The following is a 110,724-nucleotide window of genomic DNA, read 5'->3' on the forward strand; positions in this document are numbered from 1 at the left end:
CGCAATTGCAATTGTTTCAAGTTTAATATCGCCGATGCGTTCACCGAATGCCTCGATTACTGTATAATCCGACACAGTTTGACGCAAGGCATCATTAATACGGGTTTTTATGTAACCTTCTTCTAAATCTTCTATTGTAATGTTACCGAATTTTTTATAGACTGCCGATGCTTTTTCACTGTCCACATGATAGTTCAGTGCTACCGGCATATTAATTGTCTTACCATCAATCGTTGCAACTGCAAGTGATTCGTAGTTTTTATTCTGTGTCCGAACCGGATATTCAATCACACGCTCCGTCGGATAAACAAGATGCCAGCCCTGACCGAGCACTTCATCCTGCACGCCGCCATTAATGCTGTAAATAACACCCACATGTCCGTTTTCAACTTTCGATACCATTAAAATCAGACCCGCGATGAGTCCTGCAATAACTAAAACTCCGACACCTATTGCTGTATATATTTTTTTCATTTTTTCTGCTCCATTTCTATCTTAAGTTGTTCTAGTTCTTTTATTTCTTTTTCCAGCATTTCTGCCTCTACAGTATGTCCGAACTTTTTCATATGCGCATCATATGTAATATTTTTACGTTTAATTTCATGCTTCAGCTTTTTCACTTCATCATATTTATTGTACTTATGTCCGAGCGTTGCCAGCTCATGCCGGAATATAAAAGCCAGTGCAATAATTAATACGGCGAGCATAATTCCCACAAACAGCAGTAATTTAAACATGTACCTTTCCTCCTTTTTACGTTTTATTTTTACAATAGAATTTTGAGTTCCGTACTCATTTTTCACACCAGACTATCGTACCATGTAGAATTACAGCGTAAACAACTTTTTTAAAGTATTAATCATACGGGCACTCAAATAGTATTTGAAAAAAATTCATATCATACTGTAATTAAGCAATTTATCACTTTTAAAAACCATTGCTTTTGTGCGAAATATATAGACAATAATAGCGAATTAATGTATCATATTGGAGTATGCATAAAGAACAGATGAACATGATTATGTAAATTAAATTAAAGGAGTGGGATTAAGGTGAAAGAATGTTATGTAACAGGACGCAGATCTAGATCTGGTAACAACCGTTCTCACGCGCTTAACTCAAGCAAAAGAACTTTTGGAGCTAACCTTCAAAAAGTTAGAATCTTGGTTGACGGCAAACCTAAAAGAGTTTGGGTTTCTGCTCGCGCGCTAAAATCAGGTAAAGTTGAACGTGTTTAATACTTCAATTTAAAAACTGGTATCACTTACACAAGTGGTACCAGTTTTTTTATGTTTATTTTTAGTCTTTGCGGTCTCGGACTGGCATGACATCCGATCATATGTATCAGGATACCCCGGGACTGGCATGACACCCGTTCATATGTATCCGGATACCCCGGGACTGGTAGTCACCCGCTCATATGTGTCCGGATACCCCGGGACTGGCTTGACACCCGTTCATATGTACCCGGATACCCCGGGACTGGCTTGACACCCGTTCATATGTATCCGGATACCCTGGGACTGGTAGTCACCCGCTCATATGTGTCCGGATACCCCAGACCTCCCGCACTGCCCAGCTTCTGCACACCAAAAATCCGCCTGAAATAATTTCGGGCGGATTTTATAAGTTAAAAGAACGACAGCAGCCAGACGATAAACATCCCGATAAATATTGCGGGTATCATGTTACCGACACGCATGTGTGTAACGTTCAGCATATTCAGTCCGATAGCAAGAAGGATTACCCCGCCTGTCGCACTGACCTGGTCGACCATCATGTCGAGTATGTTTCCAGGTATAAAGTTCGCTATCTGACGTGCACTGATAATAATTGCCGCGATGTAGAAAAATGTCGGAATACTGGACAATATGACGCCGCGGCCGTAGGCGGTTGTCATTACAAGTGCGATAAAGAAGTCCATCGTCGCTTTCGTATACAGTACATCGTTGTTGCCCTGCAGCCCGGCATCCAGACCGCCGACTATTCCCATTGCCCCGACGATAAAAATCAGCATCCCGGAAATCAGGCCCTGGGAGATATTACCGCCGTGTTTATCACCGAGACGAACTTCCATTAAGTGTCCGAAACGGTTGAGCAGTTCTTCGAGTTTAACTACTTCCCCGATGACTACTCCGATGATGAGTGATATAAGCGTCGTTAGAATATCGGTTGCACCGACGACCATCTGAATTCCCATCGTAACAATAAATAATCCCTGTATTTTCATAATCGCATCTTTAATATGCTCCGGAATAAAAGTAAATACCATTCCAAGCGCGCCGCCGATAATAATCGCTAACGAGTTAGCGAGAGCACCTGCAAATATCATTCACTCACCTCTAATCTGTTGATTTAATCATTAATATATCTTTATCAGTATTAATTACAACATTTTTTTCATTATATTCATTACTTACAGTTAACGTTCTTCCGATACTTACGTATGTATCCTCTAAATCATATTTAAAACCTTCGAGCGTTAAAAGTGTATCATCGTAAAGCGGAATAAATGATACATACTTTTTGTCATAATCTCTCTGAAGTATATATTCGCCTTCTGTCAGCAGCATAATTTCATTTGTTTCATTTAACAGCCGGATATCAATGTTACGCAGTTCTTCGTGCGCCAGCAGCTGAATATTCATCAGTTCATGATCTTTTCTGCCGCCTAAGGCACCATATACATCAATCGCTGTATACCCCAGTTCAGCCAATGACAATAGTGCAAGTTCACTGTCAGTAAAATTTTTAGCACTCGGAACAATATCGAGTGCTAAGCTTTGTTTGAATAATTTCAAATCATCTTCGGTCACACTGTCAAAGTCACCGTATGCTTTCAAAACGGGAATATCTGCCTCAAGCAGTCCTTTGACTCCTGCATCGACACCCGCCCACGGTGCATCATTCTGCACTGTGAATGGAATATTCCGCAGCAGCACGTTAATATGTTTCATATAATCATTCCTTCAGGGCGCTGATGACAGCAGCTTTATCGTCTGCTTTAAATAAGTAGGACCCGCTGACCAGTAAATTCGCACCGTGTGCTTTAACGAGTTCAGCTGTTTTATCGTTAATGCCGCCATCGACTTCAATATCAAATTTATTTGTTAAATTCTCTCTGATTTTAACAAGTTCATCCAGTTTATCAACACATGAGTCGATAAAACTCTGTCCGCCGAAGCCCGGGTTCACTGTCATAATTAACACGAAATCAACGTCATTTAAAAGATGACGGACTGCTTCAACAGATGTTTGAGGATTCAGTGCGATTCCCGCCTTCATACCTTTACTTTTAATCAGCTGAACAGCACGGTGTGCATGAGGTGTTGCTTCAATATGAAACGACAGCATAGCAACACCCATATTTTTAAAATCATCGACAAACTGCGTCGGATCGTATGTCATTAAATGAACATCAAGGGGAATCGACGCTTCTTTAGCAATGGCTTCACATACAGGAATACCATATGAAATATTCGGCACAAACTGGCCGTCCATAATATCCAAATGAAAAATATCTGCCCCCGCTGCTTCCATTTCTTTAATATCGGCACCAAGTTTTGAAAAATCACCTGCGAGTAATGACGGTAGCACTTTAGCCATATCTAATACCTCTCTTTTCTGTTATCAATTTCATTATATATTTTTACATAGCTGTTGTATCTCGACTCTGCAAGCTCGCCGGATTCAACTGCTTTTTTCACACCGCACTTCGGTTCGTTAATATGCAGGCATTCTCTGAATTTACAGCTGTACTGATTAAAATCAATAAAGCAAAATTTAATATTGTATTTATCGATATTTAGAAAATCAATTGTTGCAAAGCCGGGAGTATCTGCGATAAAACCGCCGTCGATACTAATTAATTCAACGTGGCGCGTCGTATGTTTTCCACGGTTCAGCGCATTTGAAATCTCATCTGTTTTTAAATTCAGATGCGGCAGCAAGGTGTTTAACAGCGTCGACTTCCCTGCACCGGACTGCCCGGCAAGTACACTGAGCTTACCATTAAATACGTATTTCAAATCTTCGTTAATATGCTCTTTATCGGTAAAATGCACTTCGTAAGTCGATGCATATGTGAATTTAATTTTTTCTATAAGTGCCTCGTCTTCACTCAGATCATTTTTTGTTACAATAATGACCGGATTTATATCATTTGCCTCACTGTAGGCGATAAAGCGGTCCAGCAGATAAAAACTGAAATCGGGAGATTTTAAACTCGTCGTTAACAGCAGCTGGTCAATATTTGCGACCGGCGGTCTATTGAGCGAGTTTTTACGCGGCAGAATTGCTGTAATATAGCCTTCATCAACATTTTCTATTTGGAATTCAACATAGTCGCCGACGAGCGGGCTTTCTTCAGTTTTTCTGAAGCGGCCGCGTGCACGTGTCTCGTACACTTCATTATTCGATTCTACATAATAAAAGCCGCTTAGCGCTTTAATAATTTTTCCTGTCTGCATATAACACCTCAAGTTTATTTAAATACTCTTTTATTATAACAACAATTTAACTGTGATAAAATTGAATTTGTAAAATAGAATTGGGAGGACATGAAAATGGATATAAACATTTCACAAATTGATACAGTTAAAAATAATAAGAACAACGTCGTAATCGATGTTCGGGAAACCGATGAACTGGAATTAACAGGCTACTTACCCGGCGCCGAGCATTATCCGATGAGTACATTTAATCTGGATGATGCCGAGCTTGATAAAGATAAAGACTATTACATCGTCTGCAAAGCAGGCGGACGCTCTAAACGCGTTCAGGACTATATGAACGCTAACGGCTATACTGCTCATAATGTTGAAGGCGGCATGATGGAATACACAGGACCAAGAGAACGTCTGCAGTAACAGTTTTAAATGATTATCTCTTCACTTTTATCACAAAACGAACGCGCAGCCCGTTAACCGGGACTGCGCGTTCTTTATATCCACTCTTATTTTCTGTCTACGACTTCTTGAACATTCTTAATAATGAATCCGCTCTTAACGTATCCAGGGATACTGTTAAGGTCGACTGTTAAGTCTTGTTCCGGTACATCATAAGTTACTTTTTCTGCGAAGTATTTCATTGTTTCTTCCATGATGATTACTGTAATCCACTCACCGGCACAGCGGTGGTTAGTCCAGTAGTCTCCGCCGCCTTGCGGAATAAGGTCAAACGGTGAACCGTCCCAGTCTTCGAATCTTTCCGGACGGAATTCATTCGGGTTTTCCCAAAGTGTTTCGTCGTGCATTGAGCCGTACACATCTATTGCAAGACCGTGGCCAGCCGGAATTGTAACTCCCTGGAAGTCGATATCTACTTTAGCTTTACCAGGTAAGAATGGTACGAACGGGTAGAAACGGCGAACTTCTTGTGAAAACTTGTATGCATAGTCCGGCTCGCTCTTAATTTTTTCACGAGTAATCGGATTATCGTGCATTGCAAGTAAACCGAATGCTACGAATCTGTTGATCGCGATTAATGGACGGAATGTGTTCATTAAGTCGATCGCACAGTTTCTTGAATCCATCGGGTTGCCAAGATAGTCTTCCCAATGTGCGAATTCGTAAAGCGCTGTACCTTCAGGCGGGTGAATATTGCCTTTACGCGTTTCAAGAATTTGCTCTTCAAGCCAGTCTTCTACGCGGCGGCGCGCAGCTTTAGATTCTTTATATCCTTTAAATACTCCGCCAAGTCCTTTGAATGAGTCAATCATGATATCCATGTCTGTTGCGATTTTTTCGATATCTTCCGGCGGAGCTTGTACTCCTGCCCAGCGAGTACCGACTTTTGTCAGAAGAACGATAGATTCACGATAAATATTTACCTCATCCATGCTTTCCATACGCTGAGTATTTGCACGCCATAAAGTACGCGTTAATTCACGCACGTAGTTCAGGTTGCCTTCAGTCATTAAACTCATAAATAATGCTTTTCTGTCGATATGTTTTTTACCATCAATTGTATGGATTGCACCTTTACCGAAAAGCGTATTAACGATACGTTTTGGCAACATACCCTCGCGCTGAACGATATCGTTGTTGTAGAACATTTCCGCGCCTTCTTTACCTGTAACGGCAACGAACGGCTTTCCGCCTAATGCTCTCGTTTCAAATACTGTAGTATTTAAGCGGTTTCGCTGATTTGTTGTGTAAAGATATCCCTGTTTCATTACTTTCAAAGTGTTATCCAGGCCTTTATCCCTCTTAAGTGATGCCATAATTTCATTCCTCCAATTCGAATGTACTTCACCATTATATATAAACAGCAAAGCCAATGCCAATATTTACTCGTTATTTACAGTTTCGCTTATAACTTCTTCTCCGTCAACCTCTACACGATATTCACCGGATTCTCCCTCAAGTAAAATAAGTGAAACCGTATGGTTCGTATCTTCACTAATTTTAATTGTTTCTGAAACTGCATTAATGTCGTTATTCTTATCTCCGATAAAAATCTCTGCTTCAACCGGTTCAGGTTTCGCTTCAGATTTTTTATCTTCCTTATCTCCGCTTGAAGAACTGCTTGGTTTCTTCTCTTCTTTTTCTTCAGGATAAGGAATGTTCAAGGAAATCTGATACGTTGTTTCATTCGGCGGTTCTTCTCCCAGTGAGACGATAACGTTAATCTGGGACCCCGGCAGGAAATCACCGTAACTTGGATCTTGCGACACTATCGCACCTTCCTCGACTTCGTTGCTGTAGACTTCTGTCGTGACGTTAACGATAAAGCCCTGACTCTCAAGCTCAGTTCTTGCTGCTTCGAGAGAAGTTCCTGTGTAATTCGTAATCGGAATCGGTTCAACTCCGTCCGACACCGTAAAGGTAATCGGCGAGCCGTCAGGGTATAACTCTTCACCTGCAGCAACGTCCTGGTCGAGAATTGTCCCTGGCGCCTGATCGCTGTACTGTCCTTCTGAATCAATATTTGTAAACCCGGCCTCTTCAAGTTCCGCCTCAACCTCTTCATACATCTCACCGGTATAATCAGTCATCGTATACGGCTCTTCACCGAGGCTGACAAGCATATCCACAGTACCGCCGCGTTCGACTTCAGCACCCGACACAGGTGAAGTTTCAATAATTATGCCTTCTTCAAAGCTGTCGTGGTATGTTTCAGAGATATTGCCGGTGACGAGGTCTTCTGAGAGCAGATATTCTTCCGCTTCTTCTACTGTCATATTCTGCATATTTTCTATATTGACCGTCGGCGACTGTCTCGGCCACAAGAGGTAGACAATTATTGCCGCAGCAGCGAGAAGGAAAAACAGAATAAATAGTATCCACGGCCACTTACGGCGTTTTTTCTTCGGCTCCTCTGCGGCGGGATTTATTTTTTCTTCTTCTTGTACCGGCAGGGGTACAGCTTTTACTTCCTTTTCAGCTGCCGATTTTTCTTCAGCCGTCACTGCAGTCATTGTTTTTTCCTGCTCATCTTTTTTAACAGTAACATACGGTTCAGAAACATCTTTATAGTAAACAAGTGCAGAAAGTACATCATCCGCGTGCCTGTATCTGTTCAGCGGTTCTTTTTCTGTACACTTCATCACGATATTTTTTAAGCCGACTGGAATATCGCGATAGCGGGAAATGTCCGGAAACGGTTCTGATATATGTTTCAGTGCGACTGATACAGCAGTTTCTGCTTCGTAAGGTAAACGGCCTGTCAGAAGTTCAAAAAGCATCACTCCAAAAGAGTAAATATCAGTGCGTTCATCTGTATTATGCCCTTTTGCCTGTTCAGGAGAAATATACTGCACGGAACCGATGACCTGATTCGTTTCCGTCATACGTGTTTCACTCAGTGCTTTCGCAATACCGAAGTCGGTAATTTTCACTCTGCCGTTCGTATCTAGAAGAATATTCTGCGGCTTAATGTCCCTATGAATAATACCGCGGTCATGTGCATGTTCTATTCCCCTGAGAGTCATCATCGCAATACTGATTACTTCATCAATATCGAGTGGATTGTTATTTAAAATATGCTCTTTTAAATTAGGGCCATGAACGACTTCCGTCACGAGTATGTGATACTCCTCCGTTTCGTCCACATCGAGCACGCTGACGATGTTTGGATGAGACAGTTGAATCGTACTTTCCACTTCACGCTGGAAGCGGCGCACAGATTTTTCTTTATCTACCGGATCTGCTTTAATCATCTTCACGACAACTTCACGATTTAAAATAATATCTGTCGCCAGATAAACGGAGCTCATTCCGCCTCCGAGGTATTTCAAGATTTTATAACGTTCCGATACTACGTTACCAATCACTCGCCTCCACCTGCTTTCAGGTCGGCTAGAACGACACTGATATTGTCGCGTGACTTATTATTTTCTGCAGTTTTTGTCAGTTCTTCTGCTTTTTGTTCCAGCGTCAGTTTTGAACTGTACATCAGATGATGAATCTCGTCAGGCCTGACAGTGTCTGTCAGACCGTCGGTTGCAAGTACGATGTAGTCATGCTGGCGTCCCCGAAGACGAAAGACATCAGCCTGAATTACTTTTTCAGTTCCCATCGCTTTCGTAATTAAATTGCGGCGCGGATGTGTCAATGCTTCTTCCGCGGTAATTTCACCGCTTGCTACGAGCACGTTGACAAAAGTGTGATCTTCAGTGACCTGTTCTATTTTACGATTGTTCATTACATATGCACGTGAATCCCCAACGTTCAATACGAGAATTGACGATTCGATAATTGCGACGAGTACGAGTGTCGTCCCCATACCTCGGTATTCAGGATATTCATCCTGATAGTCATATAATTCATGGTTCGTCTTTATAACGAGTTCACGGAGAAATCGTTCCGCTTCATCTATATTAAACAGATTATTGTCTTCCCAGGCGCTCTTTACTTTATCGTGAACAAATCTGCTTGCAACTTCCCCGTACTGATGACCGCCCATACCGTCTGCAATTAACAGCAGCGGCTGATTGGTGAGGTTATAAAAATGCCCCGTTAAGTCTTCATTGATATCTCTGTAATTACCGCAAATACTTTTTTCTGTTACTTTCAAGATTAAACCTCCTATCCGTGGCATTAGCTGTCAGACTTTTTAAATCTCGCAATGAAAAAACCGTCTGTGTGATGTTCATACGGAAGGATTTGTCTGTATGGCCCCGTAAAGTTAAATGCCGGAATACTAAAATCATCAAATTCAATGTCATCGTGATTTTTCTTAAATGTATAAGCAACATTTTCATTTTCCAGCTGATGAATGGTGCAAGTTGAATAAATTAATATGCCATTAGGTTTCAGATATTTCTTAACATTATCTAAAATATCGAGCTGTAATTCAACTAATTCGTTAATACTTTCTTCATTTCGTTCGTATTTAATTTCGGGCTTGCGTTTAACAACACCGAGACCGGAACATGGTGCATCGACGATAATACGGTCAAATTGCTGGCCGTAATCGTATGTTTTAGCATCCGCAACGAATGCTTCGTAGTTCGTATGCTGCAAACGTGCAGCCTCGTTATTTATTAATGTAATTTTATGTTCATGCACGTCTCCTAGAGTTACTGAGCCATTGTCCATTGATTCAAGTGCATGCAGACCCTTGCCGCCCGGTGCACTGCAGACATCCAGTATGTCGTCGTCTTCAAGCGGATCCAGTGCCAGATTAACAAACATCGAAGAGACATCCTGAATCGCAAAGAAACCGTCTTTATAAGACTGACTGTGGGTAATATTCTGTCCGTTAAATTCAATAGCATCCGGGTGCAGATTGGATTCTCTGACGTCATAGCCTTCATTTAAAAGCATTTCAATTAAATTATCTCTGTCGATCAGCTTTTTATTTACCCGGAGGTACATTTGCGGTTTTTCATTCAGCGATGAAATAATACGCTCTGTTTCTTCAGTACTGTAATGTTTAAACCAATGCTTCACCAGCCATTTAGGCATGCTGTATTTCACAGATAAACGTGCCGCATCATTTTTAATGTCATCGATATTCGGTCTTTCGCCTCTTAAGTAAGCACGCAATATACCATTAATCTGTTTACCTGCCTGCAGCCCGCCGCGTTCTTTGGCGATTTCAACCGCTTCATTAATCACGGCAAAATCAGGTACACGGTCGAGATACTCCAGCTGATAAATTGAAATCAGCAGCAGATAACGCTGCCAGCGGCGTAATTTTGTTTTTACAAATGGTCTTACATAATATTCAAGTGTCAGTTTATGCTGCAGCGTACCGTATAGAATTTCAGTCAGCAGACCTTTATCCTGCGAATTTAATTCTTCAAAGCGGAGCGCTTCATTCAAAACGATGTTGCTGTATGCTTTATTGTCGATTACATCTTCATATAATTCCAGTGCCAGTGCTCTCACTGTCATCCGTCTTCACCCAGTTTCGTGCCGATTAAATCACTATTATTGTTAATAAAATCAAGCGCATTATTTTTTTTCTTGCCGGCAAGCTGTACTTCTGTAATATTTACGAGCCCGTCCGTCGCCGCGACTAAAAAGCCGTTGTCACTTTTTCCGGTAATCGTACCCGGTGCTGCATCAGCTGTTTTATTTGTCAGCTCTGCTGCAAATATTTTCAGACGTTTACCATCCTGCATCGTGTGCCCGACAGGCCACGGTGCAAGCCCGCGTATATGATTAAAGACATCGCGTGCCGGTCTATTAAAGCTGATGACTTCATCCGTTTTTAAAATGTTGGGACTGAAAGTTGCTTCACTTTCAGTTTGAGGCGTGCGTTTGTTCGTACCTTCGATAATGTACGGCAGTGTTGTCATCAGAAGTGATGCTCCGACTCTGCTGAGTTTATCGAACAGTGTACCTGTGTTGTCATTGTCTTCAATTTGGATACTCTTTGCGGCAATAATATCTCCCGCATCCAGTTTTTTCGCCATATACATTATCGTTACGCCCGTTTCCTTGTCGCCGTTAATAAGCGCACGGTGAATCGGCGCACCCCCGCGGTGTTTGGGTAACAGCGATGCATGAACATTAAGCGACCCTTTAGACGGGACATTTAAAATGTTTTCCGGCAGTAGCTGGCCGAATGCAGCCGTAATAATCAGGTCCGGCTCAATATCTGCTACGATTTTAAGCGCTTCTTCACTCTTCATCGTTTCAGGCTGATACAGCTCAATACCGAGCAGTTTTGCTGCAACGGCAACCGGCGGGTCTGTCATTACTTTTTTTCGGCCGACAGGTCTTGCAGGCTGTGAAATGACCAGATCGACACCGTATTCTTTATGAAGTTCTTTTAATATCGGCACAGAAAAATCCGGTGTACCCATAAAGATAATTTTTGTCATGTTAAATCTCCTACATAATATATTGTGGATCGACATCGATTTTTAAAGACAATCCTGTCTTCTTATAAAGCTGTGTATATTTTTGATCGAGAGCATCCAGTACATCTTTCAATGCCGGCTCCCGTTTATATTTAAGCAGAATCTGGAATCTGTTTTTATTTTTAATTCTTTCGATTGGACTTGGTGACGGACCGATAATAATACAGCTGTCACTCACGTTTTTAACCAGTGTATTGTGAATATCTGTCGTCGCATCAAGACAATCCTTAACACGCTCAGATGACACTGTAAACAATATATGAAAATAGAACGGAGAATACCGTGCAAATTTCCTGAACTGCATTTCTTTTTCATAGAACTCGGAATAATTATTATCCATTGCCAGTGTAATCGCGTAGTGCTCCGGATTATACGTCTGAAATATAACTTCCCCCGGAAGTTCGTGACGCCCGGCACGTCCGGCCACTTGTGTTAAGAGCTGGAAGGTCCGTTCATTCGCCCTGAAGTCCGGCAGATTTAACATCGTATCCGCGTTCAGCACTCCGACCAGCGTGACGTTCGGATAATCAAGACCTTTTGCGATCATCTGCGTACCGAGAAGTATCGGTGCTTTTCCATGCTCAAAACGGTTTAGCAGCTGTTCGTGCGCGCCTTTATGCTTTGTTGTATCGACATCCATTCTAATAATGTCAACGTTAAATGTATCCCGTAAAATCTCTTCAACTTTTTGTGTACCCGTTCCTCTGAACGTTACATCATTAGAGCCGCAGTCTGCACACTTTCTCGTTACCTGTTCTTCATAGCTGCAGTAATGGCATAAAAGGCTGCTGTTGTTTTTATGATACGTGAGTGAAATATCACAGTTCGGACAGTTCGGCACATGGCCGCAGTTCTGGCAGATTTGGAAGTTGGCGAAGCCTCTGCGGTTTAGCAGCAGCACTGTCTGTTCCCCTTTTTCCAGCCGGTCGTATATCGCAGCTTCCAGTTTCCTCGATAAAATTCCAGAGTTGCCGTCTTTATGTTCGTCACTCATATCAACAACTTCTGCTTTAGGCAAAGGCTGCATGCCCGGACGATGTGTGAGCTCAAAGCGCTTGTACACTTCCTTCGAGCTCCGCGCATACGATTCAAGCGAGGGTGTTGCAGATCCTAAAACGACAGGACAGTTATGGAAGTCCGCGCGTAATTTTGCCACTTCGGCTGCATGATACATCGGTCGTTCTGATTGTTTATAAGTCGTTTCATGCTCTTCATCGATAATAATAATACCAATATCTTTAAACGGTGCAAAAATAGATGAGCGTGCGCCGACTGATACCCGTGCGCGGCCGCTTTGGATTTTACGCCATTCATCGTACTTCTCACCATGCGACAATGCAGAGTGCAGTACGGCAACATCGTCGCCGAAACGAGCTTTAAATCTGTTGACCATTTGCGGTGTCAGCGCAATTTCTGGCACCAGCATAATTGCTTCCTGGTCAGTATTAAGCGCTGTCTGTATTAGCTGTAAATAGACTTCGGTTTTTCCGCTGCCGGTAATACCATGCAAAAGAAATGTTTCATTGTCATTATTTAATACGGCATTATTAATATTGTTAAAAGCAGCAGCCTGCTCATCAGTTAATTCTTTTTCATAATCCGCTTCAAATATTCTCGATTCGTACGGATCGCGTTCGACGACCATATCCAGTTTTTTTACGTACCCTTTTTTCTCAAGTTCACGAACAATTGCTTCTGAGTAGCCCTGTTCTTTCAGTACTTTAAGCAGTACCGGTTCATTGTAATCTTCAATGACCTGCAGTGCTTCAAACTGTTTCGGTGCACGTTCAAGCGGTGCTTTATTCAAATACAGTGATTGCACACCTTTTTGAACTTTTTTCCGGGTATGCTGTTTAATCTGAATATCCTCATAAATATCTCCAGACTCAATATAAGGCATCAGTACTGCAAGATTTTTCGCAGATAAGCTCTTCGTTTCGAGTTCACCGTTTGCAGCGTAGCTTTCATATATAAATTTAGCTTCACTTGATGCATCTTCATCAAGCATCAGCACTTTTTTCGATTTTGTTTTCAGTGCAACCGGCAGTATTGTTTCGATGACTGAAATATACGGCTCGATATAATAATTTGCCAACTTTTTTGCCAGCTCAACCAGTTCCTCTGTTAAGACCGGTTCAACATCCATCACTTTAACGATTTCCTTAACCTTACCTTCCGGTATATCAGTATTATCGTGAATGCTCATCACGTAAGCCTGTACATGTCTCGGGCCAAACGGCACGAAAACACGGTGACCGGCTTTAATGACGTTCGACAAGTGAGCAGGTATTTTATAATCGAACAGCCGGTTGACATCCTTACTGTTTACACCGACGATAACTGCAGCATACATCAGCGTATCACCCGTTCTGTGAGCGTATCTGCTATTTTTTCTGCGAGAAGTGTTTTAGCCATTTTAGGCAGCGGCACTTTACTGCCGTCCTTAAATATAATTGTAACTTCATTGTCATCGCTGTTCATGCCGATAGAAGTATCCGATACATCGTTCATTATAATCGCATCCGCTTTTTTAGACTCCAGTTTGCCGAGTGCATACGCTTCAACATTTTCTGTTTCTGCAGCAAAACCGACAACATACATATCTTCGTTGTTATGACCGGCATATTTTAATATATCCTGTGTTTCTACAAGTTCTATCGAAGGCACATTACCCTCTTGTTTTTTAATTTTTTGTCCGCTCTGTTCTTTAACAGTAAAGTCGGACACTGCTGCCGTAAAAATACCGATATCAGCAGCCATATGTTCTTTAACCGCCTCAAACATTTCAGCTGTCGATTCTACATCAATACGCGTTACACCGGCAGGTACAGGCAGATTCGTCGGTCCGCTGACTAAGATTACTTCAGCTCCGCGTCTTTTAAAACTGTCTGCGATACTGTAGCCCATTTTTCCGCTCGAAAAATTAGAAAGGTAGCGAATCGGGTCAAGTCGTTCCCGTGTCGGACCTGCAGTAACTAAAACACGCTTTCCGCTGAGTTCTTTGTTTTCGTTCAGCATATCGTTAATTTTTTCCATAATATCTGGAACTGATGCAAGACGCCCCTTTGCATTATAGCCGCACGCAAGAAAACCTGTTTCCGAATCGATAAACTCCACACCCTGGCCTCTCAGTTTGTCGATGTTTTCCTGAACTGACGGCTGATGCAGCATGTGCACATTCATTGCCGGTGCCATTAAAACGGGTTTCGTATTTGCAGCAAGCACATTTAAGAGCATATTATCGTAGATTCCGTTAGCAAACTTACCAATCGTATTCGCTGTTACCGGGACGACTGCGATAATGTCAGCCCACTCTCCGATATTAATATGTGCAATATTACTTGGGTCTTCTTCTAGAAAAGTATTTGTGTAGACGTGGTTTCTGCTGATTGCCTGAAAGGCGAGCGGAGTTACGAACTCCAGCGTGTTGTCTGTTAATACGACGCGGACTTCGTGCCCGGATTGAATGAGTTTACTCGTTAAATCAATCGCTTTATAACTTGCGATTCCTCCCGTCACACCGAGGACAATATTTGCCAAATTAATCACCTCTTCAAAAAAAGCTGACAATTTCTTGTCAGCATCATTATTTCTCTTTTATTTGTGTACAGTAACTTTGCCGGCTGCTATTTCTTCTAAAGAATAGCCGACGTTAGTTTTAGATACATATGAATCCAATATCAGATCTTCAGGATGTTCCTGCAATTGTCTTGCGCGTTTTGCCGCCATAGTAACTACAAGGTACTTTGAATCGACATTTTTTTTAAGTTCATGACCAGCTGGGTATAACATTAATTATTTGCCTCCAGTAAAAGTTTTCTTAACTTATTTTCCACACGTGAGCGTTCCAGGTGACTCGCCTCAACAATACACTGAATTTTTTGACGCGCCGTATCAACATCGTCATTAATTACGACATAGTCGTATAAGTTCATTAAGCTGAGTTCACGTCTCGCTTCTTTAATACGGTAATTAATCACTTCTTGTGAATCTGTACCGCGACCGATTAAACGCTCTTCAAGCTGGGCCAGTGTCGGCGGAGCAAGGAAGATAAACAAAGCGTCCGGGAATTTTTCTCTGACCTGCTTTGCGCCTTCGACTTCAATTTCCAGAAACACGTCGTGTCCATCTGCAATTGTGTCTTTCACGTAATCTACTGGTGTGCCATAGTAATTTCCTACGTATTCAGCATACTCGATGAATTTATCCTGTTCTATTAACGTTTCAAATTCTTCGTGCGACTTGAAAAAGTAATCTATGCCATCACGTTCGCCTTCTCGTTTCTGTCTAGTTGTCATAGAAATTGAGTATTTAAAATTCGTCTCTGGGTGATCGAAAATGGCTTTGCGAACAGTGCCTTTCCCAACTCCCGAAGGCCCCGAGAGAACGATGAGCAATCCTTTATCAGATACCATAGAATGTAACCTTTCTAATTTTGATTACTTCTTAATGTACCATAGATTGCATAAAATTTCATCCTTAAAGCGGACATTAAATATACATTCATGATAAAATAATATGTAATCATTTTGAGGAGGATACGCCATGGCTTTTGACGGAAATTTTACGCACGCACTCGTAGATGAACTGCAATTTTTAGTGCGCGGTAAAATAAATAAAATTCAGCAGATGGATAATTCATCTCTTCTTTTAAAAATGCGCGCAGGCGGAAAAAATCATCAGCTGCTAATAAGCAGCCACCCGATGTATGCCCGCTTCCATTTAACAGAACATAAATATGAATTTCCATTTGATCCGCCGATGTTTTCACGCATTTTAAGAAAACATATCGAAGGCGGCTTTATTACTGAAATTAAACAGCTTGGCAATGACCGCCAGGTGCATATTCATATACGCGCAATTAACGATATCGGAGACGATATTGAACGCATATTAATACTTGAAATTATGGGACGCCATTCGAATATTATTTTAACAGATAAAGAGTATAAAATTATCGACGGCATTAAACATTTAACACCGAATAATAACGTGCGGACGATTATGCCGGGCTTTACTTACGAAGGACCGCCGACAGATAAAAAATTAAATCCAAGAACGGAAGCGCTCGAAGAACTGCCGAAATTTATCGATTTTAATTCAGGCAGACTGAAGAAGCAGATTTTAATGAACATCGAAGGATTCAGTCCGGTATTTATCGATGAAGTCGAATCACGTGTAAAATATTTCAATATCGATAATATCGTTCCTGCAATTAAAGAGACGCTTAAAGACAGTGACAATATTCAGGCAGTCTATTACGACTTGAAAAAGCCGGTATTTTACTTTACCCCGCTCACTCATTTAGGTGAACCGGATAAAGTCTACGGTAATCTCAGCCAGCTGCTGGACGACTATTACCACCGCCGTTACCAGATCAGTGCAATCCGCCAGAAATCGTCGGATTATCTGCAGGTGATTGAACGTGAACACGATAAAACAGTCCGTAAAATTACGAATCTAAAAGCCGATTTAAAAGAAGCGGCGGAAAAAGATAAGTATCAGAAATACGGCGAGCTCATTACTGCGTATATGCATAACATTGGAAACTATCAGGAATCAGCAGTCGTGATGGATTACTATACAAATGAAAATATAGAAATTCCGCTCGATAAACAGCTCTCCCCTGCCGGTAATGCACAGCGCTATTACAATATGTACAACAAGTTGAAAAATCGTGAAAAAATTGCACAGGAACAGCTGCGCCTGGCACATATGGATGTCGAATACTTCAGCAATCTGCTGCATCAGATGGAAAATATTACAACAGCAGACGAAGTTGAAGAAGTCCGTCAGGAATTAATCGAACAGAAAATAATTAAAGAACGCAACAGAGGTAAAAAGAAAAAGAAAGTGAATAAAATTCAGCTGCACGAATTCGAAACGTCCGCTGGACTGCCTGTATTCGTCGGTAAAAACAACAAGCAGAACGACTATTTAACAAACCGAAAAGCACAGAACAATCATCTGTGGTTCCATACGAAAGACATACCGGGATCACACGTTGTCATTGCACATAACGCTGCAGAGATAACAGAAGACGATATCCTTGAAGCGGCAATGCTGGCAGCATTCCATTCTAAAGCCGGCCAGTCTGCAGGCGTACCCGTCGACTATACAGAAATCAAACACGTTAAAAATATACCGGGAACTAAACCAGGATTTGTAACTTACAGTGAACAGTCGACAGTACTGGTTGATCCGGATGCCGAGAAAGTCAAAAAAATGAAGAAAGATTAATGAAGAGCGCCGGTGATTCGGCGCTTTTTTGTGTTGTTTTTTGTTTTCGACCGCATGTGGATGCTTCATCAGGTTGAATAGCAATTTTCGACCGCATGTGGGTGCTTCATCGAGTCGAGTATAAGTTTTCGACCGCATGTATCCGGAAATGCGTTCCACATTGGGACGATTAGCAGTTTTCACACCAACAAGCGGTAAAATCCACACAACAATCAAAAAAGGCAAATCCATTGATTTGCCGACCGCACCTTAATATTATTATAATCCATCTCTAAACTCACGCACATCGTCAGCACCGGCTGAATCCAGCACTCCGCGTTCTTCTGCTATTTCAAGCAGTGTATCTAAATCGCACAGTACCGAGTAAGCGCAGCCTGCTGATTCAAATTTTTGAACGGCACCTTTTATGCCGTATGAGAATATGGCAGCGACGCCTAATACTTCGGCACCGTCTGCGCGCAGTGCTTCTACTGCGTTCAGGCTTGAACCGCCTGTAGAGATTAAGTCTTCGATGACTACAACACGTTTTCCTTTAACAGCAGCGCCCTCGATCTGGCGCGCCGTCCCGTGTGCTTTCTTACTTCCGCGCACGTAGGCTGACGGCTTCTCCAGACGGTCTGCAATCAATGTTGCATGGGGGATTCCGGCAGTTGCGGTACCCACGATGACATCGGCTTCCGCAAATTCACCAAGCTGTTCTATAAGCAGCTGAATCACTTTACGATGTGCTTTAACATCACCGAGTATCTGTCTGTTATCACAATATATCGGAGATTTTATCCCGCTCGCCCATGTGAACGGATCTTTCGGCGACAGTTTTACCGCATCTATATCGAGCAGTGTATGTGCAACTGATGGATACATATTACTTGCCCTCCCATAATTGTTTGATTTCTTTGTAAGCTTTCGCCGGATTATCACTTTGTGTAATCGGACGGCCTACTACTATATAATCAGAACCGAGTTGTTTCGCTTTGTTCGGTGTAACAACACGCACCTGGTCGTCGTTATTATTTTCCGATAAACGGATTCCCGGTGTTACTGTTAAAAAATGTTCCGAGATTTCGTTATGAATCATTCTGCTTTCAAGCGGTGATGATACAACACCGTCGAGCCCTGCTTTATACGCCAGTTCAGCATAATGCAGTACGCTGTTTGTTAATGACAGCGGTGTCTGCTGTTCACGCTGCATCGTATGTTCATCCATACTTGTCAGCTGCGTCACCGCAATAATTTTACCGTCTGCATTTTCTTTTCTGAAAGCCGATGCGGCACGTTTCATCATTTCATAGCCGCCGGATGCATGAACGTTAACCATATCCACATTAAGTTTCCCGAGCACCGACATCGTGCGTTCGACTGTTGTCGGTATATCGTGTAATTTTAAGTCCAGAAAAACATCGTGGCCGTATGCTTTAATCACATCTATAATTGCCGGCCCGCTCTGCATATATAACTCCATGCCGATTTTAACATACAGTTTTTCATCGAAGCCCGTGAGAAATGTCTTCGCCTCTTCGTATGTACTGAAATCTAATGCAATAATTGGTTTCGCTGTCATCTTAAAATTCCTCCTAATGTGTTAAAGAAAAGCCCGTTCTTTTATATCATGTATATGATTCAGATTCATTTCTTCTGTCTTTTTCTCAAGTTCATCTATCAGTTCTTTGCATATATAAGGATTCGTAAAATTCATCGTTCCGATTGCCACTGCATCAGCACCTACACTGATAAAGTCTAGTACATCATCGACTGTTGCAATACCACCCATACCGATAATCGGAATATCGGGCAATGCCTGTCTTACTTGATATACCATGTTTAAAGCGACGGGTTTAATTGCCGGTCCGCTTAAGCCGCCTGTCGTATTTGCCAGTATCGGTCTGCCGTTATTGTCAAGCCGCATACCGACAAGCGTATTGATCATCGTAATACCGTCTGCTGCTGACACACTTTTCGCCATATCAACTATATTAGTGACGTTCGGCGACAGTTTAACATAAATCGGTTTTGCACTTACTTCTTTAACCGATTCTGTTAACTTCCTTGCCGTCTCTGGATCTGTACCAAACTGAATACCGCCCTCTTTAACATTAGGACATGAGATATTTAATTCAAGTGCACTGACATTCGGCGCCTTGGAAATCTTTCTTGCCACCTCAACATAATCTTCAATTTTAGTCCCTGCAACATTCGCAATAATCGGCACATCAAACTGCTCAAGATACTTTAATTCATGTTCAATAATATGATCCACACCCGGATTCTGCAGGCCTATGGCATTCAGCATACCGCTCGATGTTTCAGCAACTCTTGGTGTTTTATTGCCCATTCGAAGCTCTTCTGTTGCAGCTTTAATCATAATTGCGCCGAGCTCTGATAAATCGTACAGCTTGGAAAACTCTTCACCGAAACTAAAACATCCGGACGCAGGCATAATCGGGTTCTTTAACTCCAGTCCCGGCAGCGATATATGTAATTTATCCGTCATAGCACAACCGCTCCTTTTTCAAATACAGGCCCGTCTGTACATATTTTAACCTGCTCGCCGGCTGTTGTTTCGCATACACATGCGTAACATACGCCGAAACCGCAGCCCATTCTTTCTTCCAGAGAAATAAATCCGTCCATCGGCATGGTGTTATCCAGTACTTTTAACATCACTTTCGGACCGCATGCATAAAACTTATCAAAATCAGTACCAATTTGCTGGATGACATCTGTCACAAACCCTTTTACGCCGTAGGTCCCGTCTGCCGTTGCAACTTGTGTCTCGCCAAACGTTTTAAATGCCTCTTCATAAAATACATCTTTTTTACTATTAAAGCCGAGTACGTGTGTTGTTTTGACGCCTCGCTTATTAAGCTGTTTTGTGAGTTCATATAACGGAGGCACCCCGATACCGCCGCCGACAATCAGCACATGTTCACCGGCTTCTGCCGTGTTAATATCGTAGCCGTTGCCTAGCGGCATCAGCACATCGACAGCTGCTCCTGTATTAATTTCAGCAAGCTTTTTAGTGCCGGGACCTTCTGCACGGAATGTAATCGTAATTTCACTTTTTTCAGCATCAATACTTGAAATTGATATCGGACGCCTTAAGACGTGTTCAGTCGATTTTGATACTCTGACGTGAACGAACTGTCCCGGACGGAGCGTATATTTTTTAAGCTCCGTCTTCAGCACAAGTTCATAAATATTGTCGGCAATTTCTGCTTTGGCTATTGCAGTTGCAAGTTGCAGCATGTCAGCACCCCTGTATTTTACTTATTGTCGTACACAATTTTACCGTCAGCAATTGTTATAACGATATCACTCGTCAACTGCTCTCCATGGAACGGTGTGTTTTTTGATTTCGATAAAAAATCATTCTTATCCAGAGTATATTCACGGTTTAAATCAATCAGTGTCAAATCAGCCGCACGGCCAGCTGCTATTTTACCGCTGTCCAATTTAAATACTTCACTCGGCTTTATCGTCATCCAGTCGACAAGCTGCTGCAGCGTAAACACACCTGTTTTAACGAGTTTCGTATAGACGAGCTGGAAGGCATTTTCAATGCCGACGATACCGAACGGTGCTGTTTCAATACCAGCAGCTTTTTCATCTTCATGATGCGGCGCGTGGTCCGTTGCGATAAAGTCCAGAGTGCCGTCTAACAGTCCTTCAATCAGCGCTTCTCTGTCATCTGTACCGCGGAGCGGCGGATTCATTTTGAAGTTCGGGTCTTTTTCGGTTATATCATTTTCATCCAGTACTAAATGATGCGGTGTTACTTCTGCCGTTACTTTAATGCCGGCACGTTTAGCATCGCGAATGACCCGGACGCTTTCTTTTGTCGACACATGACAGACATGATAGTGGCAGTCTGCCGCTTCAGCGAGCAGTACGTCTCTCGCGATCTGAGTCGATTCTGTAATTGCCGGAATGCCTTTGACACCGAGCTTTTCACTCGTCTTGCCTTCGTGGATTGCTCCGCCGTAAATTAATGTGTTTTCTTCAGTATGTGCAACGATTGCCATATCAACTTTTGCAGCAGCCTGCATTGCACGGTACATCATATCTGCACTCTGTACTCCTACACCGTCATCGGTAAAAGCAAATGCTCCCTCAGCTTTTAGAGCTTTAAAATCAACGAGTTTCTCACCTTTTAAACCGGTCGTAATCGACACATACGGCAGAACTTTAATCACTGCATCTTCTTTAATTTTATTATTTAAATCGCGGAGTATTTCAGGTGTATCAATAATTGGATTTGTATTAGGCATCGGACAGATTGTCGTAAAGCCGCCGCATGCTGCAGCGTTAGTCCCCGATTTAATCGTTTCTTTATGTTCAAAACCGGGTTCTCTTAAGTGAACGTGTACATCGACAAGGCCTGGTGTTAATAACAGGCCGGTGCAGTCGATAATGTCCATATCAGCATTAAGATTCTGTCCGACTTCAGCAATTTTACCGTCTTTAATTAAAACATCTGAGATTTCTTCTTTATTATTGAGTAACAGCGTAGCGTTTTTCAAAAGCATTGTTGTTGCTCCCTTCCCCATCAAGTACTGATTCTAATATACTCATACGCATAAACACGCCGTTTGTCATCTGTTCAAATATGACACTCTTTTCGCCTTCAACCACTTCGTCCGTAATTTCAACGTTGCGGTTTAACGGAGCAGGGTGCATGATCAGTGCGTCGGGCTTCATATTGTCCATGCGTTCTTTGTTCATGCCGTACAGCGCGTTATATTCTGCCTTCGGCATTTTTGAATATGCTTCGTGACGTTCATGCTGAACGCGGAGCAGCATTATTACATCTGAGATTTCAACTGCTTCATCGATTCCGATATACGGTATGTTCAGCGTGTTATCCTGTAATTCAACAGGTCCTGAGAAGTATACTTCCGCACCCATTTTAGTCAGCGCTTCTGCATTCGATTTTGCAACACGCGAATGTTTGATATCACCGACAATTGCTATTTTAAGTCCGCATAACTGTCCTAAATTTTCATAAATTGTCATCATATCGAGAAGTGACTGTGTTGGATGTGAACCGCTGCCGTCACCGCCGTTTATAATCGGAATGTTGAGGTGTTCGAGTTCTTCATAATACTTATTATCCGGATGTCTCACTACTAATGCATCTGCACCGATTGCTTCCAGTGTTTTGCATGTGTCGTAAAGTGTTTCCCCTTTAGATACCGAACTTGTCGATACATCGAAGGGCAGGCGTTCAACGTTAAGTTTTTTCTCGGCCATTTCAAAACTGAGTTTTGTGCGCGTCGAGTTTTCATAAAACAGATTGACAACTGTTTTATCGTTTAGCTTCATAACCGGTCTGCCATTTTTAATGTCGATTGCTCTCGTAATTAACGCTTCGATTTCTTTCGGAGTGACATGTTCCATAGATAATAAGTTTTTCATTTATTTCGTCTCCCTCTTAGGTAAAATTAGATTTAGAATAATTCCTGCTACTGCAGCGAGTGCCATTCCTTCCAGGTTGAAGGGAATATTGCCTATCGTGAAGTCTAAATGTGCTTTACCGATCCCGATGACTAAAATCACAGAGGCAATAACCAGGTTGCGTTTGTTGTCAAAATCAATTCTAGCGTCGATCAGCATGCGGAGTCCGCTTGCTGCGATAATACCGAACAGGAGTATGGACACACCGCCCATAACCGGTGATGGAATGCTCTGAACCACTGCCGTAAACTTGCCGACAAAACCGAGTATCACTGCGAGCACCGCTGCCCCTCCGATTACCCAGACACTGAAGATTCTCGTGATGGCGAGCACCCCGATGTTTTCACCGTAAGTAGTTGTCGGCGGACCCCCGATTGTACTTGCAAACATCGTTGCGACACCGTCACCGATAATCGAGCGGTGAAGTCCTGGTTTCTTAAAGAAGTCGCGCCCGACTATTTTATTGATAACCATCTGGTGTCCGATATGCTCTGATATTGTGACAAAGACGATTGGCAGCATTACCATGAAGAGTCCAAGGTTCATTGCCGGTGTATAATCCTGATAAGGAATGTACAGATCTGGCAGCACAAACCAGCCCGTAGTTTTAATTAGTTCAAGGTCTACTATGCCAAACAGCAGTGCTGTGGTGTAGCCTCCGACGATACCGATTAAAATCGGAATTAAACCGAGCACGCCTTTAAGGAAAATTGAAGCCAGTATTGTAATCGTGAGTGTTATCAGTGCAACTGTAATGTAGGTCATGCTGTAACCTTCCTGATTGCCTGAGTCCGTGTACATTGCCATATCTACAGCGACTGGGGCCAGCCCAAGGCCGATTACCATAATGACCGGTCCGACGACTATCGGCGGCAAGAGGCGGATAATCCATCCTGTTCCGGCGAGCCGGATAACCAGCCCGATCAGAACATACAGCACACCGCTGAAGAACAGCGCTGTCAGTACTTCTCCAAGTGTATTTGCGCCAAGTGCGATAGTAATTGGAAGTATAAAGGCAAAACTTGAACCAAGGTATGCAGGAATCTGCCCCTTAGTAATTAAAATGTAAAGGAGTGTTCCGATTCCGCTTGCAATCAGTGCCGCACTTACCGGCAGGCCTGTCAGAAACGGCACCAGCACAGTTGCTCCGAACATTGCAAACAAATGCTGTGAGCTTAGCAGTAATCCTTGAAAAAATTTCGGTCTGTCATGTACATCGAGTTCAGGCTCTACTGAGCGTTCGTAAATCTCATCTTCAAACTTTGCCATCTTCCAATCTCCTTTTTATTTAAAGTATAGTAACGCTTGTTTCCTGATCGACTTCTTCTACTTTTACTGATACTTTTTCTGTTTTCGATGTCGGAATGTTTTTGCCGACGTAATCAGGTCTGATTGGCAGTTCTCTGTGTCCTCTGTCAACGAGTATTGCGAGCGATATTGTTGTGGGTCTTGCTGTGTTCAATATTGCATCAATCGCCGCTCTTATTGTGCGTCCTGTTTCAAGTACATCATCGACGATGACCACGCTCATATTCGTAAAGTCTGTATCCACGACGACTGACTTGTCCGCCTTGATATCTTCCGGGCGGTCATCTCTGAAGCCGCTGATGTCAATCGTGCCGGTCGGCAGTTTCACACCTTCTATTTCTTCGATGCGTTCCTGAATGCGCAGTGCGAGGTGCTCACCGCGTGTTTTAATACCGAGCAGCACGATGTTTTCACTGCCTTTGTGTTTTTCCAATATTTCGTGCGACATGCGGGTAACTGCCCGTTTAATCTGCGCACTGTCCATAATTATTTTTGCTGCCATTGTTAATTCCTCCAGAATTTTTGCATAAAAAAATGCTCATGTCAGAAGACATGAGCATATAGTTATCCTATATTTTCGCACAGCGATTTTTACATAATCTGCCCATTCCGGCCCAGATTACTCATCATTGTGGCGTTCACGTCTTCTTAGCCTCACAGGACTAAAATTTAAAGACTTCGTATTCAATTGATTGAAATTATCATACCAATAGCGTTCATTTAAGTCAAGCTGTAATTTATTTTTCAGCCAGACGCATTTCATCGAGTACGTCTGTGAAATATGCAGGAAGTTCTTTTTTAAACTCCATATACTTCTCAGTTTTCGGATGAGTGAAACCTAAAACACCCGCATGCAGCAGCTGTCCGCCGACTTCAAGCGTTTTTCTCGGTCCGTATTTTGGATCACCGGCAAGCGGATAGCCGATATATTTCATATGCACTCTGATCTGGTGCGTACGTCCCGTTTCAAGAACACATTCAACAAGTGTAAAGTTTTCGAAACGTTCAATGACGTTAAAGTGAGTGACCGCATCTTTGCCGTCATCGACAACTGCCATATCCTGGCGTTCTTTCGGGTTACGGCCAATCGGCGCTTCTATCGTCCCGAGATTGTGCGGAATTACGCCGTGTACAAGAGCAGTATATTTTCTCGTTACTGACTTTTCAACGAGCTGTTCTACTAAATGACGATGTGCTACATCGTGTTTAGCGACCATCAGAAGTCCTGATGTGTCTTTATCGATACGGTGAACGATACCCGGACGCAATTCACCGTTAATGCCTGACAGGTTGTCGAGCTGCCCCATCAGTCCATTAACCAGTGTGCCCGACGCATGTCCTGCCGCCGGGTGAACGACCATGCCGCGGTCTTTGTTAACGACTGCAACATCATCGTCTTCATAGACGATATCAAGATTTAAATCCTCAGGAACAATATCCGCTTCAACGTTTTCACGTTCAAGCAGTTCAATATTGTCGTCCTCTTTTACTTTATAATTTGGTTTTACCGTTTGGCCGTTTACTGTAATGTGACCCGATTTTACGCGATTTTGTATGTCTGTACGGGATGTATCTGGAACGATACTTGCGAGTACTGTATCCAGTCTTTCGCCTGCATTTTCTTCAGTTATAATTAAATTCATTTTTCTTCTTTACCTCTTCCCGTTATAAATACTTCGATTAACAATATAATCACGCCGATTGTAAGGGCACTGTCTGCCACGTTAAAAATAGGGAAATCATACGTAAAAATCAGCACATCGGCGAAATCCACAACTTCCTGGAATAACAGGCGGTCGATAAAGTTACCAAGCGCACCTGCCATCAGCAGTATAATACCGACTTGCATTAATAGATTTTTTTTTGCTTCAGTCTTATAAAAATATATTAAAAATATAAGCACAGCGACTGTGATGATGTAGAAAAATGTCATTCGTCCTTCAAACATTCCCCATGCAGCACCGCTGTTGCGGTGGGAAGTGATTTTAAAAAACTCCCCTAAGACTGGAATCGATTCCCCGAGTTCCATTCTTGTCGCTACTAAATACTTTGTCAGCTGATCTATTGCCAGTACGATTATTCCGAGGATTACCATCGGATATATTCTGTATTGTTTCATCACTTACTCTGCATCCACAACTTCTCGGCAGCGTGGACAAATATCATCTTCACCGTTAACTAATGCGCCAGCAGTTGAATAGTTCCAGCAGCGGTTACAGCGTTCGCCGTCAGCATGTTCAACTTTAACAGTAACAACGTCGTAAGCTGTACCGTCAGCGACTGTTTCAGCCACTTCAACCTGCGACACGATAAAGAACTGCTCAAGATTACCGCGGATATCATCCAGATTAAAGTCCGCCGGCTGTGTCAGTGTTACTTTTGCATCGAGTGATTTACCAATCACTTTTTCATTGCGTGCTTCTTCAAGCGCTTTATAAACGTCATCGCGGACAGTCATGAATTTCTGCCACTTCCCTACAAGTTCAGCATCCGTTTCTTCACGTTCTGGGTAAAGCTCAAGGTGAACACTTTCCTTGTCAGTGTGCGGTGTGTGCTCGTAAATTTCTTCAGCAGTGTGTACTAACACAGGGGCAAGAATAAGATTTAGTTCTTTAAGGATTTTGTACAGTACTGTCTGCAGACTGCGTCTGATTGGTGCATTTTCTGATTCGATATAAAGAATATCCTTGCCGTAATCGAGATAGAAGTTCGACAGATCGACGTTGATAAAGTTTTGTACAGTCTGGTACATCGTTACATAGTCATAACGCTCGTATGCATCAAGCATAAATGTTTTCAGTTCGTTAAAACGGTTGTACATATATTTATCAACTTCATATAAATCTTCGTATGCCACGTTATTTTCTGCCGGGTTAAAGTCGTTGACGTTACCGAGCAGGAATCTGAATGTGTTACGAATTTTGCGGTACACTTCCGACACTTGTTTTAAAATGTCGTCAGATACACGAACATCCTCCTGGAAGTCTGATGACATTACCCACAGACGGATAATATCAGCACCCATCTGCTGCATTACTTTTGTCGGCAGAATGACGTTGCCTAGAGATTTAGACATTTTCTTACCTTTTCCGTCCATTACGAAACCGTGTGATAACAGTTCTTTATACGGCGAGTGACCTCTGGTTGCAACACTTGTAATTAGTGATGAGTTAAACCATCCGCGGTACTGATCCGAGCCTTCAAAGTAAAGGTCGGCAGGATACGTTAAGTTCTCTCTGTAATCCAGCACACCGCGGTGTGTTGAACCTGAGTCAAACCAAACATCCATAATATCGGTTTCTTTCGTAAACTCTCCGTTAGGTGCACTTTCATGCGTGAAACCTTCCGGTAATAAGTCATTAGCATCCCACTCAAACCAAATGTTTGAACCGTGCTCTTCAAACAGTGACGCGACATGTTCAAGCACATCAGCATCGATGATCTCCTCACCGTTTTCGCCGTAGAAGAATGGTAACGGCACACCCCATACACGCTGGCGTGAAATGACCCAGTCTCCGCGATTTTTGATCATATTGTACATGCGTTTACGGTTCCATTCAACCTGGAACTTCGTATCCATTAACGCATTTAAAATATCTTCACGAACGCCTTCAATCGATGCAAACCATTGCGGTGTTGCACGGAAGATTACAGGTTTCTTCGTACGCCAGTCATGCGGATACGAGTGAGTGTAAAATGACAGTTTTAATAATGCGCCGGCTTCTTTCAAATCATCTGAAATCACTTTGTTCGCATCATCGTAAAACAGTCCTTCATATTTCCCAGCCTCTTCAGTGAAAACACCTTTGTCATCAACAGGGCTTAACACGTCAAGACCATACTGCTGACCAACTTTAAAGTCATCGTCACCATGACCTGGAGCAGTATGAACAACGCCGGTACCGGCTTCAATCGTTACGTGGTCACCTAAAATCACTAAGCTTTCACGGTCGAATAACGGATGCTCTGCTGTAATATATTCAAGCTCCGAACCTTTAAATTCTTTCGTGCGTGTAATTTTTTCTTTGTCGAACTCAACTTCACCGGCAAATTGATCAAGCAAATCTTCTGCTACGATAAACTCTTCACCTTCATAGTTAAACTGGACGTAGTTTAAGTTTTTGTGCACAGCAAGTGCAAGGTTTGATGGAATTGTCCACGGCGTTGTTGTCCAGATGACAAATTTAACGCCTTTGTCTACAACCTCTTTACCGTCTTTTACTTTAAATGATACGTAAATTGATGGTGATACTTTATCCTGGTATTCGAGTTCAGCTTCAGCGAGTGAAGATTCACTTGTCGGAGACCAGTAAATTGGTTTTTTACCTTTGTAAATTAAATCTTTTGCTACCATATCTTTTAAGACACGGACTTGTGATGCTTCAAATTCAGGTTTATAAGTCAGGTAAGGATTATCCCATTCACCATCGATACCCATGCGTTTAAAACCATCGCGCTGGATATCGATTTGCGAGTTCGCAAATTCAATACATTTGTTTCTGAATTCTTCAATAGACATCGATTTACGGTCGACACCTTTATTTGTCAATGCCTGTTCAATCGGCAGACCATGTGTATCCCAGCCGGGTACATATGGTGCGTAGAAGCCCTGCATCTGTTTGTTGCGGATAATCATATCTTTAATGATTTTGTTCAAAGCGTGGCCCATGTGCAGGTTACCGTTGGCATACGGCGGTCCGTCGTGCAGAACGAACGGTGTATTACCTTCGTTTAATTTTAATTTCTTATTGTAAAGATCGATGTCTTCCCAGTGCTGCTGCATTTTTGGTTCTTTGTTAACTAAACCGCCGCGCATTTTAAATGCTGTTTTCGGCATTAATAAAGTGTCTTTATAGTCCATAATGATTCTCCTTTTTTATAATAAAAAGACTCTAAGCATGTTAAGGGGCGAATGACCGCGGTACCACCCTTCTTGACTGCTTAGAGTCCACTTTGTTTACTTATATTTTTATAAATCATTAGTGATTTCAAAGCGTTCATCTTTGCCGGAGCTCTCACCATCCTCCGATCGCTGCATTCCAATGAAAGTTTGCGTGTCTAATAATACATATTAATTATGCTAAATATCTTACAATTCGTCAATGTAAATTTGCTATTTTTCGGATTCGGTGCCGTCAAATTCAAGTAATCTTTCCCAGTCTTCAGTTTCCAGCAGGTCGAGCTGAGCCTGAACCAGCATTTTATAACGCGCTCTGAAGATTTTCGCCTGGCGTTTTAAATCCTCGTTATGCTGCATCATGTGATTTTCTTTCTGTCTGGCACGGCTGACGATTTGTTCGCCTTCTGTTTCAGCTTTTTGAATAATACTGTCTCCGTAATTCTGTGCGCGCTGTTTAATATCGTCGCCAGCTTTGGCTGCACTTAAAATAGCTTCCTGAATAGATGATTCTACACTTTTGAAGCTGTTCAGATTTTCCTCACGTTCGTTCAGCATTTCTTCAAGCTGTGAAATTCTTGCGTCTTTCTTCTCAAGTTCGTCAGCAACTTCTGTTAAATGCTGTCTTACGGCCTGTTCATCAAGACCTCGGTAGACTGTTGAAAACTTTTTATTAGTTATTTCTTCTCTTCTCAATCCGTTCACCTCAATTATCAGTTACTATCATTACTTCAAGTCTGTATTTTCCTTTTTTCGTTTCTGCAATTTGTTCCGTTACGATAAAACGGCCAAATCCGCGTACCGAGATTATATCTCCAGTTTCTATTATAAACGAAGGCTCATCGACTATCGAATGATTCACTTTAACTTTTTCTTTTTCAACGCGTTCCTTCGACTTTGCTCTTCCCTCTTTTAAGACGAGTGAAACGATTGAGTCGAGACGGTAAGATGAACTGAGTATAGCAGCGGGCTTCATAGTCACGTTCGCGTCGATAAATTCCTGGTGAGGTATTTCCGTTAATTTCAGCGGTGCATTTTTAATTTTTGTCAGCTCTGTTTTAAACAGTTCTTTAAAAGGCTCAGTTACAGCGAATTGAATTTTATCACCGTTCACTATATCTCCAATAATCGACCGGTCGACACCGATACTCATAATTGCACCGAGAAGATTACGGTGTGACAAGGTTACAAATTTATCGGGATAGGACACTTCAAACACAGTAACCAGAAAATCATCCTGTGAAAACTCGAAGTATTCCGGCAGCAGCATTGCCCGGAGACGCTCACGTTCCTCGTTCTTGCCCCCGCCGTAATAATGTACCGTAATGTCCGGATAATTCCCGCTTAAACTTTCAATCATCTTCTGCTCCCGCGGATTTAAGAAATCCGTCAGCACGGCATAAAAATTATTTGATGCCTGCTCAAATTTACTATTCAATAAAGTCAGCATTTCCCGTTCTTCGGGCCTGAAATGCTGGTAAATATCTTTCATAAAATCACACCTTAATAAAGAATGGAGATATTGGCTGAACCAATATCTCCGTTTATGAAGCCCACATAATAAGGACTCTAAATATTTCATTCAAACCAAACTGGAACAGGTTGAAGATGATAATTAAAATTATCGGTGATAAATCCAGAACTCCGCCTAATGGCGGTATCATGCGTCTGAACGGTTCTAAGAGCGGTTCGTAAACCTTGCCTAGAAAATCGCCGAAAGCCGATTCGCGCAAGGCCGGCAGCCAAGAAGACAGAATGTAAATAATTAAGCCCCATGTAAATATCGGCCATGCAAAGTTAAAAAACTGATAGATGTAAATTAAAACTGTTACTATTAATGAATTATCCAAAATAACGCTCCTTACATTTCATCGAAAAACTCTTCTTTGTCAGAGATTTCACCCTCAACACCAAAGCTGTTTGGTGTACAAAGAAAAATATCCGCACCTACTTTTTGAATATCGCCTTCTAAAGCATAAACTGTTCCGCTTAAAAAGTCCACGATGCGCTTTTTTGGAACCGAATCAATTTTCGTCAGATTAACCAGTGCCGCACGGTTGCTTTTCAGCTCATCGGCAATATCCTGCGTTTCCGCAAACACTCTTGGTTCAAATAAACATACTTTTGTATTCTGATCATTTACAGGCATTGTCCGATTCTCCCTGCTGGATTGATTATTATTTCTCTGTTCATGCTGTACTTTTTGCGCTTTTGGTGCTGCCGGTTTCGAAACCCCTTGTTTTGAACCCGTCACTTTTTTCTGGTTTTGTGCTGTCTTTTTAGGTACCGCCTCTTTTTGACGGCTATTCGGTTGTTTATTCGTATTCAGATTTGTCACTTTCGCCGGTGTTTTAGTCTGCTCTGTCTTAATATTATTAACAGGGACTTCCTCTTCGACGACAAATAAATTTTTTATAAACTTAGTAATAGCCATATTTCTCACCTAACTCCCCATAATTTTACTGCCAATACGTATGTATGTTGCACCGTTTTTCACTGCACTCGGGTAATCATTGCTCATCCCCATGCTGAGTTCAGTTACATCAGGATAATTTTTTTCAACTTTTTCCTGCAGATTTTTTAGTCCGGTAAAAGTGTTCTCAATAACTGAACTATCTTCTGTATGAGGTGCCATAGTCATTAAACCGATGACTTTAACATATTTGTAATCTTTTAGTTTCAAAAGGAAATCTTCTACTTCCTCCGGCTGAAGACCATGCTTAGAATCTTCATCAGAAACATTTACCTGTATAAAACAGTTTACAACATGTTGCCCCGTCTGTTCAATTTTTTTCGCTACACTTTCACGCTCAAGTGAATGAAGGTAATGGAGGTCGTCAATAACTTCTTTTACTTTTCTCGACTGCATCGTACCGATAAAGTGCACTTCTGCATCTTCAGGCAGTGCTTTACGTTTTTCAATAAATCCTTCAATGCGGTTTTCTCCGAAATGTCTGACCCCTGCTTCATACGCCTCGAGTGTTTCTTCGACTGTATGATACTTAGTTACGGCAATAATGTTAACATCATCGCCGACTTCGTTTTTTATCTGTTCGTAGTTTTCTTTAATCATTATTATGCCTCCCTATAAAAGCCAGTGCCCGTCCGGTGTTACCCTGCTCCAAACGAAACGAGAAGAACTCATCTGCCTCTGTACCAATACTGGTTACACTAATGTGCTGCAACTTAATTCCCGCCTGGATTGCCTGGTGTTTATTAACATCTTTTAAATCGAGCTGCCATCCGGTGTCTGTCTGTTCATATGAACTTTCAGGAACCGGTGTGAGTGCGTCGATGACAGTATTATCCACTTCATAATACTCCTTGTTGATGCCGATACCAATAATGACTCGTAAGTCATCTTTACTGCCTTCGTAGCAGTTAATGAGCTTTTCTGTAATGTGTTCAGCTGTTCCTCTCCAGCCTGCATGCGCAAGGCCGGTAAAATTATCGACTGCACTGTAAACGTATACAGGAATACAGTCAGCATAATTCATTGTTAAGAGCACACCGGTATCGTAAGTGTACAAGCCGTCTACATCATAAAGCTGATCACTGAGTGTTTTAATATTCGTGCCGCCATCCGCTGCAGTCACTTCTTTAATATTACCGCCGTGTTTTTGTATCGGCAGTACCCATGACTCCGGAGGAAAATTAATTTCCTCTGCCAGCATTTCCTGATGAGCGTGAACATTTTTAATATCATCACCAATATAGAGTGCCATATTAAAATTCTGATTTGGATAAGGGCTGTATCCGCCTTGCTTTAAAGTGTAGCCAAACGTCAGCGATTCTGAAGTGCTGCCCGAGTAATGATTATGTAATTCAAATGAGTTATTATTATTCAAATTATCTCCCACCTATAAAATAAAGGAGATATTGGGTCGCCAATATCTCCGTTATATATACAATGCACAAAATTTATCTTCTGCGTCTTTCTCTTCTCGAGCTGTTCCCTTTAAGGAAAGTCGGGACATCCGGCTCTTCCTGAGGTCTGCTGTCGAATTTATCCGGCTCACGTGTGAATCCGTCATCTTCAGCAATGTCTCTTGAATTGTATGCCGGAGGCTGGTTAAAGTTGCTGCCTCCGCCGCGTGACTGGTTTTGTTCAGGCTGCTCAGCAGGTCTGTCTGAAGAACGCTGAAGCGTTTTTTCATTAAAGCCTGTAGCGATTACAGTAATCACAATTTCGTCTTCAAGTTCAGGGTTAATAACAGTACCGAAGATCATATTAACATCTTCATCCGCTGCATCCTGAACGATATCCGCTGCTTCCTGCGCTTCGAACAGTGACAGTGATTCTCCGCCTGTGATGTTCATTAGAACACCCTGCGCGCCAACGATTGACGTTTCTAAGAGAGGACTTGAAATTGCTTTTTTAGCTGCTTCAACTGCACGGTTTTCGCCAGCTGAAATACCGATACCCATTAATGCAGAACCCTGGTTTTGCATAATAGTTTTAACGTCCGCAAAGTCAAGGTTAACTTCACCGCTTACAGCGATAAGGTCAGAAATACCTTGAACACCTTGACGTAATACGTTGTCAGCTTCTTTAAATGCTTCCATCATCGGTGTAGATTTATCTACGATATCTAATAAGCGATCATTTGGGATAATAATCAGAGTATCAACTGCTGCTTTCATCTGCTCAACACCTGCAGCAGCCTGAGTTTGTCTCTTTCTTCCTTCAAAACCGAATGGGCGTGTAACAACACCTACAGTAAGTGCACCCATTTCTTTAGCAATTTTAGCAACGACAGGTGCTGCACCAGTACCTGTACCGCCGCCCATACCAGCTGTGACGAATACCATATCCGCACCCTGGATTGCATCTTCGATTTGTTCGCGTGATTCTTCTGCAGCTTTTTTACCGATATCCGGATTAGCTCCGGCACCTAATCCGCGTGTTAATTTTTCGCCGATTTGGATTCTTGACTCAGCTTTAGATAAGTTTAAAGCCTGTCCGTCAGTGTTGATTGCGATAAATTCAACATTAGACATTCCATCCTCGATCATACGGTTAACAGCATTATTACCGCCGCCGCCAACACCGATAACTTTTAACGTCGCCATGTGATTGAAACCTTGTTCAAATTCTAACATTAATCTTTCCTCCCAAATGTACTTCTACTCAAATAGATTTTTAAATATTTTTTTAACTTTACTGCCTAAATCGCCCTGCTCTTTCGGTTCTTTATCTATCCGTTCAGAGTTAGTCTCGGCGTCATCATAAGTGTAATCCTCGTATTCGTCATCGGCAGCTTCATTATCAGCCTGTGATTCCTCAATACTGTCTTCATCAGGATAATTATAATCATCTTCGTATGAACCTTCATCATGATTTTCATCCCGATTGACCTGAAGCTCATTCTCTTCTTTACGTTTTGCAAACAATCCTGTAAAGAAGTTTGCAGGCTGTGCTTCCTGTTCATCATTCACTGTATTTTGTGAATCTGTTTCTGGATAGTCATCATAATTATCAATTGTAACATATTCCAGTAACTCATCAAACATTATTCCGCTTGATAAAACTGAGATTGCGCTTGAGAATTCGGGTTTTCTCGCACCCATTTGATTTGGTATATGAACTCTTACTTTTTCAGCAACTAAATCCTGCATCAATTCTTTGATGCCGCGAATATTTGCAGTACCGCCTGTCAGAACGAAACCGCCCTGTACATTGTTAATGCCGTTCTTAGCGAGGTCTTCAAATACACTCATGAACATATCCTCGACAACGAGCTCGATGACATCAGCTAAGTCTTTTGAAGTCACTTCTGCCGGTTCACCCGAGTCATTTTGCTGAAGCATCATTTTTTCATCGTCGCTAGCAAGATCAAAAAATGCATGTCCGTACTGTTCTTTTGCCTGATCCGCTTCATCGTATGTAGTATTAAACTCATCGACTAAATCCAGCGTTATATCACGGCCGGCAAGACCTATGCTGTTAGCATATTTTAAAGATCCTCGTTCATAATAAGCAAACTGAGTTAAGTCAAGACCCATATCAATAACGACAGCACCGAGTTCAATCTCAGCATCTGTCAGTATGTGCTGATAGTTTACCGCATCTGAATAGACATCCAAAATAGTTAAACCTGCTGCTTCAACACATTTAACGATATTTATAAGCAGTGTGCGATTTGCAGAGACTACTCCCGCTTTAACTGCCAGACTTTCTTCTGCGATCATTTCTTTCGGATCATTTACTTCATGCAGACCGTCGACTAAGAAAGATACCGGGTAAACGCTGACTACTTCGTTCTGGCCTGCCATATCTTCTATTCTTACATTTTCGAGCAGTTCTTCGATATGTTCGCCGTTAATTTCTGTCGCTTTCCCGCCGAAACGTATTGCGTCCTCTGTGAACTGAATGTGAGTATCCGCGATTGGAATTTTCACAAACACTTCTTCAATATCTACACCTGAAGCGATTTTCGCTTTTTTAATTGTATCTGTAATTGCATTTTTAGCCTGATCAAAATCGTTGATCATCCCTTTAGAAACCCCATCAGTGAAGGTCTGGCCGGTACCAATAACATTCACACCATTGTGAAATTTTTCCCCGACCACTACTTTGACACTAGACGAGCCGATATCAAGGGCAACATAATAATGTTCCTTCACCTTATTGCCTCCTACACAGCCATTTTCATAATACTATTTCTAGTTTACATTATACTCTGATTAATGTGAACTATTTCAAAAGATTTGTTTTACTTTATGTGTTTTTATTCTTCAGCAGCACTGTCTATTTCACCAAGTGCTGATCTTACACCGTCGAGTGCTTCATTTATATCTTCGATATAACCCGCCTGTGACGGTTCATTATAAATATTATCTTTAATTTCACGTGCATCGGCGCTGTCGTACGGCAGATAACTTGTGCCGACTTCCATATCTATTATACCGCCGGTCTCCTCACCGATTTCCTGACGGATACCGATATAGTAATTCATTTTATCACTAAACGTTTCATAATCTGCAACTATTTCCTGACCGTCATTCATGAACACGTGGATACGGCGCATCGAATTATCTGTCGGCCGGAAATATATTTCTGAAATACTTTCCAGTATATCAACTTCAATTTCGTTCAGCGCTGCAACAAGCGCATCGAATTCTTCACCTTCGAAATTGTAAATAATCGGTGCATTGCGGGGAGCACTTGGATAGCCCCGTTGAATTCTGCTGTTTTCGAGCACCGGAAAATAAAGATCTTCACTATTAATATAAGCAATAGCTTTATATTCATTAACGTTAACTGTAACATTATTCGGCCAGTCACGCTCTACAGATACTTCTTTAATAACCGGCAGCAGTTCAACGTTATCCTCCGCTTTGCCGGCAGAAATACTGAACATCTTATCCCCGGTACTAAAGCCGATCCGCTCTTCAAGCTCTGCTTCTGTAACCAGGCTGTTGCCTTCAAAACTTATTTCTTTAACATCACTGGCGCTTGAAAACACATACCATAAGAGTACACCGAGCAGCAGTATTAAAAAGATTATAATTCCGATGTACATATGTACTCGTTTAAATTGAAACTCTTTTTTTGGTTTCTTCGGTTTATCTTTCCTTTTATTTGCCGCTGCTATTTTTTTACCGCCAGACTTTTTATCTTTAACAGTTTTATTTTTCTGTTTACCTTTTTTATTTTTATTTTTATTTTTATCTTTGATATTTTCAGCAGCGGTTTTTTTATCTTCAAAATCTTTATAGTGTTCAATTGTTAATGATAAATCCGCATCTTCTGATTTTTCTTTTTTTGGAAACTCTTTGGTTTTCGGCTCTTTTTCAGCTTCATCTTTACTACCGGATGGTTTAGCAGTATAGCCGACATACTCAGTATCCTGACGTTTCTTTTTTAATTTTTCTTTAATGTCATCGATATTATTATCATCGTTACTCATCGGCTATACCTCCTTATCTTTTAGCTGAGTTTTGCGAAGCCTTCCTTGAAGTGATCCCCGCGGCGCTCGTAATCTTTATACTGATCCCAGCTCGCACATGCCGGGGAAAATAATACTGTATCTCCCCGGACTGCGTAACGATGTGTCAGTTCTATCCCTGTATACGGATTATCAGTCACGTCATAAGGAATATCCAGCTTCTCCGCAAGTGCTTTAAACTTAGGGGCTGTTTGTCCAAATGAGACAATCCGCTTCACGTGTCCTGCATACTGCATTAACTCGTCGAGTGACTGCCCGCGGTCCAGTCCGCCTGCAAGCCAGATAACCGGTGTATCAAAACTCTTCAGTGCAAATGATGTTGCCAGATTGTTTGTCGCTTTGGAGTCGTTATAATAAATCACTTCACCGACTTCGCCGAGACGCTCAAGTCTGTGGGATATACCGCTGAAAGTAGTCAGTGTCTGTTTCATTGCATCCAGACTTACACCGTGCGCTGAAGCAACGAGCAGTGTTGCAAGAATATTTTCGATGTTGTGCTCACCTTTTAATACAACATCTTTAACCGGCATGATTACTTCACCATGCACGATTAAATTGCCGTCAGCTGCATATGCATCAGCTGCATTATCAGCGTCAAAATACTGGATGCGGCATTTAATATCCAGTCCTTCCAGCATAGACGCCTGTTTTTTATTGAAAATCAGCAGATCATCTGCTGTCATATTTTTAAATATTTCAAGCTTGGCGTGAACGTATTCTTCAACCGAGCCGTGATAATCCAAATGAGCTTGATAGATATTCGTAATGACCGCAATATTCGGTCTGAATTCTTTAATACCCATCAGCTGAAATGATGACAGTTCCATCAGCAATGTATCATCAGCTGCCGCTTCCATTGCAGCGTCTGTTGCAGGATAGCCGATATTACCGCATAAAATAGGACTGCTGCCGTTATTTTCAAGCATCTCACCTAAAAGATGTGTGCACGTTGTTTTACCATTTGTGCCGGTCAGCGCATAAATCGGTGCTTCGCTTAGATGATGGGCAATCTCAACTTCTGTAACAATTGGAATCTTTCTTTCTTCTGCTTCTTTTAAAAAGGGAATACTGTACGGGATACCCGGGTTTTTAACGATTAAATCTGCTTGATTTAAAAGATTAGCCGGATGGTGTCCGTCGACTATTTCAACACCCCACGCATTATATTTCTGTTCCGATTCTTCATCAGAGAATACTTCATTCGTCGTCAGTGTAACGTTTGCTCCTAAACTGACAAGCGCATTTACAGCACTTTTTCCACTTCTGCCATAACCGAGTACGATGACATTTTTATTCTCGTATCCGCTGAATAGTTTCATCTTACATCACTCCTAATATTACACCGAGCACACCTGACAGCAGGCCGACTGACCAGAAGACGATGACAATTTTCCATTCATTCCATCCTGACAGTTCAAAATGGTGATGAATCGGCGTCATTTTAAATATTCTTTTGCCGGTTGTTTTATACGATGCCACCTGCATCATTACACTTGCTGTTTCAATTACGAAAACCAGACCGATAAGTAAGAGCAGCAGACTGCTGTTCAGAAGAATCGATACCGTTGCAATAATACCGCCGAGTGCGAGTGAACCTGTATCACCCATGAACAGTTTTGCCGGATATTTATTAAATATTAAAAATCCAATCAGTGAACCAATTAAAATAAAAAGAAACAGTGCAATTTCCATCTCACCTGTTACAAGGCTGATTGCAAGGAATGAACCGAATGCAATAATCGATGTTCCTGTCGACAGTCCGTCAAGACCGTCTGTTAAGTTCACAGCGTTAGAAAATCCGACGAGCCAGAACACAATCCAGACGACAAAGAATATACCGAGCGGGATAAATAAATCAGTTCCCGGAATCTGAATGCCTGCGTCGATATCAGGAATCCAGTTAATCATTATAATAAAAATAATGACTGCAACTGCTATTTGTGCAAGAAACTTTTGTTTTGATGACAGTCCTGCATTATCTTTTTTAACGACGATAATATAGTCATCGATAAAACCGATTAATGCAAAACCGATTGTAACGATTATTAACACGAGCAGTTTATAAATATCATCAACGAAGAACAATCCGATAACGGACAGGACGATTGTCACTAAAATAAATGACAGTCCCCCCATCGTCGGTGTTCCTGTTTTAATCATATGGCTTTCGGGTCCTTCTTCCCGGATAGTCTGACCAAATTTCATGCGTTTCAATAAAGGGATTATAATTGGTATCAGTATGGCAGTCAGCACAAGTGCAGCTGCGAAAAATATATAATTCATAGTTCCTCCTAATCGTTCGGGTCATTAGACGATAAAGTGATTTCCACAGCAGTTTCTTCCGTTATTGCTGTGCCCGCATTTTGTGACTGGCTGTTTACGTAACCTTCACCTTCGACTGTAATATTTATACCTATAAAGTCAGCCAGCATCAACGCTTCCCGTTTCGAAAGCCCTTTGAAGTCCGGCAGTGTCGGTTCACCATCTGTTTTTACAAACAATGAATCGTAAGGCAGCAGCGTGTCATCCTGCGGAAAATGCTCAGTAATCTCTGTACCGTTCCCGACTATTTTCACATCAATTGTATCATTTAATTCGCCAGTTAAGGCGTCTAACTCCTGCCCTCTGTAGTCTCCGATTTCGACAACATTATGATCACCTGATACGTCCGCTTCAGATACTTCTAAATATTTCAGCGTTCGTTCCATCAGAGGATTAAAGCCGCGTGCGACACCGTTATCCCATGTTTCACTTTTGTTCTCACTGGCAAGCTTAATACCGTAATAGACAATCACTTCAGGGTTTTCTTTTGGCGCATACCCTAAAAATGAAGTGAAGAATTGATAATCTCCATCCATATATCCGCCTGTGTCCGGATCATAAATCTGAGCAGTACCGGATTTCCCCGTAACTTCATACTCATCAGATTTATACTGAGGGTTATGATCCAGCGAACCGTCAATCAGTGTATTCATTTCAGACACGGTCTTCTCTGCCGCTTCCGGAGAAATAACCTGTCTAACTGTTTCTTCCTTACCGTCATATACGACCTTCCCGGAATCATCCGTAATTTCGTCAACAACATAAGGTTTCTTCATTTCGCCTTCATTCAACAGTGCCGTCATACCCTGAATCAATTGAATCGGCGTTACTGTCGATGTCTGTCCGAAAGATGTTGTCTTCTGCTGCAGTTCATTATCCCAGGCCATCTGTCCTGTAACTTCTGTCGGGAATTCAGATCCTGTTGTCTCTCCAAAGCCGAAGTCTTTATAATACTGAAGCATTTTATCTGCGCCGACTTTATCCTGCAAAATCATCATCAGAACGTTTGAAGAATACTGCATACCTTCATTATAAGTAATATCGCCCCAGCCTTCAGTTTCCCAGTCGTAGATCGTTGAACCCATTACGTCCATCGAGCCTGAAGTATAAACAGTATCCGGGTCGTAGGCGCCTTCTTCGATAGCCGCTGCCAGTCCGAATACTTTAAATGTTGAACCCGGTTCAAATGAATATTCATAAAGCATATTCAGCCAGCTGTTCCCGAAGCCCTCACGCGTTTCAGGGTTAAATGTCGGGCGCTGACCGCTTGCCAAAATCTCACCTGTATCTGCATCAGCGACAACCGTAATTAATTCTTCCGGCTCAAAATGCTCTTCCATATCCGATAATGTATCTTCAAGATAGAGCTGAATATTCGGATCGATAGTCAGTTTAATATCATGCCCGTTGACCGGCGGTTTAACATTATCAGAGTTCGGCACAATATAACCCCAGACGTCCTGAGAATAATCCACACTGCCCGGCTCACCTTGCAGCAGGTCGTTATAAATACGCTCAAAACCGAGCTGCCCGTCGAGGCCGCCAATTTCATCATTTAATTCAGCAAAGCCGATTAAATGCGAAGCAAATTGCCCGTTCGGATAAAAACGTCTCGTTTCGGGTTCAAAAACTATACCTGTCGCTTCTGATTCTTCCAGAAACTTCTTATCATTATATGAAACATTGCGTCCAGCCTGTCCAAGTTCCATCTGGAACTGGCCCTTTTCAATGTTTTCTTCAATTTGTTTTTGTATTTCTGCTTTATCCATATCGACAACTTCAGCAAGTAATGCTGCTGTCTCTTTTGGATTGCTCACGTGATTTGGATAATTCTCATCCGTAATTATGGCAATCCGGTAAGCTTCCATATCAGCTGCCAGGATATTGCCTTCACGGTCGACAATTTCTCCGCGTTCGGGTTCATTTATCGCGCTGACGGCATACTTATCCTGCCCTCTTGCGATTAAATCTTCATCATCTATCGTCTGAAATATCATCAATTTCGTGAATTGTCCGATAATCAAAAGAAAAAGCACTCCTATACCGAAATATATCAGGAGTGCGCCAATTGTTACCTTGCTATTTTTAAGACTGAGTTTCCGTCTAATCTTCGCCATACTTTTCTACAACCTTTACATTGCTATTATTCAAATCTAAGCCCAGTTCCTGAGCTTTTTCGTATATGCGATCGTAGGAAGCAAGGTATGTGACTTCAGTATTCAGCTCACTGATCTCACCATTTTTAACTGCAATTGTCTGTTCTATAGATGACTTCTCACTTTGATAGTTGTATGCTTCCATTTTCAAAGATAGCACATATATGGAAACCGCTGCAATCAGAACCGCCAGCGTTATGTAAATAGCCATTTCCATCCGCTTTATCCCGACAAGTTTTTCTTTTTTCAGGGTTTTCGGCTGACTGTCAGGTTCTCTGTATACTTTTTTCGCAGGATTTACTTCAGTATATCTTTCTACTACCATGTCAACACTTCCTATACTTGTTTCTCAGCAATTCGAAGCTTCGCACTGCGCGCACGCGGGTTGGACTCGAGATCGTCGCCTTCGGCGATAATCGGTTTTCGATTTACCCTTTTTAATACCGGTTCATAGCCCTCAGGGATAATCGGCATATTTCTTGGCAGCTCCGGCCCTTTTTCGTATTCAACGAACATCTGCTTGCAAATTCTGTCTTCTAAAGAGTGGAATGTGATTACCGATACACGGCCATCTTTGTTCAGCAGTTCAATTGCCTGCTCCAATGAACGCTCGAATACACCCAGCTCATCGTTAACTGCAATACGGAGCGCCTGAAAAATACGTTTCGCAGGATGTCCGCCTGTTCTTCTAAACTTCTGAGGAATTTGCGATTTAATAATTTCCGCCAGTTCGGTCGTTGTTTCAATTGATTCGATTTGTCTTAAACGTTCGATTTCTCTTGCAATTTTTTTCGAAAACTTCTCTTCACCGTATCTGAAAAAAATACCGACTAAAGCTTCGTACGGATAATCATTAACAATTTCGTAAGCATCCAGCGACTGCGTCTGATCCATTCTCATGTCGAGTCGTGCTGTCTTTGAGTGACTGAAGCCCCGTTCTGTAACGTCTAGCTGCGGACTTGAAACGCCGAGATCGTAAAGTATACCATCGACACTTGTCACACCTAATTCGTTAAGTGCTGTTGTTATATTTTCAAAATTTGTATGAATTAAAGTTATGTTACTGTTGTCTTTAAATTTTTCACGGGCGTTATTTATCGCTGTCATGTCCTGATCAAATGCATAGACATGGCCTGTTTCAAGCTGTGACAATAAATATGATGTATGTCCGCCGCCGCCGAGTGTTGCATCGACATACATGCCGTCCGGTTTAATATTTAAACCATCGACTGTTTCTTTCAATAAAACTGAAGTGTGGTTGAACAATTTGTCACATCCTAAAGGTCAAAATCGATTAAATCTTCTGCTATATCTTCAAAGTTATCTTCTGATTCTGTATAAAAATCTTCCCAGGCTGCTGAATCCCAAATTTCGATTCTGCTGGATACACCGATAACGGTGCAATCTTTTAATAATCCTGCGTATTCACGCAGGTTTTGCGGGATATTGATGCGTCCCTGCTTATCGATTTCCACGTTCGTTGCACCCGAGAAAAATAATCTCGTAAATTTACGTGCATCTTTCTTAGTCAGCGGAAGCGCTTTAAGTTTTTCTTCTATGCGGCTCCATTCGTCCACTGTATAAGCAAATAAACAGCGGTCGAGCCCTCGCGTAATAACGAATTGTTCATCGAGTAATTCTCTGAATTTACTCGGCACAATTATGCGGCCTTTCGTATCCAAATTATGTTTATACTCACCCATGAACATATTCTCACCCCGCTATATATTTAATTTACCACATCTCCCCACTTTCCTCCACAAATTATAAAAAAGATTGCCAAATATTTTATTAAATTAAAAAAACGATTTCTTCAAATGAAGAAATCGCATGGTATCCGCTAATTATTAACTTTTTATGACCGTTAATTTCTCTGTATAGCTGAGTGGGGAATAATCCCAATTACTCATCGCAAACTGCCAAGGATGATAGAGTCTTTCCTGCAATGCGCCATTCGGCATCAATTTTTCGCTTAATTCGTCCAGATTGTTGAGCTCTTGTCTTAAACTGCGTTTTACATCCACTGAGTAGCGTTTTTTCAAATAATCAAGTTCATTCATATGGCGTTTTTTGTTACCGTCGATTATCCCGCTCTTAAAATATTCATCCGCGTGTTCATACAGCGGCTTAAATGCATCTTCAAGAGTCGATTTTACGCGTTCAATTTCATTTATAACCTCATCATTTGTATGAGTTTTAATAAGCCTCTTTTTTTGCTCCTCTATCTGTTCGGAGATACTGTTATCCAGCATCAGCTCATATCTTTTAAGCAGCTTGCTGATTCTGTCATCCACATGCATAAATTCCATCCGCTTCATGACGATCGGCATCTCGACATTCATTGCACCGAATACTTTATGCAGCTCTCCCCAATACGATACCTCGGCCCCGCCGCCTAAAAATACAGCAGTGTTAAACAGCATTTCCTGCATCAGCGGTCTCGTCACGACGTTATTGGAAAACTCCGCCGGCGACTCTTCAATTTGTTTCAATACTTCATCATGACTCAGGTTTTTATCACCAAGAATGTAGCCGGAGCCGTCTTTGGCTTCAGTCAGCAGCGAACGTACTGTTGTCGCATTCACAAACAGATGAACATTCGTGTCTGTTTGAATGACCGGTGCTTTATTGACCGACTTTAAAAATTCATTCTGTCCGGATTTAAATGCATCGTCAATTTCTTTATGTTTCTTAAATATTTGCTGCATCATCGGCACTTCAAGCTCACGCACCGATTCGAGATGTGAATTAAAAATTACCAGACCATCATCTTTAAATGTTTCGTGGACCAGACTGTGAAATAAGTCCGTCCACGACGTACATCGCTCAATAGATTCAGATACTTTCTTCTTTAACTCTGCTGCATAATCCGAGTCACCGATATAACCCAATACTTTATCAAGCGTTTCAGTCATCGCTTTTTTATCGTAATTATAAAAACCGACACTCATCGGCACTGTTAAATTGGGCTTGTAACTTACTTTAATCCGTCTGCGGTGATAGGTATCATAAAGATGTGTGTGATTCACCTCTTCAAAATCGTGATCCTCACCTGCAATCCAAAATACCGGTACTGCATCGTAGCCGTGATTTTCTTTCATTTCCTTAGCCACGACTAAAATTGATATAATTTTATGAATAATATACGACGGGCTCATAAATAATCCTGCCTGCTGGCCGGCAATAACAACCTTATGTCCTTTTTTCAGCAGTTCAATATTATGCTGCTGCTCTTGTGATATGCCGTACTGTGACATATCCGCTTCGATAATGCTGCCGAGCTTTGCAGTATGACCGTGTACCGGACGCTGAAGCACTTCTTTAATGCTTTTTTCATCGTACGATAAACCGCCGTAGAACTGTTTAATGTCAGTTTTATTATGTATGTTTTTAGAAAAATCAATAGTCTCAAAATGCATAAATCTTTCTCCTCAATTAATGGTTATTCAAAGTATAAAAGTTATTTAACTATAAAACAATTGAACGGCTTAGCAATTATGAATATACTGTATAAAAAGGAGCGTTGCCAAATGTCAAAAGTAAAAAATTTAGCGATTAACTACAAAACAGCAGAAGAATTTAAAAAATTCCGTGAGTACGGTTCCCAGGAACTTCACATGATTGATGAACTCGAAGCCAATGTAATCGATGCAAATATCGATTCACCTTTTTACGGTATTTACCAGGGCGATGACCTGGCAGCACGAATGTGCCTGTATCGCCAGGAAGACACAGAACATCCGATTAACTCTGACACAGCTGATTATTTAGTTATATGGAAACTTGAAGTACTGGAAAAATATCAGGGCAGAGGATTCGGCAGTGAACTGATTGAGTACGCCAAATCATTTAACATTCCGATTAAAGCCATCAGCCGCTTCCAAAACTCCCGCAACTTTTTTGAAAAACATGATTTCGACGCCCACGAATATGATATCGAACGCGATTTGGCAGACGAATCACTAATGTGGTATCCAAAATAATACTTATCTGATGTGCAGAGCCGGGCTGGTAATTTAGTCCCGGCTTTTTGCTTTAGAATCTGCCTGGAATCGTTGGATTTTGTTGTGCCGGATGTCTATGAGAGTTATTCATAGAATTTCTAAACGTTGCGGAGACCTATGAAAGTCAGTCATAGAATTCCTAAACGCTGCGGAGACCTATGAAAGTCAGTCATAGGATTCCTAAACGCTGCGGAGACCTATGAGAGTCAGTCATAGGATTTCTAAACGACACGGAGACCTATGAGAGTCAGTCATAGGATTTCTAAACGACACGGAGACCTATGAGAGTCAGTCATAGGATTCCGACCTTCCAAACCAATGAAACCCGCTCATGCCGCTGCAAAAGATTCCCGCCTAACTCCAGCCTTCAAACATAAAAACACAAAAAAACGGTCTGAAGATCTTAAAGTTAAGATTTTCAGACCGTTTTCTTATTAAGGCAATTAGTTAGCACTTGCTACGACTTCTTCGCCTTTGTAGCTTCCGCACTCTTTACATACACGGTGAGCTAATTTAGTTTCACCGCAGTTTGAGCATTCTACCATTCCTGGTAATGAAAGTCTCATGTGTGAACGACGTTTATTTTTACGTGTTTTTGATGTTCTTCTTTTAGGTACTGCCATTGTTATTCCTCCTCATCGCTTAGCTTTAAAGCTTCTAGTTTTTGTAATCTCGGATCCACAGCCGGTTTTTTACCGCTGGCTTCCGATTCATCCATTACTGTCCAACCACTTGCTCCTGATGACCCGGGTAGCTCGTCACTCTCAGTATAAACTGTCGGTAAGTTAACGATTAGCAGTTCTCTGACTACAGGTTCCAAGTCCAGTGTATGGACCAGCGGATGCAAGTTGTCATCATCTGTTTCCTCGTCTTCTTCAAGTGTTTCATCAAACACTTCGACAGATTGTATTTCGAGAGGCAGACTAACGGTATCACCGCTCCGGCTGTCGATCATCTTAACAACCGCCGATATATGCAAGTCAACATCTACTCGATGATGTCCGAAAAACATATCACCATATATATTAATATCTTCTACAGCAAGTATGTCCGCACGATCAAACAATGTGTCTAACTGAACAGTTTCATCAAAAGTGAATTTCTCACTGGCGTACTTTCTTATTTGTGAAAGCGACCATTTCATACAATTCCACCTCTTATGAGCACAACAGATATTGTACAATTATAAAGAAAAAGTGTCAAGTTTTTTTCTTAACAAATAACTTCAATCTGTCTAATATTTTGATACACTTAGTATAACATTTATCGGGGGTTTATGTATGAAAATTTTAGCATTAATTACAGAGTACAACCCATTCCACAATGGGCACATTTATCATATAGAGAAAGCCAAGGCGCTCACAGAGCCCGATGTCACTATTGCCATTATGTCAGGAAACTTTACCCAGCGCGGCGAAATCGCAATTACGGATAAGTTTACACGGACAAAAGCCGCACTTAAACATGTCGACCTCGTCGCAGAGCTCCCGTTATTAAACGCTGTAAGCTCCGCGGATGATTTCGCACGCGGCGGCGTGCATATTGCGGATAAACTCCAGGCGACTGACCTGGTGTTCGGCAGCGAGTCCGGCAGCATCGATTCACTGATTAATGCAGCGGACGAATCCGCCCCGCTTGAAGATTCACCTGAGTTCAATCATCTTTTAAAACAAGGGTACAGCTATCCGCGTGCAATAAGCGCTCTTGCTGACAGCACTCTGCTTTCGTCTCCAAACGATACGCTCGGCATTGCTTATATTAATGCACTTAAAGAATCAGATTCATTAATCAGACCCGGAACGATAAAGCGTATCGGCAACAACTACAGCGATGCTTCGTTATCCAGCACAGAATTTTCCAGCGCAACGAGTCTGCGTGCTGCCCTGTTCCAGAGCGATACTGAACAGGCCCGGAAATTTATGCCTGAAAGTCTTATCAATCAAATGATGGACAGTCACTTAGCTTCCAATGAAGATTTTTACGAGACGCTGAAAACTGTCATTTTAACCCGTTCGACAGCAGAACTTAAAAATATTTATATGATGACCGAAGGACTCGAACACCGTCTGAAAGATAAAATCCTCAGTGCAGACAGCTATGATGCATTTTTATCAGCGGTGAAAACCAAACGCTACACCTGGACACGGCTCAGCAGACTGATGATTGCGATCCTTTTGAATATTACCAATGACGTGATGAAGCAGCATATGCTTACCGACAGTGTACGCATTCTCGGCATGACAAAAAACGGGCAGCAGCATTTAAAAAGCATCGGTAATGTAAATATCATTACGAATGTAAATAAGAAAAACCGTGACCTTGTGTCACAAGAAGTGACGGCCACGGAAGTATATAATACTTTTACCGGCGGACAGAAGAATGATTTCAATACTCCGGTTATTATTGTTCCTTAAATTTTTCTTTTAATGCATCTTCAATCAGCGGCGGGACGATATCTTCAATCTTGCCGCCGTATTTTGCAACTTCCTTAACGATCGATGATGAAATAAATGAATAGTTGTTGTTCGTCATTATATACATCGTTTCAATCTGGCTGTCGAGCTTTCTGTTCATGCTCGTCAGCTGCATTTCGTATTCAAAGTCACTGACCGCGCGCAATCCTCTAATAATTGCATCCGCTTTGACCTGCTGACAGAAATCTATGAGCAGTCCGTCGAACTGCACCACTTCTACATTGTCCAGATGTTTTGTTACCCCCGAAATTAAATCGATGCGCTCATCCGGTGAAAACAATCCCTGTTTTGAAGAGTTTCTTAACACTGAAACGTATACTTTATCGAAAATTTTACAGGCGCGTTCTATAATATCCAGGTGTCCGTATGTAATCGGATCAAAACTTCCCGGTACTACAGCTATTTTACTCTTTGTCAAAATGCTCCCCTACTTTCCATCTTTAATAAGCAGCCATACTTTAATCGAGCCGTATTCATTTTCTCTCACGACTTCAAATCCTGTATGGTCAAACTTTTCGTTTTTACTCGCTTCAGCAACAATTCTGCCGCCGTCTGCTAAAATATTATATTCCGAAATCAGCTCGAGACTTTTATCAATCAGTTTCTTATTATAAGGCGGATCCAAAAATATCAGGTCAAATGATTTCCCGCGTTTCCCCATGGCTTTTAACGCCCGGCGGTAATCGTTGCGGAAAATTTCCACCGGCTCATCGAGATCTTTAGTATTCTCTTTAATAATTTTGATCGCATCACCCGCTCCGTCGATAATCATCGCACTGCCGGCTCCGCGGCTTAACGCTTCGATTGCAAGACCGCCTGTGCCGCCAAACAGGTCCAGTACGCCCCCTTCGACGTCGCCAAGCATGCTGAATACACTTTCACGCACTTTATCGCTTGTAGGCCTTGTATCGTTTGATTTTAAAGTATGTAATTTCTTTGCTTTATATTTCCCGCTGATAATTCTCATAAGTATTGCCCTTTCATTTGGCTCTCTAGTCATATATTATAATTTATAGGAGTTGATTACATGCAGAAATTCATCACGATGGGTGAAGGCTACCACGAAATATTTGAATTACAGGCGCTGATTGAATATAATCATGAACGTGTTAAGCATGCTATATTTTTATACAACGATAAATCGCCTGCTACATTTTTACTGGTTATGAAACCTGTCGAACAAGACGTTCAGGCAATCTATACTGTTTTTAACGGCATCGTCTATAACGAAGGACAGGGTAAAAAATATCAGTTGATAAAATCATGGTGTGAGGATAAAAATCTCAGCATCGTTGAATTTTCAACAAAATCACCGGAAGATTTTTACGAACGTGAACAGTTCTATCAGTATTTAACCGGAGTTTTAAGATTAAATCATCTGGTTATACCAATGACCTGATTTACATTACTCGATAATCTTCTTTTTCTTTATCTTCAGTATGATATTCGCGTTTTATATTTGGGTATTCACTCATCACGATATCAGTAACAAATTTTAATTTACCGAGATCTGCGAGTGTTTTATCCAAGTCGTTTTCATCGATGTACAGAAGGACATATTTCTTAGTTTTATTCACATAAATTAAATGTCCGTGCCGTTTCAATTGTCGAATGAATTTATTTTGTTTAAAATAAACATATATACCAAGTCGGTTGACTAACATTGACTGACCACCTATCTAAATCTTTAGAATCATAATAACATATATCTTATATGTTTTTTAAATGAATATCTCATGGAGGTTTCCAACATGGCAAAATGTTTTAAAAGAATGGTTACAGCAGTCGGCGTCGCAACAGGTCTGACACTCGGCCTCTGGGCTGGTACGAAATTAATGAAAGAAACGAAAGTGCGCGATATTAAACCGTACTTCAAACAGCGTTCACCGTATGTATTTGCACACCGCGGCGGTATGGGGCTCGCGCCTGAACATACACGCATTGCATTTGATAAGGCATCGGAGTTCAATGTAGAAGGATTCGAAATCGACATCCGCTTAACAAAAGATGAAGAGATTGTAGTATTCCACGACGCGTATGTAGACAGAACATCGAACGGTGCCGGGAAAATCAGCAACCTGACACTCGAGGACTTAAAAGAACTTGATTTCGGCTACCACTTTACTGATGTCGAAGGGAATCACCCTTACCGCGGACATGACAAAGCTAAAATTGTCACACTGCGCGAGCTGATTCAGGAATATCCGGGCACACTCATCAATATCGATATTAAAGATGATCCGGAAACTTATGCAGGCAGCCTCGTACCGAGTCTCCTTTACCGTCTGATTACTGAACTCGGCGCTGAGGACCGCGTACTCGTCACAAGTTTCCACGATATTCAAATTAATCAGTTCAACCTGTATGCTGAAGATACTGTTGCACTCGGTGCCGGTGTCGATCAGGTCAGCCGTGCTTACTTCATGCACCGTGCAGGTTTTGGGCATATGTATGAGCCGCAGGCAGATACGTTCCAGATCCCAACGGAATACAACGGCATCCGTTTAGATACAGCTCGTTTTATCGAGTACTTAACGAGCCTTAACATCGCAGTGGGATATTGGAATATTAACAAGATGGATAAAATGGATGAACTCATCCAAAAAGGTGCACACACTATAGTGACCGACTATCCGGACATCAGTTATCACCTTTTAAAAGAAAGATATTAATTTTATATTTAATTAGGCAGGACCCACTGATGTGCGGGTCCTGTTTTTGATTTACGCGCGGGATTGATGCGGCGGCGGGTATCCCAGATTCTTGGGGCTGGCGTGATCGGCGCTCATGTCTATCCCAGACTCTTGGGACTGGCGTGATCGGCGCTCATGTGTATCCAAAACCCCCAGGACTGGCGTGACAGAAACTCATATGTATCCAAAGCTCCCAGGGTTGGCGTGATCGGCGCTCATGTGTATCCAAAACCCGCAGGACTGGCGTGACAGAAACTCATATGTATCCAAAACCCTGACTGCACCCGTTTTAATCCAATAAAAAAACACGTTTCCACCCGGGAACGTGTTTTAAATATATATTAACCTGCACAGCTGCAGCTTCCGCCTGTTGCACAGCCGCTGTTTGAACTGTTTGAGAAAAATGGATTACTGCTGACGATATTTGCATGAGGACTGACCGACTGTCCAATAATAAAGAGTATTTCATCCAGCAGCGACTGCAGCTGAAATTCTGCTCTTCTGTATTCCATAATTATCGGATGCATGTCCAATGCTTTTTTATACTGATTAATCTCTTTTCGTTTCGTACTGAAATCAGGATGATATTTGCCAAATCGTTCAACGTCGATAAACTCTTCTTTTAAACGGGCAAAATGCTTAATCATTCCTCTGACTTCATCGCCTGTGTCCAAGAGCGCTTTATAATTACAGTAGTTTTTATATTCTTCTGTCTCAGTAACCATATCGTTTAGAGAGTCTAGTGAATCCATAATTTCAAAATCTGTACTTGTTATCATATAATCACCTCTCCCCAATCATTTTATCATATCGATACATTTGTTACTATATGATAAATACCATTTGCAACCTGTATTGTAATAGATTAAAATTAGGGTAATGGATAAATGATAGGGGGCAAAATGATGGTTTTTGAAAACTCAGGTATTGAAAATGTAGTCATTCCACAAGGCTCACTGCAGGATATTATGAACCACAATGGTTGTGTTCTTGGCGGCAGTTGGGATTATGAACGTATGACTTTCGATTATAAATACGAAATTCCTGAAGGTATTTATTACTTACGTTTTCCTGGATATGCAGTAGATGGAGACGTTGGTGCAAATGATGCAACAATGCAGTTAATGGACCCGTACATGGGTAAACATTATTATCCGACTGGTATCGAATACGGCAGCGACGAAGTATTCCCTGAACGCATCGTTGAACATGCGATCAGCAAAATTAGAGCAATCAGCAAAGAATTAACTGAAGTTGCTGGCTTTACTTTATAATAGCTGCTACATAAAAAAACCTCTTACAGAGTTAATCTGTAAGAGGTTTTTCTCAGTTCTGGTGGAATATTGCATCCCATAAGCCGGTCGTTTCTCCGCCCGGATACAGAATATAAAGAATGATATAAACCATAACACCGGTAATTGCAGTAAAGAACCAGATTGTCGCTGCTGTCATACCAAATTTTCTGTGCTGACGCAGTTTGTTTTTCTTACCGGTAAATACTTGAATACCCCCGAAAATACCACCTGTTGTAGCCAGAATAATATGACTGACAAGGAATATTACATAGTATATTTCAAGTGAATCCGGTCCGCCGAACTGTGTGTTCCCGAGGAATATTGTTTTCGATATGTAGATAACGAAAAATGATAACGCTGCAATTGCAGCAAATGTCATGAATTTCTCATGCGTCTGCACATTGCCTTTTTTAATATGATAAACCCCGATTGCCATAAATATCGCACTTAAGACGATAAATGACGTACTGATCGTTGGCAGGATAAAATATATGTCCAAGATGTTTCCTCCTATACTCTAAAACGATTATTCATTTCTTTTTGTGCCTGTGCTTTTTCTAAAGCACGTTCTGTAATCTGATCTTCATTTTGACGCTCTTCATTGAACCATTTAAAGAATATGTGAGCAAGCATCACACCAAAAAATACTTCCTGAAGTACTTTCATAATAATTCCGCCTGTCTGCTGATCTACGAGCGGCGTCGTATTCGTGAAATACTCAGGACCTGATATCATACCGGCACCGGCAATACTGTCAAGAATTCCTGCCGGCACACATAATGCCATTGCGCTAAGCCACGCTTCGCCTTCGGTGAATGTTGAATACATAGGCGAGCCTGCAAAGATAATCAGCGCACATGCCGGTGTCACAAACGCACCGATACCGAAAATATAAAGCAGTTTAAATAATCCGCCCAGCTGTTCTTCTTCCGGCTCCACTTTGTTAAATATCGGATAGAATGCCATCACCGCTGTCAGGAACATTAACGCAAGTACTACTGTATGTAGTGTTGCACTCATTTTTAAGTTATCCATAACGACCGGCAGATGGTAAATCGAAAATGCAGCAATAAGCAGCATCAGCGTTACCAGCGGCTTTTTAGCTCCGAGACGAAGCACTGGACCAATTACCGGCAGCTTCACAATATATTTCTGCAGATAATCCGGCACACTGAAGTAAATCAGCGGTGCGATTAAAAACAGCACAAACGCCATCTGCACCATGTGGAATGTAAATAAAATATGACTTAGTAAATCTACAGGTGCCCCGTACATTGCATACAGTAAAATCATATTTACAACGAATAATGCGCCTTCTTTTCGAGTCAGCGGACGCCCGCCTTCAAAATCCCTGTACCATTTCGTCGTTATCAGAAAAAATACTGCTGTGATGAGAATGACGAAGGCCAGGAAAAATGGACTCCAGTTTGCCATGAAACCAAATATTTTAATTGAAGTTATATTTTCCATCGGTACCACCTTAAATTTGACCTTATTACTTCTAGTATAAAATTATTGTCTTTATAACTCAAGACGATAAAAACACACAAAGTGACAAACTGTTGACCAAAAAAAAGAAGACCTCCAAAGAGATCATCTTTTTTTGTATTAGAGTGGCTGTCCAATCCATACGATATAAATGAATGTTACACAGAATGCAATTGCGAAGTACATTCCTACAATCATAAACAGTTTAGCAAACTCATGCCCTTTATCTTTCATATGCATGAAATAGTAGAACTGAAGAATAACCTGAATGAATGCAAACAACATTACAATTCCCATTATAAATGTTGCATTAAAATCCAGTGCAACCATACCGAACGCCATAAATGTTAAGAAAATCATAAATGAAAATCCTGTAAGCTGCAGACGCATTTCTTTAGTTCTTTGTCGTCTTAAGTTTCTCAACTGAGTATCTGTCATTGATTTTGCTTCTAATTCAGCCATTTATATCACTCCTAACAGGTAAACGATTGTGAAGATGAATACCCACACAACGTCAATGAAGTGCCAGTACAATGCTGCAGTGTTGACTTTAGCTGCTGTATAAACTGATAAACCGCGCGTTGCGTTACGGATAATCAGACCGGTAATCCAAATCAGACCGATAATTACGTGGAAACCGTGAGTACCAATCAGAATGTAGAATGCACTGCCGAATGCGCTGGATCTGAAAGTATGGCCAAGGTGTACGTATTCATAGAACTCGTAAATTTCCAAGGCAAGGAATCCTGCACCAAGCAATACTGTAATTGCTAACCATAACTGCATCTTGCTGAAATTATTATTACGCATGTGGTACACAGCGTACACACTCGTCAGTGACGATGTAAGTAATAACATCGTCATGACAAATGCAAGTTCAAGGTGGAAAAGATCAGCTGCGAGCATATGATCCGAGCTTGGTACGCTGTCTTTTAATGCGAGGTAAGTCGCAAATAATGATGCAAATAATACTGTCTCTCCGCCTAAGAATGTCCAGAAACCGACGAATTTGTTTTTACCTTCGAGTGTTGCTGTCTCCGGGTGCCCAGGCCACTGTTCATTAGGGACATTATATTTCATTTCAGCCATTATTTAGCACCCCTTTCTTGTTCTTCAAGATCTTTCAATACTTCTTCCTTAGTTACATAGTAACCAAGATCATCTTTAAATGAACGTGTAATCATTGAGATAAATGTAATTGCAAGTCCAATTACAAGTACCCAGAATGCCCAAGGTCTTACAGGTAAGTCTGCTACTGCATCGATTGCCCACTCTTTGCCTGAAGCAAAGTACAGTGCACCAAATGAAGCAATGAATAGTCCTAATGACATTACAAATGGAATGATTGAATTGTTAGGCATGTGGAAATCATCAAGTGATTCCGCCGGAAGCATTTCTCCGTTACCTTCTTTTTTCTCAATCCAGAATGCATCAAGTCCGCGTACTAATGGAAGCTGAGCAAAGTTGTAATACGGTACAGGAAGTGGCAATGACCACTCAAGTGTACGTCCGTCACCCCACGGGTCACGTCCAACTTTTTGGTTTTTCGCTACAGTTATAATAATGTTGATTACTAACACGATAACAGCCAATGCCATTAATCCGGCACCAATGGATGATATCATATTTGCTGCGTTGTAACCTTGTCCGTCCAAATATGTGAATACTCGGCGCGGCATTCCCCATAATCCTAAGAAGTGCTGGATCAGGAATGTCATATGGAAGCCGACAAAGAACAGCCAGAATTCTACTTTCCCAAGTTTCTCACTCAGCATCGTAGCGAACATTAACGGCCAGTAGTAGTGAAGTCCTGCAAGTAAAGCGAACACTACCCCGCCGACGATTACATAGTGGAAGTGAGCTACGATAAAGTATGAGTCATGGTACTGATAATCAGCTGGAGCGACAGCCTGCATAACTCCTGTTACCCCACCCATAACGAATGACGGGATAAATGCCAGTGCGTAGAGCATAGGTGTTGTAAACTCTATACTTCCGCCCCAGATTGTAAAAATCCAGTTGAATATTTTAATACCTGTCGGTACTGCGATTGCCATTGTTGCCAATGCGAAAATTGCGTTGGCTGTCGGTCCAAGACCTACTGTAAACATGTGGTGTGCCCATACCATGAATCCGAAGAAACCGATAAGCACTGTTGCGAATACCATTGCTGAGTAACCGAATAAACGTTTACGAGCAAATGTCGAGAATATTTCAGAGAATATCCCGAATGCCGGAAGAATTAAAATATAAACTTCCGGGTGACCGAAGATCCAGAATAAATGCTCCCAGATAATCGTATTTCCTCCGGCTTCTACTATAAAGAAGTTGGAGCCGAACATACGGTCAAAGATTAACAGGAAAAGTCCTGCTGTTAATGGCGGGAATGCGAAGACAATCAGTACACCTGCAACAAGTGTAGTCCATGTCATAAGCGGCATTCTCATATACGTCATACCAGGTGCTCTCATCGTAATAATTGTTGTTACGAAGTTTATACCCGATATTAAAGTACCTGCCCCTGAAACCTGAAGTCCCAGTGCATAGAAGTCAACCCCGTGTCCGGGTGATGCAATTGACAGTGATGCGTAGCTTGTCCAGCCCGCATCCGGCGCTCCGCCTAAGAACCATGAAAGGTTAAGGAAGATACCACCAAAGATAAATAACCAGACACCCAGTGAGTTTAAGAATGGGAATGCTACGTCACGTGCACCAATCTGGAGCGGTACTGTAGCGTTCATAAACGCGAATAACAGCGGCATCGCTGCCAGGAATATCATCGTTGTTCCGTGCATAGTAATTACTTCGTTAAACAGTCCTGCTGAAAGGAAGTCGTTATTCGGCACTGCAAGCTGAATACGAATCAGCATTGCTTCGATACCGCCGAGTACGAAGAAGAATCCACCAGCAATTAAATACAGTATTGCAATTTTTTTATGGTCAACGGTTGTCATATAATCCCAAATCGTTGCCCAAACACTATTTTTCTTCTCTGTTGCTTGCGACATTGCTAGTTACCTCCCTCTTCTGACTCTTCATCTGCAGCGGGTTCTCTTAATTGCGATACATCGCCGGAACCTTCTTCAACTTTAAGTTCCATTAAGTAAGATGCTACTGCTTGAATTTCATCGTCAGTTAATTCGTAAGTGCCTGCCATTTTGTTGTCCGGTTTGAATGACTCAGGATCTTTAATCCATGCTTCAAGATTTTCCTGATCATGTTCTAAGAATCCAGCGATTAAGTCACGGTCACCGAAGTTAGTTAAGTTAGGACCCATAGCACCCGGGCTTGTCGGTGTAGCTGCGTGACAACCCATACATGAGTTATTGAAGATTTCTTCACCGCGCTGTGCATCTTCAGATGAAGCCTGTACAGGTTCTTCAACTGCTTTCATATCTGCAAGCCACTGCTCATACTCTTCTTCAGGTAATGCTTTAACTTTAAAGTCCATTAATGCGTGTGACGGTCCGCAAAGCTCAGCACACTTACCGTAGAATAAACGGTCTGCTTCCTGAGATGCTTCATCGTCGAATACTAAGTAGAAGCTGTTAATTCCATCGATGTTAGTATCCATTTTACCACCGGCAGCCGGTACCCAGAATGAGTGTTTCACATCTGTCCCCTGCAGGTTGAAGTATACTTTTTGATCAGTAGGAACGACAAGTTCCTGAGCTGTAACTACTTCTTCGTTAGGATATTCAAATTCCCACCAGTACTGATATGCTCTGACGTTGATTACTGTTTCTTCAGAGTTTACATTGCCTTCAGCATCTGTCATCGCTTCAGTATCTGCCTGCTTAAATACGTAATAAACTGTAGGTATAGCTAAAACGATAAGCAGAAGAATTGGTATTGATGTCCAGATAACTTCAAGAGTGTGGTTTCCTGAAACATCTTTGGGTTCGAAATCCTCACCTTTTTTGCTTCTGCGGCTCTTCATAACTGCGATAGTGAACAATACAGTAACTACTGCGATAACAAGCAGCATAATAATGATTGATAATACTATTAAGTTAAACTGTTCTTGTCCAACTTCACCCGCAGGTCTCAAGGTACTTAATTCATTAGTACCACAACCGGCAAGGAAAAGAGTAAGAGCAGAAACTAGTAATAGCGCCTTACCTTTAAGAAAACTTAAATTCATTGTTAGACCCCTCTTTCATTCATTTACTTTTTAAATATTCACAAGTAAGCCGGCTACGATAATCATGACGAAAAATATCACGACGTAGTTGAGTGAAAAGACAAATATTCGCCCGGCATAGCGATTATAGTCTGTGATCCGTTTGAACCGGTTAACACTTAAATAAAACCAGATAACATTAAGCACGGTAGTCAGTGCAACAAACCACATACCAAGTTCAAACATCATAAGTGGTGTGAACAAAAGAAGTGCCACCCAAAAAATAATGGAGTTTCTAGTGCGAACATTTCCCTTCACGGAAGGCAGCATCGGAATACCAGCTTCTTTGTACTCATCGCTGCGTCTTATGGCAAGTGCATAGAAATGAGGCATTTGCCATATGAACATTACGATAAACATTGACCACGCTAACATATGTAGATTAGGCTCAAATACTGCCCAGCCTATTAGCGGAGGCATCGCTCCGGGAATCGCTCCTATAATTGTGTTTGAGACAAGATGTCGTTTTGCAAATATCGAATATACAACTGCATAACCAAACGCTGCGGTTAACCCTAGAACTCCGACAGTCGTGTTGATTAAAAACAACATTACCAGACCGATTCCAAACATCGAAAATCCGATATTAAGAATCTCTTTGCCTGAAAATGTTCCGTCAATACTCGGCCTTTCCAGTTTCGACTTCATCAGCCGGTCAATATCTCTGTCATAGAAATTATTAAGGGCACAAACGCCTCCGATGACTAGTGTCGTACCTAGAAGCATCAACAGCATGACAGGAATCGCTTCGAAAAATGAAATGTTATAATACATAACAGCAAAAAAGCCAGCTGCGAATGCAGGTATTAAGTTCGCTTTAATTATGCCATCCTTGATGAGTGTTTTAACTGCTTTCAGTTTTTTGCTGCGTGCTGTTTGATGTACCTCTTGCTGGTATACATCACTGTGCATCTATACGCCCCCTTTCATAAACAAACACATTTACCTTTAATAATAGATTATCCCGGTCACATTTTCTATACATATTTGAAATAAAATTGTTACTTTTTGCATTGTTCATGAATTATTCATCAATATGCCTCATTATGATACGGGTTCTGCTTTATACTCATAAGAGTATGGTATGAATCTCTACACTAGTTAATTTTACCATAGTTTTATAAATTGTTAAGAGCTATTCAAAACTTTGCACATTGCAAAGAATGTTATTCTAATATATATTTATAATTTGTATAGCGAACAGAAACGTGATTGTTTGAGGTGTTGCATTTTGTATAGAAATTTAAAGATTGTAGCAATAATTACGACACTGATCATGGTCTTTGTACAGATTGGTGGCGCACTTGTTACAAAAACAGGTTCTGAAGACGGCTGCGGAGAAACATGGCCGCTTTGTCACGGTCAGCTTATTCCTAAAGACTGGCCGCTCGACACAATTATCGAACTCGCACACCGTGGAGTTTCAGGTATTGCTATTATCTTCCTATTAATATTAGGTTATATGGCATGGAAACAAATTGGACATGTTCGGGAAGCTAAATTCCTCATCTATCTGTCACTCAGCTTTATCCTGATCCAGTCATTGATAGGCGCAGCAGCTGTAATTGGTATTTGGGAAGGCGACTTCGTACTTGCAGCCCATTTTGGTATTTCATTAATTTGTTTTGCAGCAGTATTCCTGCTGACAATACTTATTTTTGAAGTCTCACACGGCGTTCATGAACGTAAAATTTATGTCAGTCCATTTTTAAGATATAACACGATATTACTTACCATCTACATATATTTTGTTATCTACAGCGGAGCGCTGGTCAGACACACCGACTCTTCACTTGCATGTACTGAATGGCCGCACTGTATGCCAGGAGAAATACTGCCGGGCAACTTTTATCAGGCCGTACAGATGGGACATAGATTCCTTGTCGGGATCTTAGCGATATGGATGCTGTTAATCCTCATCCATGTGCTGCGCAACTACAGTAATTCTCCGGTTATTAGAAAAGGATGGATTATTGCATTTATTCTCCTGATGACACAAGTTTTAACAGGTATGCTGGCAGTAATTACTAAGGTAAATATTTTCATTGCATTGTTCCACGCATTGTTTATTACACTGCTGTTCGGACTGCTCTGCTACTTCATTATGCTGTTATCGAGAAATAAAGATTAAAACTGAATTCCCGTCAATCTTCGGATTGACGGGAATTTTTTTATTTCACTACATAACTTTATCTATTTGGGGTATTGATTCATAATAATTTAAGTTTTACTTAAGGAGATGTATTCATGAAAGATATATTCGCTCTGCTTAAACAAGGCAGCATGTCTGCACTGACTGCAGCAATTGTAAACTTTATTCTTGCCGGGCTTAAAGGCCTCGCCTTTTTATTTACAGCAAACGTCGCGATGTTCGCTGAAATGATGCACTCTCTCGGGGATGCCATTAACCAGCTTTTTGTATTTACAGGCTCGAGTCTCGCAAAGAAAGCTCCTACTAAAAGATTTCCGTTCGGTTTCGGCAGACTGGTCAACCTCGTCTGTCTGTTTGCGATAATTATTGTCGCGATACTTTCTTACGAAACTGTCAGAGAAGGTATTCATCATATTATCGAACCGCTGCCAACAGAAACTGACACTGCAATGCTGCTGATTAACATCGGCGTGCTTGCAATTGCAGTTGTACTTGAAAGTTTTGTGCTGTATAAAGCAGGTAAAGAACTGCTGCAGCAGGCTGAACAGCCATATGACGGCATTAAGCCGCTGACTTTAAGCTACAAATATATGAACCGGGCAAAACCTGCGACTAAACTGGTATTTTTAGAAGATACCGTCGCTACAGTAGGTGCACTGCTTGCCATTATCGGTATATTAATTGGACGATTTACAGGACTGGCACAATCTGAAGGTATCGTTTCTGTAATCATCGGACTCATGATGTTCTACATCGTTTACAAAGTATTCATGGAAAATGCAGCAGGTGTGCTCGGTGAGAGTGATCCTCAGATGGAACAGCGCATCTCTCAAATTGTTTTAAGACATGATGATATTAAGGATATCCAGAAACTTATCGTGTTAAAAGAAGGTGACGCTCTCCACGTTGAAGTCGTTGCGGAAATCGCTCCGGATTTAACTGTTAAATATACTAATGAATTACGCGATGATATTGAAGCACTTATATTGAAACAAAACCATATTGGTGATGTTAACATAGAATTTGAAGTCGATAACGGCCGCCGTTCATGGCCTGAAACGCAAGTTCAGCTCGATAATACAACAGGTAAAAAATAAAAAAACCTCTGACATTAAAATAAAATTTAATGTCAGAAGGTTTTTATTATATTTATTTACTTTTAAGTTCAATTTCTTTCTGCTTAACATGTTTCGCTGCAATTATCAGCAGACCGATTGCAATCGACACACTGAGGAACGATGATCCGCCGTAGCTTAAGAGCGGCAGAGGCACACCTGTCAAAGGAATAATTTTCGATATTCCGCCGACATTTATAAATACCTGCATCGTAATATACATCGCCACACCAATACATACAATTCTGTAAAATGTATCCGTAGAACGATGGGCATAAGTTAATGCTTTAACGATAATAATTAAGTACAGTACTACGATTAACAGCACACCTATCAGGCCGAGTTCTTCTGCAATTACCGCCATTATAAAGTCGGTATGCGGCTCGGGCAGATAACCCAGTTTGATAATGCCGTTACCGATTCCCGTCCCAAACAGTCCGCCGTGTGAAATCGCAATAAGCGAATTCGTCAGCTGATAACCGGTTCCCATAGGATCGTTAAAGGGATGGAAGAATGTTTCGATTCGGTTCAATTGGTACTCATTTAGAATTGATCCCTTTACCAGAAATGTGATACCGGCTATTGCTGCACCTACTCCCCCGACTAATACACCTGTCCATAAAATTGCTTTTACAGGAATGCGGATATACAGAAATGTACCTATAATCATTGCAGCAATTACGAGCCATGTTCCAAAATCGTGAAGCATTACCATTCCTGACACAATAAGAATAAATGCCAAAGGAATAATACTTGTTATGTCATCAGAATCTATACGTTTTTCACGTTTATTATATATATATGCCAAGTATAAAATCGCTATAATTTTAAAGAACTCCGATGATTGGAGATTGAAAAATCCAAGATCAATCCAGTTTTTCTGACCATTAATTTCCGAACCGAAAAACATAGTAAACAGCAGCAGAAATATAATTGAAATCAGCATTATCAATTGGACGCCTTTCATTTTAAAGAAGTTCCCGCTCATAAAATATGTCATAAAGAAGACGAGTGAAAATCCTAAAATGATAATCACCAGCTGTTTTGAATAAAAGTTTTCAGCATCTCCAAACTGCATTTGTGCAGATACCATACTTGCGCTGTAGATCATAACCAGTCCAATCAGCGACAGTGCAACATATGCGATTAGTATTAAAAAATCCACGTATTTGGAATACGATTTTACATAGTTGAAGAAATTTTTTATAAATTGCACGCCTGTTCCCTCATTTAAAAAAGTCTAAAGAAATATTCTTTAGACTCGATTCTTTTCTTTTTCCATATATGCTTCGTGTACTTTGGATACTTCAACTTCAAGATGATCCAGAATAGCACGGCCGTCTTGTGCGTCAACTAAGCCAAGTCTCACTGCAAAATTTATTTCTTTCGATAAGCCGAACATTTGTGTATCCAGTACTTCTTCAAACACAGGACACTGGGGCATCGTTAAATTTTCCATTTGAACTTCGATTAGTTGGAGAATTCTATCGGCGTCTTTGTCTAATTGGTCATAAGCAATTTTACTCATTTGTTTTTCAGCAGACACGCGGTTCCCCCCTCATTTACTCTTCATAAAATTTTATCTCAACAATCATAAAAAAGCAAGTGACATCCAGAAACAGAATAGTTAACGTTTCATCATCTATTGTATAATTATATCGTAAACTTTGCTATAATTTCTAAGCAAAGGGAGAGATATTAATGATAATACAACTTACTGGGAATGTACGCTACCAAATTACTCTGGATCCATCGACGTGGATATTCGATGACCGTAAAATCAAAATAGAGGATTTACTGTCTCAGACAGCGGATGGTGAAGAAATTACATTCAATGATGAGACTGAGTGGAACCGTCAAATTATCGAAGGGGAAACAAAGCCGCCTACACTTAAATCTGAAAAAAAACATAAAAAAAGCGAACTGCTTGAAAGTTCATTTGTAATCAGCCTTGCACCTTTTCTTGAATATGCCGAGGCATTTGAAGATGAAAATGCAAAAATTGTTTTTGTACATAACGACGGTGAAACGGAACTTTTATATAAAGACCGCGAAACATTTTATGCGCACTTCTCAAATAAAGGCAAACGCCTGCATGAAGATGGATTGTTCGATTTATTAGTCGTCGGTGAAGACGGCATTGAGAAGCAGCGTCTCGTTTACGTAACTAAAATAGAATTCAAATAAAAAACCCGCGAACATAATTGTTCGCGGGTTTTTCTGTTATTGAGCCGGCGGTCCTTTCGGCTGTGCAATATTGCCTTCTTTTCTTTCCTTGTGCAGTCTGTATCTGTAACCTGCGAGTATAATTGCAATAACAATTAAACACTCGGCAACAGGATAGAACGCACCGAAAAATGTCAGGAATATTACGCCGATAAACATCATTAAATAAATAACTAATGTTTGCCACAGCTTAACTTTGCGGGCAAATCCTAATTGATACACGATAGCACACAGCACGAAAATCGTAATGAATAAATACCACATACCGGCTTCAGGATTCGTATCCAGGCCATATAATCTCCCGAAGAAAGTGAGGCGCTCTTGCAACCCCGTCCCACTTTGGGTATTCAGGAGAATGAGAGGATTAAACAACTGCCTCACTCCACTCCGCTATTATTAATTACCTTTTTTATACGCTTTTTCACGAGCGTTTTTCTCTAGAATTTTCTTACGCATACGAACTGATTCCGGAGTAATCTCCACAAGTTCATCTTCGTTAATATATTCCAGTGCTTCTTCAAGAGTCAGTGATCTAGGTTTTTTCATCGTAGTTGTCTGCTCTTTATTAGCTGAACGAATATTATTGGCAGCTTTAACTTTAGTAATGTTTACTGCAAGGTCATTTTCGCGTGAGTTTTCTCCAACGATCATACCTTCGTACACTTCAGTACCAGGTTCCATAAAGTTCGTTCCGCGTCCTTCAAGTGCAAGGATTGAGTACGTGCTTGCAGCACCTTTATCAATCGATACAAGAACACCGTTTCTTCTGCCGCCGATACGTCCTTTAACTAATGGACGGTATTCTTCGAAAGTATGGTTGATGATACCGTAACCGCGTGTCATCGACATGAATTCCGTGCGGTATCCGATAAGTCCGCGTGCCGGAATAAGGAATGTCAGACGAGTCTGGCCATTTCCTGTTGTTACCATGTCTAACATTTCACCTTTACGTGTCCCCATAGATTCGATAATGCTTCCTGTATTTTCTTCGTGAACATCGATTTGCACACGTTCGAACGGCTCACATTTAACACCGTCAATTTCACGTACGATAACTTCCGGTTTTGATACCTGAAGCTCAAAGCCTTCACGGCGTAAGTTCTCGATAAGAATAGACAGGTGAAGCTCACCGCGCCCTGAAACTCTCCATGCATCCGGCTGGTCTGTAGGATCTACACGTAATGATACATCCGTCTCTAATTGAAGCATTAAGCGTTCTTCAATTTTTCTGGCTGTAACGTGTTTCCCTTCACGTCCTGCGAATGGGGAGTTGTTTACTGCAAATGTCATTTGCAGAGTCGGTTCATCGATGTGAAGAACAGGCAGTGCTTCCTGAGCATCAGTCGGTGTAATTGTTTCACCAACGTTAATATCTTCCATACCGCTGATTGCAATCAGTTCTCCTGCGCTCGCAGATTCAATTTCCACGCGTGAAAGTCCCAGGAAACCGAAAATTTTCGATACGCGGAAGTTTTTAACCGAACCGTCGATTTTAATTAACGATACAGTTTCACCGACACTAATCGTTCCGCGGAATACGCGTCCGATTCCGATACGGCCAACGTAGTCGTTGTAGTCCAGTAATGAAACCTGGAACTGCAGCGGCTCGTCACTGTTATCAACAGGTGCAGGTACGTAGTCTAAAATTGTATCGTAGATAGACTGCATGTTTTCATCCTGCTGGTGTGGTTCAAGACTTGCTGTACCATTCATTGCAGATGCGTACACAACCGGGAATTCCAGCTGGTCGTCATTTGCGTCAAGTTCGATAAATAGTTCAAGTACGTCGTCCACTACTTCTTCAGGACGTGCACTCGGTTTGTCGATTTTGTTTACTACTACTACCGGTTTTAAGTTTTGTTCCAATGCTTTTTTAAGTACAAAGCGTGTCTGAGGCATCGTACCCTCATATGCATCGACAACTAGAATTACGCCGTCAACCATTTTCATAATACGCTCTACTTCACCGCCGAAGTCTGCGTGACCCGGTGTATCTAAAATGTTAATACGCGTATCTTTGTAGTCGATCGCCGTATTTTTCGCCAGAATTGTAATTCCGCGTTCACGTTCAATATCATTCGAGTCCATGGCACGTTCTTCAACGTGTTCATTTTCACGGAAAATACCAGACTGTTTTAACAGCTGGTCTACAAGTGTCGTTTTACCATGGTCTACGTGTGCAATAATTGCAATGTTTCTAATGTTTTCTCTCAGGTTCATCAAGAGGATTTTCCCTTCGTATATAGAATATCTTTATAACCGTAACAGTATACCACATTTTTTACCAATCTGAACATTCAAGGATTTATTTTTTATGATATAATTCAAAATAAGACAAATGACTTTTAGGGGAATAATTATGGAAAAGAAAAAATCAAAAGCTGTATTTTTCATACTTGCTGTTTTGGCAGTGTTAATGATGGTCGCATTTTCAGTCTTCATCGCTGAAGAAATGATAATACTCGCAGTGCTTTCAGTTATCGTGTTTATCGCCATCTTCGGTGCTGGTTTCACACTCAAGAAAAAGTATCGTGAAAATGGCTGGCTGTAACTTCAGTTTTTATTTAACTGCTTATTTATTATAACAGATTTCCTTATTTGTATTGGAAAAATGGGGAAATCTGTTATATTTTTTTGTCATTTTTTAAATTATTGTCTTTTGACTGTAATTTAAGACCGGTCAATAATGAATTTATCATTATTAAAGGAGCTTTGCTGTGAGACAAAAAAATGAAAAATTAAAAGTCTATGAGTTTCTCTATAACCGGTTGCCTTTTAGCGATGACGAATCTGAAGAATATAAAGCAATGCAGCGTATGGACTTGCTGGAAGAACATTTCGATTTGTATTTACGAAAAATCAATACATCAAACATGGAGCTGTTCTGGCACTGCGAAATAATTGTAGGTACCGACCATGAACTGATTAATGTACTGATTGCTACGGAATACTGCTATTACCTGTTCATTCTGCATGATTACGCCGGTGAACATTTTATTAATCCCTTTAATATTTTAATCGACAGCAGCTACGAAGCTGTATATGATTTAAACCGGACATCAAAAGTTTACGAGAAATTTAAGGAAACACTTATTGATGATGGTAATTTTCAGCGTCCAATTATAATCAAACACGTGGTAATGAACGAAACGTTCAAATTGGCAAAGCGTCCCTCTGATCAGTTTTTATCGCTTAAAAATTTACCCTATTATTTAAGAGCTATTGAACACAGCGCTGTAATTAGAAAAAAGCAGCCGCGTCCGGGATTGCCAAATTAAAAAACCGTGCAAAAATCTCGAACGCAGCTGCAAATGATTTCTCGTACGGTTTTAAATGTCCAGCATGCATGGCGTTTAATCTTCAGCTTCTCAGCAGTAAATTAGTAATGTGTGAATCCTGCAACACCATTCATAACATAGAGAACATGTTTACAGATTATTTCGATATGCTGGGTCTGCTTAATGTTTCAGAGCCGTACACTAAAAAGCAGATTAAAAATCATATAGGCATCCCGCTCAGCAATTACGCTCTATTAAAATATATCGGTAAAATTTTTACGAAAACGTCGAAGCATGCCCAGCAGTATTATTATAAATCATGAAATTTATCATGGAAATCATGCAGCATTTTATCATCGGTAAAGTGTTCGAGAATTTCTGAATGGATTTTGGGATTGCCGCTTATAACACTCGTCGAGCCTAGGAGCGGCAGTTGTTCTCCAAAAATATCAGTCGTCTTATAGCCAAGTTCATCGGTAATAATTGCTCCTCCGGTGTAATCCCATGGATACAGTTTGAAAAACAGCAGGGCTGAAATCTGTCCTCTGGCAAGCATAGCAAACTCTAGGGCTGCCGAGCCGTAAGAACGTACGCTGCGGGATTTAGCCATAATTTCAAAAAATGAACTGCGTGTCTCTTCAGCGAGAATTCTTTTTGGATTGATAGCAATTAGAGACTGATTTAAAGGTACATTTTCTGCGGGTTTAAGTGCCTGGTCATTTAAAAAGGCACCATTACCGTACTTAGCGTGATAAAGATCCCGCTTCATGCAATCGTATACTAAGCCGCAATGTGGTTCTCCGTCGATAAATACACCGATAGATATTGCAAAATTCTCTCCCTGATGCACAAAATTTAAAGTACCGTCAATAGGATCGACTATCCAGATGACCCCTTTTGTATCATTTATATTTTCACCGTGTCCTTCTTCTCCGATAATACGGTGCTCCGGAAAACGTTCCAGTATTTTAGTGTACAAAAACTGCTCTGTTTCTTTATCAACATCCGTGACCAGATCATTCGGATTTGATTTTCTGTCCACTTTAAACTCCTGAGTCATGCGCGTTTCGATAAATTTCCCTGCTTCAACGATTAATTCCTTGCCAAAGTTATATATCTCCATGAATACACCTCAATCATTTGATTGCTACTCAACTTTATTTTATCATAAGAGAGACCTTTTGAAAGGAGCTCAACCTTTATGAAGTATACATTTACACAAACAGACTTCGATGTTTTCAATATCGACGGCTTGGAAAACAGAATGGCAGCACTTATTGAAAATACCCGTCCGAAACTCGAAAATCTCGGTGAGCAATTCAGTGCATACATAACTGAAATGACCGGAGACGAAACATATGCACATGTTGCAAAACACGCACGCCGTACGACGAACCCTCCCGATGATACCTGGGTGGCATTCAGTACTAACCCCCGCGGCTACAAAATGATGCCGCACTTCCAGATTGGTTTATACAATAGTCATGCATTTTGCATGTACGGTATTATTTACGAATCAAAAGATAAAAAACGCCTTGCAGAAAACTGGCTCGATAATATGGAGAAATTCGATAATCTTCCTGAAGACTATCAAATTTCACTCGATCATATGAAACCAGCAAAAACACCGCTTAGCGAATTGAGTGAGGATGAGCTCGAAAAAGGTCTCATCAGACTACGTGACGTAAAAAAAGGCGAATTTTTAGTCGGTAAAGTTTATAAGCCCGGCGACAAAGCATTAAGTTCTGACGAAGTCTTTATAAAAGACCTCGAACAAGTTATGGAAAACCTCGTTCAGTTCTATCACCAGGATTAATATATTATTTGACGCAAAATCCATATGGGTTTTGCGTTTTTTTGTGAGTGCGTACTTGTTTTGTGCCACCGTCAGCCTATTATTTCCTCAGCACCATAAAATAACCCGCAGGTCAGACTCCTTTTGGAAGAAGCTGACCTGCGGGTTGATTGTTTTACAGCACAGTTATTTGTTCTCTCGTTATTGTTTTATGATTCGACTGCAGTGCAAGTGCCTGGATTTCTCCCATTCTGCTGAGATCCAGATTGCCGCCGCTGACGATAACTCCTGTGTGCTCGGAGTCAATTTTGTCGTTATATGCTAATAGTGCTGCAAGTGCTGTTGCACCGGCTCCTTCTACTAATGATTTTGTCCGTTCAAGCAGATAAACCATTGCATGCGCAATCTGGCTTTCTGATACACAGTATATCTCATCGACATACTGACGCACGACCTGCTGAGTTAATTCACCGGGCTGTTTGACAGCTATGCCTTCAGCAATTGTACTGCAGCTGTTAAGCACCACATTGTCGTCTTTTGTATAATATGATTTAAACATCGATGGTGCATTTGCTGCCTGCACACCGATTATTTTAATAGATGGTTTCATCATCATAGCTGCTACTGCAATACCGCTTATTAAACCGCCGCCGCCAATCGGTACAATTATAGTATCGAGCTGGGGTATTTCTTCCAGCATTTCTATACCAATCGAGCCTTGTCCTGCCATAATATCGTAGTCGTCGAAAGGATGAACATATGTTGCTCCTGTCAGTTTTTTATGTTCCAGAGAAGCTGTAAATGCTTCCTGGAAACTTTGTCCGACAAGTTTAACTGCTGCACCATAGCCTTTTGTTGCTTCAACTTTCGCTGAAGGTGTACTTTCAGGCATAAAGATCGTCGCAGTCACATTCAATTTTTTAGCAGCTAGAGCGACACCCTGTGCATGGTTGCCAGCAGATGCTGTTACTACACCTGCTGCCAGCTGTGCCGGTGTTAATTTCGACAGTTTATAAGAAGCGCCCCGGTATTTAAACGCACCGGTCTTCTGATGATTCTCCAATTTCATATAAACGTTTTTACCGGTTTTTTCATTTGTTGTCTGTGATGTGATTACCGGTGTTTTGTGCACGTTGCCTCGCAGATATTCCATAGCATCTCTGACTAAATCACTGTTTAACGAATTCCCAAAAAACCACGCTCCTCAAAAGCTGTTATTTTTTCTTCATTTAATAATGTTAATGCAATATCATCCCAGCCGTTAATTAGTTTTTCTTTATGGTAGGCCGGAATGTCAAAACTTAAAGTCTTCCCATTGCTGTCTGTAATTTGCTGCTGTTCTAAATCTACAGATAAACTAAAATCTCCGTCTTTTGCCTGTTCCTGCCACTCAGCTACTTGCTCTTGTGGCATTTTAATTATAATAATGCCATTTTTAAATGCATTTGAGTAAAATATATCTGCAAATCCCGGGGCAATGATGACTTTATAACCATAGTCCAGCAATGCCCACGGTGCGTGTTCACGGGAGGAGCCGCAGCCGAAGTTATCGCCTGCGACCAGTACCGAAGAACCGTCAAATTTTGGATTATCCATATCGAAATCTTCGCGCTTCGTTCCGTCTTCATTAAAACGCCAGTTATAAAAAACAAACTGACCGAAGCCTGTACGTTCGATGCGTTTTAAAAACTGCTTAGGGATAATCTGGTCTGTATCTACATTGGAACGGTTCAGTGGATATACTTTACCTTCATGCTTTGAAATTGCCTCCATAATTACCCTCCTAGGCCGTTACTCTGTTCTGATATTTTCTAACGTCGACGAAACGGCCATTAATCGCTGCCGCTGCAGCCATTTCCGGACTGACAAGATGCGTTCTGGCACCGTTACCCTGACGACCTTCAAAGTTGCGGTTTGAAGTAGATGCACAGCGCCCGCCGGCAGGTACTGTGTCCTCGTTCATACCGAGACATGCACTGCATCCGGCGTTGCGCCATTCAAACCCTGCATCAATAAATACTTTATCGATGCCCAGTGCTTCCGCTTCCTGCTTAACAAGGAATGATCCCGGTACTACGATTGCTTTCACACCCTCTTTAACCCGACTGCCTTTTATAATATCTGCTGCACGTTGTAAATCCAGCACACGTGAATTCGTACATGAACCGATAAATACATGATCAATTTCAATATCTGTAATCGCCATTCCTTCTTCAAGTCCCATATACTCAAGTGCACGTTTTATTGAATCTTCATCTTTTGAACCGCTGACTGTCGGTGTAGTGGCACTGATTGGCACTACCATGCTCGGGTTCGTTCCCCACGATACTTGAGGTTCAATTTCCGAAGCATTAATTTCAAGTGTTGAATCGTATTCCGCACCTTCTTCAGTACTTAAGCTCAGCCACTCGTCAGCAAGTGCTCTGTATTCTTCTTCATCTCTCGGAACGTAACGGCGTGCGCGCAGGAAGTCTACAGTTGTTTCATCCGGTGAAATCAACCCTGCACGCGCTCCGCCCTCTATAGACATATTACACACCGTCATACGTCCTTCCATCGGTAAATCCCTGACAGCTTGTCCTGTGTATTCAACGACATGACCGGTACCAAAATCAACACCGAACTTTGCAATAATCGCTAAAATTAAATCTTTTGCAGTTACTCCAACACTTAATTCACCATTCACTTTTACATTCATTGTTTTCGGTTTTGTCTGTGTTAAAGTCTGCGTTGCAAAGACGTGCTCCACTTCACTCGTTCCAATACCGAATGCAAGTGCTCCAAATGCACCGTGAGTCGATGTATGAGAGTCACCGCAGACAATCGTCTTACCAGGCTGTGTTAAACCCAGCTGCGGACCAATGACATGAACAATCCCCTGATCCGGATGATACATATCTGCAAGTTTAACTCCAAATTCCTCACAGTTTTTCTTTAATGCATCCATCTGTTTTTGAGCAATTGCATCCTGTGCATCTTCTCTGTTTTTCGTTGGAACGTTGTGATCCATCGTTGCAAACGTTAAATCCGGACGGCGGACTTTTCTATTATTTAAGCGTAATCCTTCAAAAGCCTGAGGTGAAGTCACTTCATGGATTAAATGCTGATCGATATAGAGTAAATCCGGTTTGCCTTCTTCTTGATGAACGACATGACGTTCCCAGATTTTTTCGATTATAGTTTTTTTCTCTACCATGTTAACCTTCTCCTTTAACTTTTTTATAGACAGCTAATAATTTTTTCAGTCATTTCCGTTGTAGATAACGTCGCTGCTCCGTCAATCTTTAAATCTGCCGTTTTAAACCCTTCAGAAAGCACCTGATTTACCGCTTGTTCTATTGCGGCTGATTCCTCGTGCAAATCAAATGAATATTTCAGCATCATTCCGACCGACAACATCATGCCGATTGGATTAGCTTTATTCTCTCCTGCAATATCAGGCGCCGAACCGTGAATCGGTTCGAACAACCCTAACCCCGTCTCACTTAAACTGGCCGACGGCAGTGTACCAAGTGACCCTGTAATAACAGAAGCTTCATCGCTTAAAATATCTCCAAACAGGTTCTCCGTTACAATCACATCGAAATACGCAGGATTCGTAATCAGTTTCATCGCTGCTGCATCTACCAGTTCATGCTCTACCGTGACTTCAGGATATTCTTTACTGACTGCATTTACTATTTCGCGCCACATCCGGCTCGATTCCAGCACGTTTGCCTTATCGACAGATGTTAAATGTTTACGGCGTGTCATCGCTGTATCAAATGCTGTCCGGACGATACGTTCAATTTCATCATGTGTATAAGTTAACGTATCGACAACACTTCTGCCGCCGTCACGCCGTTCACTCGGCTGACCGAAATAGAGCCCGCCTGTCAGTTCCCTGACAATCATTAAATCACTGCCGTGGACGATGCTTTGTTTTAACGGTGATGATGCTTTTAGCGAATCAAATATAGTCACCGGACGCAGATTCGCAAATAAATTAAAGTGTTTGCGGATTTTTAACAATCCCTGCTCCGGGCGGATTTTACTGTCTGCCCATTTCGGACCGCCGACAGCACCCAGTAAAATAGCATCAGCCGATTCACATGCTGCGATTGTTTCTTGCGGGAGCGGATTATTGTATTTATCAATGGCAACTCCGCCAATATCTTTTGTGTCCACAGTAAATTCGTGATTAAATTTTTCTCCTACAGCCTTAAGCAGCACTTCAGCCGATTTCATTATTTCCGGACCGATACCATCGCCGGGAAGTGTAATTATATGTTTTTTCATTGCCGTTTCTCCCCTTTATGCATTTACGCTTACTGCAGGTGTTACCGCCTGTTCACTCATCAGATAGCGGTTCACTGCATTAATATATGCATTTGCCGATGCTGCGAGCACGTCCTGAGCAGTGCCGCGTCCTGAAAACTGCCGGCCGTTAATATTAAGCTGAACGCGTGATTCTGCAAGTGCATCTTTACCGCCGCCGACTGAGCTCAGCTGGTAATCTAGCAGGTTAGTCGTTTCAGCAAGTATTTCCTGAATTGCTTTATACAATGCTTCGACACTGCCGGAACCTGTAACTTCATGTGAGACTTGTTTGCCAGTTGGAGTCACTACATCGATATGTGCTTTCGTCTGACCGTCCTGTTCGTAATTCACTTCGAAATTTTCCAATACGTAGCGTTCAATATTCGATGCATCTGTTTTAATTTCCATAATGATGGAATATAAATCATCATCGGTTATTTCTTTTTTATGATCAGTAAGCTCTTTAAAGTTTTTAAACGCAAGAGACAGCTCTTCTTCAGTCAGGTCCACATTAAATGATTTCACTTTATCTTTAAATGCATGACGCCCTGAATGTTTTCCAAGGAATAGCGGTTCAGCCGATACACCGACCAGTGCCGGAGAAATAATTTCATAAGTTTCCACGTTTTTCAGCATACCGTCCTGATGAATTCCTGCTTCATGTGCATAGGCGTTGCGGCCGATAATTGCTTTGTTCGGCTGCACTGCCATGCCTGTCAGTTTTGCGACAATATCACTCGAGCGTTTAATCTCCTGTAAATTTAAGTTCGTTGTATACGGATAAAAATCTCCCCGTATGTGTAATGCTACTGCGATTTCTTCCAGTGCTGCGTTCCCTGCACGTTCGCCGATACCATTAATAGAGCATTCTATTTGAGTCGCTCCATTTTCAATACCTGCTACCGAGTTTGCGACTGCCATGCCAAGATCATTGTGACAGTGCGTCGACAGAATTGCTTTACTGATATTCGGCACATTATCCGAGACATACTTGAACATCTCACCGTATTCTTTCGGCGTCGTGTAGCCGACTGTGTCAGGCAGATTAATAATTGTTGCACCCGCATCGATTACGGCTTCGATAATTTCCGCGAGGAACGGCAGCTCTGTACGCGAAGCATCTTCTGCTGACCATTCCACTTCATTAAATAAATTCTTCGAATACTTCACCATCTCCACAGATGTATCGATGACTTCTTGTTTGTTCATTTTCAGTTTAAACTCCCGGTGAATCGGGCTCGTTGCAAGGAAAATATGAATTCTTGGATTCGGTGTATTTCTAAGCGCCTCATGAGCACGGTCAATATCGTGCTTTTTCGTTCTTGCAAGCGCCGTTACCGTCGAATCTTTAATCGTATCTGCAATGAGCTTCACCGCTTGAAAGTCACCTTCTGAAGAGGCAGGAAAGCCTGCTTCTATAACGTCAACACCGAGTCTTTCGAGCTGTTTTGCAATCTCCAGTTTTTCTTTTTTATTTAAGTTGACCCCCGGTGACTGCTCACCGTCTCTCAGCGTTGTATCAAAGATTTTAATATTTGTTATATCAGTCATATTGACCTTCCTCTCTTCAGTTTTTATTTTATCTAATCGGATTTTGAACAAAAGGCATTAAGTCTCTTAATTCCTGACCGACTGCCGTGATTGGGTGATTGTACTCGCTGTTGTTAATGGCATTGTACTGTGGGCGTCCTGCCTGGTTTTCTAAGATCCATCCTTTAGCGAACTGGCCATTTTGGATTTCTGTTAATACTTCGCCCATACGTTCTTTTGTTTCTCCGTTAATAACACGCGGTCCGCTGACAAAATCACCCCACTGTGCTGTATCCGAAATTGAGTAGCGCATGTTTTCCATACCGCCCTCATACATTAAGTCTACGATAAGTTTTAATTCGTGCAGACATTCGAAGTACGCAACTTCCGGCTGATAGCCCGCTTCAGTTAATGTTTCAAAACCTGCTTTAACGAGTGATGTCAGTCCGCCGCACAGTACTGCCTGTTCCCCGAATAAATCAGTTTCTGTTTCTTCCTGGAAGGTAGTTTCAAGTACTCCGGCGCGTGCAGCTCCGATGCCCTGAGCGTATGCTTTAGCAACATCTCCAGCATTTCCTGTTACATCCTGGAATACACCGAATAATGCAGGTACTCCGGCTTCTTCCTGATACGTACGGCGTACTAAGTGTCCCGGTCCTTTTGGTGCCACTAAGAATACGTCAACATTTTCTGGAGGTACGATCTGGTTATAGTGAACGTTAAAACCGTGAGCGAAAGCTAATGAACTGTTTTCTTTTAAGTTATCTTTAATTTCCGCTTCGTACACTTTCTGCTGCCCTTCATCCGGCAGTAAGACCATAGTTACATCGGCATCTTTAACTGCCTCGCCGACAGTTCTGACATCAAAGCCGTCCTCTTTCGCTTTGTCGTATGATTTACCTTTACGCAAACCAACGATTACACTATGACCAGAGTCTCTTAAGTTTTGTGCGTGTGCATGTCCCTGTGAACCGTATCCTACAATCGCTACTGTTTTCCCTTGTAAACTTCCTGTGTTGATATCTTTGTCATAATAAACTTTAGCCATAATTTAATTTCTCCCTTTTAAATATATTTTTTTAAACACTGAGTGTTTTTAAATCCTGTATGTTTTTCTGCTGTCCGCGTCTGAATGCTGTAACACCTGTGCGGGATAAATCTTTCAAGCCGTAAGGTGTCAGCAGTTCAATTAGTGCATCCACCTTATCCGGTTTTCCTGTTACTTCTATAATGAGTGAGTTTCTTGAAACATCGAGCACTCTTGCCCTGAACGGTTCGATAATACTCTGGATTTCACTTCTCGATGTACTGTTCGCTCCAACTTTAATCAAAGCGAGTTCTCTCGAGACAATTTTTGAATCAGTAATATCATCTACTTTCAGGATGTCGATTTGTTTGTGCAGCTGTTTAGTCAGCTGTTCCGAGCTTTTATCGTTTGCAATATCAACGACAATTGTCATCTTCGATATGCCCTCGGCTTCCGAGGCACCCACCGTAATACTTTCGATATTAAATCCTCGTTTGGCAAGCATTCCAGTTACTCTGTTCAGCACGCCGCTTGAGTTTTGCACTGTTAATGTGATTACTCGCTGCATTCTCTCACTCCTATCATTTCGTGATTTCCTTTTCCTGACGGCACCATTGGATATACAAGGTCAAGTTTTACAACTCTCGCATCGATTAATACCGGTTCATCTGAAGTCAGTGCTTCTTTCAGTTTTGCTGACACTTCATCTTCCTCGGTATATCTAAATGATTTAACACCGAAGCTTTCACCAAGTTTTACAAAATCCGGATTCGTCTGCATCAGTGATTCAGAATAGCGTTCGTTGTAAAACTTCTCTTGCCATTGTCTGACCATACCAAGCGCTTCGTTATTCACGATAACTACTTTGACCGGCAGACCGTACTGTTTCAATGTTGCAAGTTCCTGCATTGTCATCTGGAAACCGCCGTCACCGACAATGGCAACAACTGTCTTATCCGGAAATGCCAGCTGTGCACCGATAGCTGCCGGTAAACCGAAGCCCATCGTGCCGAGACCGCCGGAAGTAACGAAATGGTTCGGTTCTCTGAAGTTATAAAACTGTGCACTCCACATTTGATGCTGTCCGACATCTGTCGTTACTATCGCTTTGCCTTCAGTCGCTTCATATACTTGTTCGATAAACCACTGAGGCGAGATTAAATCTTCACTGCGTTTATACCATAATGGATTTTGTTCTTTATCAGCTTGTGTTTTATGTCTCCAGCTGTCGATTGTTTTCATCTTGCACTGTCCGCCGTTTAATAATTCAAGTGCTTCTTTCGCGTCGGCGACAACCGGTATTTGTGTTTCTATATTTTTACCAATTTCCGCGGGATCGATATCGATATGAGCGACTCTTGCATGCGGTGCAAAATCAGCAATTTTACCTGTCAGTCTGTCATCGAATCTTGCACCGATGTTGATTAATAAATCAGCATCGTGGATTGCCATATTCGCTGCATACGTGCCATGCATTCCTGCCATACCTAAGAAGTTTTTATCGTCAGCGTTAAAAGTTCCAAGTCCGAGCAGCGTAGATACTACAGGCAGATCATATTTTTTAATGAAGTCCCGCAGCTGCTCAGAAGCTTTAGCAAACTGAACACCTGCACCGGTCAGAACTACCGGACGTTCAGAGTTCTGCAGTGCTTCCAGTAAACGGTTGATCTGCAGCGGATTCGGTTTAGTTGTCGGCTGATAGCCCGGCAGGCGAATCGTATCATCTGCTGCTTCTTCTACGACTGCTTCCGAGATATTTTTTGGAATATCGACTACAACCGGACCTGGGCGCCCTGTAGTAGCGATGTGAAATGCTTCTTTAACAATTCGTTTTAAGTCTTTTACATCTGTTACCTGATAATTGTGTTTTGTAATCGGTGTGGTTAACCCGATAATATCCGCTTCCTGGAAAGCGTCTGTGCCGATAACTTTCGATGATACCTGGCCGGTAAATGCAACGATCGGCAGTGAGTCCATCATCGCATCGGTAATACCTGTAATTAAGTTCGTCGCACCTGGTCCGCTCGTTGCAATAACGACCCCCGGCTTACTGCTTACTCTGGCATATCCTTCCGCTGCGTGGATTAAACCTTGTTCATGTCTACAAAGAATATGTTTGAATGAACTCTCATGACGGTAGAGCGCATCGTAAATCGGAAGTACTGCACCGCCTGGATAACCGAAGACAGTATCTACTTCATGTTCCGCTAATGCTTCTACTAATAAGTCAGCACCTGTTTTTATATTCGCAATAACATCTTGTGAGTGTTCAACTTCAACCTTCATAATATTTCCTCCTTATAGCATAAACTTAAAATAAAAAAGCCCAAATCTCTCAAAGATCATTATAGTAATGATCAATGGGGAGAAAGGAGCTTTCACGGTACCACCCAAATTTATATACACATTTCTGTACATACCTCTGCAACTGGCATAACCAGTTAAAATCAATAACGAGTTTTAACCCGTCCCAGCCTACTTCTTTTCAGCCGGGCACTCAGGGATGAGATTCTTTACTGCTACATTCTGAGTTCGCACCAATCACTCAGTCTCTGAAAATGTTTTGCAGTACCGAAGTTCCCTTCAACGCTTTAAATTTAATATTTGAATTATTTGATTATTTAATTTTCTTAATGAATGTATAATACCCCGTATTTTCCTTAAAAGCAACAGTAAAAAGCCAATTATTTTAAATAGTCTAATATTTCTGATAATGTAATCGTTTACATTATTGATACGTACGCTTTTCATAAAATAAATGTTTTATACTCTTTTTACACGTTTTTAGATGAGTTGTTAAAACGAGAGAAAAACAAAAGAATCCGTACGTCTCTATTCGGGGAGAATTTGACGTACGGATTTTTTCATCTTTTTATTAAATTTATCAGTTTCTGCCCGGCAGATCATCCCTATTAAAGAAGTCTGTGATTGCACCCTTAGATGATGAAGAAACGATATGCGCATATTTACCAAGCACGCCTTTACTGTGAAGAGGCGGCAGCACTAAGTCTTTACGACGTTCTTTTAGTACTTCATCAGAAACATTAAACGACAGCTCTTTTGTATCCTGGTCTATCGTGACAATATCACCTGTTTGAATTAAGGCAACGTTGCCTCCGTCTTGTGCTTCCGGAGCGATATGGCCAACGACTAGTCCATGAGTCCCTCCGCTGAAACGGCCATCCGTTAAGAGCGCAACATCCTCACCGAGACCTTTACCCACAATCAAGCTCGATAGTGACAGCATTTCCGGCATACCCGGTCCGCCCTTAGGGCCAACATAGCGAACAAGTACTACATCGCCTTTAACGATCTCGTTCGCCATTACAGCTTCGATTGCTTCCTGTTCGTTATCGAACACTTTCGCTTCTCCGACGTGACGGCGTACTTTAACACCAGATACTTTTGCTACTGCACCTTCCGGCGCCAGGTTACCTTTAAGCACGATTAACGGACCATCAGCGCGTTTTGGATTTTCAAGCGGCATAATGACATCCTGTCCGGCTTTTAAATGTTCAACTTCAGCAAGATTTTCAGCGACTGTCTTACCTGTTACTGTCAGGCAGTCACCGTGAATATATCCTTTTTCGTGAAGATATTTCATAACACCCTGCACTCCGCCGACATTAAACAGATCCTGGAATACATATTTACCTGAAGGTTTTAAGTCAGCCAAATGCGGTACTTTCTCCTGGAAATCGTTAAAGTCATCAATTGTTAATTCAACTTCAGCTGCGTGAGCGATTGCTAACAGATGAAGAATCGCATTTGTCGATCCGCCGAGTGCGAGAACGACAGTAATTGCATTTTCAAAAGCTTCTCTTGTTAAAATATCTTTCGGATAAATTTCTTTTTCCAGCAGGTTAAGTACTGCTTTCCCCGCTTCATATACATCCTGTTCTTTTTCTTTTGTCACTGCAGGGTTGGATGCCGAGCCTGGGAGACTGAGTCCCATTGCTTCGAGCGCAGCAGCCATCGTGTTTGCCGTATACATGCCGCCGCATGCCCCCGGTCCCGGACATCCTGCACATTCTACTTTTTTGAGCTCTGCATCATCAATATCTCCATTATTCCATTTGCCGACACCTTCGAATACAGAAACAAGATCGATATCCTGGCCATTATGCCGTCCCGGTGCAATTGTTCCACCGTAAACAAATACAGCCGGGATATTCGTATTCGCTATAGCAATCGCACAGCCTGGCATGTTTTTATCGCATCCGCCAATTGCAACGAATGAATCAAAGTTCTGTCCCTGAACCATCGTTTCAATAGAATCTGCAATAATATCACGTGACGGTAATGAGAAACGCATTCCCGGTGTCCCCATTGCAATACCATCTGCGACAGTGATTGTGTTAAATTGAACCGGTACCCCGCCCGCTTCAGAAACACCTTCTTTAGCGAATTGTGCAAGGTCGTTTAAATGAATGTTACATGGTGTTGTTTCAGCCCAGTTGCTGACAACTCCAATTTGCGGTTTCTTAAAACTTTCATCAGTAAAACCGACAGCTCTCATCATTGCTCTGTTTGGTGCTTTTAATCCAATATCATCATATACATTTGAACGAATTCTTATATCTTTCTTCTCTGTCATAGTTGCCCCCGCCTTTTTAATCTTTTAAACTTCTGTTTGCTTAACTTCTTTATGTTCTTCTACTGTTTCCTTATCTTTTTTAGTTACATCTTTATCATTACCAAGTTTACTCAGCCAATTCGCTGCAAGTGAACCGGAAATATTGTGCCAGACACTGAATAGTGCTCCCGGTACAGCTGCGATTGGTGAAAAGTGTGTTGCTGCAAGAGTTGCTGCAAGCCCTGAATTCTGCATGCCCACCTCAATTGATAAAGTTTTTGTATCCCGTAAATCAAATCGTAATACTTTTCCAAGAAGATATCCGACTAAATACCCAAGTAAATTGTGGAGTATCACCACTGCAAAAATAAGTAAGCCCGAAGCAAGTATATTTTCAACGTTATTTGATACAACCGCAGTAATTACGCCGATAATCCCAATTACAGAAATTAATGGCAGGACTCCTATAGCCTGTTCAACTTTATTTCCGAGCAGATACTGTACTGCAACTCCAAGTGCAATCGGTACAAGTACAATTTGGATAATTGAAATAAACATTGCTGAGAACGAAACCGGCAGCCATGCACTTGCTAACAGCAGTGTCAAAGCCGGTGTAATAATCGGTGCAAGTAAAGTCGACACAGACGTTGCTGTAACCGATAATGCCATGTTTCCTTTTGCAAGGTATGTCATAACGTTACTTGACGTACCGCCCGGGGAACACCCGACAAGAATTACACCAATCGCAATTTCCGGCGGCAGCTGGAATAGAAAAACCAGTCCTACTGCAATAAGCGGCATGATTGTGTACTGTGCCACTACTAGAGTAATGACTTCTTTCGGCGCTGTTATCACCTGTTTAAAATCTTTTAATTTTAAAGTCAGCCCCATGCCGAACATAATAATTCCGAGCAGCAGATTTATGTATGGAGAAATCCACGTAAAACCTCCAGGAAGAAGAAAAGCTAATGCTGCGAATAAAATAACCCAGACAGCAAAAGTATTGCCTATAAATGTACTCAATTTGATTAAAGCCTTCACCTGAATCACTCCAATTCAATTCTTATTTAGTTATAACAGGTATCATAACAGAAATATTCAGATTTTAGAATATGGATATTTGATTATTTAATAAATTCAGATAACTCAATAATTATATAAAGTACTGCAGACATTGATATCATCGCGTTGTTATCGGTTACATAATCGATTAACATTTATGTGTAAAATTTTACAAAATAAAAACCGAAAGCGCTTTTTATGCTCTTCCGGTTCAATATTTTTTTACTTGCGGTTTCTGCGGTCAACGTTGTCTCTTCTCGTACGGGCGGGGTCTGCTCTGTCGATTTCATTTAAATCTTCCAGTTCAACGCCGCTGTTACGCTCGTATTCGCGCTCAGTCACCGGACGATTGATATTATTAGAATCGATATTATTATCTACAGCGTTCACTTCATCCTCATCGATGCGGCTGAATTTACGTGTGCTTTCAATATCGTCATTGTTAACATCATTATTATTGTCATTGTTATAACTGTATTCCGAATCTCTGTTCTGATGAACTTTAACATCATCGTCAACAGTCACTGTTCGGTGCTGTTCATGTTCATCTCTGTGATTCTGTTGCGGGCGGTAGTCGTTGCGCTCATCACGTGTATTGCTGTCATTACGCTCTTCACGCGGATAAGCCTTCGCCGGTTTCTCATTCTTAACTACTAAATCTTTACGTGCAAACAGCAGAATTGCTGCAATTACGAAAAATAGTGATGAAACTAAAGTAAATACTAATGGTGCTGCCAGGATAGCTGCAATCAGCAGTAAGATACCTGCTAAAATTCTGCGGCGCATATTCAATAGTCCGAGTATTGCAATGATTAAAGGTAGTGCAAGATACAGTGCTACCATCCAAAAGCTGCTTAGTCCTGAAATTGTCATATCGATGACAGCCTGAGGATCAACACCCTGAGTATTGATGCCCTCCATCTGAGATTCTACCTGATTGGTGATTTGCTCAATTTGAGCCGGGTCATTCATAGTAACTAATGAGAAAAACAAGATTCCTGCGGTAAATGCCAGCAGTATAAGCCAGCCAAGCCAGCCAAATATTCTTTCAGCAATACGGCTGACGGGTTTTACAGTCTGTGTGTATTCTTTAGCCATAATAATCCTCCTAAGTTGTCTTTAATTAGTTAATACCCATGTCACATTTTTTTAATCAAGTGACATTTTAAATTGTAAAAATAGCTCATTATAACGGCTGATCATCTCAGGTCCGAGATCTCTGTACATTTCCAGTGATTCAAGCTGTTCATCTTCCGGATAAAATCTCGTATCTTTACGGACTTCTTCGTCCATCAATTCAAGTGCCGCAGTATTCGGCGTGGCATAGCCCACCCACTCGGTGTTCACTGCAGCAATTTCACTGTCTAAGAGAAAATTGATAAACTGATAAGCACCGTCAGTGTTCTCCGAGTTTTTCGGAATGACCATTGCATCAAACCATAAATTAGAGCCTTCTTTTGGTACAGTATAATTCATTTCGTCATTTTCCCGCATTATATCCTGTGCCATACCGCTCCACACAACAGCAACCTGTGCTTCGTTCTCCGTCATCATCGAGGCAATTTCATCGCCGACGATTCCCCGGATATTCGGTGACAGCTGGATTAATTTATCCGCTGCCGTTTGCAGCTTTTCATCATCCGTCGTGTTTAGCGACTCACCCATACTGTTTAATGACATGCCGAGTACTTCTCTCGCACCGTCCACCATCAGTATTTCATTTTCCAGTGATTCATCCCATAAAGTATTCCACGTTGAAAATTTGAGTTCCGGTACAATTTCTTCATTATATAAAATTCCTACTGTACCGAAAAAGTACGGAACTGAGTATGCAGTAATTTCTTCGGGCATTCTCGATGAAATATCATTATCTATATTTTTAGCATTTGGAAGTCTGCTGTAATCGAGCGGAATAATTAACTGATCTTTAATCATTTTCTCAACAGTATATTCGCTTGGAAAAATAACATCATATGGTGTGCCTCCTTGGTTAACCTTAACCATCATCGCTTCATTTGAATCAAACGTTTCATAGACAACACGTATTCCTGTTTCTTCATAGAATTTCTCGAGCAGCCCCGGGTCGATATATTCTCCCCAGTTATAAACATAAAGTGTATTACCATCATTATTGTCTGACTGTTCCAGCAGATTTGCAGTTACGAGAAGTATAATTCCAGCTGTCAGTGATACCGCAATTAGACTGATAAAAGTTTTCATAGCACCTTCTCCTTTTTCAGCTGTTTATGTGTACTGAGAAGATAGTAAATAAATACAAGTGCGAACACAAATAAGAAAATCAGTGTCGACACGGCATTGATTTCTAAAGAGATACCGCGTCTTGCCATTGCATATATTTCTACTGACAGTACAGAAAATCCGCTGCCGGTGACAAAGAATGTTACCGCGAAGTCATCGAGTGAATAAGTCAGTGCCATAAAGAACCCTGCAATAATACCCGGATTAATATATGGAATAATAACTTTAAGTATTATTGTTTTGTAATCTGCGCCGAGATCTCTCGCAGCATCGACCAGCGAATGATTCATATTATACAGCTTAGGAAGAATCATAAGTACAACGATTGGCACTGAAAAAGCAATATGAGCCAATACCACACTGACAGATCCGAGAGAAATTCCTGCGAGCGTAAATAAAATGAGCAGTGATGCACCGATAATGACATCGGGTGAAACGATCATAATATTATTGATGCTGAGCAATATGCGTCTTGTACTGTTTTTAACATTGTACATAAACAATGCACCGCCGAGACCGATTAATACTGCTGCAGCACTAGAAATTAATGCAACAGCCAGCGTATTAATTATAATAACGATGAGTCTCTGGTTCGTAAAAACACTTATATAATGTTCCAGTGTAAAGCTGTCGAAACTGCTCATATTACCTGCACTGTTAAACGAGTAGAACATTAAATACAGTATCGGAAAATACAGCAGTACGATAACAATCAGTAAGTATAAATGAGAAAGTTTCTTCATATTTTATTCACCCGCTTTTTACTGCTGCCTCCGGTGAATATCATAACAATCAGCATCATTAAAATTAAAAACACGCCAATCGTCGAGCCCATCCCCCAATTTTCATTCGTTAAAAACTGCTGTTCAATTGCAGTGCCGAGAGTAATTACTTTATTACCTGTAATCAGCCGCGTAATCATAAACAAGCTTAAAGAAGGAATAAATACAACCTGTACACCTGTTTTCACGCCTTCGACAGACAGCGGCATAATGACTTTAAACAGTACTTCCGTCCGGCTTGCACCGAGATCCCTTGCAGCATTCAGCAGATTATTATCGATATCGTCAATCGCATTAAATACCGGCAGCAGCATAAACGGCATAAAAATATACACACTAACAATGATAAATGCCGCGTCGCTGAACAGCAGCTGAAATCCTCCAATATTTAACCATCCTGCAATACCGTTTACCACACCATTACGCCCGAAAATACCAATGAACGCATATGTTTTCAGCAATAGATTGATCCATGTCGGCAGGATTATAATCAACAGCCACATCGTTTTGTTAGACGTCATTCTTACAGCCAGCGCAAGCGGATAACTGACGAGTAGTGTGAAAATTGTAATTAAAAATGCATACCAGAACGATGAGACAGTCATCTTTATATAATTTCCCGAAAAAAATTCTGCGTAGTTATTAAGAGTAATATTACCGGAGAAGTCCAAAAAACTGTAGCCTGCCATCAGTAAAAGCGGTGTTATGACAAACACCAGCATCCAGATAAAATACGGGACAGCAAGTAACCGTCTCATCTACTGGTCCTCCTGGAAAGATTCAAGCCGCTCGTTAAATTCATCTTCATCTTCACCTGGAATCATGATATGAATATCTTCAGCATTAAAGTTCAATGCGACTCTGCTACCGATTTCAGCATTTTTTGTCGAATGAAGCACCCACTCATAACCATCTTCATCGATGCAGCAAATTTCGTAGTGTACACCTCTGAATAACGCAGAGTCTACAGTGACATTTAGTTTTCCAAGATTATGGTCAACGATATAAATATCTTCGGGTCGAATCATGACATCAACTGGTGTTCCCGGTAATATACCTCCGTCTATACAGGCATAAGTACGATTGTAAATATCAACCTTCTTATCTTTAACCATCGTTCCTCTGACAATATTAGATTCACCGATAAAATCAGCAACGTATCTGTTTAACGGTTCATCATAAATATCTTTTGGAGTACCTGCCTGTACGATTTCGCCTTTTTGCATCACGATAATTTCATCGCTCAGCGCCAGTGCTTCCTCCTGGTCGTGCGTTACAAAAATAAAAATAATACCCAGTCTTTTTTGCATTTCTTTCAGTTCATACTGCATATCGACACGCAGCTTTTGATCGAGAGCAGAGAGCGGTTCATCAAGCAGCAGTATATCCGGTTCATTAACAACAGCACGTGCAATTGCGACACGCTGACGCTGTCCGCCGGATAACTCACTGATATCACGGTATTTATACTCCATTAAATTCGTCAGTTTTAACACTTCATGAACTTTATCATCAAGCAGTTTTTTGCAGGTTTTTTTCACTCTTAAGCCAAAAGCAATATTGTCATATACATTTAAATGCGGAAACAGCGCATAATCCTGAAACACTGTATTTACTTTTCTTTTATTCGCATCGACATTATTCATTTTTTTATTTTCGAAAAAAATCTCACCGCCGGTTGGATGAATGAAACCGCCGATGAGTTTTAATATAGTTGTTTTGCCGCAGCCTGACGGCCCTAATATTGTATAAAACTTACTGTTTTCAAATGTGTAATTTATATTATGAAGTATTTTGTTTTCGTCATATGATTGCGTAATATTGTGAAGCTTAATAACTGTCATAACTGACCTCCCTTATAATCATTCAATTTATTATATGCGAGGATATTACTGTATGACAATCTTTATTTTACGGCTTAATTATGTCCGCCGGTTCTGCATCTTTAAGCTGCTTAATCAGCAGATAAGGAACTTTTCCGCTGACTTTTTCATATTCTTTGAATAGTGTTTTCTCTTCAGATTTTGACGGCACAATTTTTTTAAAGTCATGGTATGCTTCTTCAAACTTTCCTACCAGCACGCCTTCTTCATAACCTATTTCAACTGCTTGATAAAATGACATTACATGCAGTATTTCTTCAGTGTTCCAGTCATAATCCAATGGATATGAGTATTCATTGTTCATAATTTTTACCTCCAAATAAAATAAAGGCCAGAGTGATTAACCCTGACCTTTAAAGTTTATAAAATTACATTGAGTGAATTGGACGGCCTAGAGCAACTTCCGCTGCCTCCATCGGAATTTCACCTAATGTCGGATGCGCGTGAATTGTTAACGCGATATCCTCAAGTGTCATACCAGTTTCAACTGCAAGACCAAGTTCAGAAATTATATCTGAAGCGCCGTTACCTGCAATTTGAGCACCGATAACAAGTCCGTCTTCTTTACGTGCTACAACTTTAACAAAACCGTCTGTTTTGTTAAGTCCAAGCGCACGTCCATTTGCCTGGAACGGGAACTTGCCTGTAACAACTTCGATATCTTTGTCTTTAGCCTGTTTTTCGTTGTAACCGACCGTAGCCAATTCAGGTTCAGTGAAGCAGACAGCAGGCATAGCGATGTAATCAACTTCTGATTTCTCACCAGCAATTGCTTCCGCTGCAACTTTACCTTCGTAGCTTGCTTTGTGAGCAAGTGGAAGTCCGTCAACGATATCACCGATTGCATAAATATTTGAAACGCTTGAACGTGACTGTTTATCAACTTCGATTAAACCGCGTTCAGACATTTTAATTCCTAATTCTTCAAGACCAAGCTCATCAGTGTTCGGTCTGCGTCCTACTGTAACCAGTACGTAGTCTGCTTCGACTTCATGAGTTTCATCTTTTGCTTCGTAAGTTACTTTAACGCCGTTATCTGTCTCTTCAGCAGATTTAGCCATTGCTTTAGTAACAATTGTAGCGTTTTTAGATTTAAGATTTTTCTTAACAAGCTGAGTCATCTGTTTTTCAAAACCGCCTAAAATGTCAGGTGTTCCTTCAAGAATCGTCACTTCTGTACCGAAGTTGGCATAAGCTGAACCAAGCTCAGTACCGATATATCCGCCGCCGATCACAATAAGTTTCTCTGGCGCTTCTTCAAGTGCCAACGCACCAGTAGAATCTAAAACACGGCCGCCGAATTTAAATCCTGGAATTTCAATCGGACGTGAACCTGTAGCGATGATTGCATTTTTAAACTCGTAAGTTTGTGACTGCTTATCATCCATTACTTTTAATTTGCCGCTGTCTACAAAGTAAGCTTCACCTTTAACAACGTTGACTTTATTGCCTTTTAAGAGCATGTCAACACCGCCGACAAGTTTGTTTACTACGCTGTCTTTAAACTCCTGAACTTTAGAGAAGTCTAATTTAACGCCTTCAGTAATAACACCCATATCTTCAGAATTTTGAGCTTCCTGGTAACGGTGTGCTGATGAAATCATTGCTTTCGATGGGATACACCCAACGTTTAAACATACACCGCCGATATTACCTTTTTCTACTAGTGTTACACTCTGGCCAAGCTGTGCTGCACGAATTGCAGCGACATAGCCGCCGGGACCTGCACCAACTACAATTGTATCTGTTTCAATAGGAAAATCTCCAACTACCATTTTAACTACCCCTCCATTAATAATAAATCTGGATTATTAAGCAGACGCTTAATATGATTTAAAGCATTTTGAGCTGTTGCGCCATCGATTTGTCTATGGTCGTAACTAAGTGATAGTGCTAGAACACGTGCTGCGACAATTTCGCCGTCTTTAACAACAGGCTGTTCTTCAATTCGGCCAATACCTAAGATAGCAACTTCCGGCTGATTGATAACTGGTGTAAACCATTTGCCGCCTGCTGATCCAAGATTGGAAATCGTTACAGAACCGCCCTTCATCTCTTCAGATGAAAGCTTACCGTCACGTGCTTTTGTAGCCAGTTCGTTTATTTCATCAGAAATTTCGAACATTGAAAGTTTGTCTGCATCTTTTACAACAGGTACTACTAGACCTTTTTCAGTATCTGCCGCAATACCTACATTATAGTAATGTTTTTGAATGACTTCAAATGTTTCATTATCAATTGAAGTGTTTAATTCAGGATATTTCTTAAGTGCCGATACAAGAGCTTTAACTACGTAAGGCAGGAATGTTAATTTAACATTCTGTTCTGCTGCGATTTCTTTGAACTTCTTGCGGTGATCCCACAGTGCATCGACTTCAACTTCATCAATGTGTGTAACGTGAGGAGATGTGTGTTTAGAATTAACCATTGCTTTCGCAATCGCTTTTCTCATACCGCTCATCTTCTCGCGAGTTTCCAGTTCACCTGTCTGCTGTTTAGCCGGTGCTTGTTGTGCAGTTTCAGAAGCTGCTGCTGAATCATCAGCAGACGCTTTTGTCTCTGTTGGTTCAGCTGATTCAGAACCGAAGTTTTCGATATCTTCTTTAAGAATACGGCCATTTTTACCTGTGCCTGTTACTTCTTTAATATTAACATTATTTTCGCGTGCAAATTTACGTACAGACGGCATTGCAATAACTATCTTATCGTTGTCTGACGTGTCTTTATCCGCTTGTTTTTTTTCTTTATTTGGAGATTCTTCAGACACCTGTTCCTCATCAGCAGGTTTCGCTGCATCATCAGTCGGTTTTTCTGAAGTTTTTTCAGCTTTTTCTTCAGGCTGTTCTTCAGTTTCTTCTGCAGATTCTGAATCTTCACTGCCGTCGTCAATAGTAACAATGGTCGTACCGACTGTAGTGACTTCGCCTTCTTCGATATGAATCTTAGAAACAGTTCCATCTACAGGAGATGGAATTTCTACGACTGCTTTATCGTTTTGAATTTCTACCAATACATCATCTTCATTAATCTTATCGCCTTCAGCAACTAGCCATTTAGCGATTTCCCCTTCGTGAATTCCTTCACCGATGTCCGGGAGTTTAAATTCAAATGCCATAATTATTCCTCCTATATATTAGACTTTAGAAATCCAGAACTTCTTTTGCACGTTCAATGATATCATCTTTGTTCGGTAACCAGACGCTTTCAGCCTGTGTGAACGGATAAACTGTATCCGGCGCTGTTACGCGTTTAATCGGTGCTTCAAGGTGCAGAATCGCACGCTCTGATAGTTCAGATACAACGTTAGCTGCAACACCAGCCTGGCGCTGTGCTTCCTGAATCATTACTGCTCTGTTAGTTTTCTTAACAGATTCGATTAATGTGTCATAATCTACAGGCGATACTGTACGGAGGTCGATTACTTCAACGCTTACGTCTTCTTTTGCAAGTTCTTCTGCAGCTTTCATTGCTTCCTGAACCATAGCGCCGTATGCGATTAAAGTAATATCTGTACCTTCTTGTTTCACACTTGCTTTACCGATTTCAACTTCGTAGTCCTCTTCAGGAACGTCTTCGCGGAATGAACGGTATAGTTTCATGTGCTCAAGGAAAATAACAGGATCATTTGAACGGATAGCTGAAATTAACAGACCTTTAGCATCTACAGGGTTTGACGGAATAACTACGCGTAAACCAGGAGTTTGAGCCATTAATCCTTCTAATGAGTCAGCGTGAAGCTCTGGTGTGTTAACTCCCCCGCCGAATGGTGCGCGGATAACGATTGGTGCTGATTTAGATGCACCTGAACGTACTCTGTGGCGAGCAATCTGACCTGCAATGCCATCCATTGCTTCGAACAGGAAACCGAAGAACTGAATTTCAATTACCGGACGGTAGTCTTCTAAAGTTAAGCCTAGGCCTAATGACACGAGGCCGCTTTCTGCAAGTGGAGTATCAAATACACGGTCAACGCCGAATTCTTCCTGCAAACCTTCTGTTGCACGGAATACCCCGCCGTTTACGCCTATATCCTCACCAAAAACAAGAACATTCTCATCATTTTTAAGTTCTGTAGCCATAGCATTAGTAATAGCTTGAATCATCGTCATTTGTGCCATAATTATTTAGACTCCTTTCCTTTATAGTACTCATACTGCTCTTCTAAGTTAGATGGTTTTACATCGTACATAAGATCCATCAGCTCAGTAACAGATTGTTTTTCAGTTGCATCTGCTTCTTTAAGTGCAGCCTTAACATCTTCTTTAGCTTGTTCAATTACTTTTTCTTCTTGTTCTTTAGACCACAATTTTTTGCCTTCTAAATAAGTGCGGAAACGGACAATCGGGTCTTTTTTCTCCCAGTCAGTATCCTCATCAGAAGTTCTGTATCTTGTTGGATCATCTCCCGCCATCGTGTGCGGTCCGAAACGGTAACACAACGCCTCAATAAGTGTCGGGCCGCCTCCTTCTACTGCGCGGTCGCGTGCATCTTTAGTCGCTTTGTACACCGCAAGTGGATCCATACCGTCTACAAGAACGCCCGGGATACCAGCTGCTACAGCTTTTTGAGCAAGTGTTGCAGCTTTACTCTGCAATTCTCTCGGTGTAGAAATTGCGTAGTTATTGTTCTGGATAACGAAGATTGCCGGTGCATTGTATGCTCCTGCGAAGTTGATTCCTTCATAGAAGTCACCTTGTGAAGTTCCGCCGTCACCAGTATACGTAATTGCTACGTTTTCTTTACCGCGTTTTTTAAGGCCGAGTGCCACGCCTGCGTTTTGTACATACTGCGCGCCGATAATAATCTGCGGGCTTAGTGCATTAACGCCTTCAGGGAACTGGTTTCCTTTATAATGTCCGCGTGAGAATAAGAATGCTTTAGTCAGCGGCAGGCCGTGCCAGATTAACTGAGGTACATCGCGGTAGCCCGGAAGTACATAATCCCCTTTTGATAATGCATAGTGACTCGCAATCTGCGATGCTTCCTGTCCAGCTGTTGGTGCGTAGAATCCTAAACGTCCCTGACGGTTAAGTGCCGTCGAACGCTCATCTAAAACTCTAGTCCAAACCATTCTCGTCATTAATTCAACGAGTTCCTCATCAGATAATTTTGGATCCATGTCTTTATTGACGATTTCGCCTTTTTCATTCAAAATCTGAAGCATTTCAAATTTAGCTTCTATCTCTGAAAGAACATCAACTGGATTAAATTTCTTATTTGCTGCCATGTGTGTTCACAATCCCTTCTAATTTGTTTAGTAATTAACTTCATTTTATCATACTACTGTTCTAACAGTAAAACATATACAGGTATAACAGAATGGAACAGAGCTGTCATGTCAGCGTTTTCATCAGTGATACAGTTATAACTGTTATAGTAACACTTTAAATTCTTAGTTATTTTCAAGTATTTGCTCTATTTCACCTTTTAACCGGTTAATCTTTTCTGTTTCAGCTGCAAAACTCTCAGATGCTTCGTTAATCGGCTCGCTGTATTCGGCAATTTTATTTAAATGCTCATCAACTGTGTCCTGCGTAATTTCTGTTTTCCCTAAATACTCAAACAGCATCTGTTCCGCTTCGAGGGCCTCTGTATATGTATCCGTCATCGTTTCATGTGCATCAAAACGTGCGTTCATAGCCGCTACTAATGAGTCAGCTTCTTTTTTATACTCTTCATTGGAAATATCTTCCGCCGCTTCGCGCGCATCTTCAAATGCTTCATTAGAATCTGCGATCAGCGTACGTTCTTCTTCCAGCAGCTCCAGGCGTTCTTTAGTATTCGTCTGAAGTTCATCGCTGATGCTGTTAATTTCTTCTATATCAGCATTGTTCAGTTCTTCCTGCAGTGCTGCCTTTGTGCCTTCCAGTTCATTATATTGTTCGTTTAATTCAGCAAGTCCCTGCTCTTCACCGAGACTGCCGGTGAATTCATCATAAAAATCATTCAGCTCAGATTCAGCATTGCTGCACGCACTTAAAAACAGCGCTGCACTGCCTAATAATAAAATAAATTTCTTCACTTGAAATGTACCCCCAGGTTATTTAAAATTTTATCAGTATTTACAATACCATTTTAACTCAAATATAATGTATAATAAACCGAGTGTTTGAAACAAGGAGGTTTTATCATGCTGACTATGGACGATATTGTGCGCGACGGTCATCCGATGCTGCGTAAAAAAGTAAGCGAAGTGGCAGAAATCGATGCACAGACAATAGCAGAATTAAAAAGTATGAGAGAATATCTAATCAACTCACAGGATCCTGAAGTGAGCGAAAAGTACTCACTCAGACCAGGTGTCGGACTTGCCGCACCTCAAATTGGTCTTGATAAGCGTATGCTCGCAATATATGTTGAGGATGAAGATGGTAATCCTGAATATGATTACATGCTGATTAACCCTAAAATAATAAGCCATTCAGTAAATGAAACTTATTTACCCGGCGGTGAAGGCTGCTTGAGTGTTGACGAAGACATTGAAGGCATTGTTCAGCGTAAGAAACGCATTCGTGTCAGTGCTGAAACAATCGACGGAGAAAAAATCGAGATTAAAGCAAAAGGCTTTTTAGCTGTAGTACTGCAGCATGAACTCGATCATCTTAATGGCGTAATGTTTTACGACCATATCGATAAAAATGAACCTTTCGAGCCGCATGACAATGCACAGCCGCTCGACTAATTCTGCAGAAAAAAAGACGGTGTCTGTATAATTACAGGCACCGTCTTTTTAAAATTAAATAAATTCATCTTTTCTGATGTTATAATCGATATTTTTTTCACGCAGTTTACCGAGCAGCATATTCATCTCTTCTTCATTAAGAAAAACAGGGTCTTCTCCGTGAGGCATATACATATCTGTATTGGTATCCGCACCGCTGCTGTAATCAGCATATACATAGTTCATAACGACCTGTTCTCCGCGAACATTGAACTCAATTCCGGTAAACATTTTATCACTTCTGATCATTTCATTCTTAACCTTCGACATAATCTGTTCTATCTTCACAGTTTCCCCTCCCTTGATACTATTATAAAGTCTTTGCAAGTACCGAGTCTATATTGTAAAATGAGATTAAGTATATAAGGGTGTGATAGTATGCTGAGAAGGTTACGTGAGAAACTGAAGAGAAAGTTGAAAAGCATCCTGGGCAGAAAAGGTTTATTGCGCAATGAATATATGAAGGGTAAATAAGACCCTAAATAATGTGCTTAAAAATTTAGGCACATATTTTTATTTTTTATATTTATTTTAATAATGATAATTAACTAACAAAGGAGTCATAAATTATGGCAGTATTTAAAGTATTTTTCCAGCAAGACTTGGACATGCGTATCATCAGAGAAGACACAAAGACGCGTTATGTCGAAGCAGAAACAGAAGAAGAGGTTCGTAATTATTTAAAAACGAACCAGAACAATATCGAATTTATCCAGGCACTTAGTCCCGCGCATCTGGAATATGAACAAAGCAACAACGAAGATTTTAAAGTAGAGACTATCGCGTAATGACGCTTGAAACAAATGAAGTAGGTGTATTTGCTCTTGGGGGACTGGGAGAAATCGGGAAGAACACATATTGTATAGAATACAAAGATGAAATTATTATAATCGATGCAGGGGTCAAGTTTCCAACAGATGCTGAACTTGGCGTTGATTACGTAATACCTGATTACACTTACTTAAAAGAAAACGAAGATAAAATCAGTGCACTGATTGTGACACACGGTCACGAAGACCACATCGGCGGTATTCCTTTCTTATTAAGACAAATTTCAGTACCTGTTTATTCAGGTCCGCTTGCTTTAGGGTTAATTCGCAACAAACTTGAAGAACACCGCCTTCTTAACCAGACTGAGCTAATTCCTATCGATGAAGATACTATTCTGAAATTCAAACACATCGATATTGAGTTCTATTTAACAACTCACTCTATCCCGGAAGCATACGGTGTTATCGCACGTACTCCAGAAGGTAATATCGTTCACACAGGGGACTTCAAATTTGACTTCACACCTGTCGGCGAACCGGCAAACCTTGCGAAAATGGCTAAACTTGGTGAAGAAGGCGTGCTTGCACTGCTTTCGGACTCAACAAATGCTACTGTGCCAAACTTCACTATCAGTGAAAAAGAAGTCGGCCAGAATGTTGAAGATATATTCCGTAAATGTTCAGGTCGTATTATATTCGCTACATTTGCATCGAATATTTACCGTGTGCAGCAGGCAATTGAAGCTGCAGTAAAATTCGACCGCAAAATTTGTATATTCGGCCGCAGCATGGAAAACAACATTAAAATCGGCCAGGAGCTCGGTTACATTACAGCTCCCCCCGAGACGTTTATCGAACCTAAAATGATTAACAAGATTGAAAAACATAAAGTTATGATTTTATGTACCGGTTCACAGGGTGAGCCTATGGCCGCACTATCGCGTATTGCCAATGGTACTCACAGACAAATCAGCATCATCCCTGATGATACTGTAGTCTTCAGTTCTTCACCGATTCCGGGTAACACGCTAAGCGTCAACAAAACTATCAATGCTTTATATAAAGCAGGCGCTGATGTTATTCACGGTAAACTATCTAATATTCATACGTCAGGTCATGGTTCTCAGGAAGAACAGAAGCTTATGCTTCGTTTAATGCAGCCTAAGTACTTTATGCCGATTCACGGTGAATACCGTATGCTTGATCTGCATAAAAAATTAGCAATTTCAACAGGTGTTAAAGAAGACAATGTCTTTGTCTTTGAAATTGGTGATGTCCTTGCCCTGACGAAAGACAGTGCAAGATTCTCACATCGCGTTACTGCCGGCACAGTATTCGTCGATGGTAACGGCATCGGAGATATCGGCAACATCGTTCTCCGCGACCGTAAATCATTATCAGAAGAAGGACTTGCAATTGTTGTACTGACAATTGACTTCGAAACTGGTGAATTGTTAAGCGGACCGGACATTATTTCACGCGGCTTCGTCTATATGAGAGAATCATACGGACTGATCCGCAGCGCAGAGAAAAAAATCCGCGACGAAGTAAGAACCTTGCTCGAATCAAAAGAAAACGTTGAATGGTATAACGTTAAACAGCTGATTATTGAAGAACTAAGCGGTTTCCTTTATAACAAAACGAAACGCCGTCCAATGATTCTTCCAATCATCATGAGAGTTAACGATGAAAAATAAAATCATATAATAAATAACAGCACCGGAGTCCATGATTGTATAGGGCTCTGGTGCTGTTTTGTTTTTATTTATATTTACTCTATAATTAAAGTTGAATACATATTATTGAGGAGGAGCCGTAATGACACATCACAAGCTTTCTAAAGATAATCTTTTCTATGCAATGAGTAAGGGCAACGAGGCAAAGTTAAAAGTAAATCTCGGCGATACTGTAGATATTGAAACATACGATTGCTTTACCGGACAAATTACATCTGAAGAAGGTGCATTTGGCGGACTTGACTGGGACAAAATAAACCCTGCATCAGGACCGGTTTACATCGATGGTATTAAAGCCGGCGATGTTTTAAAAGTAACGATTAACAGCATTGATATTTCTGCTGCAGGTGTTATGGTAGCCGGCCCTGGCCTGGGAGTTATGGGAGACGTTCTAAATGATACCCTGGTTCGTATATACGACATCGATAATGACAGCAATTCAGTCGACTTTAACGGTTTATCAATTCCCGTAAATAAAATGATTGGAGTTATCGGTGTTGCTCCGCCGGATGAACCTGTCAATAACGGTACACCTGATACACATGGCGGCAATATGGACTCTTTGAAAATGACAGAAGGAATTACATTATACCTCCCTGTTTATCATGACGGTGCCCTGTTTGGTCTTGGTGACGTTCACGCTGCGATGGCTGACGGCGAAATTAGTGTTTCAGGACTTGAAGTCAGCGCTAATGTGAATGTCACATTTGAAAAAGCTCAGAACTTATCGACTGAACATCCTGTAATTATTAATGATGAAGGAATTTACTTAAACGTTTCCGATGAAAGTCTGGATACAGCTGTAGACGTTTCAGTTCATAAAATGGCAGAACTTCTTCAGCCAAAAACCGATTTAAGTATGGAAGAATTCACCATGCTGATGAGTCTCACCGGCCAGACACAAATTAATCAGATTGTTGATCCGAAAAAGACTGCACGCTACTTTGTGCCTCAGTATATTCTCGATCATTACGGTATTGAATTAAACTAAGCTGGTTTGAGTGACTATGTCACTGCCACATAAACAAGAAAGCATCACCACTCATTTTTTGGAGTGATGATGCTTTTTTTATTTAAGACGCTCCATAAAGTTCTCAAAGTTATTTATCTGCTTATCACTGCCAATAAGAATCAGTATATCACCTGCAAGTATACTGATTTGCGGATCCGGGCTGACGATAATGTCATTATCCCTATTAATCGCAATAATACTGATACCGAATTTCTCACGTAAGTTTAAATCGTTAATACGCTTATTTTCGAGTTTGATATTTGCACTGTATTCAATAATAGAATGGTTGCTTGATACTTCCAAATATTCTACGACCGAGGATGATATCAGTCTATGGGCAATCCGTCGGCCCATATCCCGTTCGGGATGGACAACAATATCCGCACCGATTTTCTCAAGTACCTTGCCGTGATAAGAGTTCTGAGCTTTAGCTGTTACTTTATTAACACCTAAATCTTTTAAAATCAGCGTTGTTAGTATACTTGCCTGAATGTTATCACCGATAGCAACAATGACATTATCATAGTTATTAATACCAATACTTTTCAGCATCATTTCATCAGTTGAATCTCCGATAATGCCGTCTGAGTAATAGTCTTGATATTCATTGACACGGGCTTCATCTGTATCAATAACCAGTACATCCACGTTCATTGCGCTTAATTCCATGACGATACTTCCGCCAAATCTTCCCAGTCCGATGACTGCTATTTCTTTTTTCATAGTATCAACCTATTCTTTAAGTGCCTAATATTTTTTGTTTCCTTTAACATAATCCTTATCGAATAAGAACAATCTCACGAGCAGGAATAATGAAGGAATTAATAATAGTAAACCTAAAATAAAGACGACTGTCAATGCAAATGCCATATTTTCATTCACGACAGAGTCATTAATATTTACATACGGATAAAGAATGTACGGCAGCTTACTGATACCGTAGCCGTAAAATGCAAAACCGTACTGCAGCATAATCATAATGAAAGCTGTGCCGTAGTTGCGGCGCTTCCATATTAAGAATACTGCGATTATCATCGCAAGAAGACTCAGCCCGAATAAATACCAGTAATCCTGAGCTGCCAAGAAGTGTTCATAGTTATGATCTCTTAGCCCTAAAAACGTAAACTGTGTAATGACCAGCGTTGGAAGTGTCCAGATTAAAAACCAGGTTCTCGTTAATTCGCTCGCTTTTTTATCTTCTGCTTTCGCCGCGTAAAACGTCAGGAATCCGCTTGAAATATAAAGAACCGAAATAATTGCGAGAAATACTACCGACCAGCCGTACGTGCTGAAAATTAATTCTTCAAAGTCTAAATCAATACCTGTGGCGGTTTCTTTTATATAACCGCCTTCTGAAATAACCAGCGCAATCGATAATGCCGCCGGAATCAGCAGTCCGGTAACGCCGTACAGCGCTGACCATGACAGCTTACTTTCCCTGTTATAAGAGTTAAACGCATAATACGAACCGCGTATCGATAACAGTATTAAAGCAATTGACCCTGGAATCAATAGTGTTGTTCCTAAATAATATGCTGTGTCCGGATAAAATCCGACAATCCCGACAAAGAAGAAGACAAAGAATACGTTAGTCGTCTCCCATACTGGATTTAAATACCGTGCAATTATCGGACTGATGATGTTATCATCACCCGTTAATTTTGAATAGAAGTTAAAAAATCCTGCACCGAAGTCGATCGATGCGATAATGACATACAGATATAAAAACGTCCACAGTACCGTAACACCGATAATTTCATAATCTAGGCTCATGGCAGTCGACCTCCTTCACCTTTAGAAGCAATTCCGGATTCTCCGTACCAGTTCAGTTTATCCTCTTCAGCTGATTTATCTTTAAACATTCTAAGCAGCACGTAAATACACGTAACGCCGAGGACTGCGTACAGCATCGCAAAAGCAATCAGCGCTATACCTAATCCGTCAGCCTGTGTGACCGCTTCAGACACTCTCATATAACCGCGGACAATCCATGGCTGGCGCCCCATTTCTGCTAAGAACCATCCTGCTTCTATCGCTAAGAAGGACAGAGGTCCTGCCAGCGCGTACATATATAAGAGTGCCGGATGATGTTCGTGTATCTTTGTCCACCGTTTCGTAAATTTAACGATAAAGTAAACTGCAGCCACACCTAAGCCGTACATTCCGAAGAATACCATTAAGTCAAAGAAGTAATGAATAATCAGCGGCGGACGTTCATCTTCCGGAATTTCATTCAGTCCTGTTACCTCAGTATCAAATGAATTTCCAGCCAGGAAGCTGAGTGCCCATGGAATGCGCAATTCGTATTTAATTTCCTGTGTTTCCTCATCTAAAATACCAAACAGTACTAAGTCCGCACGTTCTTCTGTTTCAAAATGCCACTCAAAAGCTGCCAGTTTTTCAGGCTGATGCTCATGCAGAAACTTAGCTGTTAAGTCTCCGGCAAGCAGTGTAAATCCTGCCATAATAACACCGATGGACATCATTACTTTTAAGCCTTTTTTATGATATGTTCTGTCTTCTTTATGAGAAGCTCTCAGCAGTTTTACAGCACTGATTGTCGCCATCAGGAAAGCAACAGTCATATATGCCGTTACAACAACGTGGAATATCCTAACCCATGATGAAGGGTTAAACATTGCGGCAATCGGATCGACATTCAGGAACTCTCCGCCTTCAAAATCAAATCCTGCCGGTGTATTCATAAATGAGTTCACCGTCGTAATAAATACCGCTGACAATGTAGAACCGATAACAATTGGTATATTTAACAGCCAGTGATACCAAGGGTTTTTAAATCGATCCCACGTATATAAAAATATTCCTAAGAAAATTGCTTCAAAGAAAAACGCAAATGTTTCCATAAACAGCGGCAAGGCTATAATCTGACCGCCGAGCCTCATAAAGTCCGGCCATATTAAGGACAGCTGCAGACCGATAATTGTTCCGGTTACAACACCTACCGCAACGGTCACCGTATAACCTTTGGCAATACGACGCGCCATTGTTAAGTACTGCGCATCTTTTTTCCTTAGTCCTAAAAATTCAAGAACCATAAATACTATTGGGACGCCGACTCCAATAGTGGCAAAAATGATATGAAAACCTAATGTCATACCGGTTAAAACCCGTCCAATTAAAACCTCATCCATTTATACTCACCCCATATTCATACCTATCATTATAACTGTTTTACCCTCTTCTATTAAATGGTTAGGTTTAAAATTTAGTGACATATTTGTGAATAAATTAACATACTTTGCTGTTCAGTATTTACACAGTGTCATTTTCAGGTATTTTCACCTTGCTGTGGAAGTATAATCCGACAATCACCATCACGAGCAGACTCGTTATCGCAATACGAGATGCCACTGTCCCGAGGTCGCTTAGAACTAATGTAATCGTACCGTAAATAAAGGGCCCAACAATTGCGCTCATCTTAGCACTGAAGGCGAACAAACCGAAAAACTGCCCTTCTTTTCCTGAAGGGGACAATTCGATGATAATTGTTCTGGAAACAACCCACACAGAACCCATTGCTACACCGAATAAACTTGCTGCAATCCAAAACGTCCACATCGGCAGCGGCAGGGCTGCGATTGTAATCGCTGCAGCCAGCAATAGACCGATAATGCTGAACGTCGGTTTCGAACCGTATTTCTGGTTAATAAAGCCAAATACCAGTGCTCCGACAATACTGAACAGTGTCGCCACCATAAAGACGACTAAAAATGCACTTGCTTCAAAGCCGACCACCGTTGTTGCATACGGCTGCATCATTGCTATTGCCGTTGCGAGTGCGTCATTGATAAAAAAATAAGCAATCATAAAAAAGAAAATTGATGGATATTTTTTCGCTTCTTTAAACGTTTGATACACATCTTTATATCCTTTTAAAAACGGCTGTTTAGGTTTTGCTTTCTGCACAGGGTCTTTATTGATGAAAAACAAAGGCAGTGCAAACAGCAGAAATAAAATACCGCTCAGCCAGAATGCGTTATGAATACCGCTGTCACCAATAATTATTAAGACCGAGAATATACCGAATAATGTACCTAAATATCCGAGTGCCACCCCGAAGCCTGAAATAAGCGGCACTTCTTTTTTACTGCCGAGTGATGACAGCATGCCATCGTAAAAAACATTTCCTGAGCTGTAAGTGAATTTAGCAAATACGAAGAGCAGTATCGTTAACAAAAGACCATTCGGAATACCGAATATTGTGCCGGTGTTCATTCCACCGAACAGTCCCATCAGTATGGATGCCACAACTGTCAGCAGTGTAAATATAATAATATACTTCTTACGTTTCCCTGATCTGTCCATTAATACTCCAAATAATGGTGAAAATAAAATAAGAAATAAAGCACTCGCCGCATTAGCATATGCGATTACTGTAGATGATATTTGTTCCAGCTGTGCGTTTGTCCCGATTATTTCAGTTATGTATTGAGGGAAAAACAGCGTGACGATATTCGCGGAGAATATCGTATTGGCAAAATCAAACAAGGCCCATGCCAGTACAGGCAAGGATAAAAATAATACGGCGGGCTTGCGGCTCTCATTATGCATAGACTAACTTCCCTTCATTTTTTGTAAAAAAAGACATGCAGAAAAACTTCTACATGCCCAGTGTACTATACAATTTTTAAGATTAAGTTAAGTTTAAGTGTTCCTCAATTAAATAAAGAACATCTTCAGCACTGTCAGCTAACAGCACCTGTTCGCTCAAGTGTTCCATATCGGTCTTTTTGATTTTTGCAATATGTTCACGTATTGCCAGAATATTTTTTGGATTTACAGACAGTTCATCTATGCCAAATCCGATAAGAAGAGCGATGGATTTATAATCACATGCCATCTCACCGCAAATGCCAACCCATTTATTATTATTGCGTCCGCTGTCAATGACCTTTTTAATCAGGCCAAGAACACTTGGATGATAAGGCTGGTATAAATCACTCACCTGATCATTCAGACGGTCTGCTGCCATCGTATACTGAATTAAATCATTTGAACCGATGCTGAAAAAATCAACGTGCTTCGCCAGCTGATCACTGATAATTGCAGCAGATGGTGTTTCAACCATAATACCCACAGCAATATTATCAAGTTCTTTGCCAATTTCAGCTTCGTATTTTTCTTTCTCCTCAACGAGCAGCGCTTTTGCTCTGTTAAATTCATCGATTGTAGTAACCATCGGGAACATTACTTTTAAGTTGCCATGCTCGCTTGCTCTGACAAGTGCACGGAGCTGGGTTTTAAAAATTTCTTCATTTTTTAAAAGGAAACGAATTGACCGTTCGCCTAAAAATGGATTACTTTCCTTCGGCAGATTCAAATAAGATAATTCCTTATCTCCACCAATATCAAGCGTCCGGATAATTACCGGCTTATCATCCGTAGAAGAAAGGACAGTTTTATAAGCTTCAAACTGCTCATCTTCTGACGGCAGATTCATTCTGTTCATATAAAGAAATTCCGTGCGGTAAAGTCCAACACCTTCAGCGTCGTTGCTGGTGACATCATTAATGTCTTCCGGACCTTTAATATTCGCATACAGGCTAATATTAATACCATCGAGGGTTGCCGTTTCTTTACCGATAAAATCTTTTAATTTTTCTTCCCGTTCGTCCTGTGCTTTACTCTTTTCACTGTATGCCGCCATTTCAATTTCTGTCGGCGAGAGCACAATATCCCCGGTGAAACCATCGACAATAATATCATCGCCGTGATTCACTTTTGATAAAATATCGGGAACACCTGAAATTGCAGGTATATTTAAGCTGCGGGCAATAATAGCCGAATGGCTGGTGACTCCCCCTGTTGCTGTAATGATACCTTTTACATACTTACTGTCTAATTGTGCTGAAGCAGAAGGTGTTAATTCATCTGCAACGACTACTACAGGTTCGTCCACGCGCGTTAAATCCGTCAGCTCGGTACCTTGTACATTTGCTATTAAACGCATACAAATATCTTTAACATCCAGTGCACGGGCTTTCATATATTCCGAATCGAGCGATTCGAATTTAGTAATATATACTTGCCCCGCAAGCTGAATAGCTTTCTCAGCATTGTTTAAACTGTTGATGTTATTAATAATCTGCTCATTAAAGCCTGGATCATCCAGCATCATAATATGTGCATCAAAAATTGCGGCACTGTCCTCATCGAGGTGTTCACCAACATTTTCTCTCAATATACGGAGCTGGATATGAGCTTGTTGAATACTTTCTTTGTATGCTGATATTTCTTCGTTAATATGAGCAGCATCGATTTCCCTTTCCGAGATATCGATATCTGCTCTTTTGGAAATAAATATGCTTCCAAAGCCGATTCCTTCACTCAATTTTAAACCTGTAATAATTTCTGTCATTATTCAGTCAGTCCTTCGCTAGATAAAGTTTCAGAAATTGCCTCAATCGCTTCTGCTTCGTCTTTGCCGTCTGCATAAATAGTTACTTCTGCACCTTTGCCTACTCCTAATGACATTACACCCATTATTGATTTAAGATTAACTTTTTTACTGTTATATTCGAGTTCGATATCCGAGTCGAATTTCGTTGCTGTCTGCACTAAAATTGTGGCAGGACGTGCGTGAATCCCTGTTTCGTCTATAATTAGAAATGACTTTGTTTCCATTATGTTGTCTCCTTTAAGTGTGAATTTCTCAATGATTACACTTATTTTACACCACTTTTAAGATTCCTGCATTGAACCATCGATATTTTTCGAATTTAAATAGTCTACGCATTTCTCAATATGGTCGTTACCAAGCTTTTTCATTAGGAAATAACTGATTATCGCTGTAGATCCTTGCGTCACAATTGGAATTACCCCAAATGTTCCATTCTCTTTACGATTTTTCTTACCAATTTTATTAACAGCATAACCGATAGTTTTCCGTGCAACGAATTCTCCGCCGACACTGGAAATCATTACAGCAGCTCTTGTTTTCATGTCATCGCTGTACTTCGCTACCTCATCATGAGTAATACCGAATATTTCTTCAATTTCACCAGTAATTTCATTAAGCAGTTTCATATCTGTACCAACATCAAGCAGCGGTATAGGAAGTGCTGCAGCTAATGCAGATGAAGCAGCTTTTGATTTCACCAGGTCACGGGCTTCATCTGCCCGTTCTTCAATTTGTGCATTCGTTAATGGTCCGGTCATAGTAAATACTCCTTTATTTTAAAAGTTATATTATATGCTATACCCGTTTTTTATTTTTTAGAACTTAAATTGATTGTCTGACCGTTAAAAATTTATAAATGATACTCGCAGCTATCGCGCTTGTCTGGTCATTAATGTCGAGCGGCGGGGATACTTCCGACACATCGAAACTTTTAAGATTTTGAAGTCGAGCAAACTTGCTGACAAGTTCATGAATTTCTATCGCAGTATAACCATTCGGACTCGGTGCACTAACACCTGGCGCAATTGCCTGCTGCAGTGAATCCATGCACAATGTCATAAGGACCGCATCATAGCCCTGGAGTACCTCTGCTACTTTATCGGCAGCATCTGTATTTCTCATTTCATCAATTGAATAATATTTTACGCCGAACTTATCCGCTGTATTATATAGCGTTTTAGTATTGCCCTCGGGCTGTATTCCGAGACAATAGTAATCCACTTCGCCGTCAGCAGATAAAATCTGATGGAACATCGTGCCGGAGGAAGGTCTTTCATCCCGGAGGTCAAAATGCGCATCGAGATTGACGATTGCGATTTTACCGCTGAATGCCTGTCTCGCTCCTAAATAATGGCCGTAAAAAGTTTCATGTCCGCCGCCGATAATAATAGGAAAACTGTTATTTTTATAAATCTCATTAATAACATCTCCTAAATTCTGCTGGGACTGTTCCAAATCTTCAGTACCGAGCACTGTTCCAGCATCGTACAGTTCACCCGTGAACGCATATGACGACATCTTCTCACGAACTTTAAAAGGACCTTCTGCAGCGCCTCTCGTCCCCTTATTCCGTTTGACACCTTCATCTGAACTGAACCCTGTAATTACAGGTACTCCGGATTCTCCCTTGTACTCTTTAACAAGCTGATGGATTCTTTCATGAATCGCCTTGTCATCTGTACGTCCACTGTAGCTATATTTTTCTGTCTGTTTCATTTTTATCAACCCCTTTAAATTCTTTAAATATACTGATCAGTAATAACGGTGTCAGCAATAGTACTAGAAAAACATTGAATGGTAAAATAAACAGCGATAATTCCACATCTTTAAACAGCGTAATATACAGACTCACTGTAACATTCATCCAAAGAATAAAAATAACAATCATCTGTCTGTGATAATACTTATCTTTCAAAAGATTCATAATCGTGAACACTAAATATAAAACTGCCAGGACAAGTGTGATAAATAAATTGACCCATTCGTAAATTGTCTGCATCTGATTAAGTCTGAAATAACCTTCTACAAATACACCGTTCCGGTTATTAAACTCCAGGAATACGAAAATCAGTACGATAATACCGAACAGTATTTCTAAATAGTTAACTTTGAACCATGAAGGCAGGTCCGTTTCGAAAAACTGTTTCAGCTTATCCAGAATTTTGTTGCGAAAATCGTATAATTTTTGTGAAAACCCTAAATATTTATCAGGTGCAAAACGCTTTTTACCGCTCTTCTTCTTGTTTAATCTGGAAAGTTTTTCCGGGCTTGTATCTGCCGGTTTCTTCAGCAGATTGTTTGCTTTCAGCAAGAACACACCGACCCACAGAGCCATGTATGACGATACCCACACCAGTGCAAAAAATAAATTAATAGACAGTACGTCTGTCGGTGTTATCGTCGATTCTATATTCGAATACACTGCATTTTGCGTAAAGAAATATGCGATACCGTAAAACAGCAGAATAATCATATAATGCTCTTTACGATGTTCCGGATTTAAATATTCATTAAATACACTGAACAGCAGATGAATAATAAATGCGAGCAAAAACAGCAGTGCAAAAAGTCCGTAGGACTGTGTCATTAATATCGTCGTCACGATAAACAGAACCAGCGACAGACCGATAAAGAAAAAGGTCAGCGGCACATCGTATTTAGTAGTGCTGTTAATCCATGAGCCTACTTTAAACATAAACAGTCCAAATAAAATTATCAGTATGCCCGCAATAATTGGAAATCCTCCAATCATCATCGACAGCATATTTGATACTTCGACGAAGAAAACATTAATTAAATCAAAAATTGTTTCTATGTTATCCTCTTCGACAGGGACTTCTTCATTTCTAATCTGACTGGTGTTAAATAATATAAAAAGACCTAAAATAATAAAAAACACACCGAGTATAAAACTAATAATCACTTCACTGCGATTTCTGAATTTACTTATCATCCTGTCACCTCAACTCTCTCTATTATATAAAATTCAAGTATAAAAATCATTCTTCAGCATATTTATGTTTATATTTATAAATTCCGGATATATATCCTACTAACAGATAATAATTATAATATTGATACAGGCTAAATATTTACGAATAATATACTTAAGTTTTTACGTGCATGACAAGGTGTAATTATATCATTTAGTTATCCTATACTCATGCAAAAGAGGTTAGCACTCAGCTAACCTCTTTTTTATTTTGTTAACAGTGCACGGTGTGCAATGTCCGTTCTGTAAAATATTTCATTTTTATTAAACTCTATTTCTCCAACGCTGCCGTATGCAGATTTTAGTGCTTCTTCAATTGTAAGACCGGTACCTGTCACCAGCATAATACGGCCGCCTGAGGAAATATAATCTCCATTTTCAGTCTGAGCGAGACCGCTGATAAAACTGCGGTCCATTATTTCATCGGTAAATGAAATTCCAATACCGCGTTTATATTCATACGGATAACCTTCTGTCGCTAGCATCACACCAACAGTGTAGCCGGACTTCCAGTCAATTTTGAGCTGCTCTTTCTGCTGCACCTTTTCCAGTATGCAGGCGAAGTCGCTGTCTATCATAGAAAGCAGAACCTGCGCTTCAGGATCGCCGAATCTCGCGTTATATTCGAGAACCTTTACCCCATCATCTGTCATCATTGCACCGAGATATAACACGCCGAAGTAACTCAGCCCTTCTTTAACCATTGCCATGGCTGTCGGTTCAATTATTTTTTCAATTGCTTCCTGCCTGACTGTTTCACTGATATGCGTGACTGGAGCATAAGCTCCCATACCGCCGGTATTCGGCCCATCACCTTTGCCAAACGCACTTTTATGATCTTGTGCAATCACTTCAAATGTGTGGGTATATTCTTCATTGACCATAACCATCAGTGAAAACTCTTCACCTACTAAATACTCTTCAAGCAGCAGCGGTTCCATATCACCTTCATCTGACACTGCGGCCAGCTCTTCCAGTGCTTTTAACCCTTCTTCTCTGCTCTGTATAATAACGACACCTTTACCTTCGCTTAAGCCGTCTTTTTTAAGCACATAAGGCGGTATCGCCGATTCTATATATTCTTTTGCCTCATTATAATTTACAAATACTTTGAAATCCGCTGTTGGAATATTATATTTTTTAAGCAGATTTTTCGTGTATGATTTACTGGTTTCCATACGGGCTTCTTTTTTACGCGGTCCGAAAACAGTCAGTCCGTATTCATCTATTAAAAAATCTGCCAGACCAAGTGATAATGGAACCGCATCCCCTATGACGACCCAATCCACCTGTTTCTCAATACATATTCCTGCAATGGCATCGAAATCATCTTCATCGACCCGGTACATTACCTCGCAGATTTCACGCATGCCTGCATTTCCCGGTATTGCATAAATACTATTAACACTTTTTGAATTTGCCAACATCTTGACAATGGCATGTTCTCTGCCGCCCTTGCCAATTACTGCAACGTTCATAATTATTCCCCTTTCATACTGTCGCACTTATGTAATATGAACTTAATATTATTATAACTTAAATAGAGAAGTACTACTAATTTTCTTCGGGCAGATATTAAATTATATCTATAGCTTTTTCTTATGTTTTTCGAGATAATGAAATAGACAAACTTTAAGGGAGGATTTTTTTATGACTGCAGAATTATTAAACGGCCGCGAAATTGCTAAAGAATACCGTGCCGGATTACAAAGCGAAGTTGAAAAATTAAAATCACAGGGAATTGTACCAAATCTTACGGTGGTAATTGTAGGTAACGACGGCGCTTCATTAAGCTACGTACGTTCTAAAAACAAAGCTGCTGAAAAAATCGGGATGGCGTCTTCTATCGTGCGATTAGATGAAGATACTTCAGAAGAAGAAGTACTTGCAGCAGTAGAAAAACTTAATAACGACGATAAAGTAAATGGCATTCTTGTACAAGTTCCACTGCCGTCACAGGTAGATGAAAATAAAGTAATTGAAGCAATTGCTCCTCATAAAGACGTAGACGGGTTCAGCCCGGTTAATATCGGACGCCTGTACACTGGGCAGCGCACATTCGTACCATGTACACCGCTTGGTATTATGGAATTACTGAAGCATACAGGTTCACTGGAAGGTAAAACAGTTGCTGTTGTCGGGCGTTCACACATTGTCGGACAGCCGGTAGCGAAATTACTAACTAACGAAAATGCTACAGTAACACTGATGCATTCACGTACTAAAGACATGGTTGCAAGCCTTAAAAACTTCGACATTGTCGTAAGTGCAGTAGGTAAGCCGGGTCTTATTAAAGGATCTGACTTAAAAGAAGGTGCAATCGTTATCGATGTCGGTAACACAGTTGTCGACGAGAAATTAGTTGGCGATGTTGATTTTGAGAGTGCTAAAGAAGTAGCAAGTTACATTACACCGGTTCCAGGCGGTGTTGGTCCACTGACAATTACAATGGTCTTAAACAACACGTTATTAGCTGCTAAATGGCATAACGAAAAATAATAAACCTAAAAAGGGCCTCTCCAAATTTTCGGAGAGGCCTTTTGATGTCCTGTATGATTTAACCTCTTATTATAATGTACGCAAAATAAATTACATATAATAAGACGAGCACTCCACCTGAAGTACGAGAAAGTTTTCCTTTCCATAAAGCAAGAGTCATTAATATCACAGTAATAACAATCAGTATCCATGCATCTGTGAAGAGACTTCCGCTGACACTTAAAGGACTGATTACCGCAGAGAGGCCCAGTACGAAAAATATGTTGAAAATATTACTACCGATCAGATTACCAAATGCCATTTCCGCTTCGCCTTTTCTCGCAGCAGCAACAGACGTTGTGAGTTCCGGCAGCGATGTACCGATTGCAACAATTGTTAAACCGACAAGTGCCTGACTCATACCGAGTGACAGAGCAATTGACGATGCACTGTCGACAACCAGATCACCGCCGAAAATAATACCCGCAAGACCGATAACAAATAGGGCAATGTTTTTAAACCAGCTGCTGTCATTCCCCGCTTTTTTAGCTTCGCTATCCTGAGTTGCTTCTCTGGTGCGGCGTGCTTTCACAAATGTATAATATAAAAATAAACCAATACCTGCCAATAAAATAATTCCATCGATACGTCCTACTATGTTGGAATCAGCAAAAAATAAAAATTGGTCCGACATAAATACAAGAAGCAATACTGCTGCTATCAGAGCATAGGGAATTTCTCTTGTCTGTGTTTCCCTTTCAATTAAAAATGGAGAAACCAATACAGTAACACCAAGCATTAAAGAAATATTTATGATGTTACTTCCGACAATGTTGCCAATAACCATATCACCATTGCCCTCAAGTGAAGCAATTATACTGACGACTGCTTCCGGTGCACTCGTACCGAGCGAGACTATAGTCAATCCTACAATTAGCGGAGAAATATGCAGTTTTCCGGCAATTGCCGATGCCCCGTCCACAAAATATCCTGCACCTTTTATCAGCAGTACGAATCCTATAATTAATAATATATAAGTCAAATTCCTTCACTTCCTGTCCGCACTATTCTTGGTCGTTACGACTGTAGTGTGCTAAAATTAAAAAAAGTATTGTGAATCCAGAGGTGTAAATAAATGAATGCAGATACGCTTATAAAATTTATGATTGGTGCACTTCCAGTCGCACCAATCGTCAGTGATTTCGTAGATAACGAAATTGAAGAACCCGCTCAAGGTCCCGATCGGGCATATGAAAATTATGATGGTCCGACTATGACAGAAGAAGCCGACAGCCATTCGGGCAATATACCCGCAATAAAAGGTGTCAGTAATATTAACGTTCAGACCGGCAGTGACTTCGACCCACTGGCCGGTGTTTATGCGCTGGACAACGAAGATGGAAATATTACCGATAATATAGAAGTCACAAATAACAGCGTAAATACAGAATCTCCCGGTACCTACAGCGTAACCTACCGCGTGGAAAATTCGCGGGGCGGCTATTACGAACATGTCCGTCAGGTTACAGTATCTGATAGAGAGAGCGATCCTGTACCACTGATTCCGCCGACTGAAGCACAGCTGGGTGAAACTGCACCTGACAAAAACTCTTCAGCTGATACCGGTAATTCTGTATCATTCAGCGGCGTCGAAGATTTGACAATCAGCACCGGCGAATCATTTGATCCTAAAGACGGTGTCCGTGCAATAGATGTGGATGGTACTGATATAAGTAATGAGCTTTATATTTCTGGAGAAGTGGATAATGAAACTCCAGGTGAATACACGATAGCTTACGCTGCCTTTGACAGTTTCGGCGATCCGGCTGCTGCCGCACGTACAGTAACAGTAGAATAGAAATTAAATTAAGCTGCAGCGGTCTTCCGCTGCAGCTTTTATTTTAACCTAATTGTCTTTTAATTTCAGCATTAAACTGGTCTAAATCATCGGGTGTGCGGCTTGTAGCAAGGTTGCCGCATACTGTGAGCGGGCTGTCTTCCCATTTTGCTCCTGCATTGATTAAATCGTTTTTAACGTTTTTAACGCTGGTGACTTTTCTATCTTTCAATAAACCTGTATCTACCAGCAGCTGAGGGCCGTGGCAAATTGCAAATACCGGCTTGTCTTCTTCAAGGAAATGCTTGGCAAATTTTGAGAAGCGGTCTTCTTTGTCTCCGCGTAAACTGTCCGGTGAAAATCCGCCCGGGATTAATAAAGCATCATAATCATTCGGTGTTACTTCTCCGATAGACTTATCCGCTTCGAATGTTCCGCCTTTTTTACCTTCTACAGCTGAACCATCCGGCGAAATGAGCACTGCTTCATGTCCAGCTTCCTCAATTGCTTCTTTAGGGCTTGTATATTCGATATCTTCGACTAAATCTGTCATAATAACAGCTACTTTTTTTGCCATAAATAAATTCCTCCTGTAATTTTATTTCTAATCATTAATATTCCCGTTTAACTGTATTTTAAACATAAAAAAGCACCGGTTATGACGTGCTCCCCTTAAGTTGGACCTAAATCCAACTTAAGGGGAGTTTTTGTTATGAAAAATAAAAAACATAGTTTTGAGTTCAAAATGGCAGTAGTTCAATCCTACCTTAATAATGAAGGTGGATATAAGGCTTTAGCTAAGCAGTATCAGTTCAACCCTTCATTAATTACAAGATGGGTGAATAACTATAATGAGTTTGGGCCAGACAGCCTGCTTAAGCACATGACGAAAACAACTTATACTAGTGAATTTAAACGATCTGTTTTAGACTATAGACAAGAAAACTTGTTGTCCTATAAAGATACAGCGCATCATTTTGGGATTCGTAA

At 41.1% G+C, this 110,724-nt stretch carries 115 protein-coding genes, 1 pseudogene and 1 other annotated feature (1 of these 117 only partly in view); of the genes and pseudogenes, 22 read left to right on the forward strand and 94 right to left on the reverse strand.

Annotated elements, in window-relative coordinates; all coding sequences use genetic code 11:
- Positions 1-474 carry the 5' portion of a prohibitin family protein gene (locus H625_RS0102185; RefSeq protein ID WP_026858433.1) on the reverse strand. 351 nt of this gene lie to the left of the window's left edge, so 474 of the gene's 825 nt are visible here — the first part of the coding sequence; it begins with the start codon at positions 472-474; its stop codon lies off the left edge, out of view.
- Entirely contained in the window at positions 471-737 is a 267-nt protein-coding gene (locus H625_RS0102190; RefSeq protein ID WP_026858434.1) for a hypothetical protein, read from the reverse strand. Before H625_RS0102190 ends, H625_RS0102185 begins: the two co-directional genes overlap by 4 nt.
- 315 nt (positions 738-1,052) lie before the next feature.
- On the opposite strand from H625_RS0102190, the gene rpmB reads away from it, so the two are divergent.
- Positions 1,053-1,238, forward strand: a complete 186-nt coding sequence (gene rpmB, locus H625_RS13410; protein ID WP_084135671.1) for a 50S ribosomal protein L28 — start codon at positions 1,053-1,055, stop codon at positions 1,236-1,238.
- 392 nt (positions 1,239-1,630) lie between these two features.
- Here rpmB and H625_RS0102195 read toward each other — a convergent pair whose 3' ends face one another.
- Genes H625_RS0102195 through rsgA form a run of 4 tightly spaced genes read right to left on the reverse strand, consistent with a single transcriptional unit; the run spans position 1,631 to position 4,469 of the window.
- Positions 1,631-2,332, reverse strand: coding sequence for a DUF554 domain-containing protein (locus tag H625_RS0102195; protein ID WP_026858435.1), 702 nt, complete (start codon positions 2,330-2,332; stop codon positions 1,631-1,633).
- A 10-nt stretch (positions 2,333-2,342) separates the two neighbouring features.
- Complete coding sequence (locus H625_RS0102200) at positions 2,343-2,957, reverse strand: thiamine diphosphokinase (protein WP_026858436.1); 615 nt, start codon at positions 2,955-2,957, stop codon at positions 2,343-2,345.
- Positions 2,958-2,961: 4 nt separating this feature from the next.
- Positions 2,962-3,606, reverse strand: coding sequence for a ribulose-phosphate 3-epimerase (gene rpe / locus H625_RS0102205; protein ID WP_026858437.1), 645 nt, complete (start codon positions 3,604-3,606; stop codon positions 2,962-2,964).
- A 2-nt stretch (positions 3,607-3,608) separates the two neighbouring features.
- Positions 3,609-4,469 (reverse strand): ribosome small subunit-dependent GTPase A, encoded by an 861-nt coding sequence (gene rsgA, locus H625_RS0102210; protein ID WP_026858438.1) that lies wholly within the window; start codon positions 4,467-4,469, stop codon positions 3,609-3,611.
- A 96-nt stretch (positions 4,470-4,565) separates the two neighbouring features.
- Here rsgA and H625_RS0102215 point away from each other — a divergent pair, with 96 nt between their 5' ends.
- On the forward strand, positions 4,566-4,868 hold the full coding sequence (locus H625_RS0102215) for a rhodanese-like domain-containing protein (RefSeq protein ID WP_245573080.1): 303 nt from the start codon (positions 4,566-4,568) through the stop codon (positions 4,866-4,868).
- An 86-nt stretch (positions 4,869-4,954) separates the two neighbouring features.
- Here H625_RS0102215 and H625_RS0102220 read toward each other — a convergent pair whose 3' ends face one another.
- The 9 genes from H625_RS0102220 to gmk all read right to left on the reverse strand — a co-directional run bounded on the left by H625_RS0102220 (position 4,955) and on the right by gmk (position 15,732).
- Positions 4,955-6,223 carry a cytochrome P450 gene (locus H625_RS0102220; RefSeq protein ID WP_026858440.1) on the reverse strand — a complete coding sequence of 423 codons (1,269 nt, stop codon included), beginning with the start codon at positions 6,221-6,223 and terminating at the stop codon, positions 4,955-4,957.
- Positions 6,224-6,289: 66 nt separating this feature from the next.
- On the reverse strand, positions 6,290-8,275 hold the full coding sequence (pknB, locus tag H625_RS0102225; protein ID WP_026858441.1) for a Stk1 family PASTA domain-containing Ser/Thr kinase: 1,986 nt from the start codon (positions 8,273-8,275) through the stop codon (positions 6,290-6,292).
- Complete coding sequence (locus tag H625_RS0102230) at positions 8,272-9,018, reverse strand: Stp1/IreP family PP2C-type Ser/Thr phosphatase (protein WP_245573081.1); 747 nt, start codon at positions 9,016-9,018, stop codon at positions 8,272-8,274. The genes pknB and H625_RS0102230 overlap by 4 nt, the downstream gene beginning before the upstream one ends.
- Before the next feature lie 23 nt (positions 9,019-9,041).
- Positions 9,042-10,343 (reverse strand): 16S rRNA (cytosine(967)-C(5))-methyltransferase RsmB, encoded by a 1,302-nt coding sequence (gene rsmB, locus H625_RS0102235; protein WP_026858443.1) that lies wholly within the window; start codon positions 10,341-10,343, stop codon positions 9,042-9,044.
- Positions 10,340-11,278 (reverse strand): methionyl-tRNA formyltransferase, encoded by a 939-nt coding sequence (fmt, locus tag H625_RS0102240; protein ID WP_026858444.1) that lies wholly within the window; start codon positions 11,276-11,278, stop codon positions 10,340-10,342. The genes rsmB and fmt overlap by 4 nt, the downstream gene beginning before the upstream one ends.
- 10 nt (positions 11,279-11,288) lie before the next feature.
- Complete coding sequence (gene priA / locus H625_RS0102245) at positions 11,289-13,670, reverse strand: primosomal protein N' (RefSeq protein WP_026858445.1); 2,382 nt, start codon at positions 13,668-13,670, stop codon at positions 11,289-11,291.
- Positions 13,670-14,857 (reverse strand): bifunctional phosphopantothenoylcysteine decarboxylase/phosphopantothenate--cysteine ligase CoaBC, encoded by a 1,188-nt coding sequence (gene coaBC / locus H625_RS0102250; protein ID WP_026858446.1) that lies wholly within the window; start codon positions 14,855-14,857, stop codon positions 13,670-13,672. Before coaBC ends, priA begins: the two co-directional genes overlap by 1 nt.
- A gap of 57 nt (positions 14,858-14,914) precedes the next feature.
- Entirely contained in the window at positions 14,915-15,109 is a 195-nt protein-coding gene (gene rpoZ, locus H625_RS0102255) for a DNA-directed RNA polymerase subunit omega (RefSeq protein ID WP_026858447.1), read from the reverse strand.
- A complete protein-coding gene (gene gmk, locus H625_RS0102260) occupies positions 15,109-15,732 on the reverse strand; it encodes a guanylate kinase (protein WP_026858448.1) in 624 nt (207 codons plus the stop codon). Before gmk ends, rpoZ begins: the two co-directional genes overlap by 1 nt.
- Positions 15,733-15,862: 130 nt before the next feature.
- On the opposite strand from gmk, the gene H625_RS0102265 reads away from it, so the two are divergent.
- On the forward strand, positions 15,863-17,557 hold the full coding sequence (locus tag H625_RS0102265) for an Rqc2 family fibronectin-binding protein (RefSeq protein WP_026858449.1): 1,695 nt from the start codon (positions 15,863-15,865) through the stop codon (positions 17,555-17,557).
- A gap of 258 nt (positions 17,558-17,815) precedes the next feature.
- On the opposite strand, the gene pyrE is transcribed toward H625_RS0102265, so the two are convergent.
- The 27 genes and pseudogenes from pyrE to bshC form a co-directional block, all read right to left on the reverse strand.
- On the reverse strand, positions 17,816-18,421 hold the full coding sequence (gene pyrE / locus H625_RS0102270) for an orotate phosphoribosyltransferase (protein WP_026858450.1): 606 nt from the start codon (positions 18,419-18,421) through the stop codon (positions 17,816-17,818).
- A gap of 1 nt (position 18,422) precedes the next feature.
- Positions 18,423-19,118 carry an orotidine-5'-phosphate decarboxylase gene (pyrF, locus tag H625_RS0102275; protein WP_026858451.1) on the reverse strand — a complete coding sequence of 232 codons (696 nt, stop codon included), beginning with the start codon at positions 19,116-19,118 and terminating at the stop codon, positions 18,423-18,425.
- A gap of 21 nt (positions 19,119-19,139) precedes the next feature.
- Entirely contained in the window at positions 19,140-20,048 is a 909-nt protein-coding gene (locus H625_RS0102280; protein WP_026858452.1) for a dihydroorotate dehydrogenase, read from the reverse strand.
- Complete coding sequence (locus H625_RS0102285; RefSeq protein WP_026858453.1) at positions 20,045-20,803, reverse strand: dihydroorotate dehydrogenase electron transfer subunit; 759 nt, start codon at positions 20,801-20,803, stop codon at positions 20,045-20,047. The genes H625_RS0102280 and H625_RS0102285 overlap by 4 nt, the downstream gene beginning before the upstream one ends.
- A gap of 17 nt (positions 20,804-20,820) precedes the next feature.
- Positions 20,821-22,083, reverse strand: coding sequence for a dihydroorotase (locus tag H625_RS0102290; RefSeq protein WP_026858454.1), 1,263 nt, complete (start codon positions 22,081-22,083; stop codon positions 20,821-20,823).
- Positions 22,049-22,972, reverse strand: coding sequence for an aspartate carbamoyltransferase catalytic subunit (locus H625_RS12425; protein WP_051238934.1), 924 nt, complete (start codon positions 22,970-22,972; stop codon positions 22,049-22,051). Before H625_RS12425 ends, H625_RS0102290 begins: the two co-directional genes overlap by 35 nt.
- Positions 22,973-24,280 (reverse strand): solute carrier family 23 protein, encoded by a 1,308-nt coding sequence (locus H625_RS0102300; protein WP_026858455.1) that lies wholly within the window; start codon positions 24,278-24,280, stop codon positions 22,973-22,975.
- Between the two features lie 19 nt (positions 24,281-24,299).
- Entirely contained in the window at positions 24,300-24,821 is a 522-nt protein-coding gene (pyrR, locus tag H625_RS0102305) for a bifunctional pyr operon transcriptional regulator/uracil phosphoribosyltransferase PyrR (protein ID WP_026858456.1), read from the reverse strand.
- A 235-nt stretch (positions 24,822-25,056) separates the two neighbouring features.
- Positions 25,057-25,962, reverse strand: coding sequence for an RluA family pseudouridine synthase (locus H625_RS0102310; RefSeq protein WP_026858457.1), 906 nt, complete (start codon positions 25,960-25,962; stop codon positions 25,057-25,059).
- Positions 25,959-26,441, reverse strand: coding sequence for a signal peptidase II (lspA, locus tag H625_RS0102315; protein ID WP_026858458.1), 483 nt, complete (start codon positions 26,439-26,441; stop codon positions 25,959-25,961). The genes H625_RS0102310 and lspA overlap by 4 nt, the downstream gene beginning before the upstream one ends.
- On the reverse strand, positions 26,442-29,180 hold the full coding sequence (gene ileS / locus H625_RS0102320) for an isoleucine--tRNA ligase (RefSeq protein WP_026858459.1): 2,739 nt from the start codon (positions 29,178-29,180) through the stop codon (positions 26,442-26,444). It abuts the gene before it with no gap.
- A 252-nt stretch (positions 29,181-29,432) separates the two neighbouring features.
- The gene (locus tag H625_RS12430; protein ID WP_245573082.1) at positions 29,433-29,921 is read right to left on the reverse strand and encodes a DivIVA domain-containing protein; all 489 of its coding nucleotides are present in this window, start codon (positions 29,919-29,921) and stop codon (positions 29,433-29,435) included.
- A 1-nt stretch (position 29,922) separates the two neighbouring features.
- On the reverse strand, positions 29,923-30,708 hold the full coding sequence (locus H625_RS0102330) for a YlmH family RNA-binding protein (protein WP_026858460.1): 786 nt from the start codon (positions 30,706-30,708) through the stop codon (positions 29,923-29,925).
- Positions 30,709-30,760: 52 nt separating this feature from the next.
- Complete coding sequence (locus H625_RS0102335; protein WP_026858461.1) at positions 30,761-31,066, reverse strand: YggT family protein; 306 nt, start codon at positions 31,064-31,066, stop codon at positions 30,761-30,763.
- Positions 31,067-31,077: 11 nt separating this feature from the next.
- Entirely contained in the window at positions 31,078-31,650 is a 573-nt protein-coding gene (locus H625_RS13950; RefSeq protein ID WP_026858462.1) for a cell division protein SepF, read from the reverse strand.
- Positions 31,651-31,659: 9 nt separating this feature from the next.
- A complete protein-coding gene (locus H625_RS0102345; protein WP_156897171.1) occupies positions 31,660-32,289 on the reverse strand; it encodes a YggS family pyridoxal phosphate-dependent enzyme in 630 nt (209 codons plus the stop codon).
- Complete coding sequence (locus H625_RS0102350) at positions 32,282-33,064, reverse strand: purine nucleoside phosphorylase YfiH/LACC1 family protein (RefSeq protein ID WP_026858464.1); 783 nt, start codon at positions 33,062-33,064, stop codon at positions 32,282-32,284. The genes H625_RS0102345 and H625_RS0102350 overlap by 8 nt, the downstream gene beginning before the upstream one ends.
- A gap of 307 nt (positions 33,065-33,371) precedes the next feature.
- A pseudogene (gene ftsZ, locus H625_RS0102355) lies at positions 33,372-34,319 on the reverse strand (cell division protein FtsZ); the annotation flags it as partial.
- A gap of 24 nt (positions 34,320-34,343) precedes the next feature.
- A complete protein-coding gene (gene ftsA, locus H625_RS0102360; protein ID WP_026858466.1) occupies positions 34,344-35,843 on the reverse strand; it encodes a cell division protein FtsA in 1,500 nt (499 codons plus the stop codon).
- Positions 35,844-35,947: 104 nt separating this feature from the next.
- A complete protein-coding gene (locus tag H625_RS0102365; RefSeq protein ID WP_026858467.1) occupies positions 35,948-37,129 on the reverse strand; it encodes a cell division protein FtsQ/DivIB in 1,182 nt (393 codons plus the stop codon).
- Positions 37,130-37,149: 20 nt separating this feature from the next.
- Positions 37,150-38,487 carry a UDP-N-acetylmuramoyl-L-alanine--D-glutamate ligase gene (gene murD, locus H625_RS0102370; RefSeq protein ID WP_026858468.1) on the reverse strand — a complete coding sequence of 446 codons (1,338 nt, stop codon included), beginning with the start codon at positions 38,485-38,487 and terminating at the stop codon, positions 37,150-37,152.
- A 1-nt stretch (position 38,488) separates the two neighbouring features.
- Positions 38,489-39,451 (reverse strand): phospho-N-acetylmuramoyl-pentapeptide-transferase, encoded by a 963-nt coding sequence (gene mraY / locus H625_RS0102375; RefSeq protein ID WP_026858469.1) that lies wholly within the window; start codon positions 39,449-39,451, stop codon positions 38,489-38,491.
- A gap of 8 nt (positions 39,452-39,459) precedes the next feature.
- Entirely contained in the window at positions 39,460-41,607 is a 2,148-nt protein-coding gene (locus tag H625_RS0102380; RefSeq protein ID WP_026858470.1) for a penicillin-binding transpeptidase domain-containing protein, read from the reverse strand.
- Positions 41,594-41,971, reverse strand: a complete 378-nt coding sequence (gene ftsL / locus H625_RS0102385) for a cell division protein FtsL (protein ID WP_026858471.1) — start codon at positions 41,969-41,971, stop codon at positions 41,594-41,596. Before ftsL ends, H625_RS0102380 begins: the two co-directional genes overlap by 14 nt.
- 11 nt (positions 41,972-41,982) lie before the next feature.
- Positions 41,983-42,912, reverse strand: a complete 930-nt coding sequence (rsmH, locus tag H625_RS0102390; RefSeq protein ID WP_026858472.1) for a 16S rRNA (cytosine(1402)-N(4))-methyltransferase RsmH — start codon at positions 42,910-42,912, stop codon at positions 41,983-41,985.
- Between the two features lie 11 nt (positions 42,913-42,923).
- The gene (gene mraZ, locus H625_RS0102395) at positions 42,924-43,355 is read right to left on the reverse strand and encodes a division/cell wall cluster transcriptional repressor MraZ (RefSeq protein ID WP_026858473.1); all 432 of its coding nucleotides are present in this window, start codon (positions 43,353-43,355) and stop codon (positions 42,924-42,926) included.
- A 138-nt stretch (positions 43,356-43,493) separates the two neighbouring features.
- Positions 43,494-45,065, reverse strand: a complete 1,572-nt coding sequence (gene bshC, locus H625_RS0102400) for a bacillithiol biosynthesis cysteine-adding enzyme BshC (RefSeq protein WP_026858474.1) — start codon at positions 45,063-45,065, stop codon at positions 43,494-43,496.
- 111 nt (positions 45,066-45,176) lie between these two features.
- On the opposite strand from bshC, the gene H625_RS0102405 reads away from it, so the two are divergent.
- A complete protein-coding gene (locus H625_RS0102405) occupies positions 45,177-45,629 on the forward strand; it encodes an N-acetyltransferase (RefSeq protein WP_026858475.1) in 453 nt (150 codons plus the stop codon).
- A 464-nt stretch (positions 45,630-46,093) separates the two neighbouring features.
- Here the strand turns inward: H625_RS0102405 and rpmF are convergent, their stop codons facing one another.
- Together rpmF and H625_RS0102415 are read right to left on the reverse strand one after the other, a co-directional pair.
- The gene (gene rpmF, locus H625_RS0102410) at positions 46,094-46,273 is read right to left on the reverse strand and encodes a 50S ribosomal protein L32 (protein WP_026858476.1); all 180 of its coding nucleotides are present in this window, start codon (positions 46,271-46,273) and stop codon (positions 46,094-46,096) included.
- Positions 46,274-46,275: 2 nt separating this feature from the next.
- On the reverse strand, positions 46,276-46,794 hold the full coding sequence (locus H625_RS0102415) for a YceD family protein (RefSeq protein WP_026858477.1): 519 nt from the start codon (positions 46,792-46,794) through the stop codon (positions 46,276-46,278).
- 136 nt (positions 46,795-46,930) lie between these two features.
- On the opposite strand from H625_RS0102415, the gene H625_RS0102420 reads away from it, so the two are divergent.
- Complete coding sequence (locus H625_RS0102420; protein WP_026858478.1) at positions 46,931-48,064, forward strand: nucleotidyltransferase; 1,134 nt, start codon at positions 46,931-46,933, stop codon at positions 48,062-48,064.
- Here the strand turns inward: H625_RS0102420 and coaD are convergent.
- Together coaD and rsmD are read right to left on the reverse strand one after the other, a co-directional pair.
- The gene (coaD, locus tag H625_RS0102425) at positions 48,051-48,542 is read right to left on the reverse strand and encodes a pantetheine-phosphate adenylyltransferase (RefSeq protein ID WP_026858479.1); all 492 of its coding nucleotides are present in this window, start codon (positions 48,540-48,542) and stop codon (positions 48,051-48,053) included. The two genes, H625_RS0102420 and coaD, sit on opposite strands and share 14 nt — an antisense overlap.
- Before the next feature lie 9 nt (positions 48,543-48,551).
- Positions 48,552-49,124, reverse strand: coding sequence for a 16S rRNA (guanine(966)-N(2))-methyltransferase RsmD (gene rsmD / locus H625_RS0102430; RefSeq protein ID WP_084135674.1), 573 nt, complete (start codon positions 49,122-49,124; stop codon positions 48,552-48,554).
- A 27-nt stretch (positions 49,125-49,151) separates the two neighbouring features.
- On the opposite strand from rsmD, the gene H625_RS0102435 reads away from it, so the two are divergent.
- A complete protein-coding gene (locus tag H625_RS0102435) occupies positions 49,152-49,523 on the forward strand; it encodes a DUF7147 family protein (protein WP_026858481.1) in 372 nt (123 codons plus the stop codon).
- Between the two features lies 1 nt (position 49,524).
- Here the strand turns inward: H625_RS0102435 and H625_RS0102440 are convergent, their stop codons facing one another.
- Positions 49,525-49,788 (reverse strand): DUF2129 domain-containing protein, encoded by a 264-nt coding sequence (locus H625_RS0102440; RefSeq protein WP_026858482.1) that lies wholly within the window; start codon positions 49,786-49,788, stop codon positions 49,525-49,527.
- Between the two features lie 87 nt (positions 49,789-49,875).
- Between H625_RS0102440 and H625_RS0102445 the strand changes: the two genes are divergently transcribed.
- Entirely contained in the window at positions 49,876-50,796 is a 921-nt protein-coding gene (locus tag H625_RS0102445) for a glycerophosphodiester phosphodiesterase family protein (protein WP_026858483.1), read from the forward strand.
- A gap of 362 nt (positions 50,797-51,158) precedes the next feature.
- Here the strand turns inward: H625_RS0102445 and H625_RS0102450 are convergent, their stop codons facing one another.
- Positions 51,159-51,596 carry a YlbF/YmcA family competence regulator gene (locus tag H625_RS0102450; protein ID WP_026858484.1) on the reverse strand — a complete coding sequence of 146 codons (438 nt, stop codon included), beginning with the start codon at positions 51,594-51,596 and terminating at the stop codon, positions 51,159-51,161.
- Positions 51,597-51,722: 126 nt separating this feature from the next.
- Here H625_RS0102450 and H625_RS0102455 point away from each other — a divergent pair, with 126 nt between their 5' ends.
- The gene (locus H625_RS0102455) at positions 51,723-52,091 is read left to right on the forward strand and encodes a YugN family protein (RefSeq protein ID WP_026858485.1); all 369 of its coding nucleotides are present in this window, start codon (positions 51,723-51,725) and stop codon (positions 52,089-52,091) included.
- Positions 52,092-52,143: 52 nt separating this feature from the next.
- On the opposite strand, the gene H625_RS0102460 is transcribed toward H625_RS0102455, so the two are convergent.
- The 7 genes from H625_RS0102460 to cyoE all read right to left on the reverse strand — a co-directional run bounded on the left by H625_RS0102460 (position 52,144) and on the right by cyoE (position 58,695).
- The gene (locus H625_RS0102460; protein WP_026858486.1) at positions 52,144-52,611 is read right to left on the reverse strand and encodes a DUF420 domain-containing protein; all 468 of its coding nucleotides are present in this window, start codon (positions 52,609-52,611) and stop codon (positions 52,144-52,146) included.
- Positions 52,612-52,622: 11 nt separating this feature from the next.
- Positions 52,623-53,582, reverse strand: a complete 960-nt coding sequence (gene ctaG, locus H625_RS0102465) for a cytochrome c oxidase assembly factor CtaG (protein WP_026858487.1) — start codon at positions 53,580-53,582, stop codon at positions 52,623-52,625.
- Between the two features lie 138 nt (positions 53,583-53,720).
- Entirely contained in the window at positions 53,721-54,062 is a 342-nt protein-coding gene (locus H625_RS0102470; RefSeq protein WP_051238935.1) for a cytochrome C oxidase subunit IV family protein, read from the reverse strand.
- Entirely contained in the window at positions 54,063-54,689 is a 627-nt protein-coding gene (locus H625_RS0102475) for a cytochrome (ubi)quinol oxidase subunit III (protein ID WP_026858489.1), read from the reverse strand. It abuts the gene before it with no gap.
- Entirely contained in the window at positions 54,689-56,608 is a 1,920-nt protein-coding gene (locus H625_RS0102480; RefSeq protein WP_026858490.1) for a cytochrome c oxidase subunit I, read from the reverse strand. The genes H625_RS0102475 and H625_RS0102480 overlap by 1 nt, the downstream gene beginning before the upstream one ends.
- A gap of 2 nt (positions 56,609-56,610) precedes the next feature.
- Entirely contained in the window at positions 56,611-57,744 is a 1,134-nt protein-coding gene (gene coxB / locus H625_RS12435) for a cytochrome c oxidase subunit II (RefSeq protein WP_051238936.1), read from the reverse strand.
- Between the two features lie 30 nt (positions 57,745-57,774).
- Positions 57,775-58,695 carry a heme o synthase gene (gene cyoE / locus H625_RS0102490; protein ID WP_026858491.1) on the reverse strand — a complete coding sequence of 307 codons (921 nt, stop codon included), beginning with the start codon at positions 58,693-58,695 and terminating at the stop codon, positions 57,775-57,777.
- Between the two features lie 319 nt (positions 58,696-59,014).
- Between cyoE and H625_RS0102495 the strand changes: the two genes are divergently transcribed.
- Entirely contained in the window at positions 59,015-59,914 is a 900-nt protein-coding gene (locus H625_RS0102495; RefSeq protein WP_026858492.1) for a COX15/CtaA family protein, read from the forward strand.
- 116 nt (positions 59,915-60,030) lie between these two features.
- A complete protein-coding gene (locus H625_RS0102500; RefSeq protein WP_026858493.1) occupies positions 60,031-61,032 on the forward strand; it encodes a cation diffusion facilitator family transporter in 1,002 nt (333 codons plus the stop codon).
- Positions 61,033-61,084: 52 nt separating this feature from the next.
- Here the strand turns inward: H625_RS0102500 and H625_RS0102505 are convergent, their stop codons facing one another.
- On the reverse strand, positions 61,085-62,266 hold the full coding sequence (locus tag H625_RS0102505) for an FtsW/RodA/SpoVE family cell cycle protein (protein ID WP_026858494.1): 1,182 nt from the start codon (positions 62,264-62,266) through the stop codon (positions 61,085-61,087).
- Between the two features lie 39 nt (positions 62,267-62,305).
- Entirely contained in the window at positions 62,306-62,578 is a 273-nt protein-coding gene (locus H625_RS0102510) for an Fpa/YlaN family protein (RefSeq protein WP_084135691.1), read from the reverse strand.
- A gap of 173 nt (positions 62,579-62,751) precedes the next feature.
- On the opposite strand from H625_RS0102510, the gene H625_RS0102515 reads away from it, so the two are divergent.
- Positions 62,752-63,237 carry a hypothetical protein gene (locus tag H625_RS0102515; RefSeq protein ID WP_051238937.1) on the forward strand — a complete coding sequence of 162 codons (486 nt, stop codon included), beginning with the start codon at positions 62,752-62,754 and terminating at the stop codon, positions 63,235-63,237.
- A gap of 36 nt (positions 63,238-63,273) precedes the next feature.
- On the opposite strand, the gene H625_RS0102520 is transcribed toward H625_RS0102515, so the two are convergent.
- Both H625_RS0102520 and typA read right to left on the reverse strand, forming a co-directional pair.
- The gene (locus H625_RS0102520; RefSeq protein WP_245573083.1) at positions 63,274-63,603 is read right to left on the reverse strand and encodes a YlaH-like family protein; all 330 of its coding nucleotides are present in this window, start codon (positions 63,601-63,603) and stop codon (positions 63,274-63,276) included.
- Between the two features lie 69 nt (positions 63,604-63,672).
- Entirely contained in the window at positions 63,673-65,499 is a 1,827-nt protein-coding gene (gene typA / locus H625_RS0102525; protein WP_026858498.1) for a translational GTPase TypA, read from the reverse strand.
- Between the two features lie 136 nt (positions 65,500-65,635).
- On the opposite strand from typA, the gene H625_RS0102530 reads away from it, so the two are divergent.
- The 3 genes from H625_RS0102530 to H625_RS13540 all read left to right on the forward strand — a co-directional run bounded on the left by H625_RS0102530 (position 65,636) and on the right by H625_RS13540 (position 66,877).
- On the forward strand, positions 65,636-65,827 hold the full coding sequence (locus H625_RS0102530; RefSeq protein ID WP_026858499.1) for a DUF5325 family protein: 192 nt from the start codon (positions 65,636-65,638) through the stop codon (positions 65,825-65,827).
- Positions 65,828-65,993: 166 nt separating this feature from the next.
- Positions 65,994-66,554, forward strand: coding sequence for a hypothetical protein (locus H625_RS0102535; RefSeq protein WP_026858500.1), 561 nt, complete (start codon positions 65,994-65,996; stop codon positions 66,552-66,554).
- Between the two features lie 146 nt (positions 66,555-66,700).
- Entirely contained in the window at positions 66,701-66,877 is a 177-nt protein-coding gene (locus tag H625_RS13540) for a hypothetical protein (RefSeq protein ID WP_156897172.1), read from the forward strand.
- Here H625_RS13540 and H625_RS0102545 read toward each other — a convergent pair.
- Positions 66,865-67,677 carry an inositol monophosphatase family protein gene (locus tag H625_RS0102545; RefSeq protein ID WP_026858501.1) on the reverse strand — a complete coding sequence of 271 codons (813 nt, stop codon included), beginning with the start codon at positions 67,675-67,677 and terminating at the stop codon, positions 66,865-66,867. The genes H625_RS13540 and H625_RS0102545 overlap by 13 nt on opposite strands.
- Positions 67,678-67,755: 78 nt before the next feature.
- On the opposite strand from H625_RS0102545, the gene H625_RS0102550 reads away from it, so the two are divergent.
- Positions 67,756-68,370 (forward strand): YktB family protein, encoded by a 615-nt coding sequence (locus H625_RS0102550; protein ID WP_026858502.1) that lies wholly within the window; start codon positions 67,756-67,758, stop codon positions 68,368-68,370.
- Positions 68,371-68,524: 154 nt separating this feature from the next.
- On the opposite strand, the gene H625_RS12440 is transcribed toward H625_RS0102550, so the two are convergent.
- The 21 genes from H625_RS12440 to H625_RS0102655 all read right to left on the reverse strand — a co-directional run bounded on the left by H625_RS12440 (position 68,525) and on the right by H625_RS0102655 (position 91,789).
- Positions 68,525-69,502 (reverse strand): threonine/serine dehydratase family protein, encoded by a 978-nt coding sequence (locus H625_RS12440; RefSeq protein WP_084135676.1) that lies wholly within the window; start codon positions 69,500-69,502, stop codon positions 68,525-68,527.
- A 23-nt stretch (positions 69,503-69,525) separates the two neighbouring features.
- The gene (leuD, locus tag H625_RS0102560; RefSeq protein ID WP_026858503.1) at positions 69,526-70,122 is read right to left on the reverse strand and encodes a 3-isopropylmalate dehydratase small subunit; all 597 of its coding nucleotides are present in this window, start codon (positions 70,120-70,122) and stop codon (positions 69,526-69,528) included.
- Positions 70,123-70,132: 10 nt separating this feature from the next.
- Positions 70,133-71,545, reverse strand: coding sequence for a 3-isopropylmalate dehydratase large subunit (leuC, locus tag H625_RS0102565; RefSeq protein WP_026858504.1), 1,413 nt, complete (start codon positions 71,543-71,545; stop codon positions 70,133-70,135).
- Between the two features lie 23 nt (positions 71,546-71,568).
- Complete coding sequence (leuB, locus tag H625_RS0102570; protein ID WP_026858505.1) at positions 71,569-72,627, reverse strand: 3-isopropylmalate dehydrogenase; 1,059 nt, start codon at positions 72,625-72,627, stop codon at positions 71,569-71,571.
- Between the two features lie 15 nt (positions 72,628-72,642).
- On the reverse strand, positions 72,643-74,190 hold the full coding sequence (locus H625_RS0102575; protein WP_026858506.1) for a 2-isopropylmalate synthase: 1,548 nt from the start codon (positions 74,188-74,190) through the stop codon (positions 72,643-72,645).
- Between the two features lie 37 nt (positions 74,191-74,227).
- Positions 74,228-75,226, reverse strand: a complete 999-nt coding sequence (gene ilvC, locus H625_RS0102580) for a ketol-acid reductoisomerase (RefSeq protein WP_026858507.1) — start codon at positions 75,224-75,226, stop codon at positions 74,228-74,230.
- 31 nt (positions 75,227-75,257) lie between these two features.
- The gene (ilvN, locus tag H625_RS0102585; protein ID WP_026858508.1) at positions 75,258-75,773 is read right to left on the reverse strand and encodes an acetolactate synthase small subunit; all 516 of its coding nucleotides are present in this window, start codon (positions 75,771-75,773) and stop codon (positions 75,258-75,260) included.
- On the reverse strand, positions 75,761-77,491 hold the full coding sequence (gene ilvB / locus H625_RS0102590) for a biosynthetic-type acetolactate synthase large subunit (protein ID WP_026858509.1): 1,731 nt from the start codon (positions 77,489-77,491) through the stop codon (positions 75,761-75,763). The genes ilvN and ilvB overlap by 13 nt, the downstream gene beginning before the upstream one ends.
- A 72-nt stretch (positions 77,492-77,563) precedes the next feature.
- Positions 77,564-77,801: a binding site (T-box leader), on the reverse strand.
- Between the two features lie 288 nt (positions 77,802-78,089).
- Entirely contained in the window at positions 78,090-79,802 is a 1,713-nt protein-coding gene (gene ilvD / locus H625_RS0102595; RefSeq protein WP_026858510.1) for a dihydroxy-acid dehydratase, read from the reverse strand.
- 24 nt (positions 79,803-79,826) lie between these two features.
- Complete coding sequence (locus tag H625_RS0102600; RefSeq protein WP_026858511.1) at positions 79,827-80,822, reverse strand: bile acid:sodium symporter family protein; 996 nt, start codon at positions 80,820-80,822, stop codon at positions 79,827-79,829.
- A 243-nt stretch (positions 80,823-81,065) separates the two neighbouring features.
- On the reverse strand, positions 81,066-81,941 hold the full coding sequence (locus tag H625_RS0102605) for a DUF4064 domain-containing protein (protein WP_026858512.1): 876 nt from the start codon (positions 81,939-81,941) through the stop codon (positions 81,066-81,068).
- Positions 81,942-81,992: 51 nt separating this feature from the next.
- On the reverse strand, positions 81,993-83,063 hold the full coding sequence (locus H625_RS0102610; protein ID WP_026858513.1) for an ABC transporter substrate-binding protein: 1,071 nt from the start codon (positions 83,061-83,063) through the stop codon (positions 81,993-81,995).
- Positions 83,060-83,845 (reverse strand): ABC transporter permease, encoded by a 786-nt coding sequence (locus tag H625_RS0102615; protein WP_026858514.1) that lies wholly within the window; start codon positions 83,843-83,845, stop codon positions 83,060-83,062. The genes H625_RS0102610 and H625_RS0102615 overlap by 4 nt, the downstream gene beginning before the upstream one ends.
- Complete coding sequence (locus H625_RS0102620) at positions 83,842-84,642, reverse strand: ABC transporter permease (RefSeq protein WP_026858515.1); 801 nt, start codon at positions 84,640-84,642, stop codon at positions 83,842-83,844. Before H625_RS0102620 ends, H625_RS0102615 begins: the two co-directional genes overlap by 4 nt.
- On the reverse strand, positions 84,643-85,728 hold the full coding sequence (locus H625_RS0102625) for an ABC transporter ATP-binding protein (protein ID WP_026858516.1): 1,086 nt from the start codon (positions 85,726-85,728) through the stop codon (positions 84,643-84,645).
- Positions 85,729-85,795: 67 nt separating this feature from the next.
- A complete protein-coding gene (locus tag H625_RS0102630) occupies positions 85,796-86,071 on the reverse strand; it encodes a UPF0223 family protein (protein WP_026858517.1) in 276 nt (91 codons plus the stop codon).
- A 64-nt stretch (positions 86,072-86,135) separates the two neighbouring features.
- Entirely contained in the window at positions 86,136-87,542 is a 1,407-nt protein-coding gene (lpdA, locus tag H625_RS0102635) for a dihydrolipoyl dehydrogenase (RefSeq protein ID WP_026858518.1), read from the reverse strand.
- Positions 87,543-87,547: 5 nt separating this feature from the next.
- Positions 87,548-88,882: a dihydrolipoamide acetyltransferase family protein gene (locus H625_RS0102640; RefSeq protein WP_026858519.1), complete on the reverse strand. Its 1,335-nt coding sequence runs from the start codon at positions 88,880-88,882 to the stop codon at positions 87,548-87,550.
- Positions 88,883-88,907: 25 nt separating this feature from the next.
- On the reverse strand, positions 88,908-89,885 hold the full coding sequence (locus H625_RS0102645; protein ID WP_026858520.1) for an alpha-ketoacid dehydrogenase subunit beta: 978 nt from the start codon (positions 89,883-89,885) through the stop codon (positions 88,908-88,910).
- A 2-nt stretch (positions 89,886-89,887) separates the two neighbouring features.
- A complete protein-coding gene (gene pdhA / locus H625_RS0102650) occupies positions 89,888-90,994 on the reverse strand; it encodes a pyruvate dehydrogenase (acetyl-transferring) E1 component subunit alpha (protein ID WP_026858521.1) in 1,107 nt (368 codons plus the stop codon).
- A 165-nt stretch (positions 90,995-91,159) separates the two neighbouring features.
- Positions 91,160-91,789, reverse strand: coding sequence for a YkyA family protein (locus tag H625_RS0102655; RefSeq protein WP_026858522.1), 630 nt, complete (start codon positions 91,787-91,789; stop codon positions 91,160-91,162).
- A gap of 108 nt (positions 91,790-91,897) precedes the next feature.
- On the opposite strand from H625_RS0102655, the gene def reads away from it, so the two are divergent.
- The gene (def, locus tag H625_RS0102660) at positions 91,898-92,449 is read left to right on the forward strand and encodes a peptide deformylase (protein ID WP_026858523.1); all 552 of its coding nucleotides are present in this window, start codon (positions 91,898-91,900) and stop codon (positions 92,447-92,449) included.
- Positions 92,450-92,503: 54 nt separating this feature from the next.
- Here def and H625_RS0102665 read toward each other — a convergent pair whose 3' ends face one another.
- Positions 92,504-92,776 carry a hypothetical protein gene (locus H625_RS0102665; protein ID WP_051238938.1) on the reverse strand — a complete coding sequence of 91 codons (273 nt, stop codon included), beginning with the start codon at positions 92,774-92,776 and terminating at the stop codon, positions 92,504-92,506.
- A gap of 281 nt (positions 92,777-93,057) precedes the next feature.
- On the opposite strand from H625_RS0102665, the gene H625_RS0102670 reads away from it, so the two are divergent.
- From H625_RS0102670 to H625_RS0102680, 3 genes are all read left to right on the forward strand, one after another.
- The gene (locus H625_RS0102670; RefSeq protein WP_026858525.1) at positions 93,058-93,276 is read left to right on the forward strand and encodes a DNA-dependent RNA polymerase subunit epsilon; all 219 of its coding nucleotides are present in this window, start codon (positions 93,058-93,060) and stop codon (positions 93,274-93,276) included.
- Positions 93,276-94,955, forward strand: coding sequence for a ribonuclease J1 (gene rnjA, locus H625_RS0102675; protein WP_026858526.1), 1,680 nt, complete (start codon positions 93,276-93,278; stop codon positions 94,953-94,955). Before H625_RS0102670 ends, rnjA begins: the two co-directional genes overlap by 1 nt.
- Before the next feature lie 121 nt (positions 94,956-95,076).
- Entirely contained in the window at positions 95,077-95,985 is a 909-nt protein-coding gene (locus tag H625_RS0102680; RefSeq protein WP_026858527.1) for an acetamidase/formamidase family protein, read from the forward strand.
- 78 nt (positions 95,986-96,063) lie between these two features.
- On the opposite strand, the gene H625_RS0102685 is transcribed toward H625_RS0102680, so the two are convergent.
- The 10 genes from H625_RS0102685 to purD form a co-directional block, all read right to left on the reverse strand.
- Positions 96,064-96,729 carry a potassium channel family protein gene (locus tag H625_RS0102685; RefSeq protein WP_026858528.1) on the reverse strand — a complete coding sequence of 222 codons (666 nt, stop codon included), beginning with the start codon at positions 96,727-96,729 and terminating at the stop codon, positions 96,064-96,066.
- 24 nt (positions 96,730-96,753) lie between these two features.
- Entirely contained in the window at positions 96,754-97,779 is a 1,026-nt protein-coding gene (locus H625_RS0102690) for a cytochrome d ubiquinol oxidase subunit II (protein WP_026858529.1), read from the reverse strand.
- Entirely contained in the window at positions 97,776-99,158 is a 1,383-nt protein-coding gene (locus tag H625_RS12445) for a cytochrome ubiquinol oxidase subunit I (protein ID WP_051238939.1), read from the reverse strand. Before H625_RS12445 ends, H625_RS0102690 begins: the two co-directional genes overlap by 4 nt.
- Positions 99,159-99,279: 121 nt before the next feature.
- Positions 99,280-100,578 carry an MFS transporter gene (locus H625_RS0102700; RefSeq protein WP_026858530.1) on the reverse strand — a complete coding sequence of 433 codons (1,299 nt, stop codon included), beginning with the start codon at positions 100,576-100,578 and terminating at the stop codon, positions 99,280-99,282.
- A gap of 82 nt (positions 100,579-100,660) precedes the next feature.
- Positions 100,661-102,385, reverse strand: coding sequence for a phosphoenolpyruvate--protein phosphotransferase (ptsP, locus tag H625_RS0102705; RefSeq protein ID WP_026858531.1), 1,725 nt, complete (start codon positions 102,383-102,385; stop codon positions 100,661-100,663).
- Positions 102,385-102,651: a phosphocarrier protein HPr gene (locus H625_RS0102710; protein ID WP_026858532.1), complete on the reverse strand. Its 267-nt coding sequence runs from the start codon at positions 102,649-102,651 to the stop codon at positions 102,385-102,387. Before H625_RS0102710 ends, ptsP begins: the two co-directional genes overlap by 1 nt.
- Before the next feature lie 57 nt (positions 102,652-102,708).
- On the reverse strand, positions 102,709-103,185 hold the full coding sequence (locus H625_RS0102715; RefSeq protein ID WP_026858533.1) for a hypothetical protein: 477 nt from the start codon (positions 103,183-103,185) through the stop codon (positions 102,709-102,711).
- Between the two features lie 64 nt (positions 103,186-103,249).
- Entirely contained in the window at positions 103,250-104,143 is an 894-nt protein-coding gene (locus H625_RS0102720; RefSeq protein WP_026858534.1) for a formimidoylglutamase, read from the reverse strand.
- On the reverse strand, positions 104,121-105,380 hold the full coding sequence (gene auxA / locus H625_RS0102725) for a lipoteichoic acid stability factor AuxA (protein WP_245573084.1): 1,260 nt from the start codon (positions 105,378-105,380) through the stop codon (positions 104,121-104,123). Before auxA ends, H625_RS0102720 begins: the two co-directional genes overlap by 23 nt.
- Before the next feature lie 245 nt (positions 105,381-105,625).
- A complete protein-coding gene (purD, locus tag H625_RS0102730; protein ID WP_026858536.1) occupies positions 105,626-106,897 on the reverse strand; it encodes a phosphoribosylamine--glycine ligase in 1,272 nt (423 codons plus the stop codon).
- A 172-nt stretch (positions 106,898-107,069) separates the two neighbouring features.
- On the opposite strand from purD, the gene H625_RS0102735 reads away from it, so the two are divergent.
- The gene (locus tag H625_RS0102735) at positions 107,070-107,918 is read left to right on the forward strand and encodes a bifunctional 5,10-methylenetetrahydrofolate dehydrogenase/5,10-methenyltetrahydrofolate cyclohydrolase (protein ID WP_026858537.1); all 849 of its coding nucleotides are present in this window, start codon (positions 107,070-107,072) and stop codon (positions 107,916-107,918) included.
- Positions 107,919-107,976: 58 nt separating this feature from the next.
- Here the strand turns inward: H625_RS0102735 and H625_RS0102740 are convergent, their stop codons facing one another.
- Positions 107,977-108,939, reverse strand: a complete 963-nt coding sequence (locus tag H625_RS0102740; RefSeq protein WP_026858538.1) for a calcium/sodium antiporter — start codon at positions 108,937-108,939, stop codon at positions 107,977-107,979.
- Between the two features lie 93 nt (positions 108,940-109,032).
- Between H625_RS0102740 and H625_RS0102745 the strand changes: the two genes are divergently transcribed.
- Positions 109,033-109,755 (forward strand): immunoglobulin-like domain-containing protein, encoded by a 723-nt coding sequence (locus H625_RS0102745; protein ID WP_026858539.1) that lies wholly within the window; start codon positions 109,033-109,035, stop codon positions 109,753-109,755.
- Positions 109,756-109,798: 43 nt separating this feature from the next.
- Here H625_RS0102745 and H625_RS0102750 read toward each other — a convergent pair whose 3' ends face one another.
- Positions 109,799-110,311 carry a type 1 glutamine amidotransferase domain-containing protein gene (locus tag H625_RS0102750; protein ID WP_026858540.1) on the reverse strand — a complete coding sequence of 171 codons (513 nt, stop codon included), beginning with the start codon at positions 110,309-110,311 and terminating at the stop codon, positions 109,799-109,801.
- A 135-nt stretch (positions 110,312-110,446) separates the two neighbouring features.
- On the opposite strand from H625_RS0102750, the gene H625_RS0102755 reads away from it, so the two are divergent.
- The coding region (locus tag H625_RS0102755) for a helix-turn-helix domain-containing protein (RefSeq protein WP_026858541.1) at positions 110,447-110,724 on the forward strand (278 nt) is incomplete at its 3' end.

Origin of the sequence: Jeotgalicoccus psychrophilus DSM 19085 (assembly GCF_000425845.1) — a bacterium.
In the GTDB taxonomy this organism is placed as follows: domain Bacteria; phylum Bacillota; class Bacilli; order Staphylococcales; family Salinicoccaceae; genus Jeotgalicoccus; species Jeotgalicoccus psychrophilus.

Excerpts from the sequence above, each read along its gene's own strand:
- H625_RS0102190 (WP_026858434.1), bottom strand. The coding sequence starts at position 737 with ATGTTTAAATTACTGCTGTTTGTGGGAATTATGCTCGCCGTATTAATT.
- H625_RS0102195 (WP_026858435.1), bottom strand. The coding sequence starts at position 2,332 with ATGATATTTGCAGGTGCTCTCGCTAACTCGTTAGCGATTATTATCGGC.
- H625_RS0102200 (WP_026858436.1), bottom strand. The coding sequence starts at position 2,957 with ATGAAACATATTAACGTGCTGCTGCGGAATATTCCATTCACAGTGCAG.
- rpe (WP_026858437.1), bottom strand. The coding sequence starts at position 3,606 with ATGGCTAAAGTGCTACCGTCATTACTCGCAGGTGATTTTTCAAAACTT.
- rsgA (WP_026858438.1), bottom strand. The coding sequence starts at position 4,469 with ATGCAGACAGGAAAAATTATTAAAGCGCTAAGCGGCTTTTATTATGTA.
- H625_RS0102215 (WP_245573080.1), top strand. The coding sequence starts at position 4,566 with ATGGATATAAACATTTCACAAATTGATACAGTTAAAAATAATAAGAAC.
- H625_RS0102220 (WP_026858440.1), bottom strand. The coding sequence starts at position 6,223 with ATGGCATCACTTAAGAGGGATAAAGGCCTGGATAACACTTTGAAAGTA.
- rsmB (WP_026858443.1), bottom strand. The coding sequence starts at position 10,343 with ATGACAGTGAGAGCACTGGCACTGGAATTATATGAAGATGTAATCGAC.
- fmt (WP_026858444.1), bottom strand. The coding sequence starts at position 11,278 with ATGACAAAAATTATCTTTATGGGTACACCGGATTTTTCTGTGCCGATA.
- priA (WP_026858445.1), bottom strand. The coding sequence starts at position 13,670 with ATGTATGCTGCAGTTATCGTCGGTGTAAACAGTAAGGATGTCAACCGG.
- rpoZ (WP_026858447.1), bottom strand. The coding sequence starts at position 15,109 with ATGTTATACCCAGCTGGTCATGAACTTAAAAAAAATGTCGATTCAAAG.
- gmk (WP_026858448.1), bottom strand. The coding sequence starts at position 15,732 with ATGGTATCTGATAAAGGATTGCTCATCGTTCTCTCGGGGCCTTCGGGA.
- H625_RS0102265 (WP_026858449.1), top strand. The coding sequence starts at position 15,863 with ATGGCTTTTGACGGAAATTTTACGCACGCACTCGTAGATGAACTGCAA.
- pyrE (WP_026858450.1), bottom strand. The coding sequence starts at position 18,421 with ATGTATCCATCAGTTGCACATACACTGCTCGATATAGATGCGGTAAAA.
- pyrF (WP_026858451.1), bottom strand. The coding sequence starts at position 19,118 with ATGACAGCGAAACCAATTATTGCATTAGATTTCAGTACATACGAAGAG.
- H625_RS0102280 (WP_026858452.1), bottom strand. The coding sequence starts at position 20,048 with ATGACGGATAAATTACATATATCGCTGCCGGGACTGGAGTTAAAGAAC.
- H625_RS0102285 (WP_026858453.1), bottom strand. The coding sequence starts at position 20,803 with ATGCTGCAACTTGCAACTGCAATAGCCAAAGCAGAAATTGCCGACAAT.
- H625_RS0102290 (WP_026858454.1), bottom strand. The coding sequence starts at position 22,083 with ATGCTTTTGAAAAACGCTACGCTGTTACTCAATAATAAAGAAGAAATC.
- H625_RS12425 (WP_051238934.1), bottom strand. The coding sequence starts at position 22,972 with ATGAAAAACTTATTATCTATGGAACATGTCACTCCGAAAGAAATCGAA.
- H625_RS0102300 (WP_026858455.1), bottom strand. The coding sequence starts at position 24,280 with ATGGCAAAGTTTGAAGATGAGATTTACGAACGCTCAGTAGAGCCTGAA.
- pyrR (WP_026858456.1), bottom strand. The coding sequence starts at position 24,821 with ATGGCAGCAAAAATAATTATGGACAGTGCGCAGATTAAACGGGCAGTT.
- H625_RS0102310 (WP_026858457.1), bottom strand. The coding sequence starts at position 25,962 with ATGAATTTAATTATAACTGAAGAAAATGCAGGCGAAAGACTGGATACA.
- ileS (WP_026858459.1), bottom strand. The coding sequence starts at position 29,180 with ATGGACTATAAAGACACTTTATTAATGCCGAAAACAGCATTTAAAATG.
- H625_RS0102330 (WP_026858460.1), bottom strand. The coding sequence starts at position 30,708 with ATGAAAGATATTTACCAGCATTTCAGGCCCGAAGAACGGGAAATGCTG.
- H625_RS13950 (WP_026858462.1), bottom strand. The coding sequence starts at position 31,650 with ATGGCTATTACTAAGTTTATAAAAAATTTATTTGTCGTCGAAGAGGAA.
- H625_RS0102345 (WP_156897171.1), bottom strand. The coding sequence starts at position 32,289 with ATGATTAAAGAAAACTACGAACAGATAAAAAACGAAGTCGGCGATGAT.
- H625_RS0102365 (WP_026858467.1), bottom strand. The coding sequence starts at position 37,129 with ATGAGTAACGATGATAATAATATCGATGACATTAAAGAAAAATTAAAA.
- murD (WP_026858468.1), bottom strand. The coding sequence starts at position 38,487 with ATGAAACTATTCAGCGGATACGAGAATAAAAATGTCATCGTACTCGGT.
- mraY (WP_026858469.1), bottom strand. The coding sequence starts at position 39,451 with ATGAATTATATATTTTTCGCAGCTGCACTTGTGCTGACTGCCATACTG.
- H625_RS0102380 (WP_026858470.1), bottom strand. The coding sequence starts at position 41,607 with ATGGCGAAGATTAGACGGAAACTCAGTCTTAAAAATAGCAAGGTAACA.
- ftsL (WP_026858471.1), bottom strand. The coding sequence starts at position 41,971 with ATGGTAGTAGAAAGATATACTGAAGTAAATCCTGCGAAAAAAGTATAC.
- mraZ (WP_026858473.1), bottom strand. The coding sequence starts at position 43,355 with ATGTTCATGGGTGAGTATAAACATAATTTGGATACGAAAGGCCGCATA.
- bshC (WP_026858474.1), bottom strand. The coding sequence starts at position 45,065 with ATGCATTTTGAGACTATTGATTTTTCTAAAAACATACATAATAAAACT.
- H625_RS0102405 (WP_026858475.1), top strand. The coding sequence starts at position 45,177 with ATGTCAAAAGTAAAAAATTTAGCGATTAACTACAAAACAGCAGAAGAA.
- rpmF (WP_026858476.1), bottom strand. The coding sequence starts at position 46,273 with ATGGCAGTACCTAAAAGAAGAACATCAAAAACACGTAAAAATAAACGT.
- H625_RS0102415 (WP_026858477.1), bottom strand. The coding sequence starts at position 46,794 with ATGAAATGGTCGCTTTCACAAATAAGAAAGTACGCCAGTGAGAAATTC.
- H625_RS0102420 (WP_026858478.1), top strand. The coding sequence starts at position 46,931 with ATGAAAATTTTAGCATTAATTACAGAGTACAACCCATTCCACAATGGG.
- rsmD (WP_084135674.1), bottom strand. The coding sequence starts at position 49,124 with ATGACTAGAGAGCCAAATGAAAGGGCAATACTTATGAGAATTATCAGC.
- H625_RS0102435 (WP_026858481.1), top strand. The coding sequence starts at position 49,152 with ATGCAGAAATTCATCACGATGGGTGAAGGCTACCACGAAATATTTGAA.
- H625_RS0102440 (WP_026858482.1), bottom strand. The coding sequence starts at position 49,788 with ATGTTAGTCAACCGACTTGGTATATATGTTTATTTTAAACAAAATAAA.
- H625_RS0102445 (WP_026858483.1), top strand. The coding sequence starts at position 49,876 with ATGGCAAAATGTTTTAAAAGAATGGTTACAGCAGTCGGCGTCGCAACA.
- H625_RS0102450 (WP_026858484.1), bottom strand. The coding sequence starts at position 51,596 with ATGATAACAAGTACAGATTTTGAAATTATGGATTCACTAGACTCTCTA.
- H625_RS0102455 (WP_026858485.1), top strand. The coding sequence starts at position 51,723 with ATGGTTTTTGAAAACTCAGGTATTGAAAATGTAGTCATTCCACAAGGC.
- ctaG (WP_026858487.1), bottom strand. The coding sequence starts at position 53,582 with ATGGAAAATATAACTTCAATTAAAATATTTGGTTTCATGGCAAACTGG.
- H625_RS0102470 (WP_051238935.1), bottom strand. The coding sequence starts at position 54,062 with ATGGCTGAATTAGAAGCAAAATCAATGACAGATACTCAGTTGAGAAAC.
- H625_RS0102475 (WP_026858489.1), bottom strand. The coding sequence starts at position 54,689 with ATGGCTGAAATGAAATATAATGTCCCTAATGAACAGTGGCCTGGGCAC.
- H625_RS0102480 (WP_026858490.1), bottom strand. The coding sequence starts at position 56,608 with ATGTCGCAAGCAACAGAGAAGAAAAATAGTGTTTGGGCAACGATTTGG.
- coxB (WP_051238936.1), bottom strand. The coding sequence starts at position 57,744 with ATGAATTTAAGTTTTCTTAAAGGTAAGGCGCTATTACTAGTTTCTGCT.
- cyoE (WP_026858491.1), bottom strand. The coding sequence starts at position 58,695 with ATGCACAGTGATGTATACCAGCAAGAGGTACATCAAACAGCACGCAGC.
- H625_RS0102500 (WP_026858493.1), top strand. The coding sequence starts at position 60,031 with ATGAAAGATATATTCGCTCTGCTTAAACAAGGCAGCATGTCTGCACTG.
- H625_RS0102510 (WP_084135691.1), bottom strand. The coding sequence starts at position 62,578 with ATGAGTAAAATTGCTTATGACCAATTAGACAAAGACGCCGATAGAATT.
- H625_RS0102515 (WP_051238937.1), top strand. The coding sequence starts at position 62,752 with ATGATAATACAACTTACTGGGAATGTACGCTACCAAATTACTCTGGAT.
- H625_RS0102530 (WP_026858499.1), top strand. The coding sequence starts at position 65,636 with ATGGAAAAGAAAAAATCAAAAGCTGTATTTTTCATACTTGCTGTTTTG.
- H625_RS13540 (WP_156897172.1), top strand. The coding sequence starts at position 66,701 with ATGTTTACAGATTATTTCGATATGCTGGGTCTGCTTAATGTTTCAGAG.
- H625_RS0102545 (WP_026858501.1), bottom strand. The coding sequence starts at position 67,677 with ATGGAGATATATAACTTTGGCAAGGAATTAATCGTTGAAGCAGGGAAA.
- H625_RS0102550 (WP_026858502.1), top strand. The coding sequence starts at position 67,756 with ATGAAGTATACATTTACACAAACAGACTTCGATGTTTTCAATATCGAC.
- H625_RS12440 (WP_084135676.1), bottom strand. The coding sequence starts at position 69,502 with ATGGAATATCTGCGAGGCAACGTGCACAAAACACCGGTAATCACATCA.
- leuD (WP_026858503.1), bottom strand. The coding sequence starts at position 70,122 with ATGGAGGCAATTTCAAAGCATGAAGGTAAAGTATATCCACTGAACCGT.
- leuC (WP_026858504.1), bottom strand. The coding sequence starts at position 71,545 with ATGGTAGAGAAAAAAACTATAATCGAAAAAATCTGGGAACGTCATGTC.
- leuB (WP_026858505.1), bottom strand. The coding sequence starts at position 72,627 with ATGAAAAAACATATAATTACACTTCCCGGCGATGGTATCGGTCCGGAA.
- ilvC (WP_026858507.1), bottom strand. The coding sequence starts at position 75,226 with ATGGCTAAAGTTTATTATGACAAAGATATCAACACAGGAAGTTTACAA.
- ilvN (WP_026858508.1), bottom strand. The coding sequence starts at position 75,773 with ATGCAGCGAGTAATCACATTAACAGTGCAAAACTCAAGCGGCGTGCTG.
- ilvB (WP_026858509.1), bottom strand. The coding sequence starts at position 77,491 with ATGAAGGTTGAAGTTGAACACTCACAAGATGTTATTGCGAATATAAAA.
- ilvD (WP_026858510.1), bottom strand. The coding sequence starts at position 79,802 with ATGACAGAGAAGAAAGATATAAGAATTCGTTCAAATGTATATGATGAT.
- H625_RS0102605 (WP_026858512.1), bottom strand. The coding sequence starts at position 81,941 with ATGGCTAAAGAATACACACAGACTGTAAAACCCGTCAGCCGTATTGCT.
- H625_RS0102610 (WP_026858513.1), bottom strand. The coding sequence starts at position 83,063 with ATGAAAACTTTTATCAGTCTAATTGCGGTATCACTGACAGCTGGAATT.
- H625_RS0102615 (WP_026858514.1), bottom strand. The coding sequence starts at position 83,845 with ATGAAGAAACTTTCTCATTTATACTTACTGATTGTTATCGTACTGCTG.
- H625_RS0102620 (WP_026858515.1), bottom strand. The coding sequence starts at position 84,642 with ATGAGACGGTTACTTGCTGTCCCGTATTTTATCTGGATGCTGGTGTTT.
- H625_RS0102625 (WP_026858516.1), bottom strand. The coding sequence starts at position 85,728 with ATGACAGTTATTAAGCTTCACAATATTACGCAATCATATGACGAAAAC.
- H625_RS0102630 (WP_026858517.1), bottom strand. The coding sequence starts at position 86,071 with ATGAACAATGAATACTCATATCCATTGGATTATGACTGGAACACTGAA.
- lpdA (WP_026858518.1), bottom strand. The coding sequence starts at position 87,542 with ATGGTAGTTGGAGATTTTCCTATTGAAACAGATACAATTGTAGTTGGT.
- H625_RS0102640 (WP_026858519.1), bottom strand. The coding sequence starts at position 88,882 with ATGGCATTTGAATTTAAACTCCCGGACATCGGTGAAGGAATTCACGAA.
- H625_RS0102645 (WP_026858520.1), bottom strand. The coding sequence starts at position 89,885 with ATGGCACAAATGACGATGATTCAAGCTATTACTAATGCTATGGCTACA.
- pdhA (WP_026858521.1), bottom strand. The coding sequence starts at position 90,994 with ATGGCAGCAAATAAGAAATTTAATCCAGTTGATGTTCTTTCAGAGATA.
- def (WP_026858523.1), top strand. The coding sequence starts at position 91,898 with ATGCTGACTATGGACGATATTGTGCGCGACGGTCATCCGATGCTGCGT.
- H625_RS0102670 (WP_026858525.1), top strand. The coding sequence starts at position 93,058 with ATGGCAGTATTTAAAGTATTTTTCCAGCAAGACTTGGACATGCGTATC.
- rnjA (WP_026858526.1), top strand. The coding sequence starts at position 93,276 with ATGACGCTTGAAACAAATGAAGTAGGTGTATTTGCTCTTGGGGGACTG.
- H625_RS0102680 (WP_026858527.1), top strand. The coding sequence starts at position 95,077 with ATGACACATCACAAGCTTTCTAAAGATAATCTTTTCTATGCAATGAGT.
- H625_RS0102685 (WP_026858528.1), bottom strand. The coding sequence starts at position 96,729 with ATGAAAAAAGAAATAGCAGTCATCGGACTGGGAAGATTTGGCGGAAGT.
- H625_RS0102690 (WP_026858529.1), bottom strand. The coding sequence starts at position 97,779 with ATGAGCCTAGATTATGAAATTATCGGTGTTACGGTACTGTGGACGTTT.
- H625_RS12445 (WP_051238939.1), bottom strand. The coding sequence starts at position 99,158 with ATGGATGAGGTTTTAATTGGACGGGTTTTAACCGGTATGACATTAGGT.
- H625_RS0102700 (WP_026858530.1), bottom strand. The coding sequence starts at position 100,578 with ATGCATAATGAGAGCCGCAAGCCCGCCGTATTATTTTTATCCTTGCCT.
- ptsP (WP_026858531.1), bottom strand. The coding sequence starts at position 102,385 with ATGACAGAAATTATTACAGGTTTAAAATTGAGTGAAGGAATCGGCTTT.
- H625_RS0102710 (WP_026858532.1), bottom strand. The coding sequence starts at position 102,651 with ATGGAAACAAAGTCATTTCTAATTATAGACGAAACAGGGATTCACGCA.
- H625_RS0102715 (WP_026858533.1), bottom strand. The coding sequence starts at position 103,185 with ATGACCGGACCATTAACGAATGCACAAATTGAAGAACGGGCAGATGAA.
- H625_RS0102720 (WP_026858534.1), bottom strand. The coding sequence starts at position 104,143 with ATGAAACAGACAGAAAAATATAGCTACAGTGGACGTACAGATGACAAG.
- auxA (WP_245573084.1), bottom strand. The coding sequence starts at position 105,380 with ATGATAAGTAAATTCAGAAATCGCAGTGAAGTGATTATTAGTTTTATA.
- purD (WP_026858536.1), bottom strand. The coding sequence starts at position 106,897 with ATGAACGTTGCAGTAATTGGCAAGGGCGGCAGAGAACATGCCATTGTC.
- H625_RS0102735 (WP_026858537.1), top strand. The coding sequence starts at position 107,070 with ATGACTGCAGAATTATTAAACGGCCGCGAAATTGCTAAAGAATACCGT.
- H625_RS0102745 (WP_026858539.1), top strand. The coding sequence starts at position 109,033 with ATGAATGCAGATACGCTTATAAAATTTATGATTGGTGCACTTCCAGTC.
- H625_RS0102750 (WP_026858540.1), bottom strand. The coding sequence starts at position 110,311 with ATGGCAAAAAAAGTAGCTGTTATTATGACAGATTTAGTCGAAGATATC.